Source organism: Nonomuraea sp. B19D2, assembly GCF_040137845.1.
Lineage (GTDB): Bacteria > Actinomycetota > Actinomycetes > Streptosporangiales > Streptosporangiaceae > Nonomuraea.
Genome location: NZ_JBEFAK010000016.1, coordinates 55,253 through 164,763, shown reverse-complemented (window position 1 = coordinate 164,763; position 109,511 = coordinate 55,253). Strand labels below are relative to the sequence as shown.

The following is a 109,511-nucleotide window of genomic DNA, read 5'->3' as shown; positions in this document are numbered from 1 at the left end:
CGCTGCGCGAGGCCGGCCAGGAGGTGCTGGCACTGACCCGCCACGCCCATGTGTCGGTTCCAGGGGCCAGGACCGTGGTGGCCGACGTGCTGGACGTCCGGATGGCCGCGCCGTACTTCGCCATACTGATGATCGAGACCTCCATGCGCCCGTCCGATCCGCCGACGGCTTCTCAGGCTGCGATCGCCGCAGGTGAACCGGCTTGCTCCGCCGGCTGGTGGAGGAACGAATCCGCGGGGCTCCGGGCAACCGGTGAAACCCGGTCGAGGGCGCCGTGAAACCGGCGCCGCTGAGAGTGAAGCCATGAGCATCACAGAACTCGGACGTACCGGGGGCGGTCCGGTCCCCGACGGGGGCACCGATCTGGCCGTACATGCGGAAGGGCTGGCCAAGACGTTCGGCGAGCACCGTGCCGTCGACGGGATCGACCTGGACGTACGCCCCGGTGAGATCTTCGGCGTCCTCGGACCGAACGGCGCCGGCAAGACCACCACGCTACGGATGCTGGCCACCCTGTTGAAGATCGACGCGGGCCGTGCCGAGATCTTCGGGGTCGACGTGGCCGGCAACCCGCACGTGATCCGCCAGCTGGTCGGCGTCACCGGACAGTACGCGTCGGTCGACGAGAACCTGACCGCCCGCGAGAACCTCTGGCTCTTCAGCCGCCTGCAGGGCATCGCCGCGCCGCGCGCCCGGCGCATCGCCACCGAGCTGCTGGGCCAGTTCGGCCTGGAGGAGGCCGCCGACAGGCCGATCGCGCAGTTCTCCGGCGGCATGCGCCGGCGCCTCGACCTGGCGGCCAGCCTGATCACCAGGCCACCACTGATCTTCCTCGACGAGCCGACCACCGGTCTCGATCCGCGCACGCGCGGCCAGATGTGGGACACCATCCGCGGTCTGGTCGCCGACGGCTGCACGGTGCTGCTGACCACGCAATATCTGGACGAGGCCGACCAGCTCGCCGATCGCGTCGCCGTCATCGACCACGGCCGCAAGGTCGCCGAGGGCACACCCGACGAGTTGAAGACCGCGGTCGGCAACTCCACCCTCCAGTTGCTGCTCGCCGAGCCGGGCGCGGTGCCCGCCGCCGTGGAGGTCGTGCGGCGCGTCCTCGGCTCCGACCCGGTGCTCAGCCCGGAGCAGGGACGACTCAACGTCGCCCTCGACCAGGCCGACCTGGCTGCGGAGGTACTGATCGCGCTGCGCACCGCCGGGGTGTCGATCTCCTCGGTGAGCGTGGCCAAGCCCAGCCTGGACGAGGTTTTCCTCGCCCTCACCGGCCACGGGACGGACGGGAACGACGAGACCGGTACGGAGGAGAAGCGATGAGCACCATGATCGCACCCGCCCGCGAGGCGGTCCGGTCCGCCGACCGCGTGGCGGCCGCCCGGCGACGCGTCTCCATGGGGGAGACGCTCGGCCAGACCCTGACGATGGCGTGGCGGGCGCTCAAGAAGATGCGCCGCAACCCGGAGCAGTTCTTCGACGTGGCGCTGCAGCCGATCCTGTTCACCGCGATGTTCGCCGTCATCTTCGGCGGCGCCATCACCGGCGACGTGGAGAGCTACCTCCCCCTGATAATCCCCGGCATCCTCGCCCAGACCGTGCTGACGACGTGCATGGCCACGGGCACGCAACTCCGCGAGGACATGGAGAAGGGCGTCTTCGACCGGTTCAAGTCGTTGCCGATCGCCCGGATCGCGCCGCTCGCCGGCCCGATGGTGGCCGACCTGCTGCGCTACACGATCGCGGCCACTCTGACCTTCGCCATGGGCCTGGTGATGGGCTACCGCCCGGGCGGCGGAGCGGGCGGCGTGCTCGCCGCGATCCTGCTGGCGATTTTCACGGGCTGGTCGCTGGCGTGGGTCTTCACCTGGGTCGGCACGATCGCCCGGAGCGCCCAGGCCGTGCAGGGCATCTCCATGATGATCTTGTTCCCGCTGACGTTCCTGTCGAACGCGTTCGTCCCCGTCGACACCCTGCCCGACTGGCTGGCCGCGTTCGTACGGGTCAACCCGGTCTCACACCTGGTCACGGCCACCCGTGACCTCGCCAACAGCGCCCTCGTCAGCGGCGAGGTGGCCTGGACGCTCCTGGCGTGCCTGATCGTCATCGCGATCTTCGCGCCGCTGTCGGTACGCAGCTACAAGCGGCACATGTGACCTCCGCCCGTCATGGCCGGAGACCTGCCCGACGTGGCTGCGCGCCTCGTCCAGCAGGTCGGAGCCGCGTCGATCGCCGTACTCGGCCCGCACGGCGGCGATCATCCCGGGCGCGGCCCGCTCCGCGTACGGTTCGATCCGCTCGAAGGCCATGCTGGGCATGCTGCTGTTGTACGCGAACCGCTCGGCCAGCACCAGCAACCGGATCGCATCGCCAGGGGCCATGGCTCCCCGAAGCAGCCCCCAGGCGCCGAGTGCGAAGAGCATCGAGCCGCACAGCGGGTAGTCGAGGACGGGGTTCTTCGCGGCCATCAGGTCGTAGCCCTGGACGGCGGAGAACAGCTCCTCGCCGTACCGGCCGTCCTCCGGCGGGGCGTGGTACGCGTACGCCGTCAGGGTGACCGACTCCGCGACGATCGTCCACGGCGTGAACTCCGCGCGCGGCACCCCGGGCAGGCGCAGGTCGCGCGCCCGCTGGACGGCCCGGCGGTATTCCGCGAGCGCGGCGGCCGTCTCGCCGCGGGCGAGGGCGATCTCGGCCGCGCACAACGAGGCGACCGCCACCCCGCCGAGCACTGCCTCGTTGTCGTTGATCCGGTTGATCTCGGCCAGCTCGGCCTCCGCGGTGTCGAGGTCGCCGTCGGCGAGCGCGGAGGTCAGCAGCACCGCGCGGAGCTGGGTCTCGTCGTCGGTGGCGCCGAGCCGGCTCAGCACCGGGATGGCGGTCCGCGCGTGTCCGACCGCCCGCCGGCGGTCGCCGAGCTTCATGACCAGATGGGCCAGCACGGCGTGCGTGATCGCGGCGCGCCACGGCCCTTCGTCCTCGTGGAGCAACGTCAGGGTCCGCTCGGCGGCCTCGATCGCCCCGGTCACTTCTCCCGCGTTCTCCAAGGCGTGGACGCTCGTGTGCGCCGCCGCCAAGGCCACGTCACGGTCGTCGCTCCGGCTCAACTCCGCCAGCCGGCGGCGCAAGTCGGCGTCGTCGGCCGAATCGCACGCGAGCACCACCGTGGCCATCGCCGCTATGCGGTGATCCGTCGTGTCGCTGGTGGGCAGCGTGCGGAGGAGGTCGCGCAGCGGATCGTCGCCGTCGGTGACGATCATGATGTTCACGATCGTGATCAGCATGGCGGCCCTGGTCACCTCGACGAGGTGCGGCGGCGGCGTCCAGCCGGCGATCACCTGGATGATCGCGTCCCGGTGGACGAAGATCCGGGGGTGGTCGCCGCGGATCGACCACAGCGCGCCGACGCCGGTCAGCAACTGGATCGTCGTGACGGGATCGGGCTCGCCGAGAGCCTGCCGGAGCAGGTCGGCAAGGTTGCTCTCCTCGGCACGCAACGCGTCGGCCGCCGCGAACTGCGCCGGGCCGAACAGCTCGGAGGCGTGTTCGAGGGCGTACGCCGTCGCCCAGGCCCGCTGCGCCGCCCGAGCGGGCGCCTCCTCGCCGGCCTCTTTCAGCCGCATCCGCCCGAACTCCCTGACGGTCTCCAGCATCCGGTAGCGGAGGCCGAACGCCGTCTCGCGGACGCTCAGCATCGACTGCTCGGTCAGCGCGTCCACGACGTGCAGGGCGTCCGGGCCGAGTACGTGCTCGGCCGCGGCCAGCGTGAAACCGTCGCCGAACAGCGACAACCACCGCAACGCGCGCCGTTCTGGCTCGTCCAACAGATTCCACGACCAGTCGATGACCGCGAGCAGCGTCTGGTGCCGGTCGGGGGCCGTACGGTTCCCGCCACGCAGCAGGGCGAACCGGTCCGCCAGGCGCCGTGCGATCTCCGCCACCGACATCACCCGCACCTTGGCCGCGGCCAGCTCGATCGCGAGCGGCAGCCCGTCGAGGCGGTCGACGACCTCCTCGACCACTCCCTCCCCGATCCGCACACCCGGGCGGGCGGCCGTGGCGCGCTGGCGGAACAACTCCACCGCGTCGCCCGTGGGCAGCTCGCCGAGCAGGTAGACGCGTTCGGCGGGGATCGACAAGGGGGCGCGCGAGGTGATGAGGACCCGCAGGTCGCGGGTGGTCACGGTCAGGAACGCCACCAGGTCGGCGACGGCCTCGATCACGTGCTCGCAGTTGTCCAGGATCAGCAGCGCCGGAGCCTGGTCGAGATGCTGGGCGATCCGGGCGCGAACGTCGGAGCGCTGCTCGGCGGTCATGGCGAGACGCCCGCTGACCGAGTCGCGTACCCCGAGCGCCGAGCCCACCTCGCCCACCACGCCCTGCGGCGAGGAGACGCCGACGAGCTCGACGAAGTGAGCGACGGGTTGCGCGGCGTTCCTGCCGACGACATGAGCCAGCCGCGTCTTGCCCAGGCCGCCAGGACCGATGATGGAGACCACCCGATTGGTCTGCAACAGGGCGTGCACCGCGCTGATGTCGCCGTCGCGGCCGAGCAGCGAGGAACCGTCGAACAGGATGCCCACACGCACCGGCCGATCCGCGGCGAGGAGTTCGGCGTACACGCGGGCGAGCTCAGGCCCTGGTTCGGTGCCGAGCCGCTCCACCAGGCCCGCACGATACCGCTCGTAGCGCTCCAGAGCGGCGGCGGCACCTCGTACGGCGGCCTCGCTGCGCAGCAGGCAGGCGAGCAGCTCCTCGTCGTGCGGCCGATCGGCCGCGGCCTCCCCCACCAGCGGCAGCGCGCCCTCGTGAGCGCCGCTCCGGCCCCGCGCGATCGCCGCCACCCGTCGCGCCTCGGCCACCCACTTCGCTGCGACGCTCCTCAGCTCAGCGAGTGCGCCCGTGGCGCCGTCCAAGCCGCCGGGCACGAGACTCATGGCCTCTTCTGCACGGCGACGCGCGAGCGCCACGTCGTCCTCGCCCAGTGCGGCCCGCGCCTGCTCCACCAGCGCGCCGAGCAGCAGCGCGTCCACCTGGGCAGCGGGCAGCCCGAGCCGGTAACCACGCGGGATCCGCACCACCACGTCGGCGCAGGTCGCCGCCCTGGTCCGCGAGACGACCACCTGCAGCGCCTTCGTCGGGTTGGCCGGCGCCTCATCGGGCCACAACTCCTCGACCAGGCGCTCGTCACTGACCCCGGCACGCCCTTGCAGGGCGAGTGCGGCCAGCAGGGTATGCGCGCGATCGCCGACCACCCGCGCACCCCGCCAGCGAACGCCGTCGAGCAGAACCAGTGCGGGGGACACACCCTCAGCTTACGGACGATTCATAGGTGTGGAGCGTGGCAAGCCGGTGCGCCGGCCCGCAGACGGCGTCCTCGATGTCGAGTCCCGCGCCACCGGCTCCGCTTATTTCAGCGCGCCGAAGTGCGGGTAGATCTCGGAATTCTTGCCGGGCCGTGCGCCCGCGACGACGGGAAGTCTCGTCACGGCCTTGCCGGTCGCCGCGTCCCACACGCAGGCGGCGTTCCCCAGCGGCAGGCAGGCGGTGACGAACCGCTTGCCGGAGGGGGAGAAGACGCCGCGCCCGTCGCCGCCGGGCCTGCCTCGCACCTGGTATTCCTTGGTGGCCTTGCCCTGGAGGCCGAGTTCCCGCTGCTCGGATGACGCCGTGGTCGCCGTGCCGGCGAATCTACTGTCTGCGCATCAGCAGATGGCCCCGGCGGAACCGCTCATCCTCCAGGGGCTCACGCAACATTCGCGCCACCTCGACGAAGTCCGCCTTGCACGCCAGTTCGGCGAGGTCGTCGACCGGCCACCGGTAGGCCGTCGTCACCTTGTGATCGAAGCTCACCACCGGACCGCCCTCGGATTCGAAGAAGCCGAGCAGGAGGTGGCCGCCCGGGGCCAACACCCGGCTGAACTCGGTGAAGTATGGCGGCAGTTCCTGTGGCGGGACGTGGATGAGGGAGTACCACGACAGGAGGCCGCCGAGTTCGCCGTCGGCCAGGTCGAGGGCATCCATCGAGCCGACCTCGAAGCGCAGCTCGGGATAGGTCTCGCGGGCAAGGTCGATCATCACAGTCGACAGATCCATGCCGAAGGCATCCAGCCCGAGGTCCCGCAGGTGCGCCGTCATATATCCGGGGCCACATCCGGCCTCGGCGACGGGCCGGGCGCCGGCGGTCCGTACGCACTCGGCGAACGCGGCGAGCACTGCGCGATCCATGGGCACGCGGTCGAGATAGCCTCGGACGAAATCGGCGTAGAGCTCGGCGACGGCGTCGTAGGCTTCCGCCGTTGCCGTGAGATAGGAGGATTCGGTCACGGCGGATGACTGTAGTTCATCGACTGGCGCGGTCGTGCTGACAACTGGCCAACGTGGAGCTCCGTCAGTCCAGACAGAACTCGTTGCCCTCGGGGTCGGTCATCACGATGAAGCCGCCGCTCATCGGGGGATCGGGCTCGTGGCGACGTACCCGCGTCGCTCCCAGCGCGACGAGCCGGTCGCACTCGGCCTCCAGCGCCGCCATCCGCTCCTCGCCCTGCAGCCCGGGAGCCGCACGGACGTCGAGGTGGACGCGGTTCTTGGCGACCTTGTCCTCCGGCACCCGCTGGAAGAACAGCCGCGGCCCGTGCCCGTCCGGGTCCTCGAGGGCCGATCTCGTGTTCCGCTCCTCCTTCGGTACGCCGACCCGCTCGAGGAACTCCTCCCACGCCGCCAGCGGGTCGGCGCCCTCGGGCAGGTCGACCCCGGGCGGGCCGGGGTGGACGTAGCCCAGCGCGTCGCGCCAGAAGGACGACAGCGCCTGCGGGTCGTGGGCGTCGAAAGTGACCTGGATGTGGCGGCTCATCGGCTTGCTCCGTTCGTAGCGGATTTCGTGTGCAGGTAGAGGTCGCGCAGCAGGCAGACCTCGGACAGGTGGTGGATCAGCTCGCGGTTGATGTGCAGCACCAGATCGGCCATGGGCACGTCGGGGAAGGGCTCCTTCGGACCGACGGGGACCCGGAGCGCGGCCTCGCCGAGGCCGCGCACGCCGGCCAGCCAGCGGTCGAGCTGGGCCTCGAGCTGGTCGAGCGCGGTGGCCGCGCTGCCGGCGTACGCCCAGGTCTCGTACGACGCCGCCGGCGCGCCGAAGTGCGCCGCGTTGCGCGCGGCGAGCACGCCGACGATGACGTGACCGAGTCGCCAGGCGATCGTGGTGAAGGCCGCGGGGACCGGCTCGGGGAAGGCGTAGTCGATCGTGAAGTCCCCGGCACCGACCTGCACGGGCGCCGTCGAGCTGCCGCGCGGCCGCACGCTCCAGGCGTCCGGCACCGGCGACCAGAAGTACTCGTCGTCGGTGAGGCCGTCGAGCCGGTCCCGGAGCTGATGGTGCCAATGGAACTCCAGCTGCTCGCGCAGCGTCCGGTTCCAGTCGAGTTCGTCTGCGTCCATGGAGCCACCCTGACGCCCCTGGCGGACAGGATCGGTCCGCTATCTCTGGCAGGGTGATGACATGGACGTGGCAAGCGGTGACGAGCGGGGTACGACGGAGCGGGTGCTCGCCCTGCTCGGGCTGCTGCAGCAGCGCCAGGTCTGGACCGGCCCCGAGCTCGCCGACCGGCTCGGGGTCACGCCGCGCACGGTACGGCGTGATGTCGAGCGGCTGCGCAGGCTCGGCTATCCGGTGCATGCCAGCCAGGGTGTCGGCGGCGGCTACCAGCTCGGCCCGGGGCAGGACCTGCCGCCGCTGCTTCTCGACGACGAGGAGGCGATCGCCACCGCGGTCTCGCTGCTCGCCGGTGCGGGTGGCGCGGTCGCCAGCGCCGGCGACGCCGCACTCCGGGCGCTGACCAAGCTCGACCAGGTGCTGCCCATCCGGCTGCGGCACGAGGTACGCGCGCTCTCCGGCTCGGTGGAGTCCTTCGGCGGAGGCCGCACGCCGGTCGACCCCGAGGTGCTCATGACGCTGGCCAGAGCCTGCCGTGACGAGGTCGAGGCCGGCTTCGACTACCCGTCAGGGAGCGAGGTACGACGGCGGCGGGTCGAGCCCTACCGCCTGGTCGCCTCCGACCGGCGCTGGTACCTGCTCGCCTACGACCTCGATCGTGACGACTGGCGCAGCTTCCGCATCGACCGGATGACCGAGGTGTCAGCACGGACCTGGCGCTTCCGCCCGCGCGCGGCGCCCGACGCGGCGGCGTACGTGCAGGAGAGCGTGGCCAGCCGGGTCTACCGGCACCAGGCGCGCTTCCTCGTGCACGCCTCGGCCGACACGGTGCGCGCGCAGATCCCGGCGTCGGCGGCCGTCGTACGACGGCGGGGCGGCGGGCTCTGCGAGGTGCTCACTGGCGCCGGCAACCTCGACTTCGTGCTCATGCATGTGCTCCTGCTGGGGCACGACTTCGAGGTGGTCGACCCCCCGGAGCTCGGGAGGCGCTGTCGCGTGCTGGCCGAGAGACTGCTGTCGGCCGGTGCCGCGATCTCAACGGACACGGAGGAGTCATGAGCCCGCGCCGGTGCCGCACAGCCGGGCCGGCGAAGTGGTAACGGGGACTTTCGACTCAACTGCTGTATGGCTACGATCAGGCACCAATCGCCTACTTGGGTGATTGTCGTGATCGGGTGAGGAGAGTGTCCGGCACGTGGCTGGTTTGGGCAGGGTCGGGCGACGACGAACGAAGACCGTGGGCGATGGGAACGGATTATCCGCCGGCGGCGGGCCGCGGCGACTGGCCGGTGTCCGCCGGCTGCCATTGCGTACCGTGCTGCTCATTGTCGTGTTCGTGCCGAGCCTGACTTTCACCCCATTGCTGGCTTCGGGCATGTTCCAGCTGTCCTCTCAGTGGCGGGCGGAGAAGGCCCAGATGGATCTGGCCACCAAAACCGTCGGCAGACCTGCGGCCAACCTGTTCTTCAGCCTTGATCAGGAGCGACGGCTCACCGCGGAGGTGCAGGCCGACCCCCGTAGCGCCGCCCGCGACCAGCTTGTCAAGCAGCGCGCGGTGACCGACCAGGCCGTGAGCGCCTTCCGTCCCCTGACGGCCCTGGAAACCCCCAACGGACAGCAGGGGCTCACCGACGCCATCGCCCGCACCGAACGTGACCTCGACCTCCTCGACGAGCAGCGCTGGGCGGTGGACGGCGGTTCGTCCAGCGCGCAGAAGGCGTTCGACTACTACAGCGGAGTCCTCGAGTCAGACCTCGGCGTACTGACCGTCCTCAGCGAGACCGATGAGGGCGAGGTGAACAGCAAGGCGCAGACCCTGGTCGACCTTTTCTGGGTCCTCGACATGATCGGCCGCGAAGACGCCGTTCTGGCCCGCGGCTGGAAGGCGGGGAGCCTGACGAGGGACGAGTACGGCCTGGTCGCCGACGCCGTCGGCACCAGGAAGCACCTCCTGCAGTCCCGGGTGATCCCCAGTCTCACAGGCAACGAGACCCGGTACGGAACGCTGACGACCGGCAAGGCGTGGAAGGCCATGATCGCTCTGGAAGGGCGGTTGGGCACCTCCGAGGGCAGCGCCGAGAGCGACCAGGTGACACTGCGCGGGGACCGCGCCGAGTGGCGCTCCTCGGTGGACGCGGTCACCACGCAAGTGACGCAGCTCCTCCAACTCCGGCTCGACAACGTCGGCAAGATCGGCTACGGCCACGCCGACATGCTCTTCGTGATCTTCATCAGCGTCACCACCGTGGGCCTGCTCGCCCTGGGTCTGGTGATCTTCACCAGCTGGCGCCTCACCGCCATTCTTCGCCGGCGCATCCTCCACCTGCGCGAGGATGCCCAGGAGCTCCAGGAGCGGCTGCCCAAGGTGGTCGCCCGGTTGGAGCGCGGCGAAGACGTCGACGTGGACGCGGAAGTACACATGGTCGAGCCCACCCCCGACGAGCTCGGTGAGCTCGGGCAGGCCCTCAATCTGGCCAGCCGCAGCGCCGTCCTCACCGCCGTGCGGCAAGCCGAACAACACCGTGGCTTCCAGCGCATGCTCCAGCGCATCGCCCGCCGTACGCAGATTCTCATCGGCCTTCAGCTCAAGAAGCTAGACGAACTGGAACGCAAGCACGAGGATCCGGAGGTGCTGGAGGGCCTGTTCGACCTGGACCACCTCACCGCCCGGCTGCGCCGCTACGAGGAGAACCTGGTGATCCTCGGCGGTGGCCAGCCGCAGCGCCGCTGGCGCAAGCCCGTACACCTGCTCGATGTCCTGCGCGCCGCGCAAGGCGAGGTCCAGGACTACCGGCGGGTCACGATCGACGTCGAGGGCGAACCCTGGGTGGCCGCGCGCGCGGTGGGACCGCTCGTCCACGTCCTGGCGGAGCTCATGGAGAACGCCACCACCTTCTCCAAGCCGATGACCCCCGTCGAGGTGCGGGCCGCACCGGTCAGCCGGGGCGTCGCGGTGGAGATCGAGGACCGCGGCCTGGGCATGGAACCCGATCAGTACGCCGCCGCCAACGCCCTGATGCAGTCGCCGCCGCAGCTCGACGTGATGACCCACGCCGACGATGTGCGGCTCGGCCTGTACGTGGTCGCCCGGCTCTCCGCGAGCCTGGGCCTCCAGGTGGAACTTCGGTCGTCGGCCTTCGGCGGCACCCGTGTCATCGTGCTGCTCCCGGAACCGCTGGTGGTGGAGCGCCCCCGTGCGGTACCCGAGCCGGCCCCGCCCCCCGAGGAGGTCCCCCCGGTCGCGACCGGTCCGCGGCCTCACCCGCAGGAAGGTACGGCAGCTCCCCGCCCGCCTCAGCAGGGCGAGCCGCTGCCGACCCGCTCCAGGGGACGCGCGATGGCGTACGTGACCGCACCCGCCGGCGACGACGCGCCCCCGCCGGCCGACCGGCAGCCGCTGCCCCAGCGGGTGCGCCAGGCCAACCTGGTCACCGAGCTCAAAGCCCCGGCCGACAGGGATGACCGAACCGAACAGGAGACCTGGGCCGTACGCGACCAGCCCAGCCGATCCAGTGCCACGATCGGCGCGTTCCAGAGGCAGTCTCGCAGGCGCCGGACCGGCGACGACGCCTTCCATCCCCGGCCGGACGGATCCCCCGAGCCCGGTTCCCCTACGACGGAAGATCGATGATGACGCAGCGAACCACCGCCACCAACGCAGACCTGGACTGGCTCCTGGACGGCCTGGTCGAGCAGGTCGCGGGCACCCGGCACGCCATCGTGCTGTCCGACGACGGCCTGGTGATCAGCCGGTCCAGGACCATCGAACGCTCGGACGCCGAACGCCTCGCCGCGATCGCCACCGGCCAGCAGAGCCTGGCTCGCGGTGTCGGGCAGCTCTTCAGCGGCGGACCGGTCCACCAGGTCATCATCGAGATGGCCGAGCTGTGGCTGTTCATCACGGCTGCGGGCCGCGGCACCCATCTGGCCGTGGTCGCCTCCCAGGAGGTCGACGCCGAACTGATGTCCGTCGCGATGCACACCCTGATCCAGCAGGTCGGCCAGAAGCTGGGAACCGACACGCGTACCCCGCGGGCCGATGACGCGGGGAGACACGGATGAAGCACTGGACAGAGGGCTTCGACGACGATGACGCCGACGAATCCCTTGTCCGTCCCTATACGATCACCGGCGGACGAACCACTCCCGAGCGGGACGACCTCACGCTGATCACCCTGGTTACGGCGATTTCCGAGGACTCTTCGGGAAGGGGACGCGGCCTGAGGAGAATGCAGCCGGAGCACCGCAAGATCTTCGCTCTGTGCAAGCGGCCTCTGGCGGTGGCCGAAGTCGCCTCCGCGCTGAAGCTCCCGGTGTCAGTGACCAAGATCCTCATTGGCGACCTGATCGAGACCGGTCAGATGCGGGCCCGGCCACCCCTGGCCTTCGCGCAGGCGGGCGGTCTTCCCGATATCACAATCCTTGAGGCGGTGAGGGATGGGCTACGCAAACTCTGACCAGAAGGACGTCGCTCCCCTGGCAGTGAAGATCCTGATCGCCGGCGGTTTCGGTGTCGGGAAGACGACCCTGGTCGGCGCGGTGAGCGAAGTCCCGCCACTGCGTACGGAGGAGTACCTGACCCATGCCAGCGTCGGCGTCGACGATCTGGACGGGGTGAGCGGCAAGGCCACCACCACCGTCGCGCTGGACTTCGGGCGCATCACCATCAACCGCGAACTGGTGCTTTACCTGTTCGGCACCCCCGGACAGGAACGCTTCTGGTTCATGTGGAACGATCTTGTCAACGGAGCGATGGGCGCGGTCGTCCTGGTCGACACCCGCCGGCTGGATGTGAGCTTCGCGTCGATCGACTTCTTCGAGAGCCGCGGCATCCCCTTCGTCGTCGGCGTCAACTGCTTCCACGGTGTGCGGGACAGGACACAGGAGGAGATCCGCAGGGCACTCGATCTCGACCCGCAGGTGCCGCTGGTGCTCTGTGACGCCCGCGACCGGAAGGCAGGCCGCGATGTGCTGCTCGCGCTCATCGACCACCTGATGGCTGCCAAGTCCCGCACCGCGCCGCATCCCGTGGCCTGACCGGCTGGGCCGGTCCCGACGTGCAGGTCTGAAACTTTCTTGGTCTTGAGAGCGTTTTCCCACGCCCGCGGTGGCTGCCGTCCATGCTCATTGACATGCCTTCGACGCTTGGGGAGCTTTGTTAGCGCTCCCATTCTTCGTAGTCATGGTGAGGGATCAGATGCACCCACGAGGATTACGCAGCGGTCTTGTTGCCTGGGCCTTGGCCGCCTGCCTGGTCAGCGCCGCGGCGGCGACCACAGTCACGGCACACGCTGCCGCGGCCGGCTGTCAGGTCACCTACACCGTCGGCAGCCAGTGGGCCGGCGGCTTCAGCGCCAACGTCGCGATCAAGAACCTGGGTGATCCGATCGGCAGCTGGACCCTGCGCTGGACCTTCGGCGCAGGGCAGACGATCGGCCAGGCCTGGAACGCCGGCGTGACCCAGAGTGGCAGCGCGGTGACCGCCTCCAACGTGAGCTGGAACGGCTCCCTGGCAACGGGCGGCAGCACCTCGTTCGGATTCAACGGCACCTGGAACAACTCCAGCAATCCCGTGCCGGCCGGCTTCACGCTCAGCGGAGTCGCCTGCACGGGCAGCACGACCCCTTCTCCGACCGTGACCCCGACCACACCGCCGACATCGGGGCCGAGCACCCCGCCGGTGCGGACGGTGCGGGTCTTCTGGCTCAAGCCGTCGGACGTGGCGTACGACCAGCGATACCCGGACGGCATCACCAAGGTCATGCAGGAGGCGCAGCGCTTCTTCAAGCAGGAGTTGGGCAAGACGTTCACGTTGAACAGCCCGGTGGTCGAGGTGGTCAACGGCGACCAGCTACGAAGCTGGTACGAGAACACGCCGAACTGCGGTGAGAAGTACTGGTGGACGGTGTGCAACATGCAGGCCGAGCTGCGCCGTAAGTTCGGCCTCGGCGCACCGGACAGCCGCTGGATCAACGTCGGCGAGATCAGCGCCGAAGGCGACGGCGCCGGTGGTGGCGGCGGCAACGGGTGGGTGATCCTCAGCGGCCACGACGCTGACGGCGCCGCGGGCATCAACGGCCCGATGAATCGCTGGTACGGCGGAATGGTGCACGAACTCGGGCACGCGTTCGGCCTGCCCGACGCCACGTCCACCGATGGCACGTGCATGTCGGCGTCCCTCTACGACTACCCGAACTGCCACTTCAGCCAGGCGCAGAAAGACGCCATCCTTCGCGGCTCCTACGGCAGCTTCCTCTCCTGATCAGTGACGGGCGGCGTGACCGGCCGTCACGCCGCCCCCGATCCAGAGGCCTCCGGACATTGCGGAAAGAAATGTGCCGCATTAGCTCCTAGCGTGGGTACTCCCAAGCCGAGAAGGAGCCTCCGATGGAGATTCGGCCGTTCACCATCGCCATCCCCCAAGCGGACGTCGACCAGTTGGCCGACCGGCTGACGCGGACCCGCTGGCCCGACGAACTGCCCGGCGTCGGGTGGACCCGCGGCGTGCCGCTGGAGTTCCTGAAGGAGCTGGCCGCGTACTGGGCCGAGGGCTTCGACTGGCCCGCGGCCGAGGCCCGGCTCAACGAGCTCCCGCAGTTCATCACCGAGATCGACGGGCAGCGGATCCACTTCCTGCACGTCCGCTCCGACAACCCCGATGCCCTTCCGCTGGTGCTCACCCACGGCTACCCCAGCGCGTTCGCCGAGTTCACCAAGCTGATCGAGCACCTGCGGCAGGACTTTCACGTGGTGGCTCCGTCGCTTCCGGGCTTCGCCTTCTCCACCCCGGTACGCGAGACCGGTTGGGCGATGGGCCGCACTGCCCGGGCGTGGATCGAGCTGATGCGCCGCCTCGGCTACGACCGGTACGGCGTTCACGGCGGCGACGTCGGCGGCGGTGTCTCGGGCGCGGTGGCCGGCCTGGACGGCGGGCACGTCGTGGGTGTCCACGTGGTGACGGACCCGTATACGGCGGCGGCCACAGCCACCTTCCTGCCCGGCATGGGGGACCGCCTGGACCCGTCGGACCCGGTGGACAAGCTGGCCCTGGACCGGATGGCCGAGTTCCGCTCCGACGGCAGCGGCTACCTGGCGATCCAGAACAGCCGCCCTCAGACCATGGGCTACCTGCTCAACGACTCGCCGGCCGGGCAGCTCGGCTGGATCGTGGAGAGCTTCGAGCGGTGGACGGACCTGCCGTACGACCGGGACCAGCTGCTCACGATCGCGACCCTCTACTGGTTCACCGGCTCCGGCGTCTCCGCCGCCCGCTTCCTGTACGAGCAGGCACACTCCGCCGACTGGGGTGCGCCGCCGGCTGTGCCGCAGGGGTTCGCCGTGTTCGGCGCCGACCCCACGGTCCGCAGGCTCGTCAACCCGCCGGCGGAGACGCACTGGACAGAGCACGAGCGGGGCCGGCATTTCCCGGCCATGGAGGCGCCGGAGGTGTTGGCCGCGGACCTGCGTACCTTTTTCAGCGGCTTGAAGTGACCGGCCGACGCAGGCCAAAGGCCACTTCCCGCGATCAGGTCGTGGCCTTTGACGTCATGTCCACCTGCGGAAATGAGTCGCGCTCCTAACCGCAGTGTTCGAAGGGGCTGGTGTACGAGCTGCTGCCGACCGAGCCGCCCCACTTGACGCACTGCCCGGCCGCGTCGCGCCTGACGGGCCCCGCGTAGTAGCCGTAGCTGCCCGAGTCGGTCGTCCTGCTCTCCCCTTCCGGCTCCAGGAAGGCCGACACCGCCGATGCCGAGCCGAGGTTCGTCGTCTTCAGCGTCACGACGCAGTTGTAGCCGTTGCCCGAGTTGTAGAGCAGGTAGGTACGGCCACCGGTGAGGCCCGCTGAGTCGATGACCGAGTAACCGCTGCCGCAGACTTCCTCAGGGGTGTAAGGGTTGCCGCTGCAGGCGTTGGTGCTCGTGATGGCCTTCTTCTCGCCCAAGGACACGGTCACGCCGTCCACGGTCGGGCTGCTGTCCATCGCACCGGTGGAGGTTCGCTGTTCGTAGTGCAGGTGCGGAGCATTCGAGCCGCCCGTCGAGCCGACAGTCCCGATCGTGGTGCCCTGGCTGACGCTCATCGAGCCGCCCGCCGACCTCACCATGGTCGCGAGGTGGGCGTAGCGGGTTCTGGTGCCGTCACTGTGGCGGACCTCTATCCACTTGCCGTAGCTCGTGCTGCCCGCGTCGTAGAAGTACGCGGTGCCCGAGGCGGTGGCGCGCACCGTTTCGCCGTCGATGTCATCGCCCCCGTAGTCCTGCCAGTCGATGGAGCCAGATGGGTTGTGGCCGGGGGTCCAGTTGTTGGCGTAGAAAGTCTTCCCGCAGTTGAACGGGCTCTTGTGCGACACGGCCAGGACATTTGTGCTCTGTGCCGAGGCGGCCTGCGGAATCAGCGCTGCCGCGAGAGTGACTAACAGGGCAGTGATCGCGGGCCTGAAGGTCTTCGACCAGGTCGGCCTGTCGGTTGTGGGCATGCTCACCTCTCTGAACAGGTGCGTATGGGGGGATACGGTTAGGCGCCCATTACCTTGATGCCGATGAGCCTCGCGGCGGCTGAATTCGTTGGCGGCATAATGATCAGTTCGACGGGATGGGAAGGCCGCTTTAAGCGAGCATTTCGACATCTCGCCGCCCGTGGAAGGGCGGGTCGATCATGAACATAGCTCTGAAAGTTCTTTTCATCAATGTCTGCGGCATGAAATTTTGTAGCTCTCCGTGCCGGGGGGAGCGCGCATAATCAAGGTGCAGTTTGCGATAACGCGTTCGATTTAGCCCGTGAAGAGTGCAGGAAGGCGAAAAGGCCGATGGGCCGCGCGATGACGCGCGGCCCATCGGCCTTCAGGCATAGTGCCAGGTCGGCCGGCGCGGGCCGACCTGGACGTCGTTGATCAGACCAGGTCGAACCGGTCGAGGTCCATCACCTTGCTCCACGCCGCGACGAAGTCCTTCACGAACCTCTCCTTCGCGTCATCGCTCGCGTAGACCTCCGCGAGCGCGCGCAGCTCGGAGTTCGACCCGAAGACGAGGTCGACCCGGCTGCCGGTCCACTTGACCTCGCCCGTGACGGAGTCGCGACCCTCGAAGGTGTTCGCGTCCTCGGACGTCGACTTCCACGTCGTGCCCAGGTCGAGCAGGTTGACGAAGAAGTCGTTGGTCAGCGACCCGGGGGTCGTGGTGAGGACGCCGAGCGGCGACTGCTGGTGGTTCGCGCCCAGGACGCGGAGGCCACCGATGAGGACCGTCATCTCGGGGGCGCTCAGGGTCAGCAGGTTGGCCCGGTCGATCAGCAGGTACTCGGCCGGGAGCCGGTTGCCCTTCCCGAGGTAGTTGCGGAACCCGTCGGCGGCCGGCTCGAGGGCGGCGAACGACTCCACGTCGGTCTGCTCCTGCGAGGCGTCCACGCGGCCCGCCCTGAAGGGCACCTCGACGTCGAAGCCGGCGTCCTTGGCGGCCTTCTCGACGGCCGCGCCGCCGGCGAGGACGATCACGTCGGCGAGCGAGACCTGCTTGCCCCCGGTCTGGGCGCCGTTGAAGGCCTTCTGGATCCCCTCCAGGGCGCCCAGCACCGTCGCCAGCCGGTCGGGGTCGTTGACCTCCCAGCCGCTCTGCGGCTCGAGGCGGATGCGCGCACCGTTGGCGCCGCCGCGCTTGTCGCTGCCGCGGAAGGACGAGGCCGACGCCCACGCGGTGGACACGAGATCGGACACCGACAGGCCCGAGGCGAGGATCTGACCCTTGAGGGAGGCGATGTCCTCGGCGTCGATGAGCTCGTGCGTCACCGCGGGGAGGGGGTCCTGCCACAGCAGCGTCTCGGCCGGGACCTCCGGGCCGAGGTAGCGCACGATCGGGCCCATGTCCCGGTGGGTCAGCTTGAACCAAGCCCGGGCGAAGGCGTCCGCGAACTCGTCGGGGTTCGCGAGGAAGCGCCGCGAGATCTGCTCGTAGACCGGGTCGAACCGGAGCGAGAGGTCGGTGGTCAGCATCGTCGGGGCGTGGCTCTTCGACGAGTCATGGGCGTCGGGGACGGTGCCCGCACCCGCGCCTTCCTTCGGCCGCCACTGGTTCGCACCGGCGGGGCTCTTGAACAGCTCCCACTCGTAGCCGAACAGGATCTCGAAGAAGCTGTTGTCCCAGGTGATCGGGGTGTTCGTCCAGATACCCTCGAGACCGCTGGTGATCGTGTCGCCGCCCTTGCCGGTGCCGAAGCTGTTCTTCCAGCCGAGGCCCTGCTCCTCGATCGAGGCGGCCTCGGGGTCGGCGCCGACGTGGTCCGCCGGGCCCGCACCGTGGGTCTTGCCGAAGGTGTGACCACCCGCGACCAGGGCGACCGTCTCCTCGTCGTTCATCGCCATCCGGCGGAACGTCTCACGGATGTCGCGGGCCGCGGCCAGCGGGTCCGGGTTGCCGTTCGGGCCCTCCGGGTTGACGTAGATGAGGCCCATCTGGACCGCGCCGAGGGGGTTCTCGAGCTCCCGGTCGCCGGTGTAGCGCTCGTCGCCGAGCCAGGTGGTCTCGGGGCCCCAGTAGACGTCCTCGTCGGGCTCCCAGACGTCCGCACGACCGCCGGCGAAGCCGAAGGTCTTGAAACCCATCGACTCCAGGGCGACGTTGCCGGCGAGGATCATGAGGTCGGCCCACGAGAGCTGCTGGCCGTACTTCTTCTTGACCGGCCACAGCAGGCGGCGAGCCTTGTCGAGGTTTCCGTTGTCCGGCCAGCTGTTGAGGGGCGCGAACCGCTGCTGGCCGGCCCCGGCGCCGCCGCGGCCGTCGCTGATCCGGTACGTGCCCGCGCTGTGCCACGCCATCCGGATGATGAACGGGCCGTAGTGGCCGAAGTCCGCCGGCCACCAGTCCTGCGAGGTCGTCAGCACCTCCGCGATGTCCTGCTTCACGGCCGCGAGGTCGAGGCTCTTGAACGCCTCGGCGTAGTCGAACTCCTCGCCGAGCGGGTTGGCCACGGCGGGGTTCTTGGCGAGGATCTTCAGGTTGAGCCGCTTCGGCCACCACTGGCGGTTTCCGCCACCCTGAGTCGGGTGCAGGGCGCGCTCGTGCGCGACCGGGCAGCCGCCTGCGCCCTCCGCCTTCGCGTCTGTGACGATTGCATCATGGTTCTCAGACATGGGAATCCTTCCGGACTTGGCGCATCACGGTGCTCAGGGTGTGCGTGCGGTTGAACAGTCGGGGCACAGGCCCCAGTAGATGACCTCGGCCTCGTCGATCAAGAAGCCGTGGTCGTCGGAAGAGGTCAGGCAGGGCGCATGGCCGACCGCGCAGTCGACGTCGGCGACGGCACCACACGACCGGCAAACGACGTGGTGGTGGTTGTCCCCGACGCGTCCCTCGAACCGGGCCGGGCTGCCGGCCGGTTCGATGCGGCGGACGAGCCCCGCCGCGGTGAGCGCGTGAAGGGCCTCGTACACGGCTTGAAGGGAGACATGTCCTACGCGATCGCGCACCCCGGAGGCGATCGCCTCGACATCGAGGTGGTCACCGTCCCGGACGGTCTCGAGCAGCGCGACACGGGCGGCCGTCACCCGCAGGCCTGCACCGCGCAGCTCCTCGGCGATGGTCGGAGTCCTGGATGCGGTCATGGCGTCCAACCTGACTTCATAAACACGAATCATACAAGATAATGAATGATCCAAGTCTAGTGCCTGAGCGTGTCTTCCTATGAGTGCACACTCCGCTACTCTTGGCGACTATTGGAGCCGCCATGCCGTACGCGCGGGCGGACCTCTTCGCGCCAGGAGAGTAGGGCGAGGGCGCGCCTGAACTGGTCCGACGCGTGCTGGGCGGCGCGGCGTCAGCCGCCCTTGACCGGCAGCCGGAGCGGGCGGTAGATCAGCCCGTCGTCGCTCCACCGCAGCGTCGCCAGATCCTCCTGCGCACGCAGGCCGGGCAGCCGCGTCGCCAAGGCGCGGAAGGCTTCCTGCAGCTCCATCCTGGCCAGGTTGGCCCCCAGGCAGTAGTGGGGGCCGTGGCCGAACGACAGGTGCGGGTTTACCGCCGTCCCGGCGAACCGGTGGATGTCGAACCGTTGTGGATCGGCGAACGCCGACGGATCGTGGTTGGCGCCGGTGGGGTTGGGCAGCACGACGGCGCCCGCCGGGATCACGCCGCCGGACAGCTCGATGTCCCCGGTGATCCGCCGGAGCAGGCCGTTCCCTCCGGGACCCTCGCAGCGCAGGATCTCCTCCACCGCTGGTTCCAGCAGCTCGGGCCGCGCCGCCAGCTGCGCGTACTGCTCGGGGTGGCACAGAAGGCGGTACGTGCCCCGGATGATGATCGAGGCGGTGGTCTCGTGCCCGGCCATGATCAGCGTGAAGACCATGTGGGTCAGCTCGGCCTCGCTCAGCCTGTCCCCGTCGTCCCGCGCCTCGATGAGCAGGTCGATGAGATCATCGCCCGGCCTGACCCGGTGCTCCGCGATCAGCTCTCCGGCGTACGCCATGAACGCGGCGAATCCCTCGCCCCTTGCCTCGCTGCTCGCCTCGGAAGTGGACAGGAACATCTCCGTCCAGCCGCGAAACTGCTCGAACCGGTCCATCGGGACGCCGAGCATCTCGCAGATCACCCGTGCGGGCAGCGGCAGGGCGAAATCGGCGACCACGTCGAACTCCTCGCCGGCCGCGTCGATTAACTCGTTGGCGATCGCCGCCGCGCGAGGCCGCCAGCGCTCAATGTGCTTGGGGGTGAAGGTGCCCTGCATGATGCGGCGGTAGCGACTGTGCTCCGGCGGGTCCTGGTTGATCAGCGCCGCGGGGTCGTCCTCCAGGGCGGTGCCGCTGACCATCCTGGGCAGGCCGGGGTCCCGCAGGTTGCGGCTGCTGTCGGGCGAGGCGAGCACGGCACGGACGTCCCTGTACCTGACGATCATGGGTACCTGGTCTCCGCTCGGCATCGTGGTGTGCTCCATCGGAGCCTCGGCGAGCCTGCGGGCCAGCTCGGACGAGGGAGTCCCGAAGGATCCGGGCGGAAGGTCCGGCCAAGGCCATGTGGTGCTGGACTGTGCTGTCATGGTCGCCCTCCTGGCGATGCCGTCCAACAAACGCCCTGAACCTACGGAACAGCCCGTACCTGGTCAATATCTCCACATGGCCACATCTCAGAGGACAAAGCCGCCAGCGCCTGCATGGTCGGCCACTAAACGCTTGACAGGAAGTGGAAATCGCCGGACAACTTGCGGACATGCATTTCTCTGGTTCAACCGATACGCGTGCCGCAGAGTTGTCCGCGTAGGAGCGAATCAAATCGCCAGAGAGAGGAATTGGCAAATGAAGATTCTCGCCAAGCTCGGTGTTGCCGCCGCCGTCGTGGCCGGGGGCCTGACACTCGCAGCGCAGCCCGCGGCTTTCGCCGCCGCGGCTCCCGGCGTCTCCGTGACGCCGGCCACGGGCCTGTCTGACGGCAGCACCGTCACGGTGGCGATTACCGGTGCGGGAGCCAACGAGCAGTACTTCGTCTCTCAGTGCGCGACCGTCAACGACAAGCTCGCGTGCAATGTGGAGTCGGGAAAGACGGTCACCACGGACGCCAATGGTTCGAGTAGCGCGTCGCTCCTCGTCAAGAAGAGCTTCCAGGGCGTGACGCCCGAGGGCACCCCGGTGGGGGCGGTCGACTGCGCTGCCACGGCCTGCTCCGTCGGCGCCGGGAACGCGGCCGTATATCTCGGTTCCCAGCAGATCTCTTTCAAGTCCTGAGGCCGTTGTTGAGATGGTCTGATGTTGGTTGACGAGATCCCGCCCGATCGTGATGGTCGGGTGGGCTCTCGTCTTTTGTGCCCTCGCAGATTACCGACGATACGCCTGCCGCCATCAGCCGGTTTCCGAGGCGTTCTTCAGAACGCTCTCCACAATGTTTCGGCAGCCATGGCGGCCAGCATCACGCCCACTGAGACGACCCCGACCACCAGGAATGGCGCCTTTTTGGCGTCCGTGCTCCGGAGCATCGCATATTCCTGCACGAATCTGGAACAGACCGTGGCACAACCGACGGCGGCCGTCACGGCCACACCGGCGATGCTTGTTCCCCTGAGCATGTCGGCGACCACGAAGAAATAGAACAGCTCAAAGACGGTCAGCGTGACCGCCGTCACCGGCCCCCACTCCCGCCACACCGTCCTGCGCTGTGCGCGGTCCGCCCGGGCACGCTTTCTCAAACGCCGCTCACTGGTCCTGCTCGCGCCCATGACCACCCTTCCCCCGGGGCTCGCGCTAACCAGGAAACGAACCCGGTGATCGCGAGGTTCCGCTGCGGGCGAGCGTATGGGGAGCGCCAAGCCCCCCGACTGTGAGAGAGCGCTCTCTTGACACCGATACCGCTCTGGCCGGAAGGTTTTCCGCAAAACTACATCCGTGGATCCGATGAGGTAACCCGCCCGCTCGTCTGGTCCGATGAGTTCAACGGATCCGCCGGCAGCGCCGTCGACCAGTGCCGCCCACGGGCGACACGGACGGCGGTCAGATCACCGGCATCGGCGGCAAGTGCGTGGACGTCACCGGCGGCTCCACGGCCAACGGCACCCGGCCACATCAAGCTGAAGGGGCTCCGCCCGGCCGGGCGGAGCCCCTTCAGCGCGGCGGGCCGTCTCGTATGTAAGGCGCCCACCGCGCCGAGAACCGTACGGCAGCTCACCTTCCGGCGCGCGTCCCGAGCACTGTGAGGGAGGCCAGTGACTCGGCTCAGCGCGCCGCCTGGTGAGGTGCCCGGTGGAGCCGTCCCGGCGATCAGACGGCTCTTTAGCCCTTGCTCCAGATCGCCGCGATGAGGTCGCCGTTGGTGTCGAGGACCTCGGGCTTGTAGCCCAGCGCCTTCATCTCGGTGGCCTTGAGCGTGTACGTCACGCGGTTCAGCTTCAGGTGTTCCTTCAGGCCCGTCACGTTGCCCTTGCTCCACACCGTGGTGTAGAGGTTGCCGGGCTCGATGGACATGAGAACGGGCTGCAGGCCCTGCTTGGCCTTGGCCAGCAGCTCCTGACCGCGCTGCTCCACGGTCTGGCCGGTGGTCACCTGCACGGTGCCCGTGACGCCCCCGACGACCCAGACGGCCGCGTAGAGCGGCTTCTCGGCCGTGCCGTACACGTCCAGCGAGGACAGGGTGTAGCCGGCGGCGGCGAGCTTGGTGTTGAGGGAGACGAAGGCGCCCTTGGTCAGGTCGAGCTTGGACTGGATCTTCTCGGTGGCCTTCTCGAAGACCGCGGCGAAGACGGCGCCCGAGCCCGAACCGGTGCCCGAGATGAGGGTCGGCACGTAGCCGAGCTTCATCTGGTCAGTGATGCGCTGCTGCAGGCTGGTCGCCGAAAGGCCCTGCAGGACGTTCACCTTGCGGGTGGTGTCCTTGACCCAAACGGACGTGTACTGCGGGTTGGCCGCGTTGGTCACGCTCAACACCTCGGGCACGTAGCCCGTGTTCAGCAACTCCTTGACCTTCTGCAGCCAATCGGTGGCACCGAGAGCTGGAAGGGAGAGCCAGTCCAGTGGGCCGTTCTGGACGGTCGTGGTGGTCGTCGTGGTGCGCTGTTCGGCGATCGCTGGGGACGCGAGAGCCAGTATCGGAGCGGCGGCCGCCGCCACAGCGGTGGTGAGGGCGACGATCCTCGGGGTCCGCATGATCCTCCTCAGGTAAAGGTTGTCCCAATCCCGGACGAGGAGTGACCATAACAAAGGATGAGGGAGAGTTCACCATCAGTCACCATAATAACCACAAATCACGTCAGAAAGCTGGAGGCCCAGGAGTAAACTCCAGCACCAAGCCGAGGCATCATCACGTTCGGCCCGGGCCTCACCTCGCCGGGCGGACCATGTGCCGCTCCCGAGGCGGATCAAGATCATCCACGGTCTCGTACGCCGCGTGACGCCACCGTCCTCCATGGCTCTTGGTCTCGGTCATTTGCATAAGGAACATGGTTTTCTTCGCCGCTTCCACCGCCGCGCGTCTGGATTTCTGGGATTCCTTGTGGACCCATTCGGAGCCGCGCCTCACAGGAGTGATGAGACCCAGGTCGACATAGCCGCGCACCACCCGGATCCGTGCCGTCCACCTGCGGATACTCAACTTGGCGGCACCATTGACAGCATGCGTGGAATTGGCCTCACCCAAAGAAATCAAGGTTGCGCGACGGCGGCGGCCGGGCTTCGCGTCGTCCATTCCGAGAACCGTCGTATTTCAACTACGAAGTAAGCTCGGCCCGCAGGTCGTCAGAGAGGTTTCCGCCCGTGATGATCGTGGCCAGGGGCGCGTCGGCGAACTCGTGCCGGAGCGCCGCCGCGACGCCCACCGCGCCCGAGGGCTCGACGAGCAGCCCCAGCGTGTCGCGTACGACGAACATTGCCTCGCGGATCGCCTCCTCCGACACCAGGACGACATCGTCCACGTACTCGCGCATCCAGTCGACGGCCACCGGGACCGGCACCCGGACGGCGATGCCGTCGGCCGCGGTCGCCGCCTGCGGGGACGACACCGGCCTGCCCTCGCGCCAGCTGTGCGCCATCGCCGGGGCTCCGGCGGCGCACACCCCCACGATCTTGGTGCGGGGTGAGCGTGCCTTCATCCAGCAGCCGATGCCGCTGATCAGCGCCCCGTTGCCGACAGGGATGAGCAGCGTGCCGACATCCATGGAGGCCAGCTCCACGGCGATCGTGCCGGCACCCTCGGCGATGCGCGGATCGTGGCCGTCCTCCACGAACAGGCACTCCTGATGCCGGTCGGCGTACGCGCGCGCCGCGGCCTTGGCCTCGTCGAAATCGGCCCCGACCAGCTCGACCCGCGCCCCCAGCTCGCGCATCGCGGCCACCTTCGCCGGGTTGGCGGTGGTCGCCGCGAACACCTTCACCGCTAGCCCCCGCGCCCTGGCCGCATAGGCGATGGCCTGGCCGAAGTTGCCCGCCGACGCGCACACCACCTGCCGGTCGAGAGGCACGCCCCGCATGAAGTGGTCGGCGCCGCGGCCCTTGAACGAGCCGATCGGGTTGAGCGTCTCCACCTTGATCACCGTGTCGCGGCCCAGCCGCCGGGAGAGCCCGGTGTGCACGTACTGAGGGGTGTGGAGGAACGCGGGGTCGATGAGATCGCTGGCTTGCTCGATGTGCTCGAGCGACAGGCTGGGGTTCATCATGCGCGTATCGTATACGATAGACACCACGACATCGCGACACGCCCGCCGCCCCGACGGCGAAGCTGTTGCGGCACGAGATCGACCGCCTCGGATGGGATTCTTGCCGTGGACCGCATGACCAGCCTGGATACGCTATGCATGCGCTCGGAGTTCGAGCGCCGACACCGCGACGAAAGTCCCTTCCGCTGATGAGCACTTCCGACCTCGCGCCGCAGGCGATCCAGCGCAACGAGCCGCTGCGCGAAGCGGTGTACGCCCGGATCGTCGACTCCATCCTGTCCGGGCACTATGCGCCGGGTGCGTCGATCACGGAGGCCGCGCTGAGCCGCGCCCTCCAGGTGTCCCGCACCCCGATCCGTGAGGCCCTGCTCAGGCTGGAATCCGAGGGGGTGCTGTCGTCGGCGCTGGCCAGGGGCTTCACCGTCAGGTCGCTGGACCGCCGGGAGGTCACCGAGCTCTACCCGATCCTGGGCGCGCTCGAAGGTCTCGCCATCCGCACCGCGCACGCGCCGAACGCCGCGACGATGGACACTCTCCACCGCACGCTCGACGAGCTGGAGGCCTGCGACGACGCGGTGCGGCGCTGGCGGCTCGACACCGTCTGGCACGGGGCGCTCGTGGCCGCGTCGGGAAACCAGCACCTCCTGTCGCTCACCACCCAGCTCCGCGTCAACCTCTCCCGCTACGAGCTGGCCTACATGCGCGAGACCCGCTCCCGCGCCACGGCCGACCAGCAGCACCGCGAGACGCTCGCCGCCGTCGTCGCCCGCGACTTCCCCAGGGCGGCGAACGTGGTCGAAGAGCACTGGCGCCAGGGCATGGAGCTCGTCCTGGCCTGGCTCGACCACAAGCCGGCCCAGGCGTAGGCGGCCGCTGCAGCACGGCCCATGTCGCGTGCCGTGGCCACCTTCAGGCGCTGGCTGCCTATCGTATACAGGTGGGCTGACCGCCCCACCGGCATGGACGCCGCTCAGCCCACGTTGAGTGGCGCCCGCGTGGCCTCGGCCGGCTGCGGGCGGGACGGCGAGCGGGTGCCGAGGGTCAACCCCACGGCCAGGCAGATCAACGGGATCGCCGGGATCACGTACCGCACGTCATAGGCGGCCAGGAACGGCGGTGAGACGACCAGCGCGAGCGCCGCCACCCCGGGCAGCAGCGCGTCCCAGCGGCGCCGCACCAGCGCGGCCGTCAGCGCGCCGACCAGGGCCAGCATGAGCAGCGGGAACGGCACGTAACCGAAGCGCTGGTACGCGCGCAGCCACCCCGCGAACGGCTCGACCACCTGTGTGGCGGCCGGTCCGGCCTCGTACGACTCCGCGACGCCGCGCACCGACTCGCCCAGCGGCCGCTCGGCGGTGGGGAGCTTGTACGGCGTCTTCTCGTCCACGGCCGTACGCTCCCAGCGCAGCAGCTGCGTGAGGTCGGTCGCGACCGCCGCGAGATACTCGCCCGGCTGCGCGAGGATGGCCTGCCTGGCGAACTCCCCGGCGAGCTGGTTGCGATTGCCCGTCCCCGGCACCTTGAGCAGCGGCGAGAAGCTCTCCCACAACCAGTGCGGCGGGTACGGTCGCTGCTCCACCGGCATGTCCGGGCAGAGCACGGCCAGCCGCTCCGGCGGCTTGATCACCGCGCAGTCGGCGAAGCTCATGGTCCTGGACCACAGGAAGTTCCCGTCCGCCTCGGTGAGCGCGAACTTCCCCTTCTCCGCCTTCATCCAGGTGGCGTACGCGCCCAGGGGAATCGCACCCGCCACCAGCAGCGCCACGAGCGGGCGCCAGCCGTACCGTCTGATCAGCAGGTACGCGGCCGTCAGGATCAGCAGCGGCAGGCCGACCGTCCTGGTGATCCCGGCCAGGCCGAGCAGCGCGCCGCCCACGGCGGCCGTGGCGGGCGTGACGCGCCGGACGACGAGCAGGATCGCGGCCGTGACCAGCACGACGAAGACCGCGTCCGCCATGATCATGTGCTCGAGCAGGATGAGGAACTCGTCGTACAGCAGCGGGGTGACCAGCAGGGCGGCGCCCCAGCCCGGCAGGCCGCGCCGCCGCAGCAGCGCGTACACCGCCACCGCGAGCCCCAGCATCAGCAGGTGCTGCAGGACCGTCACCAGCGTGAGGCTGTGCGCTGGGCGGAGCAGCGCGAGGAGTAGCGAGTATCCGGAGGGTCTGGTGGTGCCGGGGCTCAGGTCCTCGCGCAGGAATGCGAACGAGTCGCCGTAGAAGAGGATCGACGGCGGGAACCCGAGCACGGCGAGCAGCCGCAGCCCGACCGCGGGCAGCATGGCGATGACCAGGGCGCGATGAGCCAAGGTGGATCTGCTTCCTCGTGTGTCCGGGCCCCCACAATAGTGGGTGTTCCGGACACGGACCGGTCTGCCCGGCCGAGACCTCCGCGGGTCAGTTCTGCTCGGGCAGCGGGTCGACGAGGATCCCCGGATCCAGGTTGCGCAGGACGCGCGGACGATCGGTCAGGATCGGCCACCGGGTGGCCCGCGCGCATAAAATCACGTGGCCCGCGGTGATGTCGGCCGACCCGTCGAGGATGTCGGCGATGTCGGGCACCTTTCCCGCGGTGAGTTCGTCGACCTGCACGGCCGCGCTGCTGATCAGATCGAAAAGCTCGACCTTCGTCGCGAGTGGGACGATCGAATAGACGAGCGTCAGGGCGGTCGCCGGAATGCACAGCCCGCCGCCCCGGTAAAGACACAGTGCCGCGATGCTGCGGGAATGGTTCGTCTTGGCGACCGCTATGTCGACGAGCGCCCCCACATCGAGAACCCGCCCAGGAAGCATGGTCAATCCTCTTGATTCCGATGCAGGCCGAGCCCGAGCATCACTTCATCCGAAATCCGGTCAACCTGCAACGCGTCGGCCGCCCGGTCCAGGTCCTCACACTGCAGGTTCCAACGCTGGATCAGGATGGTCGCGTGCGTCATGTTGCTGACTTCGCGCTCCACCGCGGCGCGAATCACGTCGGAAATCATACGGCCATCAGAGCGGGCTTTTTGATGAACCGCATCAAGTGTCGCCTTGTCTAAATTTACGATGATTGATGCTGTTTCCTCTGGTCGGTCCCCCTGGGAAAGCCGGGGAGCCGACATGGCCCACGACGGGGGGGCGGGGGTGTCGGGGGCTTTGTCGTTGTCCGTCGAATTCCGCCGTGATGGAATGGGCATCGCCATACGCACGACGGTAGTCCTATAACGCCGCCGCCGATAGTCACCCAGCGAGATCGGATGGTCATAAGGGCCTCCGGAGGAGCCATATGCACTGCGTCACGTCGAAAGACGGCACATCCATCGCATACGAACGCCTCGGCGACGGCCCGGCGATCGTTCTGGTCGGCGGCGCCTCGGTCGACCGTTCCGGCAATGCGCAGCTCGCGCAGGAGCTGTCGGGCAAGTTCACCGTCTACAACTACGACCGTCGCGGCCGGGGCGACAGCGGCGACACGCTCCCGTACGCGGTCGAACGCGAGATCGAGGACATCGCCGCGCTCATCGCCGAGGCGGGCGGGGCCGCGCACCTGTTCGGGGCCTCGTCGGGCGGCGCGCTCGCGCTCGAAGCCGCGGCCGCCGGGCTGCCGATCGCGAAGCTGGCCGTGTACGAGGTGCCGTACAACGTGGCCCCCGACGGGCGGGAGCACTGGCACGAATACGTCGGGCGGCTGCACGCGCTGCTGGCCGAGGGCCGCAGGGGTGACGCGTTCGCGCTGTTCATGGTGACTGCGGGCGCCACGGAGGAGATGGTGGAGCAGGCCCGCAACTCGCCCGCGTGGCCGGGGCTCGAGGCCGTCGCGCCGACGCTCGCGTACGACGCCGCCTGCATGGGCGACGGCCGGCCGCCCGCCGACCGCCTGGCCGGGATCGCCTGCCCGACGCTGGTGGCCACCGGCGGGGCCAGTGCCGAGTCGTTCGTGGGCGGGGGAGGCGACTTCTTCGACCGGGCCGCGGACGCGATCGCCGCGTTCGTCCCCGGCGCCGTACGCGAGATCATCGAGGGCCAGACGCACATGGTCGACCCGAAGGCGCTGGCCCCGGTGCTCACGCGCTTCCTCGGCCGATGAACGCCCCTCGCATGAGGTAGACCCAGCACTACTGCTCGGCCCACGCACCGGCCGATACGGTCGGAAGGTGCTCAACCGGACCGCGCTGGAGGCGCTCACGCAGCGGCCGCTGCCGTTCCTGGGCTCGGCCTGGCCGTGGCGCTGCGCGGCGTACCTGCTGGCCAGCGCCGTCCCGGGCGCGGCCGTCGGGGTCGCGGCGCTCGCCACGATCCCGCTGGGCTGGGTCGCGGCGCCGGTCGTGCTGGCGCTGAGCCTCCCGCTCGTCGCCTGGTTCGAGCGGCGCAGGCTGCGGCTCGTGGACGGCGTTCCGCTGCCCGAGGTGCCCGACAGGCGCGGACGGGAGGCGGGGCTGGCCGTCCTCACGGTGCTCGGGCTGTGGTGGATCGACCTGATCATGCTGGGGTTCACCGTCGTCGGGCCGGTGCTCCTGATCCTCTCGCCGGTCGTGCAGCCGCTCGCCGACGAGTTCGCCGTCGTGGCCTCAGTGGGTGGCGTGCTGCTGCTGCCCGTCGCCGCTTACACGATCACCGCCTGGGGCGGCGCCAGAGGGGCGATGGTACGCGCGATGCTCGCGCCGCAGGCCTTCGAGCTGAGCGAGGTGCTGCGGTCGCGGGCGAGGCTGGTGGACGCGTTCGAGATGGAGCGCCGCAGGATCGAGCGTGACCTGCACGACGGCGCGCAGCAGCGGCTGGTCTCCCTGTCGATGACGCTCGGCCTGGCCAGGCTCGACCTGCCGGACGACTCGCCCGCGGGCCGGCTGATCGGGCGCGCCCACGACGAGGCCAAGCAGGCGCTGGCCGAGCTGCGCGAGCTGATCAGGGGCGTGCATTCACAGGTGCTCACCGACCGCGGGCTGGGCGCGGCGATCCGCGACGTGGCGGGCCGCTCGCCCGTGCCCGTCGACGTGGCCGTCGAGCTCGACGGCCGGTTGCCGCCGCCCGTGGAGGTCACCGCGTACTACGTGGTCAGCGAGGCACTCGCCAACCTGGCCAAGCACAGCCGGGCCACGAGGGGCGCCGTCGCAGCGCGGGTCGAGCGCGGCACGCTGGTCGTCGAGGTGCGCGACGACGGCGCGGGCGGCGCCGACCCGGCCAAGGGGACGGGGCTGACCGGGCTCGCCGACCGGCTGGCCGTGGTGGCCGGGAGGCTGTCCCTGTCCAGCCCGGTCGGCGGGCCGACTTTGATCCGAGTGGAGATCCCGTGCGGGTAGTGATCGCGGAGGACGCCGTACTGCTGCGGGAGGGCCTGGTCGGCCTGCTCGAACGCTTCGGCCACACCGTCGCCGCCTCGGTCGGCGACGCGCCCGCCCTGGTCGCCGCCGTCGCCGAGCACCGCCCCGACGCCGTGGTGACCGACGTGCGGATGCCGCCCGGCTTCTCCGACGAGGGCCTCCGGGCCGCGCTGGAGCTGCGCGGACGCCACCCGGACCTGGCCGTGCTGGTGCTCAGCCAGTACGTCGAGCAGACGTACGCGGCCGAGCTGCTGGAGTCGGGCGCCGGCGCCGGCATCGGCTACCTGCTGAAAGACCGCATAGGCGACGTACGCGAGTTCGTGGACGCGCTCGACCGGGTGGCCGCCGGCGGCACGGTCGTGGACCCGGAGGTGGTCCGCCAGCTCCTGAGCCGGCGGCGCGACCCGCTGGCCAGGCTCACCCCGCGCGAGCAGCAGGTGCTCGGCCTGATCGCCGAGGGGCGGACGAACGCGTCGATCGCCAGGGAGCTGTTCGTCACCGAGGCGGCTGTCGCCAAGCACATCGCGAGCATCTTCGCCAAGCTCGACCTGCCGCCCGAGGCCGACGGGCACAGGAGGGTGCTGGCGGTGCTGGCCTATCTCAGGTGATGCAGAGCTCGTTGCCCTCCGGGTCGGCGATGGTCACCCACCAGTGGGGCCCTTGCCGGCCGCGGTGCAGCACGGTCGCGCCCTTGGCGGTGAGCTGCTCGACCACGGAATCGATGTTGCCGGCCCCGACGCGGACGTCGAGGTGCACGCGGTTCTTGACCGTCTTGGGCTCGGGCACGAACTGGAACAGCACCCGCGGCGCGCGCTCCAGACCGGCGGGATGCCTGATGGCCGTGCCCGACTTCCACACCAGCGCGCCGTTGTGCCGGGTCGTGTCGTCCTCGGTGGCGTAGCCCTTCTCGATCATCTCGCGGATGAACGCCTCCTCCTGAGCCTCCACCGTCCAGCCGAGCGCGTCGGCCCACCAGTCGGCCAGCCGGTGCGGGTCGCCCGTGTCGATGACGACTTGGAAGTCATATGCCATGCCCCGATCCTAAAAGTAGGGTTCGTTGGCATGAACGAGCAGTGGCTTGAGGTCGGCGACCGGGTCTATGTCCGGCGCCACCAGTCGTTCGACATGAACGTGGGTCTGGTTGTAGGCGACGGGCACTGCCTGGTGCTCGACACGCGTAGCTCGCACAGGGAGGCGGCGGACCTGATCGAGGCGGTCAGGAGGATCACCGGCAGCCCGTGGACGGTCGTCAACAGCCACTCCCATTTCGACCACTACTTCGGCAACGCGCTCTTCGGCCCGGCCGAGATCTGGGGCCACGTCAGGTGCGCCGAGGAGATCGAGCAGGACGGCGAGCAGCAGCGCGCCGCGATGATCAAGGGGCAGCCCGAGCGGCGTGCGGAGTACGAGGAGGTCACGATCGTCCCGCCGGACCACACGTTCACGGCCGCGGCCAGCCTCGACATCGGCGGTCGCATCGTGCACCTGCGGCATTTCGGGCTCGGGCACAGCAGCAACGACGTCGTCGTGCACGTCCCCGACGCGGGTGTGGTGTTCGCCGGTGACCTGGTGGAGGAGGGGGCGCCGCCGGCGTTCAGCGACTCGTACCCGCTCGACTGGCCGGCCACCACGGCGGCGATGCTGGACGAGCTGCCCGAGCAGGTGATCGTGCCGGGGCACGGCGCGGTGGTGGACCGGGCGTACGCGCAGGCGCAGCACGACGAGCTGGCCCTCGTGGCAGGGCTGGCCAAGCGGGCCCACGTGGAGGGCCTGCGCGACCTGATCAAGCTCTTCCCCTATCCGGAGGACGTGACCAGGCAGGCGATCGCCAGGGCCTTCCTGCAGCTCGACGCCTGAGCAATTACGAGCGGCTGGCCAAGGACGAGCTGAAAGAGGCCGTGACAGAGGGAGCTGCGCCATGCCCGCATCTCAGGCGGTTTTCAGGGGAAATTTCGCGACGAATCCGGAATCTGCGTACACCAGCGTGCCCTCGTGCAGCAGGGCGATGTCCCGCGCGATCGGCAGCCCGAGCCCGGCGCCGCCCGCGTCCCTGGCCCGCGCCTCGTCGAGCCTGGTGAACCGGGCGAACACCGCCTCCCGCTGCTCCGGCGGGATCCCGGGCCCGTCGTCCTGCACTTCCAGCACGGCCTGGCCCTGCTCGGCGCGTACGCGGACCCGTACGGTCGAGGCGGCGTGCCGTACCGCGTTGTCGGCCAGGTTCGTCACCAGGCGGTCGAGGTGCGCGCGCGAGCCCTTCATCACCACGTCCGGCTCGATGTCCAGCTCCACCCGCACGTCGGGGCGGCGCCTGGCACGCAGGGACTCCTCGGCGGCCACCTGGCCCAGGTCCAGCTCGGCCGTGCGCAGCGGCTCGCCGGCGTCCAGCTTGGCCAGGATGAGCAGGTCGGCGGCGAGGGACTGCAGGCGTTCGACGTCGGCCAGCGCCTCCCTGGTGAGCGCGCTGGGCTCGGCCAGCTCCAGGCGGGCCCGCAGGGTGGCGATGGGGCTGCGCAGCTCGTGCGCCGCGTCCGCGACGAACCGCTTGTGCGTCTCGACTGCCGTCTCCAGGCGGTCGAGGGTGCCGTTCACGGTCGAGGCCAGCGCGGCGATCTCGTCCTTCGAGCCGGGCACGGGCACGCGCTGGTGCAGGTCCCGAGCGGTGATGTCGGCCACCTTGGCCCTGATGGCGGCCACGGGGGCGAGCGCGCGGCCCACCGAGATCCACGTCATCCCGGCCACCACGAGCAGCACGGCGGGCACGCCGGGCAGCAGCGCCCCGTTCAGCGTCCGCAGCGCCTCCTCGGCGCCGTCCAGGGAGACCCGCGACCAGACCGTGGCGGGGCCGCCCGCGGTGCTCACCTTGAGGCCGGCGACGGCGTACTTCTGCGGTTGCGCCCACTCCGCGGCCGAGGCCGCCTTGTCGTCGGTCAGCAGCACGTCGGGGTCGGCGAACTTGGCCGTCGTGCCGTCGCGCAGCTGGACCACGCCTTCCTTGCCCGCGATCCGGATCGGTCCGGGCTCGCCCGGGGTGGGCGGCGCCTTCTCGGTGCGCTCGATCTTCAGGCTCTCCGCGTACGGCACCGCGGCCACGGCCTTCCTGGTCGCCTCGGCGTCGGCGTTGCGCTGCAGCGTGCTGCGCAGGACGGCCACCAGCGCCAGGGCCGCCAGGCCCAGGGCGAGGGCCACCACGAGGGTGGCGGCGACGGTCGCCTTCAGGCGCACCGAGGAGAGCAACGCCACCAGCTTCACTCGGCCTCCAACCGGTAGCCGGCCCCACGGACCGTCATGAGCGTCGTCCTCCCGAAGGGCACGTCGATCTTGCGCCGCAGGGCGCTGATGTAGACCTCGACGATGTTCGGGTCGCCGTCGTAGGAGAAATCCCAGGCCTGGGCCAGCAGCTCGCTCTTGGAGACCACCTCGCCGGCCCGCCGCGCGAGCGCGTGCAGCACCGCGAACTCCTTCGGCGTCAACGCGACCACCACCTCGCCCCTGCGGCACTTCAGCGCGGCGGGATCGACGACCAGGTCACCCACGGTGATCGAGACGGGCCGCTCCCGCCCGCCCCGCCGCACCAGCGCCCGTAACCTGGCCAGCAGCACCACGTACGAGAACGGCTTGGCCAGGTAGTCGTCGGCCCCGTTGTCGAGTGCCTCGGCCTCGTCGTAGATGCCGTCCTTGGCCGTGAGCATCATGATCGGCGTCCAGTCGCCCGCCTCGCGCAGTCTGGAGCAGAGCGCGTACCCGTTCATCCTGGGCAGCATCACGTCCAGGACGATCACGTCGTACGTGTTCTCGGTGGCCATCCACAGCCCGTCGCGCCCGTCGTGGGCCACGTCCACCGCGAAGCCCTCGCCCGCCAGACCGCCTTTCACCAGGTCGGCCAGCCGCTCCTCGTCCTCCACCAGTAGCACTCGCACACCGACCAGGGTGCCTCAGGTCACCTAAAGCCAACCTGAAGATCATTTAGGGCTTCTTCAGGGTCGTTTAAGGTACGCCGCGCCAGTCTCGAGGCGTTCGACCGAATCCCAGTGAGGAGAATCCATGTTCAAGCGACGTCTCGCGGTGCTCGGCGCGGTCGCCGTGCTCGCCATCACCGGTCTGGCCGGCTCCGCCATGGCCGACGAGACGCCGGTCACCGCCGGCGGCAAGGTGACCTGCAAGACGGCCGACGGCAAGACCATCACCCTGCCCGAGATCGGCGGCAAGGTCGCCATGTGCGACGGCAAGGTGAAGGCGATCAAGCCCGACGACAAGCTGAAGATCGACCGCCTTCCCGACGGCGAGGCCCTTCCGCCGGGCGCGGTTAAGGCCGAGCGGCTCCCGGACGGCGAGCTCCCGGGGGGCGTGCAGAGCGAGCGGGTCCCGGACGGCGAGATGCAGGTCGAGGGGCTTCCGGACGGCAAGCTCCCCGAGGGCGTGCAGGCCGTCCCCGCGCGGCCGGCGGAGCCCGGGAATGAGGGACCCGTGCACATGCGGCCGCCGGCCGGCGCGCCCAAGGACGCCATGAAGGTGGAGCTCATCTGCGAGAAGACCGACTGAGGTCACTCCGCGAAGGACGGGTGCGGCCCCAGCGCCCAGTACTCGTAGAGGCCGTGGCCGACGAGCCCGTCGTACTCGAAGCGCCCGACGGCGTCCACCATGCCCCACATCCTGGCGGCGTCGTCGGGCAGCCGGTACGTCACGCCCTGCACGACGGGCCCCTCGCCCTGGTACATCCCGTGCTTCCAGTCCGGCTCGAGCCCGTAGCCGGTGCCGACCATGAGGTGCACCGGCAGGAGCGGCGTGCAGTGCACGTCGAACGGCTTGCCGCCCGGCGGGGAGAAGGTGATCGTGGCCTCGACGACGTCGCGGGTGCCGGGGGCGTAGACCGGGCGGTACTCGGGCCTGCCGAGGTACTCCTCCTCGCGCCCGTCGGACCAGACGCGTACGGCCTCCTCCAGCACCCGCCGGCCGCGCTCGTCCTCCTGGATGATGCAGAGGATGGCGTGGTCGTCGAACCGCATGGGTGCGTAGAGCCAGTAGAACGTGCCGGGGTTCTTGGCCTGGATGCCGGGCGGCTCGGGCTCGCCGACCGGCCTGATGCCCCAGGACCGGTCTCTGGTGCCCTGCCAGCGGTCGGGCGTGACCGCTATGTCCTCCCCGCCGATCCTGATATTTCCGGACCAGAGCCCCGTCTGCGCCAGGCGTACCGAGTCGAACATGACCCGCTCCTGCCACCGCAGGAAGTGCCGCGGCTCAAGGGTCGCCGGGATCGTGCCCTCCCAGAGGAGGTCGAAGGCCAGGCCGTGCTCGTTCGGCTCCAGGACCACCCTGAGCCGCTTGAGCCCTTCGAGCACCTCGACGCGGAACGGGCCTGTCTCGGTGTTCATCCGGTCGGGGCCCAGCTCGCGGGAGGCCCGTACGACGCGGTGCAGGTCTCTGTGCCGTACGCAGGCGAAGGCGTCGGTGACGCCCAGGTTGGGGTACTGGCCGAGGCCGACGATCAACATGAGCTCGTCGGTGCCCGGGTGGCAGTTGAAGTAGTAGCGGTCGTAGAAGTTGCGGTCGGACGTGGCGACGTGCCGCATGACCTGGGCGGTCTGGTGAATGGGGTAGTCGTCCAGCGGAGACAGGGCCATGCCGAGGTTGTAGCAAGCGCTTGGTGACACGTCAACGGATCGGGAACGGAGAAGCGCGCCCTCGGGCATCCAGCCGAGGGCGCGCTCTCCTTACCGGCAGCAACAAATCAGGACATCTTGCGCGATGTCTCATCCGCCTTGTTCGACACATTGGTCGCCAGCCGGTCAGCAGATTCGGCGGCCCTGTCGGCCTTCTCGCTGGCCCAGCGCGACGCATCTGAGGCGGATTCCTTCATGTGCTCGGTCCACTGCTGCGCATTGCGGCGGTAGAACATGTAACCCATCGCTCCCACCGCGACACCGGTCAGCAGCACGAGCATCGGCCATCGCCGCGACCGCGTGGGCGTGGGATCGATCTTCCTGGCCGCCCTGGTCAGCATCGAGCTGACCTTGGGAGCGACCTGGTCCTCGAACCCGTGGGCCGCGGTCTCCAGCCGCGGCGCCGCCCAGTAGCGGGCGTCCTCGAAGCGCTGGGCGGCGGCCATCTTGGCCTGGTCCGCCATGGGCGCCATTCGGCGGCCGGTTCGCATGGCCTGGGCCTTCATGCGGCCCGTCCACGTGGCGGGTACCTCTATGACCACGCGGCGTCTTTTCAGTGTCAGGGACACGACAACCTCCCCTGTCGTTGGGGCCCCGAGCCTGACCTTCCCTGGACGAGGCGGCTCAATCCTGGCGAGCCGTGGGAGGATGGCTCTTGTGGCCGAACGGCCAACGTTCTGAAAACATCACGAAACCAACCCTGTGTATAGAGGGGGGCAGCTGTCTCGTGGCTGAGAAGCTGATCGCTAACCTGCAGACCAATCGCGGCAATATCAAGGTCGAGCTCTTTCCCACCAAGGCGCCGAAGACGGTGCGTAACTTCGTCGAGCTGGCAGAAGGCACGCGCGAATGGACGCACCCGGGCACCGGTGCGAAGAGCACCGACCGTTACTACGACGGCACGATCTTCCACCGGGTCATCTCCGGCTTCATGATCCAGGGCGGTGACCCGCTCGGTCAGGGCATCGGCGGCCCGGGCTACGAGTTCGACGACGAGATCCACCCCGAGCTGTACTTCAACCGCCCTTACCTGCTGGCCATGGCCAACGCGGGCATCCGGTTCGGCAAGGGGACCAACGGGTCGCAGTTCTTCATCACCGTCGTGCCCACGCCGCATCTGAACGGCAAGCACACGATCTTCGGCGAGGTGATCGAGGGCCAGGACGTCGTGGACGCCATCGCCAAGACCAGCACCGGCCGCAACGACCGCCCGGTGGAGGACGTCGTCCTGGAGTCGGTCACCATCGACCGCGTCCAGTCCTGACCGGACGGGCCGACCTCGGCTCGGGGCCTGGACCGGCCCCCGCCCAGGTCGCCGCAGGCACCTGACGGCCCTGTGCACCCACAGGGCCACCAGGGGGCAGAGCGCAGGGCCGCTCGGCGGCACCTTGTACGCCGGCGATCGGCGACACGCGAGCATGGAACATAAGCCATAGGCTTTCAGCCATGACCAGCCAGCCGCCCAGCCCGCCACAGCAGCCCGAGCAGCCCGCTGAGGCGGTGCCCACGTGCTACCGGCACCCGGACAAGGAGACCTGGGTGCGCTGCCAGCGCTGCGAGCGCCCCATCTGCCCCGACTGCATGCGCGACGCCTCCGTGGGCTTCCAGTGCCCCGAGTGCGTGGCCGAGGGCAACAGGGGCATCCGCCAGGCCAAGTCCACCTTCGGCGGCAACGTCGTACGCGCGCCGATCGTGACGTACGCCATCCTGGCCATCACCGTCCTGGTCTTCGGCGCCCAATATCTCATCGGCGGCCGGGTCACGGCGGAGCTGGCCATGTGGCCAGGGCGGGTGGCCGTGCTCGACGAGTACTACCGGATGCTCTCCGTCGTGTTCGTCCACGACGGGGTTTTCCACATCCTGTTCAACTGCTGGGCCCTCTACGTCGTCGGCCCCTATCTCGAGCGCGCCTTCGGTCACGTCCGCTTCCTGGCGCTCTACGTCATCAGCGGGCTCGGCGGCTCGACGCTCAGCCTCTGGGTCGACCCGCTCAACCAGACCACGGTCGGCGCGTCCGGAGCCATCTTCGGCCTGTTCGGCGCCGTGTTCGTGGTCGGGCGCCGGCTCAACGTGGACGTGCGCGGCATCGCCGCCCTCATCGCGATCAACCTCGTGATCACCTTCCTGGTGTCCGGCATCAGCTGGACAGGCCACATCGGCGGCCTGATCACGGGGTCGGCGCTGGCGGGGGCGCTGGCCTACGCCCCCAAGGGCAACAGGACCCTCTGGCAGGTGCTGGCGATCGCGGGAGCGCTGGCGCTGCTGGCCGTGCTCGTGATGGTGAAGGCATCGGCCATCATCGCCAGCGTGAGCTGACTTCCCCAGCCTGTGGAAAAGACTGTGGAAAGAACTAACGCCAGCGGGTGGAAAGCACTACACCGAAGACGATGAAAACAAACCCGATCAGCAGGTTCCAGTTCTGGAGGTCGCTGAAGAAGGGCGTCCGCGGCGCGACGTAGTAGACGGCGATCCACAGGATGCCGATGATCCACGCCACCACCATTGTGGGCGCCAGCCAGCGCGGGCTGACCTTTACCTGCTGCGATCTCTGCGGCGGGGTGTAGACCGCCTTCTTGCGAGCCTTGGACTTGGGCACTGGTAACTCCTGCTGAGGGCCTGGGCATCCGGATCGTCCGCAGGCTCTACGTTAAGCGTAGTTGAAGGTCCCAAGGATAGCCGCCACGCGCAGGATATGGCGATCCCGGGCTGTCGCATCTTGCCGGGATAAAGTCAGCGAATGCGGACCATGCTCCGGGCCTTGGGGGAGACGAGCATCACCGCGGGCCTGATCCTTATGTTGTTCTGTGCGTACCTGCTCTGGGGTACCGGCGTGTACACCGAGCGCGAGCAGGAGCGCCTCCAGCGCGAACTGACAGTGGCAGAAGACGGCAAACCGGATACGAAGCAGCCGCGGACGATCGTGCCGGGCTCGGCCGTCGCCGTGCTGCGCATTCCCAAGCTGGGACCTGGCTACAAGTACGCCGTGGTCGAAGGCGTGGGCACCGAGGACCTCAAGAAGGGGCCGGGGCACTATCCCGGCAGCGCGATGCCCGGCCAGGTCGGCAATTTCGCGCTGGCCGGTCACCGCACCACGTACTCGGCCCCGTTCAACAAGATCGACAATCTCGACCGCAACGACGAGATCATCGTGGAGGCCCGCGAGGCCCGCTACACGTACTGGGTGACGGCGCACGACGTCGTCCATCCCACCGCGATCGACGAGTTCGCGCCCGTGCCCGGCAAGCCGGACGCCCGTCCGGCCCGGGCCTTCATCACCCTGTCCACCTGCCATCCCGAATACTCGGCCGCCCAGCGCTACATCGTGCACGGGGTGCTCAAGTCGATCGAGCCGAGGGAGGAATGACGTGTACGTCTGGCTCTGGCGCAAGCTGCCCGGCCCCACGACGGCCAAGGCGCTGACGGCCGCCGTGCTGGTCGCTGCCATGGTGGCCGTACTGTGGTATGTCGTGTTCCCGCTACTTGAGCCCTTGGTGACGCTTGACGAGGTGACCGTAAGCAAATGAGCCGCGTGCTGGTCGTGGACAACCACGACAGCTTCGTCCACACCATCGTGCAGTACCTGCGCGAGCTGGGCGCCGACTGCGACGTGCGCCCGCGTGACGACGTACGCGTGAGCGACGCCGACGGCTTCGACGGCGTGCTGATCAGCCCAGGCCCCGGCACCCCCGAGGCGGCCGGCGTGGGCGTGCCCCTGGTCCACCACGCCGCCGCCAGCCGCCGGCCGCTGCTCGGCGTCTGTCTCGGCCACCAGGCCATTGCCGTCGCGTACGGCGCCACCGTGTCCCGCGCGCCCGAGCTCGTCCACGGGATGACCAGCGCCGTCGCCCACGACGGCAAGGGCGTGTTCGAGACGCTGCCCTCGCCCGTGCGGATGACCCGCTACCACTCGCTCGCCGTGCTGCCCGAGACCGTCCCTCAGGTGCTCGACGTGACCGCGCGCACCGAGGACGGCGTCATCATGGGCCTGCGCCACCGTGCGGCGCCCATCGAGGGCATCCAGTTCCACCCCGAGTCCGTGCTGTCGGAGCACGGCCACCGGCTGCTCCGGAATTGGCTGCGCGGAATCGTGTAACGAACGTCTTCGGCCGACCGACTACCAAATGAGCGTCCCCGCCGTTGCCCCCGAGCGGCGGGGGCGTTTTGCGTCGGCGACAGAAAGGGCCACCCCGGAGGGGCGGCCCTTTCTGCTGCCTCGGTCAGCCTCCGAGACCGTCGTCGATCGGGCTGTCCTCGGTCGGGGTGTCCTCGGTCGGGACGTCCGTCTGGTCGTCCGTGGGCACATCCGTCGGCTGGTCGTCGGTGGGCGGCTGCTCCGTGCTCAGGTCGGGACCGGTGGAGACCACGATCGTCACCGTCGTGCCCGGCGGGTACTTGGCGCCCTCACCCGGGTTCTGCTGGATGACCGTGCCCTCGGGCTGCTCGTTCGGCTGCTCCGAGACCCTGGGCTTGAAGCCGGCGGCCCTGAGCTGGTCCGACGCGTCCTTCACGGTGAGGCCGATCACGCTGGGCACCTCGCCGAGCTCCTTGGGCACGAAGAGGGTGACCGTCCCGTCCTTTTCGATCTCCTCGCCGGCCTTGGGCTCGGTGTCGATGACCGTGCCCTGCTTCTTCGTGGAGTTCCTGGTCTTGAGCGTGCCGCGCAACCCGGCGTCGTCCAGCGCCTTCATGGCATCGGCCTGCGACATGCCGATGAGGCCCTCGGGCACCTTGATCTTCGCCGGGCCCTTCGACACGACGAGCTTGACGGTGGTGCCCTTGTCGGCCTTGGTGCCCTCGGGCGGATCCGTCTTGATCACGCTGCCCTTGTCGACGTCGTCGCTGTTTTCCTGCACGACCTGGACCTTGAACCCGAGCGTGGTGAGCTGCTGCTCCGCGAACTTCCGCTCCTGGCTGGCCAGCGACGGGATGGCGATCTGCGTGTCGGACGGCGTGCCCTTGGAGCTGAACACCACGTAGCCGACCGTGATGAAGGCGCCGATGATCAGCAGCGGGATGACGATCCACAGGGCGGTCTTGAGTGCGTTGTTGCCGCCTCCGCCGCTCGCCCGGCGCCGCCCGCCGCGGCCGCCGCGGCCGTCGTCATCGCCGTACTCGTACGGGGGGACCGCGGTGGTGCGCTGCGTGGCCGGGCCCTGCCCCGTCTGGGTCGCCGACATCATGCGCGTGCCCTGGACGTTGTGGTTGGCGGTCATCGCCATCGTCTGGGCATCGGTCGGCATCCCGGACATCGCCCGCTGGATGTCGGCCCGCATCTCGCCCGCGCTCTGGTAGCGGTGGGCCGGGTCCTTGGCCATGGCCTTGAGCACGATCGCGTCGGCCCACTGGGGGATCTCGCGGTCGATCTGCGACGGTGGGATCGGCTCCTCGCGCACGTGCTGGTAGGCGATCGCCACGGGGGAGTCGCCGGTGAACGGCGGCTGCCCGGTCAGCAGCTCGTAGAGCACGCAGCCGGTGGAGTAGATGTCGCTGCGCGCGTCGACCCGCTCGCCCCGCGCCTGCTCCGGCGACAGGTACTGGGCAGTGCCGATCACCTGCGCCGTCTGCGTCATCGTGGCCGCCGAGTCGGCCATCGCGCGCGCGATGCCGAAGTCCATCACCTTGACGTCGCCCGCCCGCGTGATCATCACGTTGGCCGGCTTGATGTCGCGGTGCACGATGCCGCCACGGTGGCTGTAGTCGAGCGCCCGCAGGATGCCGTCGACCAGCTCGACCGCGCGCTCCGGCAGCAGCCGCCGGTCCTGGCGCAGCAGGTCGCGCAGCGTCCGGCCGTCGACGTACTCCATCACGATGTACGGCACGGGCGTGCCGTCGGTGACGTCTTCGCCGGTGTCGTAGACCGCGACCACGGCCGGGTGGTTCAGCGATGCCGCGGACTGGGCCTCGCGGCGGAACCGGGCCTGGAAGGTGTGGTCTCGCGCCAGGTCGGACCGGAGGGTCTTGATCGCGACTATGCGGTCCAGCCGGATGTCTCGGGCGCGATACACCTCGGCCATGCCGCCGCGCCCGACGACACCGTCGAGCTCGTAGCGACCTCCGAGTAGCCGAGGCTGAGTCATTTCCTGCACTGTCCCTTACCGTTCATCTTGGGTAACGGCCTGCTCGGGGGGCCGCCGGTGTCCATCATCGACCCCATAGCGCATCACGTCTCCTCCTTGGTCGGGTTTGTAGCACCCGGTTCCGGCGAGGCGGTGGGTGTCGGCGTCTTCTTGGTGGTGGTGGGCGTCGGGGTCGGTGTGGGCGTAGGGGTTCGGGTGGTGGGCGTCGGTTTCGGTGTCGGCTTCTTGGTGGGAGTTACCGACTTGCTTACCGTAGCTGACCGCGAGGGTATAGGCCTCGGTGACTTCACCGGAACCACAGGAGGCCGTCTGGTGCGTTTCTTCTTCGGCGTGGGCGACGGTTGCTCCGACGTCTGCGTGGCCGACCTGGTCGGGTCGGCCACGTCCGGCGGCGGCTCTGCGGGCGGGGTGCTGGCGAACGTGATGGCAGTGAGCCCCACCGCGGCCGCGCAGCCCGCCGCGGCGACCAGGGCGAACGCCCTCTTGTGCCGCCTTCCCCCGGCCGTCTCCTGCAGCGTGGTGGTCGGGCCGAGGTGGTCGGTCGCCTGCTGGTCCGCCGGCATCGGCTCGCGTACGCGGAAGCCGCCCGGGTCGGTGAGCATGCTGAGATCGGCGCCCGGCGCGGCGCTGGCCAGCGACTCGCGCACCACGTAGGCCCGGTCGGCCAGCTCCAGCGCCGAGGCAGGACGCCGTGCGGGGTCCTTGGCCAGCAGCGCCATGACCAGCTCGCGCACCGGCGCGGGAACGTCCACGCCCAGCGGCGGCGGCAGCTCGTTGAGGTGCAGCAGCGCGATCGCCACCTGGCTGTCGGCCTGGAACGGCGCACGTCCCGCCAGGCACTCGTAGGCCACCACGCCCAGCGAGTAGAGGTCGGTCGCGGGCGTGAGCGGGAAGCCCTGGGCCTGCTCGGGGCTGACGTACTGGGCCGTGCCCAGCACGGTGCCCGTCTGCGTGACCGGCGCGGCCTCCAGTGCCCTGGCGATGCCGAAGTCCGTGACCTTGATGGTCCCTTCGGAGGTGACCAGCAGGTTGCCCGGCTTGATGTCGCGGTGGATGATCCCGGCGGAGTGCGCGGCGTGCAGCGCCTTGGCCGTCTGGTGCACCACGTCGAGCGTCACCTCGGGGCCGATGGCGCCGTTGCGGGCCAGGATGGCCGACAGCGGCTCCCCGTGCACCAGCTCCATCACGAGGTAGGCCAGGTCGCTCTGCTCGCCGTAGTCGAAGATCTGCGCCACGCCCGGGTCGGCCAGGGCCGCGGTCAGCCGCGCCTCGTTCCTGAACCGCTCCCGGAAGGTGGGGTCCGCGTAGATGTGGCTACGCAGGATCTTCACCGCTACCTCGCGCCCGAGCAACTCGTCACGGGCACGCCAAACCTCTCCCATACCGCCTGCGGCGATGCGGGAGAGCAGGAGGTAGCGGTTACGGAGCCGCATGACCCAGCAGGTTACCGTCGCTCATTTGTTCAGCACCGCCTCCAGCACGGCCTTTGCGATCGGCGCGGCGGTGTGGCCGCCGGTCGCCTCCGCGCCGACCTTGGCCGCTCCGGACTCGACGATGACCGCGAGGGCCACCTTCGGGTCGTTGGCAGGCGCGAAGGAGATGAACCAGGCGTGCGGCGGCTGGTTGTCGGCAGTCTCCGCGGTGCCTGTCTTACCCGCTACTTGGACGCCTGGGATCTGCGCCAGGTTGGCGGTGCCGTTCTGGACGACGCTGGCCATCATCTCACGCAGCTTGCCCGCCGTCTCGGAGCTGACCGCTTCGGACAGCTCCGAGGGGTCGGCCTCGTCCACCGTGTCGCCCTTGGAGTCGGTGATCTTGTTGACCAGGTACGGCTTCATCACCTTGCCGTCGTTGGCGATGCCCGCTGCGATCATCGCCATCTGCAGCGGCGTCATCCGGTTGTTGCGCTGCCCGATGGAGGCCATCGCCAGGGCCGCCTTGTCCTCCTCCTTGCCGAAGTCGCTGCCCGCCACGGACATCGGCACGGCCAGCGGCTCGCCCATGCCGAACTTCTCGGTCTGCTCCTTCATCTTGTCGTAGCCCAGGTCCATGCCGATCTTGCCGAACGGCGTGTTGCAGGACTTCTCCAGCGCGAACGTCAGCGTGACCGAGCCGGAGCCGCAGGCGGCGCCGCCGTAGTTGGGCAGGCTGATGGTCGTGCCGGGCAGGGGCAGCCGCTGCGGCGCGGCCACGGTGGACTGCGGGCCGCGGGAGTCGTCGTCCTCGAGGTAGGCCGCCATCGTCACGACCTTGAACGTGGAGCCGGGCGGGTAGGTCTGGTCGATCGTCCGGTTGAGCAGCGGCTGGCCCTTGTCCTTGGCGAGCTCGTCGTAGCGCGGGAAGACCTTGCTCTTGTCGGTGCCGGACAGCTCGGTGGGGTCGTAGGTGGGCAGCGAGACCATCGCGAGGATCGCGCCGGTCCTCGGGTCGAGCGCGACGAGGGCGCCGCGCTTGCCGCTCTGCCGCAGCGCGTCGTAGGCCGCCTTCTGGGCCTTGGGGTTGATCGTGAGATCGACGTTGGCGCCCTTGGTCGGCTCACCGGTGAACAGGTCGATGCTCCGCCGCAGCAGCAGGTCGGGGCTGGACCCGTCGAGCAGCGGGTTCTCCGACTTCTCGATCGCGCTCACGCTCTCGGGCGAGAAGAAGCCGGTGACGTGCGCGTAGAGCTTGGCCTCCGGGTACTCCCTGACGAACCTGAACCGGGGGTCCTTGGTCTCGACGGACTGTGCGAGCACCTTGCCGCCCGCGGTGATGCGGCCGCGCTCGATGGCGTAGCGCTCGTAGTAGTTGCGGGTGTTGCGAGCGTCCGTGCTCAGCTCCTCCGCCCGCACGGCCTGCAGGTAGTTCACGTTGATCATCAGGAGCGCGAACATGGCCAGGCAGGCCACGGCCACGCGCTTCAGAGGGCTGTTCATCGCTGAAACACCTGCGTCAGTCCTTCGTTCTGGATCGCCTGGGGCGGGGGCCGCCGCGCCGCGTCCGACATGCGTACCAATAGCGCGATAAGGATCCAGTTAGCCAGCAACGCCGAGCCACCCTGGGACATGAACGGGGTGACCAGGCCGGTCAGCGGGATGAGGTTCGTCACACCGCCGACGATGATGAAGACCTGCCAGGCCAGGATGAACGACAGGCCGCCCGCCAGGAGCTTGGAGAACGGGTCGCGGGCCGCGAGTGAGGTGCGCAGGCCGCGCTCGACCAGCAGGGCGTACATCATGAGCAGCGCCATCAGCCCCGTCAGGCCGAGCTCCTCACCCGTCGCGCTGAAGATGAAGTCGGAGAAGGCCAGCGGGATCAGGTCGGGGTGGCCCTGGCCCAGGCCGGTGCCGAGGATGCGGCCCGCGCCCAGCCCGAACAGGCCCTGCATGATCTGGAAGCTGCCGCCGTAGGCGCGGTCGTAGTACGTCGGGTCGCCCGGGTTGAGCCAGACGGCGAACCGGTCACCCACGTGGCTGAAGATCTGCCCGGCCAGGAACGCGCCGCCGACGAACAGCAGGATGCCGATCAGCACCCATGACGTGCGCTGCGTGGCGACGTACAGCATGACCACGAAGGCGCCGAACAGCAGCAGCGACGAGCCCAGGTCCTTCTGCAGGACGAGCACGCCGATGGCGACCGCCCAGGTGATGAGCACCGGGCCGAGGTCGCGGGCCCTCGGCAGGTCGATGAAGAGCAGCCGCCGCCCGGCCAGCGCCAGCACGTCGCGCTTGGCCACCAGGTAGCCGGCGAAGAAGACGACCAGCGCGATCTTGGCGAACTCCGCCGGCTGGATGGAGGCGGCGCCGAACCCGATCCAGATGCGCGCGCCGTTGATCTCCTTGCCCAGCACAGGCGTCAGCGGCGAGACGAGCAGGACCACGCCGATCAGCCCCGCCGTGTACGTCAGCCGCTGCAGCATGCGATGGTCGCGCAGCACGAGCAGCGTCACGGCGAACAGCACGACGCCCGCGGCGGTCATGATGATCTGGGTGTTGGTGGAGGCGCCCGCCTGCATCTTCGCGCCGGAGTTCTCCAGCCGGTAGATCATCACCAGGCCGAGGCCGTTGATCAACGTCACCAGCGGCAGAATCAGGGGATCCGCCCAGGGGGCGAACTTGGCCAGCACGAGGTAGGCGGCCAGCATCAGCCCGCCCAGGCCCAGGCCGTACGTCAGCATCCCCGCGGGGACCGCGCCGGTCATCGCCAGGCCCACGTTGGCGTAGGCCCCCATGACGATCAGCACCGCGAGCGCGAGCATGACCAGCTGGGCCATGCGGCGCTTGGCCGGCATCGGGGCGGGGGAGAGTGCGACTTCGCTCATTTACCGTTGCTTCGTCCTGGTCGCGCTCGCGGATGGCGTGGGCGACGCGGTGGCGGTCGTAGCGGGGGTGTCGCTGCTCTTCTGGTCCGCGCTCTGCTGGTCCGCGGAGAACTTCAAAGCGTTGATCTTCGTCATGCCCTCGTCGACGGTGGTGACCGGAATGCCGCTTTTGATCGCCGCCTGGTCGGCCTCGGACAGCTGGGAGAGCTGCCGGCCTGTGGGCTTGGAGACCTTGAAGAGCTGGAACGGGCCCAGCTCCTTCTGGATCCCCTGGAACACGACCACTTCGTCGCCCCTAGCCCCGACGAAGAACTGGTCCTGGGTCCACTGGTAGCCGAAGTAGCCGCCGATGCCGACGGCGACCACGCCTACGCCCAGCACGGTGACCAGCACGGGCCACAGACGACGTCGCCTGCGCCGGGGCGCCTCGGCGACCGGCTCAGCGAAGTCGTCGTCGGTGAGCACCGGCTGGGGTGCGGTCACCGCGCTGGCTCGCCCCGGCTGGGTCTCCTGTGGGTTTCCGTGCAGCCGGTTCATGCCCGCGGCGCCGACGACGGCGGCCTCGGCGGGCACCTGCTGCCCGTCGGTGAGCTCCACCACGTCGGCAAGCACGCACGTGATGTTGTCGGGCCCGCCTCCCCTGTTGGCCAGGTCGATGAGCTGGCGCACGACCTCTTCCGGGTCGTCGATGTTGGTGAGCGTGGCGTGCAGCGTCTCCGCGCTCACCACACCGGACAACCCGTCGGAGCACAGCAGGTAGCGGTCGCCCACCTGTGCCTCGCGGAGCGTGAGGTCGGGATCGACCTCGCCGCTGCCGTCGAGCGCCCGCAGCAGGATCGAGCGCTGCGGATGCGTGGCGGCCTCTTCCGGCGTGATGCGCCCGTCGTCGACGAGCTGCTGCACCAGCGTGTGGTCATGGGTGATCTGGTAGAGCTCCCCGCGTCTGAGCAGGTAGGCGCGCGAGTCGCCGACATGCACCAGGGCGACCTGGGTGCCGTGCCAGAGCATGGCCGTGAGAGTCGTGCCCATGCCTTTGAGGCTGGGATCCCGCCCCACCATTTCGTGCAGCCTGCGGTTGGCGTCGCGTACCGCTGCCTCGATGGCGTTGAGCAGGTCACCCCCCTGTTGGGCCTCTTCCAGAGAGGCCATGGCGGCGATGGCGACTGAGCTCGCCACCTCGCCGTGTGCGTGCCCGCCCATGCCGTCGGCGACGGCAAGCAGGCGGCCGCTAGCGTACGCCGAGTCCTCGTTTCCTTCGCGGAGGAGGCCGACGTCCGAGCGGGCGGCGTAGCGGAGTGCGATGGTCATTTGCGCAATTCAATGACTGTCTTGCCGACGCGGATCGGAACACCGAGCGGCACCGGGGTCGGACGGGTGACTTTCGAGCGGTCGAGATACGTGCCGTTGGTCGAGCCGAGATCTTCCACGATCCACTGACCGTCCTGGGGGGAGAGCCGGGCGTGCAGGCTGGAAGCGTAGTCGTCCGTCACAACCAGCGTGGCGTCATTGGCCCGGCCAATGGTGATGGGCGTCTCCGTGAGGTTGATGGTGGTGCCTTGCAGCGGACCACCGGTAACGATGAGCTGGCGTGGCTCGCCCTTCTTGCTCTTGGGCTTCGCCACGGGTTTGGCGGGTTTCACGTTACGTGGGCCCGCGGGTGCCGTGCGTGAACCGAACAAGTCAGTCCGGATCACGCCGACTGCGGCAATGACGAAGAACCACAGCACCGCCAGGAAGGCGAGCCGGATCAGCAGCAGCGTGAGCTCGGACATGGACCGTTTGTCTACCCCTAATCGCGCCGGAACACCAGAGTCGTACGCCCCAGCGTCACTCGCGTGCCGTTCTGGAGCTCGATCCTGCGTACCGGCTGGCCGTTGACGAAAGTGCCGTTCGTCGATCCCAGATCGACGAGGGCCACGAGCTGGCCCTCGACGCGCAGCTCCGCGTGGTGCCGCGAAACGCCCGGGTCGACGAGACGAAGATCGCAGTCGGTGCCCCTGCCGAGCAAGGTCACCTGAGTGGTGAGCTCGTAGGAACGGTCGCCCTGCGGGTCGTCCTGAGTGGAGACGAGCAGCCTGGGCCGCCCGTTGAACGCGTGCGGCCGGGACGGAGGCAGGTCGCTCGCCGGCTGGCGGATCTCGTCCTGCTCGACCGTCGCGCCGCGAATGACGCCGGACCTGATGCGGAACAGGCCCACAGCCAGGTCGCCGGCGGTCTCGAAGCGAACCCGGACCGGTCCCACAAAGGAGTAGCCCTGCTCCTTGGCGTACTCCCTGGCGAGGTTGGCCAGCTCGTGGCTGATGCTGTCGGCGTAGACCTCAAGCCGTTCGCTGTCGGTCGTGGAAAGCTCAACCACGAAGTCGTTGGGCACGAGCGTGCGACCCTGAGCGACGATCGCCGCACGCTCATCCATCTCCCGCTGAACCGCGCTGGCGACCTCGACCGGCTGAAGGTCAGATTTGAACGCCCGTGCAAAGGCCCCCTCAACCAAGCCTTCGAGCCTCCTCTCGAAGCGCTGAAGGACTCCCACCGGGTACCTCCCTTCCTCCGTGCATATGATCGCGGCCCCCAGACGCGTCCGGCGCCCGGTTTCCGCTCGTTCCCACGTCACGGCTTCCCCTGGCGCTCGTCGGCTGTCGCGCCCAGCTCCTCCGCTCCCGTGTCTTATGCGATCGTATCCGGGTTCAGTACCACTGGCTGTTCCGTGCTAGTGTTCTTTCCGCACCCACAAGGGCGGGTGGCGGAACGGCAGACGCGCACGGTTCAGGTCCGTGTGTCCGAAAGGACGTGAGGGTTCAAATCCCTCCTCGCCCACTCGGTGACTGGGGATCCTTGGTCGCCGGCCCTTCGGGACCGGCTTCCTCGGGTCCCCTCGTCATTTCTTCCCGGGGGATAACCCCCGGACCCCCAGCGTTTCCGGGGGAGTCCCCCCGGGACCCCCCATCTCGGGGGAGTCCCCCCGGGACCCCCCATCTCGGAGGGAGTCCCCCCGGGCCCCCATCTGGGGCTGCCGGGATTTCCCGGCGCTTCGTATGGCTGCTTGCCGTATTCATGGCAGACCCACACTGGCGAAGTGTTTGCTGGATCGCAAGGGTTGGGGTCTTTCTTTTCGAGGAAGCTGTGCGGGGTGCCGTGTTTGGGTGGTACGTCCGTGTGATTTAGGTCACAGCTAGGGTTCTTGTGTCCAGGAGTTCGCCCAGCAGGTCTGTGAGGGTGACCATTCCGATCACTTCTCCTGGCTGGTTTGTTACCAGGGCCAGGTGGGCTCTTGCCTCCTGGAGGGCCGTTACCGCTTCTGGGACCTGGGTTACGCAGGGGAGTTTTGGTGCCGGTCTGCGTAGGTCTTCCGCATTGCTTGATGGTTGTAGGAGGGCGTCTCTGGCGTGCAGGGCGCCCTTCACGTTGTCTGCTGTGCCTACCAGGAGGCGGAGGTGGCCGCTCTTGGCGGCGGCCTCTCTGATTTCTGCGGCGGTTGCCGACGGGGGGACCATTACCGCCTTGTCGATGGGGACCATCAGGCGTTCTATGCCTTCGTCGTCCAGTCTCAGGGCTCTGGTCAGGAGGTCGTGTTCCTCTCTGTCCAGGAGTCCCATCCTGCCTGACTCGCCTACCAGCATGGCCAGTTGGCGGGGGGTTCTTGTGGTGGCCAGTTCGTCTCTTGGCTGAACTCCGAACAGGCGGAGGATGAGGTTTGTCACGCCGTTCAGGGCTGAGAGCAGTGGGCGCATCAGCCAGGTGAACGCGCGGAAGGGGAGCGTGAGGAGGAGGACCGAGCGTTCTGGGTGCGTCAGCGCCCAGGACTTCGGGGCCATTTCGCCTACCACCATGTGGAGGAAGGTCACCAGGGCCAGGGCGATTGTCAGTGCTATGGGGAGGCGTAGGGCTTCTGGGACGCCTACGGCGGCGAAGAGCGGCTCCAGGGCGTGTTCTATTGCTGGTTCCGTCACCTGGCCCAGGCCCAGTGTGCACAGGGTGATGCCCAGTTGGGCGCCGGCGAGCATGAGGGAGAGTTGTTTGCCGCCGCCTATGGCTGATCTTGCCGTCAGCCTTATCAGGCGGTTGTTGTTGCGGGAGGCGATCTCCTCCAGGCGGTGGCGTCTTGAGGAGACGAAGGCGAACTCCGCGGCCACGAACAACGCGTTGAAGGCCAGCAGCGCCAGGCTGAGGATGAGCAGGGTCATCGTGCCGCCTCCGCGTGCTTGACCGGCGACAGGCGGACCCACTCGGGCACCCTGCGGTTGAGGGAGATCACTGTCAGCTCTGCCAGGTGTTCTGGTTCCTGCTCCGCGAACGGGTCGGTGTCCTGCTCGATCGGGACCGTCACCGTGTCGCCCTCGTCGGGCATCCTGCCGAGCCTCGCGAGGACCAGGCCCGCGAGCGTGTCGTAATCGTCGCTCTCCGGGAGTGCCACGCCGGTGGCCCGCTCCACCTCGTCCAGCCTGAGCGTGCCAGGGACCTCCCAGACGCCGCCCGGCTGCTCGACCGCGCCGACCGGCTCCGGGTCGTTCTCGTCGACCAGCTCGCCGACCAGCTCCTCCGCCAGGTCCTCCACCGTGATCACGCCGGCCAGGCCGCCGTACTCGTCGATGACGCAGGCGATGTCGTCCTTGGCCGCGCGCATCCTGTCGAGGACCGCCGGTATCGGCACCGAGTCGGGGATGAGCAGGGCCGGTCGGGTGATGTCTGCGATCCGGCCCTCGTCGAGGCCCGAGGAGAGGAGTTCGCGTACGCCTGTCACGCCTGCCACGTCGCCGTCCTCGTTGAGTACCGGGTAGCGGGAGTGGCCGCACTTGCGCATGATCTCGATGAGGTCCTTGATCGGCTGGTCGGCGCGGACCACCACCACGCGGGGGCGGGGGACCATGATTTCCTCCGCGGTCCTGTCGCCGAACTCCAGGGCCCGTTCCAGGAGGTCTGAGAGCCTGGGCGGCAGTTCGCCGGCCCTGGTGGACTCCTCGATGATGCGGGAGAGCTCCTCCGGCGTCGCGCCGTGCTCCACTTCCTCGACCGGCTCGATGCCCACGCGCCGGAGCAGGCCGGTCGCCGCGGAGTCGAACAGCTTGACCACCGGGCCCACCACGGCCAGATAGACCAGCGTCGAGCTGGCCAGGAACTTGGCCACCGGCTCCGGCCTGGCGATGCCGAGGTTCTTCGGCGCCAGCTCGCCCAGGACCATCTGGACGACAGTCGCCACGAAGACCCCGATGGCGACCGAGAGGCCGGTGATCATGGTGTCGGCCATACCGGTGTCCGCCAGCCAGGGCCGTACGATCGTGGCGATGGCGGGCTCGGCCAGGAAGCCGACCAGCAGCGCCGTGACGGTGATGCCGAGCTGCGCGCCGGAGAGCATGAAGGAGAGGCGGGACGTGACCTGGAGCGCCTTGTCAGCGGCTTGGTCGCCCGCGGCGGCCTGCTCGCGCAGGAGCGCGCGGTCGGCGGCTACGAAGGCGAACTCCTGAGCGACGAAGTAGCCGGTCGCCGCCGTGAGGAGGAAGAGGGCCAGGAGGCCCAGATAAGCGCTCACCATGGTGAGCTTTCAGAGGAACCCGTGCCACAGCACGGGCGAAGACTCCACGGGTCCGGAGCGGACACGATCATCCCTTCGATAGAGGTCGTCCATAACCGTAACGATGCTGTTGGCATCTATGTTTCCGGAGTGACTCTTCGCGGGTTCCGCGTACTTTTACGTGGGAAAACCTTGGCGGAAAGTCTTCACTGCTGCGGGGTTCGACGTAGCGTCTATGACAAAGCGAAGGGAAGTAGGCGAAGTGTCTGAGGACGACCGGACGCGGGCCATGCGGTCACCAGGCGACGGCCGCCCGCTGCCACCCAAGCCCAATGACGGCCTGCGCTCAGGGGGTGCGCCGGCCCACGAGGTCCCGTTCGGGGGGCCGGGTGCGCCCACACACAAGCTGCCGGCGGCCTCGCAGATTCCCGAGCCCGGCTCCTCCTCGAATGAGCCGCCCAGGGCCGGCTCGCGCGTGTACGGCAGGGCGCGCTCCGGCAACAGCCCGGTCCGGCCGCTGCGCTCGAAGGGCGGCGAGCCGTCCGGGCCCACGAAAACGCGCGGGCGGATGTCCGGCAAGACCGTCCTGAAGATCGTGGCCGGGCTGCTGGTCGTCCTGCTCGTGGCGGCCGTCGGCCTGTTCTTCTGGATCAACTCCCGGATCACGGGCATCGAGGGCGTGCTCGACGATTACCAGGGCCGGGTCGCCGACACTCCCGGCACCAACTGGCTGCTCGTCGGCTCCGACAGCCGCAAGGGCCTGTCGGCCGCCCAGCGGAAGAAGCTGGCCACGGGCAGGGCGGTCGGGCAGCGTACGGACTCGATGATGCTGCTGCACATTCCCGACACCGGTGACAAGCCGACGCTGGTCAGCCTGCCGCGCGACTCGGCGGTCACCATCCCCGGCAAGGGGCGCGACAAGCTCAACGCCGCCTACAACGGCGGGCCGCAGCTGCTGGTCCGCACCGTGGAGACGGTCACCGGGGTGCGGATCGACCACTACATGGAGATCGGGTTCGCCGGGTTCGTGAACATCGTGGACGCCATCGGCGGGGTCGAGATCAACGTACGGGCCGCCGTGGACGACCCGAAGGCGGGGCTCAAGCTGAAGAAGGGCACGCAGATGCTCAACGGCGCCCAGGCCCTCGGATACGTGCGGACGCGCAAGGGCGGCGCGCTGCCCGACTTCGAGCGGACCAAGAGGCAGCGGCAGTTCCTGGGCGCGGTCGTGAAGAAGGCGGCCAGTCCCGGGGTGCTGATCAACCCGTTCACGTCGATCCCGCTGGCGATGAGCGCCACCGACGCGGTCGCGGTCGACGACGGGACGGGGGCGTTCGACATGCTGTCGCTGGGACTGGCGATGGGCGACAGCCCCGTGACGACGGTGGTGCCGTTCGGCGGGAACGAGCCCGTCCCCAGCGGCGGCACGGCGGTCAAGTGGGACCGGGTCAAGGCTCTGGCCCTCTTCGACGCGCTGAAGAACGACAAGCCGGTTCCCCAGGACATCATCGACAGCAAGTGACCGGTGTTGTCGGCTTCGGCGGCCCGCCGGTGTCCGGCGGGCCGCCGTTGCTTTTCAGTTGGAGAGCAAGCCTGTCGTGGTGGTCGTGGTGGTGATGATGACGACGTTCGCGGCGGCCATCGCGGCCGCCTGGACGCCGGCGATCGTCTTGGCGACCGCGGCACCGGCCCAGGCGCCCTCCATGATCTCGGCGACGCGCTGTTCGCTCCCCTCAGGGAAGACCTCGCGGTCGAGCTTGGCCGCGTGCACGATCGCGATCAGGGCGGCCGTGCGGGCGTCCGGGTCCGCGCCCGCCAGGACGCTGTGCACCCGGTCCCTGACCTCCCCCTCCACGCTCGGGTCGGCCTCGGGCCAGCGCATGGTGGTGAAGATGATCATCCGCTTGGCCCGCTGCTCCGACAGCACGCCCGACTCCGCCAGCCTGGAGAGCAGGCGCTGGCGCAACTCGGCCGAACGCAGCTGCTGGATCCACCAGACCGGCTTCTGCTCCGTGCTCTCCGCGGCGATGCGGGCGAGCGCGGCGTCCAGCTCGGCGTCGCCGAGCGGGGACGCGTCCTTGAGTGTCACCTTCTCGTCCGACACCTCCACCCGTTCGCGGATGGCGAGTTCGGCGAGGATGGCGCCGGCGAGCGCGGGAACCAGCTGGGGCCAGCTGATCAGTGGCATGCCGTCTTCGCTGTAGGCGAGCAGGAGGACTTCCTCGGCGATCGTCACAGTCATGCTTCGACACTAACCTCCCAACCATGACCATCTCGGAGAAGCTGCACGCCATCGGCCGCCCGCTGCTCAAGGCGCAGCTCGAGCACCCCACCGTGGCCGGCATCGGGCGTGGCGACCTGCCCGAGCCGGTGTTCAGGTCGTGGCTGGAGCAGGACTACCTGTTCCTGCTCGACTACGTACGGGTCTTCGCGCGGCTGGCCTGGCAGGCTCCCGCCGGGCATCTGGGTGACCTGGTGGACCTGGCGCACACCACGTACCACGACGAGCTGAGCCTGCACAGGTCGATGTCGGCGGAGTTCGGGGCCGATCTGGAGGGGGCGGTGAAGGGGCCGGCGTGCGCGGCGTACACGGCGTTCCTGCTGGAGTCGGCGGCGTCGTATGGGGAGGGGCTGGCCGCGCTTTATCCGTGTATGTGGGGATATTCGAGTCTTGGGCGGATATTGGCGGAGAATCCGCCCGCTGAGCCGAGATATCGGGCTTGGGTGGACACGTACGCGGATCCGGGGTTCGAAGCGCTGACCGTGCGCATCGCGCAGATGATCGACGAGGCGGGGCCGGATCCGGCGCGGGCGGAGGCGCTGTTCGCCGAGGGCATGGCGCACGAGCTGGCCTTCTGGGACGTGCCGTAGCCGTGTTCGCCTGACACGGTTTCCACAGGCTGTGGACGGTTCGGTGTGCGCCGTACCCTGGTGGCATGCCGGAACTTCCCGAAGTGGAGTCTCTCGCCCACTTCCTGCGCGAGCGGGCGGTGGGTCGTACGGTCCTGGGGGTCGACGTGGTGGCCATCCAGGCGCTCAAGACGTTCGACCCGCCCGTGACCGCGTTGGGCGGGCTGACCGTCACCAGCGTGTCGAGGCACGGCAAGTTCCTCGACCTCGACTGCGACGGCCTTCACCTGATCATCCATCTGGCCAGAGCGGGCTGGCTGCGCTGGCGCGACGACCTCTCGGGCGCCAAGCCCGTGCGCCCCGGCAAGGGGCCGCTCGCGGTACGGGTCCGGCTGGCGCCCGATGAGGAGGGGCTGGCGCCCGGGTTCGAGCTGACGGAGGCGGGGACGCAGAAGCGTCTCGCCGTCTATGTCACGAAAAATCCGGAAGACATCCCCGGTGTCGCCTCCCTCGGTCCCGACCCCCTCGACGAGTCCTTCACCGTGGAAGCGCTCAAGCGCATCGTGAGCGGCAACCGCACCCAGATCAAGGGGCTGCTGCGCGACCAGAAGGTCATCGCGGGCATCGGGAACGCGTACTCGGACGAGGTGCTGCACGCGGCCAGGATGTCCCCGTTCAAGATCGCGTCGTCGCTGACGGACGCGCAGATCGCCGACCTGCACGAGGCCATCATCACCACGTTGAGAGAGGCGGTGGAGCGGGCGCACGGGCTGGCGGCCAAGGACCTCAAGGCGGAGAAGAAGTCCGGGCTGCGCGTCCACAACAGGACGGGGCAGCCGTGCGACGTGTGCGGCGACACCATCCGCGAGGTGTCCTTCGCCGACTCGTCCCTGCAGTACTGCCCCACCTGCCAGACCGGCGGCAAGCCCCTCGCCGATCGGCGCTTGTCCCGGCTGCTCAAATGACCCCTGCGTGGGTGCTCAGGCGCCGACCGGCACCCGGTCCGCCTCCCGGGTCCCCGTGCGCCTGCGCAGGCCGATGGCCGCCACCACCGCGCCCAGCAGGGTGGCCGTCACCGGGACCGCCAGGGCCGTGCGCAGCGCCGTGAGGCCGGCCTCCGCCGTGGTCCCGTCGCCCAGGGCCGCCACGTTGACCGCGGTGACCATCGACAGGCCCAGGGCCGCGCCGAACTGGAACGACGTGTTGATGAGACCGCTCGCCAGCCCCTGCTCCTCCGGCGCGATGCCGTCCGTGGCCACGATCGTGAGCGGGCCGTAGACGAAGGCGAACATCAGGCCGATCAGCAGCATCGAGGGCAGCATGGCCGCGTACGTCCAGTCGAGCCCCACCCCGAGGAAGAGCGCGTACGCCAGCAGCCCCGACAGCAGGCCGCCCAGGACGACCTTGGCGTTGCCGTACCGGTTGACCAGCCACGGCGTGAGCGTCGGGGCGAGGATCACGTCGGCGGCCGCCGCCAGCAGGGCCAGGCCCGTCTGGATGGTGGACCAGCCGCGCAGCTCCTGCAGATAGAGCGTGACCAGGAACTGGAAGCCGAAGAACGAGGCGGTGAGCAGGGCGGCCAGCACGTTCGCCCGGACGAGGGCGCCCGACCTGAGTATGCCCAGGCGGACCAGGGGGCGGGCGGAGCGGCGTTCCACGGCCACGAAGGTCCCGAGCAGCGCCAGGCCACCGAGGAAGGCGGCCACCGTCAGCGGCCAGCCGTCGGACGGGTGCTCGAGGCGTACCACCCCGTAGACCAGCAGCATCATCGCGCCCGTGACGCTCAGAGCGCCCGCCGCGTCGAAGCCGCCGCCGCGAGACTCGGAAGGGGAATCCTTGAGCAGCGGGATCGCGGCGAGGAGGATCACCAGCGACAGCAGGACGGGCGCGAAGAAGACCCAGCGCCAGCCGAACGCGGTCAGCAGGCCGCCGATCACCAGCCCGAGCGCGAAGCCGCCCGCCGCCGTGCCGGCGTAGATGAGCAGGGCCCGGTTGCGCCGCGGGCCCTCGGGGAAGGTCGTGGTGAGCAGGGAGAGCCCGGCCGGGGTCATGAACGCGGCGGCCACCCCCGTGACGAACCTGGCCACCAGCAGCACCCACCCCTCATGAGCGAATCCGCCGAGCCCGGAGAAGGCCAGGAACACCCCCAGCCAGAGCAGGAACATCCGCCGCCGGCCCAGCAGGTCGGCCGCCCGGCCGCCGAGCAGCATGAAGCCGCCGTAGCCGAGCACGTACGCGCTCACGACCCCGCTCAGCACCCCCGTTGACAGCCCCAGGTCAGCCCTGATGGACGGGAGGGCGACGTTGAGCATGGCCACGTCGATGCCCTCGAGAAAGATGGCTCCGCACAAAACAATCAGCACGCCCCAAGAGCGAGCAGGCATAACAAACTCCCGGTTACTTCTAGGCATTTCGGTTCTCTCTTGTAACCGGACACATCATCAGCCAACATGAAATGTCATGGAAGAAGGCACTTCGGAATCACTCGGTTACTGCGACAGCACCGTGGAAGCCGACTACGACGTACGCCAGTGGGACACCCGCGAGGACTGCGAGGTCCGCCAGATACTCGACCGCATCGCGGACAAGTGGTCGCTGCTGGTGATCGCCCTGCTCGACTGCCAGAGCCTGCGCTTCACCCAGCTCCGCCGCGAGATCGACGGCGTCAGCCAGCGCATGCTCAGCGTGACCCTGCGCCAGCTCGAGCGCGACGGCCTGGTCAGCCGCACGGTCCACCCCGTCGTGCCGCCCAGGGTCGACTACGCGCTGACGCCGCTCGGCCGTACGCTGCACCAGACCATAAAGGCGCTGGTCACCTGGACGGAGGAGCACCAGCGGGAGATCGCCGAAGCGCGTGCCGCCTACGACTCGCGTGTTGATGGCCTCACTCCGTGAGGCGGGCTCGGTCGCCAGATGCCGCCGCCTTCCCCCGTCGCTCCTTCGTCGCTCCTCCTCCAGGCGGCGGCGCTCCCTCGCCGCGAGATGATGGAGTCATGACCGTTCCTGAGATCGAAGCCAGTGCCGTTCCCGACGACGCCTACCTGCTCGACGTCCGAGAGCAGGACGAGTGGGTCGCCGGGCACGCGCCGGAGGCTGTCCACATCCCCATGACCCAGATCCAAGGGCGGGTCGACGAGGTGCCCGGCGACCGGACGGTCTATGTCGTCTGCCGGGTTGGCGGCCGGTCCCTGCAGGTCGCGGCCTGGCTCAACCAGCTCGGGCGCGACGCGGTCAACGTCGGTGGCGGCATGCAGTCGTGGGAGTTCGCGCGTCGCCCGATGGTCAGCGAAACGGGGCAGACGCCCTTCGTGGCCTAAAAATCTTCTCAAAGCACATGTAAAGCCTCCCTGTGGCGTTTCTGCCGCCACTAGGGCATGATGAGGGCGCCAACTTCAGATCGTCGCGGGAGCTCGGGGTTCACCGGGCTGAGAGGGCAGCACACGATCCGCTGCCGACCGCCTGAACCTGTCCGGGTAATGCCGGCGTAGGGAGTGTGCGATGACGCATGTCGCCGACGAAGTTCCCCTGACCCTCGAGGGCAGGCCGCCGAAGACGCTGGGCGTGCTCGACCAGGGTGCGCTCTGGGCGAACCTCGGCGTGAGCCTTCTGGGCTTCTCCGGAGCGCTGCTCCTGCTCGACCCGCTCGGCGGCGCCCCGCTCAGCCTGGCCGCCGCGCTGGTGGCCGTCGTGGTGGGCAGCCTGATCGGCACGGCCATGGTCGGCCTGTCCGCCATCCCGGGCACACGGACGGGGGAGCCCGCGATGGTGCTGCTGCGGGGGCTGTTCGGCGCGCGGGTCTCGTACGTGCCCACGGTGCTGAACATCGTGCAGATGATCGGCTGGGGCGCGTTCGAGCTGTGGGTCATCGCCAAGGCCGCCGGTGCCATCTTCGGCGCGGTGCCGTACGCGGTGTGGGTGATCGCGGCCGGAGCGCTGACCACCGCGCTCACGATCTGGCCGCTCGGGTCGGTGCGGATCCTGCGGCGGTACGTCACCATCGGCGTGATCGTGTCGCTGGTGTGGTTCGCCTGGTTCTTCCTGACCCGGGCCCCCGTGCACACCGGCGGGTCCTGGGCGGCGTTCGCCCCGGCCGTCGACTACGTGATCGCGCTGTCGGTGTCGTGGGTGCCGATGGCGGCGGACTTCGCCCGGCACTCCAGGTCGAGCGGGGCCGCGTTCACCGGCGTGGTCGGCGGGTACACGTTGGCGCAGGTGGCATGCCTGGGGCTGGGCGTGTACGCGGTGGCCATGGCGGGGGCGGACGCGGTGCTGGCCGATGGGACGTCGGTGTTCGGCCCGTTCGTCGCGGTGCCGCTGGGCGCGCTGTTCTTCGCGATCCTGGTGCTGCGCGAGACCGACCAGTCGTTCGCCAACGTCTACTCCACCACGGTCTCGCTGCAGAACCTGATGCCGCGCGTGGACCGGCGCATCTTCTCCACCGCCATCGGCGTGCTGACCGTCGCGATCGCCCTGTTCGTGGACGTCACCTCGTACGGGGCGTTCCTGGGGGTGATCGGGGCGGTGTTCGTGCCGATGTTCGCGGTGCTGGCCGTGGACTACTTCGTGCTCGGCGGCTCGCGCGGCTGGAACACCGCGGAGAACGCGCCCGCGCGCTGGTCGAGGCTGGTGCCGTGGGCCCTTGGCTTCGTCGCGTACTGGCTGACGACCTCCACGCCCACGGTCCCGAAGTGGGACGCCTTCTGGCAGTCGGCCCGCGAGGCCATCGGCTTCACCCGGCAGCCGTGGATGAACGGCGCGCTCGGCGCGGCCGTCGTGGCCGCGCTGGTGGCGCTGCTCATCGGCTCGTTGACGCGCGCTTCTCGACGTTGAGCAGGTGCTGCTTGGCCGTGGGGCCGCCCGCGTAGTCGCCGAGCCCGCCGTCCTCGCGCACCACCCGGTGGCACGGCACGATCACGCACACGGGGTTGGAGGCCAGCGCGTTGCCGATCGCCCGCAGCGCGCGCGGCCTGCCGATGCTCGCGCCGATCTCCTCCAGCGTGGTCGTCGTGCCGTACGGGACCACCGTCGTCTTCTGCAGCACCGTACGGGCGAACGGCGTGGCCAGCGTCAGGTTCACCGGTGTGGCGAAAGCCCGCAGGCGGCCGGAGAAGTATGCGTCCAGCTCCCTGCGCACCGGGTCGAGCCGGCGCGCGTCCGGCCCGATGAACGTGCCCACATGCCTCGTGAGCAGCGCGAACACGTTGTTCTCCGGCTCGAAGCTGCACGCCACGATGCCCTTGCCCGTCACCGCGAGCACCAGCCTGCCGACGGCGCCGTCATAGGTGCCGAAGGCGATGTCGGGGGGCGTCTCGCCTCGATAGGTGCTGGAGGTCACCCGCAACAAGGCATCGAGATCGCCACTCGACATGGCACCCACCCCCCCCACCCACCGAGAATCGCCGTGACCGCAGCGTATCGGACGGATCGCCCGACGCACTCACCGTGCCACGTGCACTATGGAGGAGTGGGGGACGAATGGGCCGGGAGTGACGACGAGATAGCTCGTGCTGCGCTCGCCTGTTCGCCCAACGCCGTCGTGGTCGTCGACCGGGACCAGAGCGTGCTGGTCTGGAACGAGGCTGCCGAGCGGCTGTTCGGGTGGACGGCGGAGGAGATACTCGGGCGCCGCGCGCCGATCGTGCCCGGCGAGCTCACCGCCGAGCACAACGCCGTGCTCGAACGCGTACGCACCGGCGGCCAGGTCTCGGTGCGCACCAAGCGCCTGCGCAGCGACGGGACCGTCCTCGACGTGCGCGTCGACATCAGCGCGCTGCGCCTGGGCAGCGCCGTGGCCGGCTATGTCTGCGTGCACCATCTCGCGCGGGCCGACGAGCTGGCCAGGAACCGCATGGCCCGCCGGGCGCGTCTGGTGCGCAGGCTGACCGACGTGGTCGGCGACATCAACTCCGAGCTAGAGCTCTCCGCCGTGCTCGACCAGATCTCGGCCAGCCTGACCGAGCTCACGGGGGCGGACGCGGGCGGGTTCGTGCTGATCGAGGGGGACCGGTTACGCCTGGTCAGCACGTACCAGCTGCCGGACGCCATCAGGGGCACTACCACGGACCTGCGCACGAGCCTCGTGGACAAGCTCTTACGCACCGGCAAGACCGTCCTGCTGCAGTCGGACGGGCTGGACGACCTGGTGTGGGCGCGGCTGAACGGCCTGCACACGATCGCGCTCGGCCTGGCCGCCGTCGGCGGGCGCCCGTACGGAGCCCTGTACGCGCTGTTCGCCGAGAGCACGCCCGGGCACCTCGAACTGGAGCTGCTTGAGCTGCTGGCCGGGCATGCGGGCATCGCCGTCGGCAACGCGGTGGCCTACCAGGAGGCGGTGCGGCAGCGCGCGCACGAGCAGGCCGTCTTCGACGCCAGTGCCGACGGCATCGCCGTGCTCGACGAGGCCGGCCGCGTGGTGCGGTGGAACCCGGCCGCCGTCGAGCTCACCGCGTTCTCCGCCGAGGCCGTCATCGGCGGGCCGCCGCCGTTCCCGCTGCCCAAACCGGGCGAGAAGGTCACATTCCAGATGGAGAGCGGGCGGTGGCTGGACGTCGTGAGCGCGCGGATCGAGGAGACCGGCGAGGTGGTCATCGACTTCCGCGACGTGACCACGGCCAAGGAGCTCGAGGAGGCCAAGGACCTGTTCCTGGCCACGACCAGCCACGAGCTGCGTACGCCGATCACAATCGTGCGCGGGTTCGCCAGCACGCTCGACAGGCGCTGGGACAAGATGAGCGACCCGGAACGCCGCTCGGCCGTGCACACGATCGCCGAGCGGGCCAGGTCGCTGGGTGAGCTCATGGACCACCTGCTGCTCGGGGCCAGGGCGGGGGCGGACGAGCTGAAGGTGCGGATCGAGGAGTTCGACCTGGCCGAGCGGATCGACGCGGCCACCCTCGGGCTGCCCGCGCTGTCGGACAAGCACCGGGTCGAGGTGGACATTCGCGACGGGCTGCCGTACGTGCTGGGTGACGCGCTGGCCACGGACATCGTTCTGGGGCAGCTGCTGGAGAACGCGTTCAAGTACTCGCCCAAAGGCGGGCTGATCGGCGTGGCGGCCTGGCCCGAGGACGACAACGTGGTCGTGGTCGTGGACGACGAAGGGGTGGGCATCGCGCCGACCGACCGGGAGCGGATCTTTGAGAGGTTTGTCCAGGTGGACAGCGGCGACCGGAGAAGGTTTGGTGGAGTAGGGCTCGGTCTTTACATCGTCCGCAGCCTCGCGAGGGCTCAGGGGGGAGACGTGAGCGCCCATCCGCGACCCGGAGGGGGCACGAGAATGCGGCTCTTACTACGAGCTGTTTCCCCTATCGGATCCGACACACCGATGCGGTAACGAGGTGGTCACAGTTGCGCTGATCTATCGTCCAATGTGCACAAGCTGTGATCGAGATGCGGTTTCTGGGATCGAGTAACGGGGCATTTCGGTCGTACCGGGGAGTGTTCCCGCGGGGGGCACAGGGAACGGGGAGGTGGGTGTGTCAAGCGTGGTGCTGCTGCCGTACGCGCCGTCCAGCGTCGCCGTCGCCCGCCAGCGCCTGAGCACTGAGCTGCAGGACAGCGGGGTTTTTTCTGCGGCGATCGACGATGCCGTGCTGGTGGTGAGCGAGCTGCTGAGCAACGCGCTGAGGCATGCGCACCCCCTGCCGTCGGGGATGGTGAGGGTGGCCTGGCTGCGGAGCGACGATCACATCGAGGTGGCGGTGAGCGACGGGGGCGCGGCGACCGAGCCGCGGGCCGGCCGCCCGACCCTCTCGTCGCTCGGGGGCCGGGGGCTCGGCATCGTGGAGTACGTGGCGGAGAGCTGGGGGGTCCGGCATGACGGCGACACGACCACGGTGTGGGCCATCCTGCCCGCCCCTCGCGCATCGATGAACGGGCAGGTCAAGACCCTCAAAGAGGCCGGCTAGCGAGCACTGCCCGCTCGCCCGCGGTCCACGCCGTGGAGACGAGCAGGTAGAGCGCGGCCGCGAGCGGGAGCACCAGCGCGGCGAGCACGGAGCCGTACGGCAGCAACGGGATGATCTTCCTCAGCAGTCCCGGTTGCTCGTCCGTAACCTTGATGTTTCGGGCGGAGAACCACGCCACCGCTGTGACCAGCACAATGACCATAACAAAGACCAAAACTGGCATGCTGACCAGACCGTAATTAGCGACCATACCGGCCACCTGCTGACCCAGCGGAGCGCCGAAAAGGTCATGGCCAACCAGCGCGGTCGGATGCGTGGCCACCCGGTACATCAGCCACATGAACGGCAACTGCGCCAGCATGGGCAGGAATCCGGCGAACGGTGAGGTGCCTTCCTTGGCGTAGAGCGCGGACATCTCTTTGGAGAGGCGCTCGGGGTTGCGCGCGTGGCGTTTCTGCAGCTCACGCAGCTTGGGGGCGAGCCGTTCGCGGATCTTCGCCGCGCGGGTGCCGCGTACGTTGAGCGGCAGCAGCACGAGCCGTACGGCCAGCGTGAACAGCACGATCCCGAGCGCGGCGCTGCCCCCGGACATGTTGACGACGAACGTGACAAGAGAATCGATCATGAGCCCTACTTCGAGTATCCGAAAGGATCAGGGCTCGCCCGTCTCGTCGGAGGAGCCCCGCTTGACGTTGCAGCGGGGCATGCTCAAGGGGCTCGTGGACGCGAGCGGCCTGCCGCGTCCGGGTCGCGCTGGCGCTGGAAGGCCGTGCGGCGCGCGTAGGTCAGCGGAAAGCTCGGCGGCTCCCCGCTGAGAACGGGCAGCAACATGGCTGCCCACGTGGCCAGCAGCAGGATCGCCACCATGGTGATCCCGACCAGCCACGGGTCGAACAGGAAGAGCGTCAACTCGATCGCGAGGACTTGCCGACCACGGTCACCGCGATGAAGACCAGCAGGGCGACCACACCGATGATCAGGGCGACCTTGAGCAGGCCCATCAACATCGGCAACAGGAAGTTGAACAGCACAAAGAGACCCAGCAGGGTCCCTATGACGAGCATCACGACTCTACCCATGCAGCCACCGTACGTCCTCGGGGCATGATCCGCGAGGCTTACGAACCAATGACGTACCTGACACTTCCCCGCGCCCTGGTCGTACCGTGAAGTCGTGAACACCCGCATCCTGGTCGTCGATGATGATCCGACCGTTTCCGAGGTCGTCGCGCGCTATCTGGAGCGCGACGGGCATGAGGTCGAATGCGTCGGCGACGGCGTGGAGGCGCTGCGCAGGGCGCTGGCCAATCCGCCCGACCTCATGGTGCTCGACCTGATGCTGCCCAAGATCGACGGGCTGCAGGTGTGCAGGAAGCTCAGGGAGCGCTGGCCCGTACCGGTGATCATGCTGACCGCACTGGGCGAGGAGATCGACCGGGTGGTCGGGCTGGAGACGGGGGCCGACGACTACGTCACCAAGCCGTTCAGCCCGCGCGAGCTGGCGCTGCGCGTGCAGTCCGTGCTGCGGCGGGCCCGTGGCGCGTCCGTCACCGGCGGCACCGGCGTGCTGCGGGACGGGGACCTGGTGGTAGATGTGGGGGCTCATGAGGTACGGCTGCGGGGGGAGCAGGTGCTGCTGACGGCCCGGGAGTTCGACCTGCTCGCCCACCTCATGCGTAATCCGCGGCAGGCCTTCAGCCGCTCCGCGCTGCTGAACCAGGTGTGGGGCTGGTCGTTCGGCGACTCCTCCACCGTGACCGTGCACGTTCGGCGGCTCCGGGAGAAGATCGAGCAAGATCCGACCGAGCCGCGGAGGATCGTCACGGTGTGGGGCGTCGGATACCGGTACGAGCCGCTGGAGGGCGGCTCCTGATGGCGCGGCCCAGTGAGCTGGCCATGGTGGTGGCCGTCGCGGCGGGGCTCGGGCTGGTGATCGCGCTGCTCGGCATCTGGGTGATGTGGCGCCTGCGCACCAGGTCCATCGGGGTGATGCTGGCCGTGGTCGTGGTGGTCGCCGTGGCGGCGACGCTGGCCGGGGTCGTGGCCATCATCATGAAGATGATCATCGAGGGGTCCGTCAAGGACTTCGTGCTGAGCGTGGTGGCCGTGGGCGGGCTGGTGGGGCTCGGGGTGGCGTTCGTGCTGGCCAGGCGGGTGGTGGGCGAGAGCAGGAGGCTGGTGTCCGCCGTGCGCGCCGTGCCGTTCGCCGCGCCGCGTGGGCTGCCCGCCGAGCTCCAGACGATCGCGAACACCCTGGAGGAGGCGTACGCGCGGGAGCGGGCACTCGAGGAGGCGCGGCGGGAGCTCGTCGCCTGGGTGAGCCACGACCTTCGTACGCCGCTGGCCGGGATGCGGGCCATGGTCGAGGCGCTGGAGGACGGGGTGGTGTCGGACCCGCCGACGGTCGCGCGCTACCACGGGCAGATCAAGCTCGAGGTCGAGCGGCTCTCGGCGATGGTGGACGACCTGTTCGAGCTGTCACGGATCCACGCGGGGGCGCTGCGGCTCTCGCGGTCCCGTATCGGGCTGGCCGACCTCGTGGCCGACACGCTCGCCGGGGCGGAGCCGCTCGCCAGGGCCAAGGGCGTGGTGCTCACTGCGGAGGCTTCGGCATCCGTGCCGGTGGAGGCGGACGCCGGGGCGTTGGGGAGGGCGCTGGGGAACCTCGTGGTCAACGCCATCCGGCACACGCCATCGGACGGGACCGTGGTGCTGCGGGCCGGGGTGGATGACGAGGGGATGGCTTGTTTGTCGGTTACGGATTGTTGTGGGGGGATTCCTGAGGAGGACCTGCCTCGGGTGTTCGAGGTGGCCTTCCGGGGAGAGGCTGCTCGTACTCCAGCCGCCGACGGTGGGGCGGGGCTGGGGCTGGCCATCGCGCAAGGGATCGTGGAGGCGCACGACGGGGTGATCGGGGTGGTCAACGACGGGCCGGGTTGCCGGTTCGAGATCCGGCTTCCGCTCGTCGGCGGCTTCGGCGGTTGACCCCCTGGATCGCCCCGTCTCAGGCGCTCTCGGGGAGTGTCGCTTCGGGTGGTGGCATCTCCGCCAGCTCCCTGCTGGAGCCGAACGACTCCGACATTGCCCGAAATGTCGGGCAAGGCCAGCGCCACATGCAGCTCCGGCACCGCAGGATCGGGTGGGCGGCGTCGCTGGTGATGCCTCCCGCGTCCCTCGGCTGGTGGAGATCCAGCAACCGCAGCCCGAGCTCCGCGAACTTGAGCAGGTCAGGGCGGGCGTCCGCCAGGAAGTCGAGGTCCTCGATCGCGAGTCGGGTGCGGATGGGGACGTAGCCTTCGCGGTTCACCAGGCCGCGGAGGCGCTCTGCTTCTTCATGCCATGACGTGGCCTTCTCTGTGCGGATGAGGATGGTCTCCAGTCGCTCCCGGAGCCCTTGGCGCTGAGGATCTTCAGGTTTGTCTGTTTTCATCGACGCGGGGCCCGCCTGCCGTGCCCCAGCCCCTCCCTCTCCATGAGGCTCTGCTGGTTCTGGTATCACGCTGTCAAGCTTCGCGTACTCTCCGTTTCCATGGAGCCCAAACGGAGGACAAAAACCTGTGGTTCACCTATCGGCGTGAGAACGTGACCGGAAGCCTCCGCGCCAGTAGCCTGCCCATGTGGAGCTCAAGGTCTCGACTCGATCACATGCCGGGTCAGCACTCGTTGCCATCACCGGAGAAATCGACCTCTACACGGCGCCCCACCTGCAGACCGAGTTCACTCGGCTGCTCAAGGAGGGGCCCAGCCGGGTGGTCATCGACATGTCCGCCGTGGATTTCTGTGACTCCACGGGGATGAACGTGCTGCTGTCGGCACTCAAACGGATGAAAGAGCAGGGAGGGGCGCTCGAGGTGGCCGCCCCGCGCCCTGCCGTACGCAAGATCCTGCAGGTCACCGGGCTCGACTCGGTGTTCACCGTGCACGAAGAGGTGCCGCAGGAGTTCCTCATAACCGAGGGATCATGACAAGATCCGTGCGCAGACGCCGGAGCGGAGCCGTGTCGGCGCGTGCCCCGGTGAGCGGGGCGCCGCGTCGAGGCACGGATGTCGGCTACGGTGGCGAAGGTGACCTGGCCAGGACCGTCGGCACCGGCCGGCCCGCGCTCGGGGCGCCGGCGACGGCGCTCGGATGAGGGCTGCGCTCGGGACGCCGATGGCGCTTGGGCGGGGCCGTGTCCGGGATGCCGGCTGTGGCGCTCGGATGGGGTCGCGCCCGGGACGCCGACGGCGTTCGGGCGGGTCGTGTCCGGGATGTCGACGGCGTTCGGGACGCCGACGGCGCTCGGGCGAGGGCCGCGTTCGGCGGGCCGGCCATGGTGCTCGGCTTCGGGAAGGTGTCGTGTGCGGAGATGATGCTCGGTGAGTAGTGGTGACGGTGACACAGCGGTCGTCATCCCGGCCGTCAACGAAGCCGACCGCATCGCGGCCACCGTCGCGGCAGCGGCGGACCTGCCCGGCGTGGATCTGGTCGTGGTCGTGGACGACGGCTCGACGGACCAGACCGGCAGAGTGGCACGCGCGGCGGGAGCCCGGGTGGTGCGCCACAGCCGTAACAGGGGCAAGGCCGCCGCGATGGAGACGGGAGCGGAGGCCGTCCGCCTCCTCGACGAGGGCCGCAGCCCTCGCCACCTCCTCTTCCTGGACGCCGACCTGGGCGAAACGGCCCGCGCCGCCGCTCCTCTCATCGAGCCCGTACGCGCGTCCAAGGCCGACATGACCATCGCGGTCTTCACGACGAGAGTGAAGCTGGGCGGCCACGGCTTAGTCGTACGCCTGTCGAAGGAGGGCATCCGCAGGGCCACCGGCTTCGACCCCGCTCAGCCCCTCAACGGCCAGCGCTGCCTGACCAGAGCCGCCTTCGAGGCGGCGCGTCCGCTGGCGCACGGGTTCGGGGTGGAGACGGCGTTGACGATCGACCTGTTGCGCAAGGGGTTCCGGGTCGTGGAGGTCGAGGTCGAGATGGCCCACCGCGCCACGGGGACGGACTGGCGGGCACAGCTCCATCGAGCCAGACAACTCAGGGACGTGGCACGCGCCCTGGCCACCAGAGAGCCGCTAATCGCCCAAAATCTCGACAAACTCCGTCTCAATCGCTGACCGTCTCCACACCTTTCGCACATCGATCTGATCATCCGGCTGCGAGGTGCGGGGCCGCTTCCACGGCGGCCCCGTTCCATGTGGCGGGGTGGGGCCGTTTCCATGGTGGCTCCGTCCCATGTGGCGGGGTGGGCCGGTGTCCACTGCCGCTTCGTTCCATGTGGCGGGGCGGTTATCCACAGGAATGCCTCGCCCGTCCAAAGCCGCCTCGCGAGTGTGCTGGAATTTGCCGGTGACTTCGGAGAAGCGGCACGACAAGGCACGAGGCCGGCTCGCGGGGCCGGCCACGGCGGCGATCGGCGCCTCGATCCTGCTGACGATCACCATAGGTCTCCTGGGCCCGTCGCCGATGGTCCCCGCCCTGACGGGTCCGAGCTGGCACCCGCCGTACTCTCTCGACGTCCACCCCGAGCCCCACCTGGTGATCGCCCTCGCCGGGGCCGCGCTCATCCTGGGCAGCCTCGGCCTCCTGACCGCCCTTGCCCTGATCCGCACCCCCGCCGCGACGCCTCCCCGCTCACAGAGGGGCGAGCCGGGCACCACCGCGAGGAGTCGCCGGCCACTGCCCAGCGCCCGCATCCTCGTGCTCACCGGCTGCGTGGCCGCGGCAATCCTTGCCTTCCTGCCCCCTTCCGGCTCCGGCGACCACCTCAACTACGCCGCCTACGGCCGCATGGTGACGCTGGGCCTGAGCCCGTACACCCATGGCGCGGTCGACCTAGCGGGCGACCCCATCGCCGGCGCGGTCGAGGATCCGTGGCGCGAGGAGCCGAGCGTGTACGGCCCTGTGGCGACGGCCCTGCAAGCGGTCGCGAGCTGGATCGGCGGCGACTCGCTCCGCCTGACGATATTCGTGCTGGCCCTGTTCAACGCCGCCGCCTTCATCGTGACGGGCCTCCTGATAGACCGTTTCACCCGGGACGACCCGACCAGGCGGCTGAGGGCCGCGCTCCTGTGGACGGCCAACCCGCTCCTGCTCTACCAGTTGGTGGCGGGCATGCATGTCGACACCCTCGCCATCGCCTGCATGGTCGCCGCCCTCCTGGCCAGAAGCCGCCCCATGGGTTCAGGCGTCCTGCTCGGGCTGGGCGTGGCGATCAAGGTCAACGCCGGCCTGGTGGCGCTCGGCCCGGCCTGGGAGCTACGGCGACGACCCGCCCGTCTGGCCCTCATGGCGGCGTGCGCACTCGTGGTGGTGGTCGCCGGGTACGCGATCGTCGGCCCCGAGGCGATCGCCCCTGTGACGCGCACCAGCAAATCGATCTCCTACGCCTCGTTCTGGAAGCTTGTCCAGGGCTGGCTCCAGGCCATCGTGGGCACCGGCAGTGCTTACCGGGCCGAAATCCAGATCGGCTCCCTCCTCGTCCTCACGCTCATCGCCTGGTCCCTGCTCCGCCTGGCCTCCCGCGCCAGACAAGCAGGCCGGCTCACAGCGGGCGGGCCGGAAAACGAGGCCGCAGGGGAGGCTGGCCGTGTCCCGACGCTGGAACGCCCGGTGCGCGAGGCCGGCGCCCAGGCGCCGGTTGTGGCGGTGGGGCTGGTGGTGGCGTACCTGTTCGCCACGCCGTACATCCTGCCCTGGTACGACGGCCTGGCGCTCGGGTTGCTGGCACTGGTGGCGGCCTCCGCGGTGGACGGGTTCGTGGTCGCGCACCTGCTGGTCCTGTCGCTGGCGTACCTCCCGGCGAGAGTGGTCGGCCCGCCGGTGGGGCCGCCGCAGGACCTCGACTGGCTCAGGACCGTACTCAGGCCTCAGCTCGCGTGGGTGCTGCTCGCTCTGACGGCGGCGCTGATCCTGTGGGCCTGGCGAGCTGCAGGGCGCGAACGCAGGCCGCCAGCGTCAGCGGCACGGCCACCGTCAGGGCCATAGCGGGGATGGCGATGCCGGAGTCGTTCATCAGGAAGCCGACGAACGCACACGCCAGAGCCCCGAAAAGGCCGGCCCGGAGCGTCGGAGCCAGGTGGTACGCCTGGCTGAGGGCCGAGGCGCCCCAGCGCGATGGGCGGTCGAGCACCAGGAAGAGGAAGGCCAGCGCGACCAGCGAGAGGAGGGTCAGTGACCAGTTTCCGATGGTCACGCCGATCATGGCACCGAACTTGCGCCCGACCACGGTCCACGCCTGGCCATCGATGATCTGCTGCACGAAATTGCCCAGGTGAGTCCGCTGGGCATCCGGACGCAGCCAGTCGACGACGGAAAGGGTGCCCACGAGCACGGCCCCCACCAGACCGACGAGCAGCAGCCTGAGCAGGGACACACGCTTGCCGGAAAGCAGGATGAGGAAGACCGCCAGGCCGATCACGAACGCCGGGACACCGCCGAAGTCCGCCCCCCACGAAGGCCACCCGTCCGCGAAGACCGCGAACGCTCCGTAGACGCCGCACACCCCGACGACCATGACCCTGGACATGCCCCTGCCGAGCAACCACTGGGCCGCTCCGGCCAGCCCGAGGATGGTGCCTGTGGCGTAGACGGCGAAGGCGATGTTGCTGAAGCCGTAGAAGCGTCCCCCGGTCACGGGCTCGTAACCGGTCACGGCGTTCACCTGGAGCTTCGAGCCGGTTATGACGTCGATGAGGAGGGCCAGAGAGGTTACGGCGGCGACGACGGTGAGCGGGCCGAGCACGTGAGCCCGCCACGGTCCGGCGAAGGCCAGGGCGGTGATCAGACCGGCGATGGACAGGATCGTCACGATCACCGACAGCATCGGCATCGGCAGCGTCCACCACGGCACCAGCTGGGCCAGGAACGTGGAGACGGCGATGGCCCCGCTGACCACCGCGACGATCTGTACGGCTTTGAGGAGCTTGGACGTGCCCGCGAAGTCGGCGGTCGAGCCGCTCGTGGAGCCGGCGGGTGCGGGGGACGGCGGCGCGGCGCAGGCGGAGTCGTTGACCGACGAGGGGGCGGGGGTTGGGGTGCTCGCCGATTCGGCTGGCGAGGGGCTTTGGGCTGTGTCCGTGGTGGGGGAAGTGATGTGGCCGCTTGTGTTGAGGGCGTTGGCGGTGGACGTGGAACGGCCAGAGGAGCGGCGGCGGCGGAGGGCCAGGGCGGCGAAGGCGTAGAAGAGGAGCTGGACCGTCACCAGGACGGTGAAGAACGGGCCGCGCACCTCACGGAGCACCTGGCTGGCCAGGTCACCGTCCGCCAGCTCCGTCACCGTGTCGGCCGGTGCGGCGGAGATGGCGCCGGTGGGTTGCCAGGGGCGGCCGACCACCTGGCGCGGGGCGGGGAGGCCGAGCAACTGGATGGTGGTGGCGGTGAGGTCGGTGATCGTGACGAGGGCGTCCTGGCGGGTGGAGGTGGCGGTCAGGGAGCCGTGGCCGTACGGCCGGCCGTTCGGGGACTTGGCGATCGCCACGTGGAGGTGGGCGTTCGGGGACACGTCCGAGACGCCTGCCACGAGGACGGTGGTGTCGCGGGGCAGCTTGGCGATCAGGGCGCCGATCTGGTGGTCCGCGCGGGTCGCGGCTGCCTGGCGGGCTGCGGTCGGCAGCGAGGTGGGGACGCCGTACTCGTCCAAGGGTTGCTTCGCCCAGTCGGTGGCCAGGTCGCCGGCCTCCATGACGATCAGGTTGTACGGGGTCAGGTCGCCGACGGCGTCGGCGGTGGGGGCGTATTTGGCGATATTTCCGGACCTATCGGCCGCAGCGAGTGCGGCGCCCGGGCCTATGGCGGCGACCTTGCCTCCGTTGTCCGTCACCAGCTGGCCCAGGGTGCCGAGCTGGGCGTCGTATCCGGTTTCGGCTTGGTACGCGATCAAGGCCGGCCAGTTCGGGATCTTGGCGGCCTCTCCTGTGAGTTGTGGGGCGGGAGTCTGCGGGCAACCCTTGTCTGCCGTGCCCGCCCGCTGGCCTGCCGAGATGGTCAGCCAGCCCGCTGCGGGGCAGGTGGTGCCGCGGTTCGGGGGCGGGACGGCTCGGGTGGAGAGGGAGCCTGCGGCGCCCTGGCCGACGAGTGTCCACAGGTTGGGGGTTCGCGACTGGTCCAGGTCGCTCCATTCGAGGCCCGGTACGCCGATGAGGGCCACCCGCGCCGCGGGAGCGGCCTTTCCTGGGGCGGTCGGCTGTCCTGGGTCGGCGGATCGGACGGACACGGAGGTCGCGGCTGGTGCGGCGGTCTCGAGGGTGGCGCTGGTGAGCGTGGTGAGGGATGTCTCGGCGGCGGCCGGCGATGGGATGAGGCACGTCGCTGCGGCCATGCTGAGGACGAGCGCGGCCAGGGTCCGCCGGTTCGCCCGAGCGGCGGGGGAAGGGGGCGCCTGGGCAGGCGCATGCCGTACGTCGTGCTCGCCGTACCGGCTGGGCATGGCATGTGGCATGTACGGAACCCCCAGTGATTGCCCCTCGATCAACAACAGCCACGGTAACGTGCCACATCGTGACAAGTGGCGAGGTACGCGTGATGCGGCGGCAGTGGTGGGCGTGGGCGGTGGGGGCGCTCGTGGTCGCCGCGGCCGTGGCGCCCCTGGTGTACACGTGGCTCACCAATCCCGACGATCAACGCCTGGTCGACCTCGACGTTTACCGTACCGGCGGGCAGATGCTGCTCGAGGGGCGGCCGGTGTACGAATATGTCACGCCCGCTCCGCAGCTGTTGCCGTTCACCTATCCGCCCATCGCGGCGATGCTGGCCGTGGTGCTGGCCAAGATGTCCTGGGGGACCGCCCAGTGGGTCTGGACGGCCGGGATATTCCTGGCGCTGGCCGTGACCGTGGGGTTCGCGTTCAGAGAGGTCCTGCGGAGACAGGCGCTGCGGCAGTACGTGCCGTGGGTGTTCGCGCTGCTCATGGTGGCCTGCGCGTACCTGATGCCGATCAGGGACCAGGTGCGGTTCGGGCAGGTGGACATCCTGCTGGTCGCGTTGTGCGTGGCCGACTGCCTGGCGAGAAGACCGTGGTGGCCTCGGGGGTTCATGATCGGGCTGGCCACGGCCGTGAAGCTCACGCCGGGTGTCTTCCTGATCTACCTGCTCGTCACGCGGCAGTGGCGGACGTTCTTCATGGCGGCTTTCACGGCGGCGGTGCTGACGTTGCTGCCGTTCGCGGTGATGCCGCAGGACGCGGCCGACTTCTGGTTCTCGGCGCTGCTCGATCCCAACCGTGTCGGCGCGAACGAGGCCACCACCAACCAGTCGATCCGCGGCATGCTGCTCCGCCTCTACCTGCCCGATCTGGTGACGACCCTGATCTGGGTCGCGGTGGTGGCCGCGGTCGCGTGGTACGGGTTCCGCGGCGCGCGGGAGGCGTACCAGGCGAACGACCACACGACCGCGGTCGCGCTGGTCGGGCTGATGGCCGTGCTGCTCTCCCCGGTCGCCTGGATCCACCATCTGGCCTGGGTGGTCGTGGTGCTCGCGGCGATCGTGGGCGACGGGCGCGATCCGGTCAGGCTGCGGGTGGCGGCGGGCGTGTGGCTGTTCTATGTGGTGCCGGTCCCCTGGTGGGGGGTCTCGCTGAAGGCGGCCGACATCCCGGGGGTCAGCCTGGTGCTGGGGAAGATCGTGCAGAACGGGTTCGGGCTGGGGGCGCTGGCTCTCGTATGGATATTGGCGTCCTGGTTGCCGAAACGGCGCGAGATCACATGACCGAACCATTACTGTCTGTGCCGTGCTCGTTACCACATGGGTGATCGTGGGCGTCGTCGCCGGGGTCAGTGGCGTATTCATCGGGTATAGGGCGCTCCGGCAGGCCAGAGCGGCCGTGGAGGACTGCCAGCGGCTGCTCGCCCGGCAGATCAGCGAGGGCAAGGGTGATCTCAAGGCCATCAGGGACGTGGCCGTCTGCCGGTACGACGCGCTCTCCGAGATGAGCGGGCGGTTGTCGTTCTCGGTGGCGATGATCAACGGGCTGGGTGACGGCATCGTGCTGACCTCGATCAACGGCAAGAGCGAGACGCGTACGTACATCCGGCCCGTGGTGGGCGGGAAAGGGCGGGAGCCGCTGTCGCCGGAGGAGGAAGAGGCGGTGCGGGCGGCCAGGCTGGGGCTCGGGCCGATGATTCCGTCCCGAGCCTCAGAGGCGCTGTAGACACGGGCCGAATGGGGCGCACGGGCTGCCAACCTGCGGATACTCTTGATGCATGCCCAGACTCGCCTATCTCGGACCGGAAGGCACCTTCACCGAAGAGGCCCTGCGGCTCCTCGACCCGACGGCCGAGCGCCTGCCCTGCGCGAGCGTGAGCGCCGCGCTCAACGCCGCGCGCGCCGGCGAGGCCGACGGCGCGGTCGTGCCGCTGGAAAACTCCATCGAGGGCGCGATCACCTCGACGCTCGACGAGTTCGCCTGGGGCGAGCCGTTGCTGATCACGGCCGAGCTGCTGCTGCCGGTGCAGTTCTCGCTGCTCGCCAGGCCCGGCACCGAGATCCCGCACATCAAGCGGGTCTACACGCATCCCGCGGCCATCACCCAGTGCCGCGCCTTCGTCGCGCGCGAGCTGCCAGAAGCCGTCGTGGTGGCCGCCCCTTCGACCGCGGCGGCGGCCCAGGAGGTCTCGCTGCCCGGCTCGCCGTACGACGCCGCCATCGCCGCCCGCATCGCCGGAGAGCACTACGGGCTGGTGGAGCTGGCCGCCGACATCGGCGACAGGTCCGACACCGTGACCAGGTTCATCAAGGTGAGCCGCCCGGGTCCGCTGCCCGAGCCGACCGGCTCCGACCGCACCACGCTGGTGGTCTTCCTCGCCGACGACCACCCGGGCGCGCTGCTGGAGATGCTGACGGAGTTCTCCGTGCGCGGGGTCAACCTGACGCGCATCGAGTCGCGGCCGACCGGTGACGGCATCGGGCGCTACTTCTTCCACTTCGACTTCGAGGGCCACATCGCCGACGCCCGGGTCGGGGAGGCCATCGCCGGGCTGCACCGCATCTGCGGCGAGGTGCGCTTCCTCGGCAGCTACCCGCGGGCCGACGGGATCGCGCCGCAGGTCAAGCGGGGCACGTCCGATCCCGAGTTCGCCGAGGCGAGCGACTGGCTCACGCGCATCCGCGCAGGCCAGGTCTGAGGACCGGGCAAGCATTCGCGTGTCCGCGGTAATCCGGGGGCGAGGTGCTGCCGAGCGCCGGTAGCCTTTGGCTTGTGATTGACCTGCGTACCCTTCGTGAGGATCCCGACCGACTGCGGGCGTCGCAGCGTGCCCGCGGCGAGGACGACTCCGTCGTCGACACGCTGCTCGACCTCGACGCGCGCCGCCGATCCGCGCTGACCTCGTTCGAGTCCATGCGCGCCGAGCAGAAGAGCATGGGCAAGTCGGTCTCCAAGGCGCAGGGCGAGGAGAAGGCCGCGCTGCTCCAGCGCGCCAAGGACCTCGCGAGCCAGGTCAAGGCCGCCGAGGCGGAGGCGGAGAAGCTCGGGGCCGAGCTCGACGACCTCCTGCAGACGGTGCCCAACATCGTCGAGGCGGCCGCGCCCGAGGGCGGCGAGGACGACTACGTCGTGCTCGAGACCCACGGCGAGCCGAGGGCGTTCGACTTCGAGCCCAAGGACCACCTGGAGCTGGGCGAGGCGCTCGGCGCCATCGACATGGAGCGGGGCGCCAAGGTGTCCGGCTCGCGGTTCTTCTTCCTCAAGGGCGTCGGCGCCCGGCTGCAGCTCGGCCTGCTCAACATGGCCATGCAGCAGGCCATCGAGGCCGGGTTCACGCCGATGATCACACCGGTGCTCGTCAAGCCGGAGACCATGCAGGGCACCGGCTTCCACGTGGCCCACGACAAGGAGATCTACCGCCTGCCCGACGACGACCTCTACCTCGTCGGCACGTCGGAGGTGTCGCTGGCCGGATACCACGCCCAGGAGATCCTTGACGCCGGCGAGCTGCCGCTGCGCTACGCGGGCTGGTCGTCGTGCTTCCGCCGTGAGGCCGGCTCGTACGGCAAGGACACCAGGGGCATCATCCGGGTCCACCAGTTCGACAAGGTCGAGATGTTCTCGTACGTGCGTCCCGAGGACGCCCACGAGGAGCACCTGCGCCTGCTCGCCTGGGAGAAGGAGATGATGGCCAAGATCGATGTGCCGTACCGGATCATCGACACGGCGGCGGGCGACCTCGGCATGTCGGCGGCCCGCAAGTTCGACTGCGAGGCGTGGATCCCCACCCAGGGTCGCTACCGCGAGCTGACCTCGACCTCCAACTGCACGGAGTTCCAGGCGCGCCGGCTCGCCGTCCGCTACCGCGACAAGGACGGCAAGCCGCAGCACGTGGCCACGCTCAACGGCACGCTGGCCACGACCCGCTGGATCGTCGCGATCCTGGAGAACCACCAGCAGGCCGACGGCTCCGTGGTGGTTCCCGAGGCGCTGCGGCCCTACGTGGGCCTCGACGTGCTCGAGCCGTCCAAATAGGCGCGGCGGGCGTCGTTCCTGATGAGGACGGCGCCCGCGAGCACCACCAGGACGGTCAGCAGCACGGCCAGGGAGACGGCGACCCAGTACGAGTTCGGGGTGCCCTGCGACCAGCCGTGGAAGGGCGTGTAGACGCACACGTACACGAGCGGCGCGGCCAGCACCCCGACGGCCGCGGGAGTGGGCCGCGCCCGGCCGGCCACCGCCAGCACGAGGCACACGACGGCGCCTGCCAGGGCGGCGATCGCGCCGATGAAGGTCAGCACGGGCGTCAGGTCGCCGCCGGCCCACAGCTCCGTCCAGCCGGTGAGCGCGGTGAACACGCCCAGGGAGCCGGCCGCCGCGAAGCCCAGGTAGGCGCGGTTGAACCGGCGCAGCCCCGCTCCGGCGCCGCCGAACAGCATGCACGCGGCCAGGAAGATCGCCACGTTGCTCTCCGGTGACAGGTCCACCGCGCCGTGCCCAGGAGAGCCGGGCCAGCCCACGCGCCGCCACGTGCCGGACACGTCCCGGACCATGATGCCGTCCAGGCCGTTCGCGACGACCACCACGTGCCCGCCCGGACGGGCCTGCACGGCCAGCGCCATCGAGTAGCGGCCGTCCCCGTACGGATACCGCCGGGCGAACCGCTCGCGGTCGTCTCCGGTGAGCGCCCACGACGGGCCCCACGTCTTGCCGCCGTCGTCGGACTGCTCGACGGCCATCCGGTTGGGCACCACTCGATAGCACCGCGTCGCCTGCATGGGGACGCAGGCGGCGCTCTGCAACGGCCTGCCCTCATCCTGCGGGGCGCCGTCTTGCGACCAGGTGACCCCGCCGTCCTCGGAGATCTGGGGGAGGCCGTCCCGCACATGGACGGTGATCCGGTCGCCGTCCACCTCGACGGAGCGTGCGGTGGGCGTGGGCGCGGCCGAGGTGGCGGTCACCGCCAGCACGGCCAGCGGCATCGTGACGATCATCCGCCAGCGCGTGGAGGACGACTCCAGGCTGCGGCGCCGTACCCACCAGGCCAGGGCGAGCGCGGGCAGGGTGAGGAGGTCTGTGGGATCGGCCAGGACGCGCGACGGGCCCGCCACGAGGGTCCAGGCCTGGGAGGCCTGTTCCGCGCCCGTCTCAGTGGCCTTCACGAGCGTGAAGAGCACCCCGGTCAGTACGGTGGCCGCGAGGTCGGCCCGTCGCCAGAAGAGCAGCGCCACCAGCGCGGGGGCCACGACGAGCCCCGCGACGTCGCTGAGCTTGCCCGTGACGAACCCGGGCCAGGCCTGCTTGAGCAGGTGGTCGTTGACCAAGAGCACGAAAACCCCGGCAACGGTCACGGGGTGACATAACCAGGCGTACCTCATGTAGAGGTGGACGGCCCGGAATCGCGGAAGGTTCGAGGCCGTGACCAACCTGGAACAAGCAAAAGACCGAGGCCCGCTGGAAGCGAACCCCGGTCTATCTCGCTGCTACAGGTCAGACGGCGCGGACCTGAGAGGCCTGCGGCCCCTTCTGGCCCTGCGTGATCTCGAACTCGACCCGCTGGCCGTCTTCGAGGCTGCGGTAGCCACTACCGACGATCTCAGAGAAGTGCACGAACACGTCCGGCGCACCGCCGTCCGGGGCGATGAAGCCGAAGCCCTTCTCGGCGTTGAACCACTTGACGGTTCCCTGAGCCATAAAAGCTCTCCCTCAGGATGTGAATCTATGGGACCCACACCTCGTGGGTCCCGGTGTGTCGTACAGCAAGCACCCGGGGTGGCTCAGACAAAGTCATGCTGGTTTTCACTACGGGATCAGCTAATACAACGCCATCACATCTAACACCATTCTGGCGCGTTGGTGTTCCCGTACCTACGAAGATTTCTGTCAGGCGGCATCACCCGGCAAACTGGAACCTGTTATGCAGAGCCTTCCCACGCCCCGTCTAGTGGCCACCGACCTCGACGGAACCGCGTTGCGCACTGACGGAACCGTGTCTCCCCGCACGGTCGCCGCCTTCGGCAGAGTCGAGGAATCCGGGGCCATGCTCGTGTTCGTGACGGGGCGCCCGCCGCGGTGGATGGGCGAGGTCGCGGGTGCGGTACGTCACCGCGGGCTCGCGATCTGTGCGAACGGAGCACTGATCTACGATCTGCACACCGAACGGATAGTGGAATCTCACCTGATCACGGTGGAAGTGCTCCAGGAAGTCGTGGATCAGCTAAGAGCGAACGTGTCCGATCTCGTATTTTCGGTCGAGTATGAAGTGGGTTTTGCGCATGAGTCCGATTTCCTGCTCGGCGGCTTGGACAAGGACGCCCGAGCGGTACGCGTCGACTCCATGACCGCCCGCCCGTGCGTGAAGCTCCTGGCCCTGCACCCGGCCCTGGGACCGGACGAGCTGCAGGCCACCGTGCACGGGCTGGTGGGCCATCTGGTGACCGCGACCCACTCCAGCCGCAGGGGCCTGATCGAGATGAGCGCCCAGGGCGTGACGAAGGCGTCGGCCCTGGCGGCACTCGCCGGGCAGCACGAGATCAAGCCTTCGGAGGCGATCGCGTTCGGTGACATGCCGAACGACCTGCCCATGCTGAGCTGGGCAGGCACGTCGTACGCGGTCGCGAACGCGCACCCGGCCGTGCTGGCGGCGGTCGACCATGTGACCGCGGCCAACGACGACGACGGCGTCGCACAGGTGATCGAGCGTCTCTATGGATAGCCGCGTTCAGCGGCTGTCCACAGCAGGCGTTCAGCAGCTGTCCGCAGTTGGCGCTTGCGCCACTACAGGTAGGGGCCCGAGCCGCCGGGCGGCCTGTGCTGGTCGTCGCCCTGCGGCACACCGGGCAGCGCCCTGCGCATCTGCTCCAACTGGGCACGGGCGGCCATCTGCTGCGCGAACAGCGTGGTCTGGATGCCGTGGAACAACCCTTCGAGCCAACCGACCAGCTGGGCATGCGCGATGCGCAGCTCCGCCTCGCTCGGCGGCGCGCCGTTCTCCTCGGTGAACGGCAGGGACAGGCGCTCCAACTCGTCGACCAACTCCGGCGCCAGACCGTCCTCGAGCTCCTTGATGGAGGACTCGTGGATCTCCTTCAACCGCTTGCGGCTGGCCTCGTCGAGGGGAGCCGCCCGGACCTCGTCGAGCAGCTGCCTGATCATGCTGCCGATGCGCATCACCTTGGCGGGCTGCTCGACCAGGTTCGTGACTGATCGATCATCGTCACCGCTATCGCCCTGACCTTGGAAGTCAGGGCCCACCACCACGATGTGGGGGGTGTTGTTGTCCTCAGCATTCATAACACTCACCGTACTAGCAGGATCTTGCCGACGTGCTCCCCCGAATCCATCATTCGGTGCGCTTCAGCGGCATCCGGCATCGGCACTTTCGCGTGCACCACAGGGCGCACCGCTCCCGCGCCGACGAGGGGCCAAACGTTCTCCACGACACTACGCACGATGGCGCCCTTTTCGTCCACGGGACGGGAGCGGAGCGTCGTGCCGTGGACGGCGGCGCGCTTCGTGAGCAGGGCCGACAGGTCGATCTCGGCCTTGCGGCCGCCCTGCAGCCCGATGATCACCAGTCGGCCGCCGGTGCGGAGCGCCTGGACGTTTCCGGCGAGGTATTTGGCGCCCATGATGTCGAGGATCACGTCCGCGCGTACCTTGTCGGAGAAGTCCTCCTCACGGTAGTTGATGACCTTGTCCGCGCCGAGCCCCCTGACGCGCTCGGCCTTGGCCGCCGAGCCGACGGTCGCGACGACGTACGAACCGAGCGCCTTGGCCAGCTGCACGGCGAACGTGCCGATCCCGCTGGCGCCGCCGTGCACCAGCAGCGTCTCGCCCCTGCGCAGCCGCCCGACCATGAAGACGTTGGACCACACCGTGCACGCCACCTCCGGCAGCCCGGCGGCCTCCACCAGCGCCACCCCGTCGGGCACCGGCATGACCTGCTGCCAGGGCACGGCTACGCGCTCAGCGTAACCGCCGCCTCCCAGCAGCGCGCACACCTCGTCACCCGGCTTGAAGTGCTCGACGTCCGCGCCGACCTCGGCCACCACGCCGGAGACCTCCAGCCCCGGGTAGGATGGCGCGCCGGGCGGCGGATCGTAAAATCCCTGTCTCTGTATGACATCGGCCCGGTTCACGGCCGAGGCGGCCACGTCGATGAGCACGTCTCCGCGCTCGACACGGGGCTCCGGCACCTCGTGCCACTGCAGCACCTCGGGCCCGCCCGGCTCGGCGATCTCAATGGCTCGCATGCGAACTACGGTAGCTGGGCAAAGAAGTTGTGGGTTGCCGGGCTCCCCGGTAGCTCGTGGCGTTAATCTGCAAGGTATTTGCTGCCCCTTTAGACCCACCCGAGGGGGAACACGGTGGCAAGACACGATCGAGAGGAATCGCTGGAGGAACAGCTGGCCTGGCTCGACGCGATCAAGGAGACGGAGGAGACTCCCGTCTCTGTCAGCGCACCGACAGCTGCTTCCGATGAGCCGATCTCCTCGCCGTACCCCCAGGACCCGTGGCGGCTGGTTCCCGCGCAGCAGGACACGCCGACGCCTCCGCTGTTCCGCGCGGCCGTCGACTCCGTGTACGGCGCCGCGGCGGCCGAGGACCTTCCCGAAGGCGAGACCGAGGCGGCCGAGTGGCTCGGCAAGGCCAGCACGGCGATGAAGGAGCCGGCGACCTTGCCGCCGAGCGTGGAGGACGACCCCTTCCACGCTCCGCTGAAGCCGTTGCCGCGTCCTGACGACACCGACACGTACACGCTGTCGTTCACCCCGCCAGAGACGGCGGAGGAGAACGCCACCGCGGAGCAGGCCGCGGGCGAGGCGGAGGAGGCGTCCTGGACGACGGTGCCCGAGTGGGCGCGTGCTCCCGAGCCGGCCGCGGAGGAGCCGGAGGCGTCCGCCGCCGAAGGCGGATCCGCCGCGGAGGCGGACGACGACGAGACCGCCTGGGCGGACACCTCCCCGAGGAACGAGCGGCCGCAGTGGCCGGAGCCGTCGGACACCCTTCCGACGATCCAGCCCCCTCAGTGGGCGGAGCGGGACAGCTCCCCAGAGGACGAGCGCTCCCAGCACACCGAGCCCGAGGAACGGCCCTCGTGGACAGAGCCTGCCAAGCAGGACAAGCCTTCGTGGACGGAGCCTGCCAAGCAGGACAAGCCTTCGTGGACGGAGCCTGCCAAGCAGGACATGCCGTCATGGAGCGAGCCGCTCGAGCAGGAGAGGTCGTCGTGGACCGAGCCGCTCCTGCAGGAGCCCTCCGCGCAGCAGGAGCCTCCCCACCAGCTTGAGCGTCCCCACCAGGGCGAGCCTCCGCACCGGGAGGAGCGCCCGCAGCGGACCGAGCAGCACGAGTGGCGCCCGGCGGAGCGCGAGATCCCGCCGCAGCGCCTCCGCCGCCCGGCCCCGATCCCGGTGTTCACCGCCCCGCCGCGGCCCCCGGTCGCCGGACGTCCCACCGCGGACAGCCTGGACCCGGAGTCCCTGCTACGCGGACGGCGTAACGCCCCCTCCAAGGGCTGGCGCCGCCTCATCTACAAGGCGTCGGGTGGCTGGATCAAGCCGGGCGAGCCCCCGGAGGTACGCCGCCGCCGCGAGCTGGTGACCAGGGCCCGCACCCCGGTCACCGCCGGCCATCACCGTGTGGCCGTGCTGAGCCTGAAGGGCGGCGTGGGCAAGACCACGACCACGGTCGGCCTCGGCGCCACCCTGGCGCAGATGCGCGGCGACCGCGTGATCGCCGTGGACGCGAACCCCGACAGGGGCACCCTGTCCGACAAGCTCGTCCTGGAGACCTCGGCCACCGTGCGCGACCTGCTCAACGAGCGCGACCAGGTCAAGCGTTACGTCGACATCAGGGCGTTCACCTCGCAGGCGCCCTCGCGGCTGGAGGTGCTCGCCTCCGACCGCGACCCGTCGGTCTCCGAGGCGTTCAGCGGCGCCGACTACCAGGCCGTCTCCCAGGTGCTGGAGAACTTCTACTCGATCTGCATCACCGACTGCGGCACCGGCCTGCTCCACTCCGCGATGGGCGGCGTGCTCGGCCTGGCCGACCAGATCGTGCTGGTCAGCTCCCCGTCCGTGGACGGCGCCAGGGCGGCGTCGGCGACGCTCGACTGGCTGGAGGCGCACCATTACGCCGACCTGGTGAAGAACGCGACCGTGGTGCTGTGCAGCGTCCGGCCGCGCTCGAAGTCGGCGGTCGACATCAAGAAGCTGGAGGCCCATTTCGCCGCCAGGTGCCGCGCGGTGATCCGCGTGCCGTACGACCCCCACTTGGAGGAGGGCGCGGAGATCGACCTCGATCGGCTCCAGGAGCCGACCAGGGACGCCTACCTGCAGCTCGCAGCCTGCGTGGGCGACGGCTTCGCGGGACAATGAGAAACCTGCTACGTGGACTGGCGAGGCCCGGCGGTCACGTAGCAGGTTATCCGTCCGTCTGCGGAGGGTGTGGGATTCGAACCCACGAGGCCATCGCTGACCTGGCCGCTTTCAAGGCGGCTGCACTCGTCCACTATGCGAACCCTCCCGTGCGGAAACCACGATAGCGGCTGCAGTGACAGCGGTGTACGTTCAGGAGGTGGCGGATCTCAACGTTGAGGTGGAGCGCGGCGACGCGGCAGTGCTCGTACGCCTCGACGGTGACCTCGACAAACTCGCCGCGCCACAGCTCAAGCAGTGCCTGGGGAAGTTGCTCGCCGAGGGGCGCGTGAGGGTCGTCATCGACACGAAGGAGCTGGAGTTCTGCGATTCCAGCGGCCTCTGGGCGCTGGTGGAGCACCAGCGCCGGGTCGCCGCGCAGGCAGGTTCGTTACGGCTGGTCGGCGTGCACGGGGTGCTGCAGCGCGTGCTCGACGTGACGGGGCTCAAGGCAGCCTTCGACGACGTGCTCCACGCGGAGCGATGAGGGTCACTCGCCGAGTTGTGACAGCAGCCACTTGGGGCCGACGGTCTCGGCGCCCAGCTCGTGCACCCGTTCCCGCAGCCCGCGATCCGCGGTGACGACGAGCACGCGCTCCCACGGCCTGGCCTGCCGCACCACGTCCACGATCGCGTCGTCCCCGCTCCCCGTGGCCGCGACCACCTGAACCCCTGGCACAGCCGGCGCGCTCCTGGCCGCGCCCTCCACGACCGCCACGACGCGCGGGAACCACTGCGCCAGGACGGGATGCGTCAGCCGCAGCTGCGACACGGCCTCGAGCAGTCGCGTCGCCGCCCCCAGCCGGTCCTGCCACCAGCCGTGCTCGGCCCGCGCGCCCACGATGTTGGCCACGTCGAGCACGATGATCTCCGGCCTGATCTCTCCCTGGATGTCGTCCCAGGTCGCGGCGAAGCCGGGATGCAGCCGCCGGTCGGTGACCTCCGGCAGCGGCAGCCAGCGCAGCTCGCTGCTCTCGCTGTTGGCGGGCGCCGCGGCCAGCAACTCGGCCGCCTCGGCGATCACCGTCTCGAACGCCCACCCGCCGTGATCGTCACGGTAGACGCCCTGCACCCGCAGCCCGTCGCCGGCGAGCGCCGCCTCTTCGCGGGCCTCGCGCAGCGCGCTGGTGACGGCGTCCTCGTGGCTGTCGCGCGCCCCGCCCGGCAGTCCCCACGTGCCGCCGTGGTGGCTCCACCAGGAGCGCTTCTGCATGAGCACGTGCGGCACGCCGAGGTCGTCATGGTGTACGACGAGGAGCCCGGAGGCGCCGTGCAGCCCCCAGTGCCTGTGGCCTTGGGAGCACTCGGCCCAGCCGTCACCGTCCTTAGCCGCCATGGAGTGATTCTCTCAGCCTCCGCTCTTGCTGAAATGCTGCAGGTCCTTGGCGCCCGACCAATAGCCGCCCCACTCCCAGCCGACCTGAGCGAAGGCCTTTACCACCTTGTCACCAGGATTTATTACACCCTTTCCCTTCATGGGGCGCTTTGTGAACTTCTTGGATGCTTTGTGCGCTGTTTCGCCACTTGCAGTGATATAGGGGTTAACGAGCGGATTGACGTCTATCGCTTCCCCGTACGCGTGTTTGGACCAGTTACTGGATCCGGTCGCCTGGCGGCAGTTGAACGCCGAGGTGTTGTTGGCCTCGATCGAGTCGAAGTCGTCGCCCTTGTACGCGTCCACCAGCTTCATCCGCTCGATGGGCCAGCGCCAGCCGTACAGCTTCCTGAAGACCGTCACGATGTCGTCGGTGACCGTCTTGCGCACCACCAGCTCACCGGTGTGCGGCTTGTTGTCGAAGCCCCAGTACGTCATCGTGATCAGCCGCAGGTCGCTGTAGTGGATCGGGCAGCCGGGACGCCATGAGTACGGCAGGCGGTCGCGGGAGACCTTCGAGACCTTGGCGCTGAACGCCGGTGGAGCCGTCGGACTGGGTGTGGGTGTGGCCGATTCGGCCAGCTGTTGCGCGGGAGCGGGCACCGTGGATGAGGAGCCCGTTGTGGCAGGCGCCTGCGTCCCGCACGAAACGGACGCGAGCACCACGAACGCCATGGCGGCAGCACGTTTCATCTCGCCACCATATGCGACGTTCAAGCAGCTCAAGGCACTATCAGCACAGTATGGCGAGCCCTTTTCGCAAGCCCGACCGCCACCGAGCCGTGCCAGGTGGAGTGCGAGCGCCCCACCACGATGGCGTCGGCCATATATGCGCTGGCCAGCGTCTCCAGCTCGCGCGCCGCGTCGCCGCGCACGCTGACGAACTGCCATGGCACGCCCGCGCCCTTCAACTCGTCCTGCAGCTCCTCGCTCAGATCGGCCGCCGCGTCGGGGATGATCGGCGACCCGGCGAAGAACCACAGCGCGGCGCTGTTGAGCGATTCCACGAAAGCGACGAGCAGGGAGGCGTGGTCTCGGCGGGTGAGCCCGGCCGCGTAGGTGCGGACTCCGTCCGCTACCTGCGGTGGACCGCTGGACGCGGTCCACCGTACCCGAGCGCGTTGCGGCTCGGGCCGGATCCGTCGAAGCCCACCACGAGCAGGCCGGCGCCGTCCTTGCCGATTTCGAACTGCCCCGCGGGGAACCTGCCGGTCAGAGGCTCCCATCCGGGGTCTGTGTCACCGCCGAACACGGCACGTCTCGCGTCAGACGTCGCTGTGCTTACCGCGGCGGGCCAGCTCGCGCAGGGCGTCGGCCGCGTAGATCACGAGAGATACGAACGAGATCGCGGCGATCGAGCCGCCGAGCCACAGATCGTTGACCGTCGCGTCCACGTAGGTCGCGCCCCTCGCCTGGTAGCCGACCGCGAACGGCGCGGCCACCAGCCACAGGCCGCCCAGGAACAGCAGGACGAGGGCGGAAACGCCCAGCTTCGCCATCATCGGTTCTCCTCCACTCCGACCAGGGACGCCTTGCCGTTCCTGCGGTGCTCACCCGAGTTGTTGAGGTCCTCGCGCAGCGCCTCGACGAGCGGCGCCAGCAGGCTCGCCAGCTCGGCCGACGACGCCTGGGGCGCCGCCGGTACGGGCTCGGGCTCCGGTTCGGGCCGGCGCTGACGTACGACCACCAGGCCCCGCGCCACGAGCTCCGCGTAAATGGCCGCAACGAAGCAGATCGCGCCGATCAGCCCCACGACGACCACGCCCAGGCCGGTGAAGAACTCGGATCGGGTGGCGTTCGTCCAGTCGGCGTTCTCCGGCTGGGTGCCGAGCGCGAAGGGCGCGATCATCAGCCACAGCCCGGCCAGCACGGCCAGGGCAGCCGCGACGGTGCCCACAAACTTGCGAATCATTGTGAGATTCCTCCTGTTACGAGGTCTTTCTGCGGGGGCGCGGCCTGGGCGATCAGGGCGCGCGAGGTGGGCCGCAGCACGGTGTGCGCGACCGACCTGGCCCGCTCGCGCTCCGTGCGGCCGTCCGGCGGCGCCATCTTGGCGACCGCGGTGAGCAGCGCGGAGCGTTCGCCGTTCGCCCGATCGATGCGCTGAGCGATGAGCTCGAGCAGCAGCCCGGCAAGGACCAGGTCGTCCTTGCTGAGCGGCTTCTGCGCCGGGGGCGGCGTCGAGGAGCCGCGCAGCGGCAGCTCCTTGAGGAAGAGCGTGGCCACGAACCCGATCAGCGCGATGGGCACGCCCACCATGAACACGGTCTCCAGGCCCCGCGTGAACGCTTCCAGCACGATGTGCTTGATCGGCTCGGGCAGGTGCTGGATGGCTCCCGGGCTGCCGAGCTTGACGTCCCCGCCGGCGGGCAGCGCGATGTGCGCCGCTCTGAGCATGTCGGCCATCTCGTCCTTGAGGCGGTTCGTCAGGATCGCGCCGAACGCCGCCACGCCGACGGCGCCGCCCAGCGAGCGGAAGAACGACACGCCCGACGTGGTCGAGGCCATGTCACGCAGCTCCGAGCCGTTCTGGGCGGCCAGGATGAGCATCTGCATGGACAGGCCGAGCCCGACGCCCAGCACCGCCACGTCGAAGCCGATGAGCCACTCGCTGGAGTCCACGTGCAGCTTGGACAGCAGGAACAGCCCGACGGCCACGATCAGCAGGCCCGCGACCGGGAAGATCTTCCACTTGCCGGTCCGGGTGACGATCTTCCCGGAGATCACGCCGGCCAGGAACAGCGCCATCACCATGGGCAGCGTCATCAGGCCGGACTGGGTGGGGCTGAGGCCCTTGACGATCTGCAGGTACTGCGGCAGGTAGATCATCGCGCCGAACATCGCCATGCCCACGAACAGCGAGGCGAGGCTGGTGAGCACGAACGTGCGGTTGCGGAACAGTCGCGGCGGCAGGATCGGGTTACGCGCGGTCCGCTCGGCCACCACCGCCAGGGCCAGCATGAGCAGGCTGAGCGCCGCCAGGAAGTACGTCCACAACGAGTTCCACTCGAACTCGACGCCGCCCAGCGTCAGCAGCAGCATGAGCGAGCTCGCGCTGGCCGTGATCGTGGTCGCGCCCCAGATGTCGATGGAGGTGCTCCGCCTGACCTTCGGCAGCTTCAGCACCTTCTGGATCACGATGAAGGACACCACCGCGAAGGGCACCACGACGTAGAAGCACCAGCGCCAGCCGAGCCAGCCGGTGTCCACCAGGAATCCGCCGAGCAACGGCCCCGCGACCGTGGAGATCCCGAAGACCGCGCCCATGTAGCCGGAGTAACGGCCGCGCTCGCGGGGCGAGACGATGTCTCCCAGGATCACCTGCGCGAGTGCCGACAAACCACCCACGCCAAGGCCCTGCACGGCCCGTGCCGCGATGAGCTGCCCGATGTCCTGCGACAGACCGGCCACCAGCGAGGCCGCCACGAACAACCCCAACGCGGTCTGGAAGAGGAGCTTGCGCCCGAACAGGTCGGACAGCTTGCCCCACAACGGCGTGGAGACCGTCATCGTCAACATGGTCGCCGAGGCGACCCATGAGTACTGGTCCTGACCGCCCAGCTCCCCAACGATCGTCGGCAGCGCCGTGCCCACCACCGAAGTCGAGATCATCGACGTGAGCATCGCGAGCATGAGCCCGGACATGACCTCGAGGATTTCGCGGTGGGTGTACTGCCGCCTCGCGGGGGTTGCGGCCTGCGCCTGCGCTACCACTACACCACATCCCCTTACTACAGCTTTACTCAAGTGGAGTATACGCGCGTTTACTAGCCGCGCGGCAAGTGGGTTCCGGTTGAGTAGAGTGCGAGCATGGACGCCCAGGTGACGGACGCCCGGCCGCGCGACCGCGCGGCCACCCGCGAGCGGATCTTGCGTGCGGCCCGCACGTTGTTCGGCGAGCACGGGTACGAGCGGGTGACCGTCCGGATGATCGCCGCGGCCGCGGACGCCAACATCGCCCTGGTGGGACGCTATTTCGGCTCCAAGGCCGGCCTCTTCGGCGCGGTCCTGGAAGGCGAGCCGACCATCCGTGACCTGTTCAGCGGCGACTTCGAGAGCCTGCCGCGGCGGCTGGCCGAATACGCGGCCGAGCGCATGGAGCACCCGCCGGAGAGCCCGATCCTGCGCACGTTGGAGCGCTCGGCGGGCCACCCCGAGGTCCAGGCAGTGGCCCGCGAACGCATGCTCACGGCCGTGCTCCACCCGCTGGAGGAGCTGCTCGGCGGTCCGGACGCGCACGCCAGGGCCCGCATGGCCACGGCGGTCTTCCTCGGCATCGGCGCCATGCGCCGGCGCCTCGGCCCTGAGACGCCCACCCCGGCCGACGTCGACCGCCTGACCGCGGTCTTCGAGGCGTGCCTGAAAGTTTCACCTGCCTAGGCGGTCCTGGCCTGGGGATATGCCGCGAGCAGCGGTCGGATGTCTTTCAGCGGGCGGTGACGGCTACTTACCATCCGAATGGCGGTGGGAGCGCTCCCACAGCTCCCGCATGACGGACGGAGTGAATTCCATGTCTCGCAGAAGGCCCGTGTTGGCGGTGCTCCTCGCGGCGGCCGCCATGGCCGTGGCGGGGTCGGTCGTCCTCTCCTCGACCCCCACCGCCGAGGCCGCCGACTCCGCTTTCTACGTGGATCCGCAGACCAACGCGGCCAAGTGGGTCGCCGCGAACCCCAACGACAGCCGTACCCCGGTGATCAGGGACCGGATCGCCGCCGTGCCCCAGGGCAGGTGGTTCGCCACGTACAACCCCTCCACCGTGCGGAGCCAGGTCGACTCGTACGTCGGCGCGGCCGCCGCGGCAGGCAAGATCCCCATCCTGGTCGTGTACGAGATGCCGAACCGCGACTGCGGGGGCGCCAGCGCGGGCGGCGCGCCGGACCACGCGTCGTACCGGGCCTGGATCGACCAGGTCGCGGCGGGTCTCGGCGGCCGGCCCGCCACGATCGTGCTGGAGCCGGACGCGCTGGCCATCATGACGAACTGCATGAACTCGGCGCAGCAGGCCGAGGTCAAGGCGTCCATGGCTTACGCGGGCAAGAAGTTCAGGGCGACGTCGTCGCAGGTGAAGGTGTACTTCGACATCGGGCACGACGCGTGGCTGTCCGCCTCGGAGGCCGCCTCCAGGCTGGTCGGGGCCGACGTGGCCAACAGCGCCGACGGCATCGCGGTCAACACCTCCAATTACCGCTCCACGCCCGGGCTGGTGTCGTACGCGAAGAGCGTCCTCGCGGCGACCGGCGTGTCCAGGTTGAAGGCGGTCATCGACACCAGCCGTAACGGCAACGGGCCGCAGGGCAGCGAGTGGTGCGACCCGCCGGGCCGCGCGACGGGCACCTGGAGCACCACCAACACGAGTGACTCGGTGATCGACGCCTACCTCTGGGTCAAGCTGCCGGGCGAGGCCGACGGGTGCATCGCGGCGGCCGGGCAGTTCGTGCCGCAGCGGGCGTACGACCTGGCCATGGCCGCCGCCCCGCCCACCGTGACCCCCACGGTGACCCCGACGGTCACTCCCACGGTGACGCCGACCACGGGCCCGTCGGGCTGCGCGGCGACGTACAAGGTGACGAGCCAGTGGCAGGGCAGCTTCCAGGGTGAGGTGACCGTGAAGAACACGGGTTCGTCCTCGATCTCCGGCTGGAAGGTCGGCTGGACGTTCCCGAACGGGCAGACGATCTCGCAACTCTGGAACGGCAACCTCTCGGGCAGCGGCACCGTCACCGTCACGAACCTCAACTGGAACGGCGCACTGGCGGCCGGCGCGACCACCACGTTCGGCTTCGTGGCCGGCTGGAGCGGCCAGAACGGCATCCCGTCGCCGGTGACCTGCACGGCCTCCTGAGACCCGATGGGCCCCTCGACCGGGGCCCATCGGCGAAATAACGGCGCCTTCGCGGCTGTTGCACAGTGCCAGGTCACACCGCTCTGCGAAAGGCGCGTACTCATGGCTCTGCCGCTGTCCATCCTTGATCTGGCGATCATCGGCGAGGGCGAGACGGCGGCCGACAGCCTCGCCGGCAGCGTGGCCCTGGCCCAGCGGGCCGAGGACCTGGGCTACCGGCGGGTCTGGTACGCCGAGCACCACAACATGCCCAGCATCGCGTCCTCGGCGACCAGCGTGCTCATTGCCCACGTCGCCGCCCACACCCGGACGATCCGCCTCGGAGCGGGCGGCGTCATGCTCCCGAACCACTCCCCACTGACCATCGCCGAGCAGTTCGGCACCCTGGAGACCCTGCATCCAGGACGCATCGACCTCGGCCTCGGCCGGGCGCCGGGCAGCGACCAGCAGACCCTGCGCGCGCTGCGGCGCACCCCGTCGTCCGCCGACTCGTTTCCGCAGGACGTTCTGGAGCTCCAGGGCTACCTCGCGGGCGAGTCCCGGATCCCGGGCGTGGACGCCACGCCGGGCAAGGGCACGAACGTGCCGCTCTACATCCTCGGCTCCTCGTTGTTCGGCGCCCAGCTCGCCGCCGCGCTGGGGCTCCCGTACGCGTTCGCCTCCCACTTCGCGCCCACCGCGCTGGAGGAGGCCGTGGCGCTCTACCGGCGCGACTTCAAGCCGTCCGCGCAGCTCGACCGGCCGTATGTCATCGCCGCGCTCAACGTGATCGCGGCGGACACGTCGGAGGAGGCGCAGGAGCAGTTCCTGGCCTCGAAGCGGCTGAGGGTGAGCAGGTTCCTGGGGCGGGGGGGCACGTTCACGACGGAGGAGGCCGACATGATCCTCGAGTCGCCGGCTGGGCAGCAGATCGTGCAGATGGCCAGATACTCGGCCGTCGGGGACCCGGCGGAGGTCAAGGACTATGTCAACCGGTTCGCCGAGCACGCCGGGGCGGACGAGCTGATCGTCGCCTTCTCCGCGCCCGACAGGAAGGCGGGGCTGCGCTCGGCCGAGCTGCTGGCGGAGGCACACGGGCTCTGATCAGTCCGCCACGAGGCGGCTCCGGCGGCCCTCGTGCTCACGCTGGCGCCGCACGACGTACGTGCCCGGCGCGCACCCCGTACCCCCATGCTCGGGATGCAGCAGGTAGACGGCGGCCGACGCCTCGAACATGCCGATCGCTAGCCCGTCCGCGTCCGACACCCGGGTCGTCCACCGGCAGGTGCCCGGGTCGGCGACGAGCGTGTGGGGGTTGCCGCCGGCCGCGCCGCGCAGGAGCTCGACGCCCTCCGGGGGAATGGGCTGCCAGTGGAGGTCGGACAGGAGTGCTACGGATGCGGCGACGACGGAGTGGGGGATGACGATGAGGTCGCCCTGGGCATGAAGGCCGTCGACGACGGTGATGCGTACCGACTGCTCGAGGTGGTCGAGCACGGCGAGTCCGGTCTGCTGGGTCAGGGTGGCAAGAGTCACAGTCATGGTGTTCACCTCAGGTTCGGCGGAGAAGCAGGGAGTACTGCGCGGCGGACAGCCCGTAGGTCCAGCCGGCGGCGTCGATCGGGTCGTTGATGAAGCCCGGCACGGTCAGCCCGTACTGCCGGCGGCGCCCGTCGCGCTCGACGGACCCGTTGACCGCGAGGAGCACTCTGGTGCCCCTGCGCATGTCGTAAAGGCGCAGCTCGGAGCCGGGATTGCCGGGATCGGGGGCGGTGGCGACGAGCCGGAGCCCGGCCTGCTCGATGTAGGAGGCCCAGCCGAGGTGCTCGATCGCACACCGTCTGACTTCCACGTTGGCCTCGTCCGCGATGCGCCGGACGTCCGGATCCATGATCACCCAGGGCGGCACCTCCGTGCCGTGCAAGGAGTGCAGGTCCCAGCCGTCCGCGTAGCGCATTGCCGGGCCGTCGGCGCAGTGCAGCCGCACCTCCCCGTCGTCGCCCGACACCTCGGTGTGCACGGCGACCGGCCGCTCGGAGACGACGCACACACCTTCCCTGGGCCACCACCAGCCGCACGACGTGGCCGCGGTCGCCCACAGCCCGAGCCGCTCCAGTTGCGGGCCGGTGAATGCGACACCGGCCACGTGCCGCAGGGCGTCGTAGCGGGCGATCCAGGAAACATGCAGAAGGCGGTACCAGTCCTCGCGGAACGGCCCCGCGTGGGCCGCCCGCAGCGGCGGGATGAGCGTGCTGTAGAGCGATCGGGACAGCGGAAAGAGAACCTGCTGGTGGATGAGCCGGTCGATGGGCTCTTGAGCTGGTCTGATCCGCGCGTCGAGCTCCCTGCGCAGCTCCCGCACCAGCGTCGCGAACCGGCGAGGCACGAGCCAAGCGGCCATGCGCTCGACTGACTCGCGGACCCGTGCCCCTGGCGGGACGGTCGTCAGGGCCGCGACGGGTGATGCGACCCAGTGGAAGTGGGGTGGAGGGAGCCCGATCAGGCGGTACAGGCCCGAGATGGCGGCCTCTGCGGCCGAACGGTCGGCGGGCAGCGTCGAGAGCGCCTGGCCCAGCCATTGCTCGCGGATGGCGGCAGCTTCCCGCTGCACGGGATCGCTCACCGGATCAGGGTGGCGTGGTCCTTTCTCACGATCATGTCTGAGATGGTGACAGATCGGCACGGGAGATGTCCACCCGTTGCCCGGGGCCTTCACGTCGCCGGAGCCACCGCGCCACAATGAACCCATGTCGGGCGCCGAGATCGGACCGCCCAGATAACGACGGACCTCGGGTCCAGCCACGTACGCTCCATGGCGGGCAGGTCATCCCGCGGGCGGCATAGGCGACATGCAGCTCGCCGGGCGTCTCGCGGACCTCGAAGTGGGCCCGGCCGTGCTCGCCGGGGAAGAGGCGCCCGCCGGCCCAGGTGTTGAGCAGGGAGGCCGTGTCGCGCCGTGGGATGTAGACGCCGGTCTCGACTCCGTCGGGACCGTCCCACTCGACGGCGATGCGGTGGGCGGCGTTCTCGCTGCGCAATCCCACGGCCTTCGGCGCCCAGCTCGGCCGTACGTCTCCCAGGCGCAGCAGGCAGATGCCGGCGACGGCATAGCCGCGCACGAGCTGCGGGCGGAGCCCGTCGGGGAGCAGGCGGGCGGCGACCTCCGGCGCCAGCCGGTAGTTCACCAGGAGACGCCGCTCGACAACGCTGGACAGGCGGGGTTGCCTCATATTTCCCCACCGTCCGGAAGGCGTTGCCACTTGGTGTGGCGTAGGACGATCTGCTCGGGACAGACGGCGCTGAGGAAACGGCCGACGCAGACGGCCAGTCGTTCCTCGGCCAGTGTGTAAAGGATGCGGTTGCCGTCGCGGCGCTCGGTGACCAGGCCCGCGCCCTTGAGGACGCCGAGGTGGCGGGAGATGGACGGCGCACTGATGGAGAACCGGCTCGCGATCTGTCCTGCTGAGAGCTCGCCGTCACGCAGGTCTTCGAGGATCTGGCGTCTTGTGGGATCGGCGAGCGCGCGGAAGACACCGGTCTCGTCGTTGCCGTCAACCATACTTCGAATATAGCACATTGGCTAAATAGCTAACCTGCTAATATGTGACGTACGAGGGCATGAGCATGGTGAACGAGGACGGCCGTCACCGGGAGCGGCTGCACGTGCGAGGCGTCGCGCTGCCGTCGGAGGAGTGGGCCGAGTTCTGGATCGTGGACGGCAGGCTGACGTGCGAGCCGCTGCCCGGCGCCACCACGGTTGTGGACGGGGGCTGGCTGCTGCCAGGGCTCGTGGACGTGCACACACATCCAGGCGCCCGGCATCCAGGTGACCCGCTCGACCCGGCGCTGCTCCGGCAGCACGGTCGCGAGCACCTGGCGGCCGGTGTGACGCTCCTGCGCGTGCCTGGTTCAGCCGACCGGCTCCCGACGTGGTTCGGCACAGAACCGGACCAGCCGCGCGTCGTCTCGGCCGGTCGCTGGCTGGGTCTGCCCGGCATGTTCTACGACGGATGGACACGGCACGTCGGCGAGGCGGAGCTGGCGGACGCGGCGGTCGACGAGGCGCGCGCGTCTGGGGGCTGGTGCAAGGTCTACGCGGATTGGGTGGTCGGCGAGGAGGGGCTCGATGCGCCGCCGCTCCCGGGCCCCCTGCTCGCCGAGCTGACTCGGCGGGTGCACGCCATGGGCGGCCGGGTCGCCGTGCACGCGCAGACGTCGGCAGGCGCCCGGATCGCGGTCGAGGCGGCGGTGGACAGCCTCGAACATGGCCTGGGCCTTGACACGGCGCTACTGGACCGGATGGCCCGCCAGGGGACGGCCCTGGTGCCCACGTTCACGGTCTGGGAGACATTCGAGCGGGTCGCCCGCTCATCGGGCGCGGACCGGTTCCGTGAGTGGTTCCGGGCGGCACACGCCCGTCTGGGGCCGCTGGTGTCGGCCGCGTACGAGTCCGGCGTGACGGTGCTGGCGGGGACTGACAGTTACGGGACAACCGAACTCCCGCACGGACGAGTGGCCGGCGAGGTGCGCCGTCTGGCGGCGTCCCCCATGCCCGTCGCGGCGGCGATCGGCGCGGCCTCATGGACGGCGCGGTCCTTCCTGGGCTTCCCCGGGCTCGAGCACGACGCCCCCGCCGATCTGGTCGCTTACGACCTGGACCCCCGCACCGATCTCGCCGTCCTGTACACGCCCGCGCGCGTGATCCACCGCGGCCGGATCATCCGCTGAGCCCTGCGTTCGTCAGGACCTGTCGGTGGGCGGCTTGATCCGTACCCGCTCCTCCTCGGGGCGGCTCTCGATGTCGTCGAGTTGCTCGCGGATCGTCTTCCGCAGGTCGTCGTAGTCCCGGAAGTAGTAGTCGTTGAACAGGGTGTAGCCGGTCCACATCAGGTTGGCGCACACCCGCGGCGGCACCTTGCCCGTGGCCGCGCCCATGCCGACCAGTGCCACCGACTCGATGCTGCCCGGCTCCTTCTCGTTCTGCATGTGGATGGCCTGGAACGCGGCGGCGCACGCCATGGCCACGTTCAGCGTCTCGCTCACGTTCTGCACCGACTGCACCATCGTCGGCGTCGAGATCAGGAACTTCGGGTTGGTCGCCCCGGACGGTACGCAGACGGCACTTCCCACCGGCAGCGATCCTTCGAACTGATCGCGGATCGCCCGCTGGACGCGTAGCTGGATCCCGGCCCCGAGGTGCCGCTTGATGACCGCGTCGACGCCGCCGTCCATCCGCCCGCGGGAGTTGGTCGGGCTGACCCAGGCGTCGACGTGCTCGGAGACGAGCGACCCTTTGTGGATCTCGACCTCAGGGGTGTCGGCGAACGCCGCCAGCCACTCCTGCACCACCTTCGCGTTGACGTCCGCCAGCACCACCTTGAGCAGCGGCTTCACGTGCTTGACACTCAATGGCTTGCTCCGGGTGCGGGGGAGGGACGTTTCCAGCAGGTACGAAGATACCGCGCCACAAGGGCGAACGGGATCTTGCCCCCGACATCGCATCCGCGATCTTCACGCGGCACAATTCCCCCACTTCAGTCCCCCGTGCCGTCACCGGCACGCCTCGCCGATCCGGGAGCCCTCGATGCGCGACGTCAACACCCCCACCTCACCCGACCCGAAGGACCCGAACGACCCGCTGGCCCTGGCCGAGCTCTTCCAGAACGGCGGCGAGCCGTGGCTGCCGCTCCTGAAGCCGGTCATCGAGGCACAGCCGGCCGCGGCCACGTTCATCGGTCCGGGCCGAAGCCCGCAGGTCGTGCCCGTACGGGAACTGACCTTCCAGGCGCTCAAGCCCAACCCGCCGCACAAGTGGAAGGTCGTCGTCTTCGGCCAGAACCCGTACCCGCGGGCCGAGAGCGCCACCGGCATCGCCATGTTCGACAACACCTTCCACGACTGGGCCGACAGCCAGTTCGGCAAGGTCATCACCATCCGCTGCATCATCAAGGCGGCGGCGATGTGGAAGCACGGGATCCCCAAGAAGACGCCGATCGCCGACATCCGCAAACTCCTGAAGCAGCACGACACCGTGCAGCCGCCCGAGTGGTTCCAGGCGATGCTCACGCAGGGCGTGCTGCTGCTGAACGCGGCACTCACCGCCAGCAGCGACGGGGCCATGGGCACCGACCAGCACGCCGCGTTCTGGCGACCGGTCGTCGAGAGGCTCGTCGAGGAGATCCTGAAGGCCAAGCAGAACGCCGACGAGAAGGATCGGGGCGTGGTGTTCGGGTGGTGGGGGGTGCACGCCCGCAGCCTGAAAGAGGTCGTACTCCGGCTGCAGAAGAAGTACCCCGAGGTGGAAGTCCGGCACATCGACCACCCCAACCCCGCCGCACAGGGCGACATCTTCTGCGACGGCAACCACTTCGCCGACGTGAACACGGCACTCAAGGAGCTCGGCGCCGACGAGATCGACTGGCTGCCCAGCAAGGGGTGGAACACGCTCGCGGCGCACGCCGGCGGGGCCGACGCGGACACGGCCGACCGCATGGGGGCCTTCATCGCCTCCACGATGGAGCTGCACAAGCTCTACCTCGAACGGCTCGCCAGCGTCAAGGACGAGGGGCTGGAGCTTCCGGCGATCACCGGCGTGTTCGACACCCCGCTCATGGACTTCCGCGAGGCCGTCACCCCGGTGGCCAAGCTGCTGTCGGGGCTCGACTGGCACACGGAGCAGTCGTACCGGTTCGGCGAGAAGCAGTCGGCCGGCGCTACCGACGGGCTGTCCGCAGACGAGATCGCGGCCCTCTACCTCTACACCTGCGAGTCGGCGTTCTACCGGCAGATCAACGCCACCCTCCGCAACCCGGACCGCACCCGGATCGTCCCGTACCTCGCGTACCTGCGACTCTTGTTCTCGGCCGTGTCGCGTCTGCCGGCCCGTACGGAACCGCTGTGGCGCGGGGTGTCGCTGGACCTGCGGGCGCAGTACCCGGTCGGCCGAACCGTCACGTGGTGGGGCGTGTCCTCATGTACGTCGAAGCTCGGCGTGGCCCAGGCGTTCCTCGGCCGTCGCGGCAAGCGGACGCTCTTCGAGGTGCACCCCGCGCGGGCCGTGGGCATCCGCAGTTTCTCCGCGTTCACCGGCGAGGAGGAGTTCATCCTCGCCCCGGGCACGCAGCTCAAGGTGACCGACGTGAAGTCCGAGCGCGGCGGCCTGTGCACCGTGACGCTCACCGAACTGGCCGAGCAGCACCTGGTGGCGTGAGCATCTGTTCATGAAGCTCCGGCCGCTGGTCGGGGGGTGTGATCACGCAGGGCGGGGGCGGCGGTCGTCGGCGTCGTACTCCGCCCGGGCCGCCTCGACCTTGCCCATGTTGGCGCCGGCCCAGTCGGTTAGGGCGGCGAAAAGGGGAGCCAGGCTGCGTCCCAGATCGCTGATTTCATACTCGACCCGCGGCGGCACCTCGGGATGATAGGTACGCACCACGAGACCGTCGCGCTCCAACTGCCGCAGCCGCTGGGTCAGCACCTTGGGCGTGATCGTGGTGATGCGCCGCTCCAGCTCCACAAAGCGCTGCCGGCCGTACTCGTTGAGGGTCCACAGGATCGGGGTGGTCCAGCGGCTGAAGACGATGTCGACGACCGGAGCGATCGGGCAGGCCTGCTCGGGCGCAGCCGGCACCGTCGCCGTCCGGGGCACGTTGCCGCTCATGCGGAATCCCCTCTGACATAGTTACTTTCCTCTAGGTACCTACTATACAAAGGATGCTAGCTTCCCCGAGTCGCCGATTCGGAACGGAGCTGTTCATGATCGTAATAACCGGCCGAGCGCCCCGCAGGACGGCGCGGAACGTCGTCGCCCTCACATGACCACGCTGCCGATGCCGGTCTCCGCGGAGCGCTTTCTGACCGAGCCGCATCTCGCCACCCTGACCACCTTCCGGCCGGACGGGTCTCCCCACGTGGTGGCCGTCCGTTTCACCTGGGACCGCGAGGCGGGACTGGCCCGCGTCATGACGGTCGGCTCGTCCCGTAAGGCCAGGAACCTCCTGTCGGCCCCCGGAAGCCGCGCCGCGCTCTGCCAGGTCGCGGGCTTCCGCTGGATCACGCTCGAGGGTACGGCCACCGTGTCCGACGACCCGCTGCGGGTCGCCGAAGGGGTGCGGCGATACACCCGGCGCTACTCGTCACCACCGCCCAACCCGCCTGGGCGGGTGGTGGTCGAGATCGCCGTCGACCGAGTGATGAACCTCAACACCTGATTTGTCGTAACAGAAAGGTCTGCCATGCCAACCGCGCACATTCTCGACTCGACGATGTTCCATCGGGAGCTCGGGTCGGGGACACCGATGGTCTTCCTGCACGGGAACCCGCACTCGTCCTATTTGTGGCGTCACATCATGCCCGCCGTCGGTGACCCCGGCCGACGCCTCGCACCCGACCTGATCGGAATGGGGGAGTCCGGGAAGCCCGACATCGACTACACATTCAGCGATCATGCCCGCTATCTGGATGCGTGGTTCGACGCCCTGGACCTCGATGACGTCGTCCTCATCGGGCACGACTGGGGCGGCGCGCTCGCCTTCGACTGGGCCGCCCGCCACCCCGGACGCGTACGCGGCATCGCGTTCACCGAGACGATCGCGAAGCCGATGTCCTGGGAGGAGTTCCCCGAAGCCGGGCGGGAGCTCTTCAAGGCGATCAAGACGGAGGGTGTCGGCGAGACCATAATCCTGGACGACAACTTGTTCATCGAGGGCAGCGGCCTCCCCGAGGAGGATCTCGCCGTCTACCGCAAGGCGTTCCCCACCCGGGACAGCCGCCTGCCGATCCTTCGATGGGCGCGGTCGATGCCGCTCGGCGGCGAACCGGCCGACGTCGTGGCCATCGTCGAGGCGTACGACACGTGGCTGGCGACCAGCACCGACGTGCCCAAGCTGTTGATCGCGTTCGAGCCCGGCCACGGCGCCATGATGGGCCGCGAAATGATCGAGTGGTGCGCCGGCAACATGGCCGCTCTCGAGATCGAAAAGCACGGCGTCGCCGGCCACAGCACTCCGGAGGAGCAGCCTCAGGCGATCGCCACGGCCATCGCCGGCTGGATGGGCAGGCACGGGCTGCGCTGACCCGGAGGTGTCGATGACCACGGAGATCCGAGGCGGCCTGCGCCGCAGGCTCGGCAGGATGACGCCGGGCAGGCCGGCGGACCGCCGCGACGGCCGGCCGTAGGTGTAGTCCTCACCCGCGCCGGGGCCGCAGGCCGCCGACGTCGCGCCCCACGGCAGTCACCCGATGCCCGGCCTCCACCAGCGCCATCCCGATGCGCTACAGCATGATCATCGTACGCTCCGCAGCCTGACCGCGGTCCCAGAGGTGATGGAGGAGCGCAATTCGAGGGAGTTGGCCCGACATAACTGCTGGTGCGTTATACCGCAGGCCTGTTCGGCGTTCTGTAGCATATTGAGCATGTCGGCACACCCCCCAGTTGCCAGCTATGTCGGCAAAAGCGTGCGTTGGTATCAAATCGGGAAAAAGGTGATAGAAAGGAGAAACTGGTTAAAGTACCTGCGCTGGCAGGCCGTCTCCCGCGCCCTCAGCGAGGACGACACCATTCTCTCCGAGAAGGTGGGCCAAGCAGCCACTGCCTTCTGTGACGCACTCGACGTCACAGAGATCCCGATCGACCAGGACCGTTCTGGCATGTTCCGGCGCATGGGCCGCTGGGTCAGGGAGAAGATAACCTGGGGCGTTCGGTTTCCCGATTATCGCGGTCGGCTCAGTTTGACCTTCGATGACCGGCTGAAAGCGTGGATAAAGGACGCCGCCGAAAGCCCGATGGGGCGAAAAGCGCTTGATTTCGCGCAGTATCACGTCGGTGAAGAAGAGCGCGGCGCGCTGTTCGCCGAAGCGGTTCTCAACGAGGCACACGGCGTACTCATCGAAGCCCGTGAAGGCGAGTCCCCGGGCGCCGCCCGGTGGGAGATGGCTGCCGAGATCCACCGTTACGTCCCTGACAGCGAGATCCGGCGGCGGCACCAGCGCTGGAGAAGCTCGGCGAGAGCCATCAGCGCCGGTGGCACCGCTGCCGTCACCACCCAGGTCTTCACGGATGACCTGACCAAGTCCATCACCCTCGGTGTCGCGCTCTCGGCCCTGGCCGCGATCGTCGAGCTGACGATCTCCTCGCGCACGTTGTCCGGTCCGCAGATCGCGGTCCGGGAGCAGGTGCGAGCCTGGCTTGAGGAAGCGCTGGTGGCACGGCTGTGGGGCAACCTGCGGTGGGTGGGCGAGTTGGGGAAGCAGATCGAGGAAACGGGACGGCCGCTGCCCATCGGCGATCTCATCATGGCCATGGCCAGAAACCTCGTCACCATCAAACCCCTCGACGACGACGCCAAGGTCTTCCGGGACGTGGACCGGCTGAGAGAGCACGCCCTATCTGTTTCGGACCCCGAACTCCTCGCGTTCCTCGTTCGCCTGGAGACAGCCTTGCGGCACAAACCGGATACTCTGCCACACGCTTTCCGGGCGCTGATCACTTCGGTGCGAGAACGGAACCTGATCGGGGAAGCGGATCCAGGGGCCCGGGCCGTGATCATGCGGGGGAACACCGAAGACTAGTGCCACCTGACTCCGGTGGGACGTGCGGGCAGGCCTGGGCGATCAAGGCTGGTATCCGATGTGGTGCAGGAGGACCCGCAGCCGGCGCTCGATCTGTGCTGCGGTCATGTCCTGTTCGTGCTGGAGAAGGACGGATCCGATGGAGCTGGCCAGGATGTCCTGGATGACGCTCGGATCGGTGTCCGCCGGGAAGCGGCCGGCGTCGATGGCCTGCTGCGCGATCTGCGTCAGGGCATCCAGCCGCGGCTGGAGGTAGCGCCTGGTGTAGGCGGTTACCAGTTTCGGGTAGTCCACCGAGGCGCCGATGACTCGCGCCATCAGCGCGCGGAAGCGGGGGCGGCTGAGGAGCTCGGCGATGGACGTGACCAGCTCGTCGATCGTCTGCCCTGCCGAAGCCACGTCGGTGTCGGGGTTGCGGGCGTGCTCCAGGGCGGCCATCAGGAGGTCCTCTTTGGCTCGCCAGCGCCGGTAGACGGTCAATTTGGCCACGCCGGCGCGTTGGGCGACCGCTTCGATGCTGGTGCCCGCCGCGCCGCGTTCGATCAGCAGGTCCAACGCCGCGTCCAGGATGGCGGCGTCGTTTCCCGGGTCGCGTGGTCGGCCGTGGCGTTCTACGCCGGCCACAGCACCTGGTTCAGCCATGCGGCCAGTTTGTCGGGTGCCGGGCGGCCGCGCCAACCGATGTGCCCGTCGGGGCGGATCAGTATCACGTCGTGCGAGCCGGGCTCGGCCGGGATGAGCGCGGTGACCATGTCTGTGCCCAGTTGTGCGGCGGCAGCCTGGGCGTGGTGGGCGGCGATGTCCGCCTCGGCGGCGAGCACCATCCAGCGGCCACAGATCGCGGCGTGGAGCATGGTCTGGGCGCCGTCGAGGCGTCGGCAGGCGAGATCGGGCATTCTGTCGCCTGGATGCAGGCCGGGCATCCACCGGTGCGAGGCGAGGGCGAGCGGTCCGCCCCGATAGCTGATGCCGAGCTGGGAGGCGGCCAGCCACAGCCGGCGCTGTAGGGCGGGTAGGCGGACGGCCGGCAGGACCAGCTTGTCGCGGACCAGGCGTTTCCACGGGGTGTGGGGCAACATGATGTCGACCGCGGTGCTGGTGGCGCGCAGGACGTTGCGGGCCAGCGGGCGCCGCTCGCCTTCGTAGGTGTCGAGGAGCCGCTGGCCGGCGCGGCCGCAGGCGACCAGCGCCAGTTTCCAGGCGAGGTTTTCCGCATCGCCCAGTCCGGTGTTCTGCCCCTGTCCGCCGGTGGGACTCTGGATGTGCGCGGCATCGCCTGCCAGCAGGATCCGGCCGCGGCGGTAGGCGTCGGCGAGCCGGCGGTGGATCCGGAACTCGGAGGCCCAGCGGATTTCGGTGACCGTGTCGAGGCTGACGCCGCTGCGGTGGGCGAACTCGCTCAGCACCCGATCGGTGATCTCGCTGTCGGACAGCTGGTCGGGCAGGTCTGCCGGTGGCTCGGTGAAGACCCGCCAGGTGTCGTCCGGCAGCGCGGTGACCGACAGCATGTGGCCGGCCTCCATCCAGGTCGTGCTGCCGTTCTTGTCGAACGGCCACTGGGCCCGTACGTCGACCATGAGCAGGCGTTCGAGGAGTTTGCGGCCGGGGAAGCCGATTCCGGCGAGTTTGCGTACCGTGCTGTGCGCACCGTCACAGCCGATCAGCCAGTGGGCCTCGAGCTCGTACTCGGCACCGTCGGCTGTCTGGACGGTGGCGGTGACGCTCGTGGTGTCCTGCCGGGCGGCCACTAACCGGCTGCCCCATTCCACGGTGCCGCCCAGTTCTGTCAATCGCCGGCGCAGGGTGCCCTCGACTTCGGCCTGTGAGATCAGCAGCGCCTGTTTGGGCTGGTCGGCGACGGCCTGGCCGACGTGGAGGCGCAGCACGGTGCGCGGTCCTTCGTTGTAGGACATGTTGAGGGAGGACTGGGAGCGTTCCGGCAGGTCGCCGAGCGCGCCGATCCGTTCCAGCACCTCCACGCCGCGTGGTTGCAGGCCAAGGGCCCGGGAGGTGGTGGCGGGGCCGCCGGCGGCGTCGATCACGCGAACGGGGACGTCGTGCAGTGCCAGGTGAATGGCCAGGGCGAGCCCTGTGGGGCCGGCTCCTGCGATGAGTACGGTGTCGGTCACTTAGTAAACGATACGGTACCGATTACTAAGTGCCGCACAAGGCCCCATGTGACCACGACCCCGACCTCCAGGACGGGATGCCCTGTCGATCAAAGCGGCTTGCCATATCGTTTTTCGATGCTATCGTTTTTCGATAGCATCGAAAAACGATATGGATCGGAGAGGGCTGATGGCTACACAGCACAGCACGATCGGACGAGTGGTGCGCCGACCTGCGGTCTTCGTGGTTCTCGTCCTGGTGACCGGGGTGATCACCGGCATGGTGCTCTACTCGAGGGCCGGGTTCTTCGGCCTGACCTACCAACACGTGGTGGCTCAGTCACCCGGCTTCTACGGCATCTCTCTCGATGAGCCGGCGTTCACCGAAATGACCCGGCCAGGCGTCGTGGCCATGGCCGGTGATCTTCGATTCATCGACGGCTCGCCCGACACCGGCCAGTACGTCCTGCAGACCCTGACCACCTTCCCGGGCTTCGTGGTGACGGCCGGCGCGTTCTTCCTGCTGTGGCGGCTGCTGTGGCGGGCTCGCGACGGCGTCTACCTGCCGCAGGTCGCGCGCCAGGTGCGAGTCCTGGGCTGGTGGCTGCTCGTCGGCGGCCTGCTGGCTCCTCAGATGGAGCACTTCGCGATGATGGCGCTGCTGGACACGATGACCGTGAACGAGGCCTACTACGGGATGAAGGAGATCCCGGTGGTCGTGCCGCTCGTCGGGTTCGGGCTGCTGGCGCTGGCGAACGTCCTGCGTACCGGGGTGCGGATGCGCGACGACCTGGAAGGCACCGTCTGATGTCGCCGGCCGAGACGGACACCCACGCCATCACCGTCCACCTCGACCGGCTCCTGACCGAGCGCGGCATGACGCTCACCGAACTGGCAGACCGGGTGGGAGTGACCGTCGTCAACCTGTCCATCCTGAAGAACGGCCGGGCCAAGGCCATCCGGTTCACCACCCTGACCAAGATCTGTGACGCTCTCGGCTGCCAGCCAGGTGACCTGCTCAGCTATCACCCGGAAAAGGAACGATGAGCAGACCCGCCTTCTTTCTCCATACGTCGGCTCTCGTCGGAGGCGTCGGCTCACCTTCGGCGGATCCTGTCGGCCGGCCCAGGCCAGGCCACGAGCCGCGCCCGACCTGACGCGGACCGGTTGTCGCTATCCCCACTGGCCGGGCTGGTAGTCGCCGGCGAGCTGCTGGGTGATGGCGTTCATCCGGTTGTAGGCGTTGATGCAGGCGATGAGGGACACCAGGGCGGCGAGCTGCTCCTCGTCGTAGTGCTTGGCCGCGTTCGCCCAGGCCTCATCGGTGACACCACCGGTGCCGTCGGCGATGCGGGTGCCCTGCTCGGTGAGCTCCAGGGCAGCCCGCTCGGCGTCGGTGAAGACCTTCGCCTCCCGCCAGGCCGCGACCAGGTTGAGGCGCACCGAGGTCTCCCCGGCGTGCGCGGCGTCCTTGGTGTGCATGTCGAGGCAGACCGCGCAGCCGTTGATCTGGCTGGCGCGGATCATGCAAAGGAACTGCGTCGCGGCCGGCAGGGTCGAATCAGCCACGACCTTGCCCGCGGAGTTGATGTACTTCTGGAACCTCGCCCCGACCGGGTTGCCGTAGTAGTTCAAACGGGTGCTCATGGTGATCTCCTTGCCGTGTTCGCGGTTACACCCACTGATGGAACGGCCCGGCCGGACTTGACCGCGGGCCGCCCTTTCGGTGTGGTCTGCCGCTATGACGGAACGCGGAACAAGAAGGTGACCGCGAGCGGAGCGAATCTTGGCTCAGCGCGGCGCCCTACCGGCTGCTCGGCTTCCTGGCTGGAGGCCGGCCGCGGGTTCCGGGCCGCTGCTGTAGCTGGACGAGCACGACCGTACGCACTCTTCTGCGTGATCAACGCCGCAGATCGAACGCTCGGAGCAGGAAAGAGCCACCCGGTGGTCCCGGGTGGCTCGGAGAACAGATGGATCGGTCAGAACACCGTCTCGACGTTCGCGGAGCGCACGGTCCACGGCGGCCCGCACGTGCCGCGCCCGGTGAACCGGTTCCCGGAGAAGATGATCGGGCTGGCGAACTGGTAACCGTCGGAGCAGGTCACCACGATCCTGATCGCCCCGCTGTACACCGAGCAGTCGATGTCGATGTAGTACGCCGGGATCGGGACGCTCCGGGAGCACGAGTAGGCGGCGGCCAGCTCGGCCTTGCCCGGGGCGTCCGGGAGCGCCGCGGTGGACTGGTCGGTGAACCCGCGTTCGGGCGCCGCGGCGGCCGAACCCGTGTGCAGCGCGACAGAGAACAGCAGTGCCGCGATCGCGGCCAGCACGCCGATGAGCATTCTTCTCGCATGTACTGCCATGTGATCGAACCTCTCGCTGGGTTTCCCTTTCGGCCCGGCCGAGCCTTACCAGTGATACTTTCGCCAAGCCAGGAGCGCCCGGTCATCGTCACTTCACGTGAATCTCCGCCGGAGCGGTGAGCAGGCGGTTGTCACTAATGTCAAAATGGCCCCCGGAAAGGAAATGAACAGGGTCAGATAAAGCCATGCTCCTTCCACGCGCCTGCCAGCAGCCGGGTGACGGTGGTGCTGAGGACCCGGACGCCGTGCGTGGAGCCCGGCTCGATCCCCACCAGTTCCCGCACCCGCCGCAGCCGATAGTCGAGCGTGCGCGGATGGATGTGCAGGGACTCGGCCGTACGCAGCCGGTTCATGTCGTTGCGGTAGTAGGCGTCCAGCGTGGGGACCAGGTCGGGCCCGTCGCCGAGCCGTCGCGCCGTCTCCCGCAACCACTGGTCCACCTGCGGCGTCTCCACCGCGCCCAGCTCCGCGAACACGTCGGCCACCCCGTACGGCCGGCGCGGCACCCGCTCGATCGGCGCCACCCGGCTGACCTTCCGGGCCAGCGCGGCCGCCTGGACCAGCGCGCGGCGGCGCCCGTGGGCGGTGCCGACCGAGCACGGCCGGCCCACGACCTCGGCGACTGCCCGCGCCAGCGCCAGCCCGGCCCCCTCGACCGCCGAGCGGTGCTCAGGCCGCACTCCGTGATACGGCACCAGCGCCACGAACTCGTCCGGTTCGTGCCACCCGAACGGCATGCGGTGCTGCTGCAGCAGGGTGCGCACGACCTCCTCTCGGCACTTCTTCGGCGGCTCCTTGGCCGGCCGCACCACCGTGACCAGATAGTGCTCGGCCATCGGCACCCCGAGGCTGCCGGCCAGTTCGCCGGCCATCGGGTCGTCGTGCAGCACCATGGTGGCCAGCAGGTGGACGCGTGAGGCCGTCGGCAGGAACCGCTCGTACCCCCGGAAGTAGCCGCGGGTGTAGACCGCCTGCGCCGCCGTGCCCTGCCCGGCCAGCCAGTCGAGCATGCGCATCGTGTCGGTCAGATCGCCGGGTCCGGCCGCCTCAGAGATCTCTCGCAGTGTGAAGGCGGCGTGCAGCGTCAGCGCGCCGCGCTGGCAGCCCGGTGCCACGCCCTGCGCGCCGCGTTGCTCGCCGACCGACTCGATGAAGGCCAGGTCGCTCTCCAGCAGCGGCTCGCCGGAGGCGGCCAACTCGGCCGTCCGGCGCCGTACGACGACCGCGAACTCCATCATCGACGCCCGCGATCTGTGCTCGATCGCCTGGAAGCCGGCGATCTCGCCGGCGCAGGCGTCCACCACTTTCCTCGCGTTGTCGTCGGCCCGGCGTTTGAGCATGCCGAAGAGGTCCCCCATGTCGAATTCTCCCCGTGACGTCGTCGTTGTTCATGTCTCCCTGAAACGCGCAGTGCGATATTCGTCGGCCGGGTGGTTTCGTATCAGTGGGTTTTCCGGACGTTCTCGATGACCCCGCAGAAAGGGCGCGTGGCCAGGTACGGAAGGGGCACTCCTGGATTTCGGACGGCCGAGGTGCGGTGAAAGTTTCATTTCGCCGTGGATCGCTCGGCCGAATCGCCGCCGCTGCCGCCATTGCGGGCGCTCTCCTGGGCAAAGTCGGCCCGGTGGCTCCCACATGAGCCGAAGCGAGCGGTTGAAACTCAGGACGCACGCCGCCCCCGCGGCGCCCAGGGCCATGGCTGATCGCTCCAGCCCCTTACGCCGACTATCCAAGGCCGGGGCGCTTCACTAGTGTCGGCATCCACTGGGATGATCGACTTTGGAGGGCGCCGTGCGGCGCGTCATGATCCTGCTGGCCCCGATCGCAGCTTTAGCTGCCGGTCTGGTCGTCGCCCGGCGGCGCTTCGTCATCGTCCGGATCAGCGGGGCGAGCATGCTGCCGACCTACCGCACGGGCGACCGGGTGCTCGTCCGCAGGACCACGGGGGCGGGCGTCAAGCGCGGCCAGGTCGTGGTGCTGCAGACAGCGCTGCCGGGGGGAGAGTGGCGTACCGGACCGCTGCCGCAGCCAGGGGCGGCCATGTGGTTCATCAAGCGCGCGGTGGCCGTGCCGGATGACCCGGTGCCCGCCCAGGTCATGGCTCGCGTGGAGGCGTCGCCGGGCGACACGGTCCCGGCGGGCCGGCTGGTCGTCCTCGGTGACGGGCCGGTCAGCGAGGACTCGCGGGCGTGGGGTTACGTGCCCTTCGATCGCGTGCTCGGCGTCGTCCTCCGCAGGCTCGCCCCTTCCCGTGAATCCGGAAATTTCGGGAGATCTGGCGAACTCTGGGAGTCTGTCGGCTCGTAGCCCTGAGCCTGGAGGGTGAACAGCCGCGCGTACTCCCCTCCCAGCGCCATCAGCTCCGGGTGCGAGCCATGCTCGGCGATCCGCCCCTCGGCGAGCACGACGATCACATCCGCTTCCCGCACCGCGCCGAGCCGGTGCGAGATCAGCAGGCTGGTCCGCCCGGCACGGTGGCGGCGCAGGCTCTTATGGATGGCGTGTTCGGCCTGCGCGTCCAGGCCAGAACTCGGCTCGTCGAGCACGAGCAGGTCCCGCCCTTCCCGCATCAGGGCGCGGGCCAGCGCGAGACGCTGCCACTGCCCGCCGGACAGCACCACTCCGGCCTGGGGGCTGTCCCTGTCGCCGAAGAAGATCCGGCTCAGCACCGTGTCGTAGCCCCGCGGCAGCCCGGCGACCGTCTCGTGGATACCGGCCAGCCTGGCGGCGGCCTCGACCCGATCTCGATCGTCGAGCGCCGCGACGTCGCCGAGCCCGATGTTCTCGGCCGCGGTCAGGTCATAGGACATGTAGTCCTGGAACACCGCGCCGATGCGGCCGCGCAACTCGGCGGGATCCATCTCTCGCAGGTCGACGCCGTCCCAGTGGATGGACCCGCGTACCGGGTCGTACAGCCTGCAGATCAGCTTGACCAGGGTGCTCTTGCCCGCGCCGTTCAGCCCGACCAGGGCGAGGGAGCGGCCGGCGGGGATGAAGAGGTCGACCCCGCGCAGTACCCATGGATGCGCGTCGTCATACCGGAACCACACGCCGCGCACCTCGATGCCCTCGTGCAGCGGGGGGACGGGGCGCGGATGCCGTGGGACGGGCAGGTCCGGAGTGTCGGCCACGACGTCGACGTAGTGCCCGAACATCAGCAGCGCGTTGTGCGCATCCGCCCACTGACCGACGATCGACGCGAGCGCGGACTGCACCCCGGCGACGGCCGCGACGAACACGGCGACGTCGCCGACGCTCAGTGTGCCCGACGCGGCGCCGATGATCGCCCAGAGCAGGCCGAGTGCCGCGACGGCCGCCCCGATCAGCGACAGCGACCCCTGGGTACGCAGCATCCTGCGGGCGAGCCCTTGCTCGGCGGCGTTGACTGCGCGCAGCTCGCCCAGCATCCTGGCGCGCAGAAAGTCACCGAGGCCGAACAGCCGGATCTCCTTGGCCGCGTCGGGGCTGGTGAGAAGGTTGGCGAAGAAGATCTGCCGCCGGGTTTTCGAGCTGACGCCCCACATCATCCCGGCGCGACGCCGAGACAGGTCGAGCTGGGCACGGACCGAGGGGATCGCGGAGAGCGCCACGACGAGGATCATCCCCGGAGCCAGTACGGCCAGCGCCGCCGTGAATCCGGCGAGGGTGACGGCGCCCTGGGCGATCCCCAGGGCGGAGCGGACTATCCGCTGCGGCGCGTTCTGGCCGGCCTCCTGCGCCAGCCGTACCTGGTCATGGAAGGCTGGGTTCTCGAATCGGCTCAGCCCCTGGTGGGCGTTGACGGCCTGGAACAGGCGATCCTGGATCAGCAGCTGGAGCGCGCGGCGAAGCTGCTCCTGGGCGTACTCCGCGACCGCGGGCAGGGCCGCACCCGCCAGGCCGGTCACGCCGAGAGCCACGCCGTACGGGAGCAACCCGGCGAGGCCCGCCCCGGCCGCCAGGCCGTCGAGAACGAGCTTGGTCAGCCATGCGGTGACCACCGGGACCAGACCCATGAGCAGCACCGCGATCCCGGACGCCAGCACGGCGGCCGGGTGCGCCCGCCAAGCCAGTGCCGCGGCCGCGCGAAGCCGCCGTCGCCGCGTGGCGCCGCCGTTCCCGGCAGGAGAGGTCATCGGCGCGTGGCCGCCGGTAGCCTGCCCGGGGCGGTGTCGGCCGCCACGATCACCGCGTCACCGTCGACCAGGTAAAAGCTGGGGAACTGGGAGACCTGCAACGCCCTGCTCACCGGGCCGCCCATCGGCTCGAGCACGACGGTGGCCGAGGTCAGCTCGCGGGTGAACCGCCGGGCCTCGTCAGGGTCGCCCGTGACCACGGCCAGCACGCGTTGGGGACGGGTGTCAGCCAGATAGGCCGTGAACTCCGGCAGCCGCTCGTGGCAGGACGCGCATTCGGTGGAGAACACCGCCACCACGGAGGGTCCCGAGAAGAACGCGCGCGACACGGTCTCACCGCCTACAGCGGTCGCGCTGAAATCGCCGAGCGTCGTTCCCGGCCGCACCAGCGGGGCACGGGTCGGCCCCAGCTCAGCGAGCCGCAGCGTGTGCACGCGCAGGCGGCGGATCACGGCCAGGGTGAGCACCAGATCCACCAGGCACAGCAGTCCGACGACGACGACGGCGGCGACGAGATACGGCATGCGAACTCCTAAGGGCTCTTCAGGGGCGGCGTGGCTGAGCGGCGAACAGGCCGGTGAGGTCGTCGAAGAAGGTCACAATGACGGCGAGGACGGCCCCGGCCGGCACGCCCAGCGTGACGCCCGCGGGATGGGGAGAAGTGTGCCCCGGCACGAGCCCTGACGAGGCCGGCGCAGAAACCCACCAGGACGGTGCCGGCCGGCACCAGGCCGACCCGCACTGTCCCGGAGATCGCCAGCAGTACGACGACGCATCCTTCCGCGAGGACGATGGCGCCGCTCAACGCCGTGGACGCCCGTGGCCCCAGAGGGACCAGGCCGCGCCCGGATACGTGGAAGCCCGCGAACGCGGACCTGCCCCGCATCCTTCCGAGCACCGCGACCAGGAAGACGACACCTGTCGCCACCCGGCAGGCGAGCACGACGTACTGCATGGCTGTCACTGGGGATCGGAAGGACGCGTCAGCAGTAGTCGAAGCTGCCGCAGCTGACCTCGCCGCTAGCGTCGTGATAGCAGCAGGTTCGGCAGAACTTGCCCTGGCAGCACCAGTCGGTCCAGCACGCGGCCGAGGCGTTCGCCGAGGGCAGGAGTCTGTCGAGTAGCCTGTCTCCCAGCTTGTTGAGTGCGCGGATCATGGCGACCTCCTTGCGGGGGGATCTTTACGCGCCCACGGTC

The 109,511-nt window shown here is 69.3% G+C and carries 116 protein-coding genes, 2 tRNA genes, 4 pseudogenes and 1 riboswitch (1 of these 123 cut by a window edge); of the genes and pseudogenes, 56 read left to right on the top strand and 66 right to left on the bottom strand.

Annotated features, from left to right (window positions below):
- The 3 genes in view from ABN273_RS28485 to ABN273_RS28475 are tightly spaced (at most 25 nt apart) and all read left to right on the top strand, a layout consistent with a single transcriptional unit that may run on beyond the window.
- A protein-coding gene (locus tag ABN273_RS28485; protein WP_349452099.1) for an NAD-dependent epimerase/dehydratase family protein crosses the window boundary here: on the top strand, positions 1-278 show its 3' portion. The gene continues 55 nt to the left of window position 1, outside the view; the window shows 278 of its 333 coding nt (coding positions 56-333); the start codon falls outside the window, past its left edge; the stop codon is at positions 276-278.
- 25 nt (positions 279-303) lie between these two features.
- Positions 304-1,329 (top strand): ATP-binding cassette domain-containing protein, encoded by a 1,026-nt coding sequence (locus ABN273_RS28480; RefSeq protein WP_349452098.1) that lies wholly within the window; start codon positions 304-306, stop codon positions 1,327-1,329.
- Entirely contained in the window at positions 1,326-2,162 is an 837-nt protein-coding gene (locus tag ABN273_RS28475; protein WP_349452097.1) for an ABC transporter permease, read from the top strand. The genes ABN273_RS28480 and ABN273_RS28475 overlap by 4 nt, the downstream gene beginning before the upstream one ends.
- 2,040 nt (positions 2,163-4,202) lie before the next feature.
- Here ABN273_RS28475 and ABN273_RS28470 read toward each other — a convergent pair.
- The 5 genes and pseudogenes from ABN273_RS28470 to ABN273_RS28450 form a co-directional block, all read right to left on the bottom strand.
- Positions 4,203-5,039, bottom strand: a pseudogene (locus ABN273_RS28470) (BTAD domain-containing putative transcriptional regulator); the annotation flags it as partial.
- Positions 5,040-5,414: 375 nt separating this feature from the next.
- Complete coding sequence (locus ABN273_RS28465) at positions 5,415-5,618, bottom strand: hypothetical protein (protein WP_349452096.1); 204 nt, start codon at positions 5,616-5,618, stop codon at positions 5,415-5,417.
- Positions 5,619-5,697: 79 nt separating this feature from the next.
- Positions 5,698-6,333 (bottom strand): class I SAM-dependent methyltransferase, encoded by a 636-nt coding sequence (locus tag ABN273_RS28460; protein WP_349452095.1) that lies wholly within the window; start codon positions 6,331-6,333, stop codon positions 5,698-5,700.
- Between the two features lie 64 nt (positions 6,334-6,397).
- Complete coding sequence (locus tag ABN273_RS28455) at positions 6,398-6,859, bottom strand: VOC family protein (protein ID WP_349452094.1); 462 nt, start codon at positions 6,857-6,859, stop codon at positions 6,398-6,400.
- On the bottom strand, positions 6,856-7,443 hold the full coding sequence (locus ABN273_RS28450; RefSeq protein WP_349452093.1) for a DinB family protein: 588 nt from the start codon (positions 7,441-7,443) through the stop codon (positions 6,856-6,858). Before ABN273_RS28450 ends, ABN273_RS28455 begins: the two co-directional genes overlap by 4 nt.
- A gap of 61 nt (positions 7,444-7,504) precedes the next feature.
- Between ABN273_RS28450 and ABN273_RS28445 the strand changes: the two genes are divergently transcribed.
- From ABN273_RS28445 to ABN273_RS28415, 7 genes are all read left to right on the top strand, one after another.
- A complete protein-coding gene (locus ABN273_RS28445) occupies positions 7,505-8,497 on the top strand; it encodes a helix-turn-helix transcriptional regulator (RefSeq protein ID WP_349452092.1) in 993 nt (330 codons plus the stop codon).
- Between the two features lie 256 nt (positions 8,498-8,753).
- The gene (locus ABN273_RS28440) at positions 8,754-11,069 is read left to right on the top strand and encodes a sensor histidine kinase (RefSeq protein ID WP_349452091.1); all 2,316 of its coding nucleotides are present in this window, start codon (positions 8,754-8,756) and stop codon (positions 11,067-11,069) included.
- Complete coding sequence (locus ABN273_RS28435) at positions 11,066-11,500, top strand: roadblock/LC7 domain-containing protein (RefSeq protein WP_397139364.1); 435 nt, start codon at positions 11,066-11,068, stop codon at positions 11,498-11,500. The genes ABN273_RS28440 and ABN273_RS28435 overlap by 4 nt, the downstream gene beginning before the upstream one ends.
- Entirely contained in the window at positions 11,497-11,895 is a 399-nt protein-coding gene (locus tag ABN273_RS28430; protein WP_349452090.1) for a DUF742 domain-containing protein, read from the top strand. Before ABN273_RS28435 ends, ABN273_RS28430 begins: the two co-directional genes overlap by 4 nt.
- On the top strand, positions 11,876-12,475 hold the full coding sequence (locus ABN273_RS28425; protein ID WP_349452089.1) for a GTP-binding protein: 600 nt from the start codon (positions 11,876-11,878) through the stop codon (positions 12,473-12,475). Before ABN273_RS28430 ends, ABN273_RS28425 begins: the two co-directional genes overlap by 20 nt.
- A 160-nt stretch (positions 12,476-12,635) precedes the next feature.
- Positions 12,636-13,700: a cellulose-binding domain-containing protein gene (locus tag ABN273_RS28420; protein WP_349452088.1), complete on the top strand. Its 1,065-nt coding sequence runs from the start codon at positions 12,636-12,638 to the stop codon at positions 13,698-13,700.
- A 125-nt stretch (positions 13,701-13,825) separates the two neighbouring features.
- Positions 13,826-14,929 (top strand): epoxide hydrolase family protein, encoded by a 1,104-nt coding sequence (locus tag ABN273_RS28415; protein WP_349452087.1) that lies wholly within the window; start codon positions 13,826-13,828, stop codon positions 14,927-14,929.
- A gap of 85 nt (positions 14,930-15,014) precedes the next feature.
- Here the strand turns inward: ABN273_RS28415 and ABN273_RS28410 are convergent, their stop codons facing one another.
- The 4 genes from ABN273_RS28410 to ABN273_RS28395 form a co-directional block, all read right to left on the bottom strand.
- Positions 15,015-15,914, bottom strand: coding sequence for a M23 family metallopeptidase (locus ABN273_RS28410; protein WP_349452086.1), 900 nt, complete (start codon positions 15,912-15,914; stop codon positions 15,015-15,017).
- Positions 15,915-16,328: 414 nt separating this feature from the next.
- On the bottom strand, positions 16,329-18,560 hold the full coding sequence (gene katG / locus ABN273_RS28405; protein ID WP_349452085.1) for a catalase/peroxidase HPI: 2,232 nt from the start codon (positions 18,558-18,560) through the stop codon (positions 16,329-16,331).
- A gap of 33 nt (positions 18,561-18,593) precedes the next feature.
- Positions 18,594-19,031, bottom strand: a complete 438-nt coding sequence (locus ABN273_RS28400; RefSeq protein WP_349452084.1) for a Fur family transcriptional regulator — start codon at positions 19,029-19,031, stop codon at positions 18,594-18,596.
- A gap of 212 nt (positions 19,032-19,243) precedes the next feature.
- Positions 19,244-20,317, bottom strand: a complete 1,074-nt coding sequence (locus ABN273_RS28395; protein WP_349452083.1) for a cytochrome P450 — start codon at positions 20,315-20,317, stop codon at positions 19,244-19,246.
- A gap of 397 nt (positions 20,318-20,714) precedes the next feature.
- Between ABN273_RS28395 and ABN273_RS28390 the strand changes: the two genes are divergently transcribed.
- On the top strand, positions 20,715-21,140 hold the full coding sequence (locus tag ABN273_RS28390; RefSeq protein ID WP_349452082.1) for an enediyne antibiotic chromoprotein: 426 nt from the start codon (positions 20,715-20,717) through the stop codon (positions 21,138-21,140).
- 137 nt (positions 21,141-21,277) lie between these two features.
- Here ABN273_RS28390 and ABN273_RS28385 read toward each other — a convergent pair whose 3' ends face one another.
- From ABN273_RS28385 to ABN273_RS28370, 4 genes are all read right to left on the bottom strand, one after another.
- The gene (locus ABN273_RS28385) at positions 21,278-21,535 is read right to left on the bottom strand and encodes a hypothetical protein (RefSeq protein WP_349452081.1); all 258 of its coding nucleotides are present in this window, start codon (positions 21,533-21,535) and stop codon (positions 21,278-21,280) included.
- Between the two features lie 643 nt (positions 21,536-22,178).
- On the bottom strand, positions 22,179-23,048 hold the full coding sequence (locus ABN273_RS28380) for a hypothetical protein (RefSeq protein WP_349452080.1): 870 nt from the start codon (positions 23,046-23,048) through the stop codon (positions 22,179-22,181).
- Between the two features lie 172 nt (positions 23,049-23,220).
- Positions 23,221-23,586 (bottom strand): hypothetical protein, encoded by a 366-nt coding sequence (locus tag ABN273_RS28375; protein ID WP_349452079.1) that lies wholly within the window; start codon positions 23,584-23,586, stop codon positions 23,221-23,223.
- A 22-nt stretch (positions 23,587-23,608) separates the two neighbouring features.
- A complete protein-coding gene (locus tag ABN273_RS28370; protein ID WP_349452078.1) occupies positions 23,609-24,553 on the bottom strand; it encodes a threonine ammonia-lyase in 945 nt (314 codons plus the stop codon).
- A gap of 188 nt (positions 24,554-24,741) precedes the next feature.
- On the opposite strand from ABN273_RS28370, the gene ABN273_RS28365 reads away from it, so the two are divergent.
- Positions 24,742-25,419, top strand: coding sequence for a GntR family transcriptional regulator (locus ABN273_RS28365; RefSeq protein WP_349452077.1), 678 nt, complete (start codon positions 24,742-24,744; stop codon positions 25,417-25,419).
- A gap of 104 nt (positions 25,420-25,523) precedes the next feature.
- On the opposite strand, the gene ABN273_RS28360 is transcribed toward ABN273_RS28365, so the two are convergent.
- From ABN273_RS28360 to ABN273_RS28350, 3 genes are all read right to left on the bottom strand, one after another.
- Positions 25,524-26,861 carry a hypothetical protein gene (locus ABN273_RS28360; protein WP_349452076.1) on the bottom strand — a complete coding sequence of 446 codons (1,338 nt, stop codon included), beginning with the start codon at positions 26,859-26,861 and terminating at the stop codon, positions 25,524-25,526.
- Between the two features lie 88 nt (positions 26,862-26,949).
- A complete protein-coding gene (locus tag ABN273_RS28355) occupies positions 26,950-27,321 on the bottom strand; it encodes a hypothetical protein (protein ID WP_349452075.1) in 372 nt (123 codons plus the stop codon).
- 26 nt (positions 27,322-27,347) lie between these two features.
- Positions 27,348-27,734 carry a hypothetical protein gene (locus ABN273_RS28350; RefSeq protein ID WP_349452074.1) on the bottom strand — a complete coding sequence of 129 codons (387 nt, stop codon included), beginning with the start codon at positions 27,732-27,734 and terminating at the stop codon, positions 27,348-27,350.
- An 83-nt stretch (positions 27,735-27,817) separates the two neighbouring features.
- On the opposite strand from ABN273_RS28350, the gene ABN273_RS28345 reads away from it, so the two are divergent.
- The 3 genes from ABN273_RS28345 to ABN273_RS28335 all read left to right on the top strand — a co-directional run bounded on the left by ABN273_RS28345 (position 27,818) and on the right by ABN273_RS28335 (position 30,457).
- Complete coding sequence (locus ABN273_RS28345; RefSeq protein ID WP_349452073.1) at positions 27,818-28,618, top strand: alpha/beta fold hydrolase; 801 nt, start codon at positions 27,818-27,820, stop codon at positions 28,616-28,618.
- Between the two features lie 67 nt (positions 28,619-28,685).
- Positions 28,686-29,828: a sensor histidine kinase gene (locus ABN273_RS28340; protein WP_349452072.1), complete on the top strand. Its 1,143-nt coding sequence runs from the start codon at positions 28,686-28,688 to the stop codon at positions 29,826-29,828.
- Positions 29,819-30,457, top strand: a complete 639-nt coding sequence (locus ABN273_RS28335; RefSeq protein ID WP_349452071.1) for a response regulator — start codon at positions 29,819-29,821, stop codon at positions 30,455-30,457. The genes ABN273_RS28340 and ABN273_RS28335 overlap by 10 nt, the downstream gene beginning before the upstream one ends.
- Here ABN273_RS28335 and ABN273_RS28330 read toward each other — a convergent pair.
- The gene (locus ABN273_RS28330) at positions 30,450-30,881 is read right to left on the bottom strand and encodes a VOC family protein (RefSeq protein WP_349452070.1); all 432 of its coding nucleotides are present in this window, start codon (positions 30,879-30,881) and stop codon (positions 30,450-30,452) included. The two genes, ABN273_RS28335 and ABN273_RS28330, sit on opposite strands and share 8 nt — an antisense overlap.
- 30 nt (positions 30,882-30,911) lie before the next feature.
- On the opposite strand from ABN273_RS28330, the gene ABN273_RS28325 reads away from it, so the two are divergent.
- Positions 30,912-31,706, top strand: a complete 795-nt coding sequence (locus tag ABN273_RS28325; RefSeq protein ID WP_349452069.1) for an MBL fold metallo-hydrolase — start codon at positions 30,912-30,914, stop codon at positions 31,704-31,706.
- 72 nt (positions 31,707-31,778) lie between these two features.
- Here the strand turns inward: ABN273_RS28325 and ABN273_RS28320 are convergent, their stop codons facing one another.
- Positions 31,779-33,098, bottom strand: a complete 1,320-nt coding sequence (locus ABN273_RS28320) for a sensor histidine kinase (protein ID WP_349452068.1) — start codon at positions 33,096-33,098, stop codon at positions 31,779-31,781.
- A complete protein-coding gene (locus ABN273_RS28315; RefSeq protein WP_349452067.1) occupies positions 33,095-33,766 on the bottom strand; it encodes a response regulator transcription factor in 672 nt (223 codons plus the stop codon). Before ABN273_RS28315 ends, ABN273_RS28320 begins: the two co-directional genes overlap by 4 nt.
- A 124-nt stretch (positions 33,767-33,890) precedes the next feature.
- On the opposite strand from ABN273_RS28315, the gene ABN273_RS28310 reads away from it, so the two are divergent.
- Positions 33,891-34,388: a hypothetical protein gene (locus ABN273_RS28310; protein WP_349452066.1), complete on the top strand. Its 498-nt coding sequence runs from the start codon at positions 33,891-33,893 to the stop codon at positions 34,386-34,388.
- 2 nt (positions 34,389-34,390) lie between these two features.
- Here the strand turns inward: ABN273_RS28310 and ABN273_RS28305 are convergent, their stop codons facing one another.
- Together ABN273_RS28305 and ABN273_RS28300 are read right to left on the bottom strand one after the other, a co-directional pair.
- The gene (locus ABN273_RS28305) at positions 34,391-35,467 is read right to left on the bottom strand and encodes an Rv3169 family protein (protein ID WP_349452065.1); all 1,077 of its coding nucleotides are present in this window, start codon (positions 35,465-35,467) and stop codon (positions 34,391-34,393) included.
- Between the two features lie 107 nt (positions 35,468-35,574).
- Positions 35,575-36,075: a YtxH domain-containing protein gene (locus ABN273_RS28300; protein WP_349452064.1), complete on the bottom strand. Its 501-nt coding sequence runs from the start codon at positions 36,073-36,075 to the stop codon at positions 35,575-35,577.
- A 158-nt stretch (positions 36,076-36,233) separates the two neighbouring features.
- Here ABN273_RS28300 and ABN273_RS28295 point away from each other — a divergent pair, with 158 nt between their 5' ends.
- Together ABN273_RS28295 and ABN273_RS28290 are read left to right on the top strand one after the other, a co-directional pair.
- Positions 36,234-36,770, top strand: coding sequence for a peptidylprolyl isomerase (locus tag ABN273_RS28295; RefSeq protein ID WP_349452063.1), 537 nt, complete (start codon positions 36,234-36,236; stop codon positions 36,768-36,770).
- 182 nt (positions 36,771-36,952) lie between these two features.
- On the top strand, positions 36,953-37,822 hold the full coding sequence (locus ABN273_RS28290) for a rhomboid family intramembrane serine protease (RefSeq protein ID WP_349452062.1): 870 nt from the start codon (positions 36,953-36,955) through the stop codon (positions 37,820-37,822).
- Positions 37,823-37,856: 34 nt separating this feature from the next.
- On the opposite strand, the gene ABN273_RS28285 is transcribed toward ABN273_RS28290, so the two are convergent.
- On the bottom strand, positions 37,857-38,102 hold the full coding sequence (locus tag ABN273_RS28285) for a cell division protein CrgA (protein WP_349452061.1): 246 nt from the start codon (positions 38,100-38,102) through the stop codon (positions 37,857-37,859).
- A 141-nt stretch (positions 38,103-38,243) separates the two neighbouring features.
- On the opposite strand from ABN273_RS28285, the gene ABN273_RS28280 reads away from it, so the two are divergent.
- Genes ABN273_RS28280 through ABN273_RS28270 form a run of 3 tightly spaced genes read left to right on the top strand, consistent with a single transcriptional unit; the run spans position 38,244 to position 39,599 of the window.
- Positions 38,244-38,870, top strand: a complete 627-nt coding sequence (locus tag ABN273_RS28280) for a class E sortase (RefSeq protein ID WP_349452060.1) — start codon at positions 38,244-38,246, stop codon at positions 38,868-38,870.
- Position 38,871: 1 nt separating this feature from the next.
- Entirely contained in the window at positions 38,872-39,030 is a 159-nt protein-coding gene (locus ABN273_RS28275; RefSeq protein WP_349452059.1) for a hypothetical protein, read from the top strand.
- Positions 39,027-39,599: an anthranilate synthase component II gene (locus ABN273_RS28270; RefSeq protein ID WP_349452058.1), complete on the top strand. Its 573-nt coding sequence runs from the start codon at positions 39,027-39,029 to the stop codon at positions 39,597-39,599. Before ABN273_RS28275 ends, ABN273_RS28270 begins: the two co-directional genes overlap by 4 nt.
- Positions 39,600-39,723: 124 nt before the next feature.
- On the opposite strand, the gene pknB is transcribed toward ABN273_RS28270, so the two are convergent.
- From pknB to ABN273_RS28235, 7 genes are all read right to left on the bottom strand, one after another.
- The gene (gene pknB, locus ABN273_RS28265) at positions 39,724-41,583 is read right to left on the bottom strand and encodes a Stk1 family PASTA domain-containing Ser/Thr kinase (RefSeq protein ID WP_349452057.1); all 1,860 of its coding nucleotides are present in this window, start codon (positions 41,581-41,583) and stop codon (positions 39,724-39,726) included.
- Between the two features lie 83 nt (positions 41,584-41,666).
- A complete protein-coding gene (locus tag ABN273_RS28260; RefSeq protein WP_349452056.1) occupies positions 41,667-43,016 on the bottom strand; it encodes a serine/threonine-protein kinase in 1,350 nt (449 codons plus the stop codon).
- 21 nt (positions 43,017-43,037) lie between these two features.
- Positions 43,038-44,498, bottom strand: coding sequence for a peptidoglycan D,D-transpeptidase FtsI family protein (locus ABN273_RS28255; protein ID WP_349452055.1), 1,461 nt, complete (start codon positions 44,496-44,498; stop codon positions 43,038-43,040).
- Positions 44,495-45,883: an FtsW/RodA/SpoVE family cell cycle protein gene (locus tag ABN273_RS28250; protein WP_349452054.1), complete on the bottom strand. Its 1,389-nt coding sequence runs from the start codon at positions 45,881-45,883 to the stop codon at positions 44,495-44,497. Before ABN273_RS28250 ends, ABN273_RS28255 begins: the two co-directional genes overlap by 4 nt.
- Entirely contained in the window at positions 45,884-47,191 is a 1,308-nt protein-coding gene (locus tag ABN273_RS28245) for a Stp1/IreP family PP2C-type Ser/Thr phosphatase (protein WP_349452053.1), read from the bottom strand.
- Entirely contained in the window at positions 47,188-47,655 is a 468-nt protein-coding gene (locus ABN273_RS28240) for an FHA domain-containing protein FhaB/FipA (protein WP_349452052.1), read from the bottom strand. Before ABN273_RS28240 ends, ABN273_RS28245 begins: the two co-directional genes overlap by 4 nt.
- A gap of 17 nt (positions 47,656-47,672) precedes the next feature.
- Positions 47,673-48,413: an FHA domain-containing protein gene (locus ABN273_RS28235; RefSeq protein ID WP_349452051.1), complete on the bottom strand. Its 741-nt coding sequence runs from the start codon at positions 48,411-48,413 to the stop codon at positions 47,673-47,675.
- 201 nt (positions 48,414-48,614) lie between these two features.
- On the opposite strand from ABN273_RS28235, the gene ABN273_RS28230 reads away from it, so the two are divergent.
- Positions 48,615-48,697, top strand: a tRNA-Leu gene (locus ABN273_RS28230).
- Between the two features lie 344 nt (positions 48,698-49,041).
- Here ABN273_RS28230 and ABN273_RS28225 read toward each other — a convergent pair.
- Positions 49,042-50,064 (bottom strand): hemolysin family protein, encoded by a 1,023-nt coding sequence (locus tag ABN273_RS28225; protein WP_349452050.1) that lies wholly within the window; start codon positions 50,062-50,064, stop codon positions 49,042-49,044.
- On the bottom strand, positions 50,061-51,410 hold the full coding sequence (locus ABN273_RS28220) for a hemolysin family protein (protein WP_349452049.1): 1,350 nt from the start codon (positions 51,408-51,410) through the stop codon (positions 50,061-50,063). Before ABN273_RS28220 ends, ABN273_RS28225 begins: the two co-directional genes overlap by 4 nt.
- A 241-nt stretch (positions 51,411-51,651) precedes the next feature.
- Between ABN273_RS28220 and ABN273_RS28215 the strand changes: the two genes are divergently transcribed.
- A complete protein-coding gene (locus tag ABN273_RS28215; RefSeq protein ID WP_349452048.1) occupies positions 51,652-52,911 on the top strand; it encodes an LCP family protein in 1,260 nt (419 codons plus the stop codon).
- Between the two features lie 54 nt (positions 52,912-52,965).
- Here the strand turns inward: ABN273_RS28215 and ABN273_RS28210 are convergent, their stop codons facing one another.
- Positions 52,966-53,631 carry a GOLPH3/VPS74 family protein gene (locus tag ABN273_RS28210; RefSeq protein WP_349452047.1) on the bottom strand — a complete coding sequence of 222 codons (666 nt, stop codon included), beginning with the start codon at positions 53,629-53,631 and terminating at the stop codon, positions 52,966-52,968.
- 23 nt (positions 53,632-53,654) lie between these two features.
- Here ABN273_RS28210 and ABN273_RS28205 point away from each other — a divergent pair, with 23 nt between their 5' ends.
- Both ABN273_RS28205 and ABN273_RS28200 read left to right on the top strand, forming a co-directional pair.
- Positions 53,655-54,260: a TenA family protein gene (locus ABN273_RS28205; RefSeq protein ID WP_349452046.1), complete on the top strand. Its 606-nt coding sequence runs from the start codon at positions 53,655-53,657 to the stop codon at positions 54,258-54,260.
- A 65-nt stretch (positions 54,261-54,325) separates the two neighbouring features.
- Positions 54,326-55,204, top strand: coding sequence for an Fpg/Nei family DNA glycosylase (locus tag ABN273_RS28200; RefSeq protein ID WP_349452045.1), 879 nt, complete (start codon positions 54,326-54,328; stop codon positions 55,202-55,204).
- Positions 55,205-55,219: 15 nt separating this feature from the next.
- On the opposite strand, the gene ABN273_RS28195 is transcribed toward ABN273_RS28200, so the two are convergent.
- Entirely contained in the window at positions 55,220-56,602 is a 1,383-nt protein-coding gene (locus tag ABN273_RS28195) for an MFS transporter (RefSeq protein ID WP_349452044.1), read from the bottom strand.
- A 97-nt stretch (positions 56,603-56,699) separates the two neighbouring features.
- Here ABN273_RS28195 and ABN273_RS28190 point away from each other — a divergent pair, with 97 nt between their 5' ends.
- The 3 genes from ABN273_RS28190 to ABN273_RS28180 all read left to right on the top strand — a co-directional run bounded on the left by ABN273_RS28190 (position 56,700) and on the right by ABN273_RS28180 (position 59,069).
- Positions 56,700-57,134: a winged helix-turn-helix transcriptional regulator gene (locus tag ABN273_RS28190; protein ID WP_349452043.1), complete on the top strand. Its 435-nt coding sequence runs from the start codon at positions 56,700-56,702 to the stop codon at positions 57,132-57,134.
- A gap of 98 nt (positions 57,135-57,232) precedes the next feature.
- Positions 57,233-57,556, top strand: coding sequence for a rhodanese-like domain-containing protein (locus tag ABN273_RS28185; RefSeq protein ID WP_344999391.1), 324 nt, complete (start codon positions 57,233-57,235; stop codon positions 57,554-57,556).
- Positions 57,557-57,631: 75 nt separating this feature from the next.
- A riboswitch (TPP riboswitch) is annotated at positions 57,632-57,747 on the top strand.
- Positions 57,738-59,069, top strand: coding sequence for a purine-cytosine permease family protein (locus ABN273_RS28180; protein ID WP_349452042.1), 1,332 nt, complete (start codon positions 57,738-57,740; stop codon positions 59,067-59,069). It overlaps the preceding riboswitch by 10 nt.
- Here ABN273_RS28180 and ABN273_RS28175 read toward each other — a convergent pair.
- Entirely contained in the window at positions 59,035-59,607 is a 573-nt protein-coding gene (locus ABN273_RS28175; protein WP_349452041.1) for a methylated-DNA--[protein]-cysteine S-methyltransferase, read from the bottom strand. The genes ABN273_RS28180 and ABN273_RS28175 overlap by 35 nt on opposite strands.
- A 96-nt stretch (positions 59,608-59,703) precedes the next feature.
- On the opposite strand from ABN273_RS28175, the gene ABN273_RS28170 reads away from it, so the two are divergent.
- Both ABN273_RS28170 and ABN273_RS28165 read left to right on the top strand, forming a co-directional pair.
- Positions 59,704-61,572 (top strand): sensor histidine kinase, encoded by a 1,869-nt coding sequence (locus tag ABN273_RS28170; RefSeq protein WP_349452040.1) that lies wholly within the window; start codon positions 59,704-59,706, stop codon positions 61,570-61,572.
- Between the two features lie 142 nt (positions 61,573-61,714).
- A complete protein-coding gene (locus ABN273_RS28165; protein WP_349452039.1) occupies positions 61,715-62,146 on the top strand; it encodes an ATP-binding protein in 432 nt (143 codons plus the stop codon).
- Here ABN273_RS28165 and ABN273_RS28160 read toward each other — a convergent pair.
- The 3 genes from ABN273_RS28160 to ABN273_RS28150 all read right to left on the bottom strand — a co-directional run bounded on the left by ABN273_RS28160 (position 62,130) and on the right by ABN273_RS28150 (position 63,225).
- Positions 62,130-62,771 carry a YidC/Oxa1 family membrane protein insertase gene (locus ABN273_RS28160; RefSeq protein WP_349452038.1) on the bottom strand — a complete coding sequence of 214 codons (642 nt, stop codon included), beginning with the start codon at positions 62,769-62,771 and terminating at the stop codon, positions 62,130-62,132. The genes ABN273_RS28165 and ABN273_RS28160 overlap by 17 nt on opposite strands.
- A gap of 83 nt (positions 62,772-62,854) precedes the next feature.
- Positions 62,855-63,055, bottom strand: a complete 201-nt coding sequence (locus ABN273_RS28155; protein WP_349452037.1) for a DUF6412 domain-containing protein — start codon at positions 63,053-63,055, stop codon at positions 62,855-62,857.
- Complete coding sequence (locus tag ABN273_RS28150) at positions 63,052-63,225, bottom strand: hypothetical protein (protein WP_349452036.1); 174 nt, start codon at positions 63,223-63,225, stop codon at positions 63,052-63,054. The genes ABN273_RS28155 and ABN273_RS28150 overlap by 4 nt, the downstream gene beginning before the upstream one ends.
- Positions 63,226-63,319: 94 nt before the next feature.
- Between ABN273_RS28150 and ABN273_RS28145 the strand changes: the two genes are divergently transcribed.
- Positions 63,320-64,018, top strand: a complete 699-nt coding sequence (locus ABN273_RS28145; RefSeq protein WP_349452035.1) for a response regulator transcription factor — start codon at positions 63,320-63,322, stop codon at positions 64,016-64,018.
- A complete protein-coding gene (locus ABN273_RS28140) occupies positions 64,018-65,130 on the top strand; it encodes a sensor histidine kinase (RefSeq protein WP_349452034.1) in 1,113 nt (370 codons plus the stop codon). Before ABN273_RS28145 ends, ABN273_RS28140 begins: the two co-directional genes overlap by 1 nt.
- A gap of 19 nt (positions 65,131-65,149) precedes the next feature.
- Here the strand turns inward: ABN273_RS28140 and ABN273_RS28135 are convergent, their stop codons facing one another.
- On the bottom strand, positions 65,150-65,452 hold the full coding sequence (locus ABN273_RS28135) for a hypothetical protein (RefSeq protein WP_349452033.1): 303 nt from the start codon (positions 65,450-65,452) through the stop codon (positions 65,150-65,152).
- Between the two features lie 310 nt (positions 65,453-65,762).
- Here ABN273_RS28135 and ABN273_RS28130 point away from each other — a divergent pair, with 310 nt between their 5' ends.
- From ABN273_RS28130 to mptB, 5 genes and pseudogenes are all read left to right on the top strand, one after another.
- Complete coding sequence (locus ABN273_RS28130; protein ID WP_349452032.1) at positions 65,763-66,110, top strand: STAS domain-containing protein; 348 nt, start codon at positions 65,763-65,765, stop codon at positions 66,108-66,110.
- The gene (locus tag ABN273_RS28125; protein ID WP_349452031.1) at positions 66,107-66,277 is read left to right on the top strand and encodes a hypothetical protein; all 171 of its coding nucleotides are present in this window, start codon (positions 66,107-66,109) and stop codon (positions 66,275-66,277) included. The genes ABN273_RS28130 and ABN273_RS28125 overlap by 4 nt, the downstream gene beginning before the upstream one ends.
- Before the next feature lie 57 nt (positions 66,278-66,334).
- The gene (locus tag ABN273_RS28120) at positions 66,335-66,511 is read left to right on the top strand and encodes a hypothetical protein (protein WP_349452030.1); all 177 of its coding nucleotides are present in this window, start codon (positions 66,335-66,337) and stop codon (positions 66,509-66,511) included.
- Positions 66,504-67,241, top strand: coding sequence for a glycosyltransferase family 2 protein (locus ABN273_RS28115; RefSeq protein ID WP_349452029.1), 738 nt, complete (start codon positions 66,504-66,506; stop codon positions 67,239-67,241). Before ABN273_RS28120 ends, ABN273_RS28115 begins: the two co-directional genes overlap by 8 nt.
- Before the next feature lie 118 nt (positions 67,242-67,359).
- Positions 67,360-68,658: pseudogene (gene mptB, locus ABN273_RS28110) on the top strand (polyprenol phosphomannose-dependent alpha 1,6 mannosyltransferase MptB); the annotation flags it as partial.
- 328 nt (positions 68,659-68,986) lie between these two features.
- Here mptB and ABN273_RS28105 read toward each other — a convergent pair.
- Entirely contained in the window at positions 68,987-71,551 is a 2,565-nt protein-coding gene (locus ABN273_RS28105) for a hypothetical protein (protein ID WP_349452028.1), read from the bottom strand.
- Between the two features lie 71 nt (positions 71,552-71,622).
- On the opposite strand from ABN273_RS28105, the gene ABN273_RS28100 reads away from it, so the two are divergent.
- The 4 genes from ABN273_RS28100 to serS all read left to right on the top strand — a co-directional run bounded on the left by ABN273_RS28100 (position 71,623) and on the right by serS (position 75,580).
- A complete protein-coding gene (locus tag ABN273_RS28100; RefSeq protein ID WP_349452027.1) occupies positions 71,623-72,828 on the top strand; it encodes a glycosyltransferase 87 family protein in 1,206 nt (401 codons plus the stop codon).
- 22 nt (positions 72,829-72,850) lie between these two features.
- Positions 72,851-73,270, top strand: coding sequence for a DUF4446 family protein (locus tag ABN273_RS28095; protein ID WP_349452026.1), 420 nt, complete (start codon positions 72,851-72,853; stop codon positions 73,268-73,270).
- Between the two features lie 52 nt (positions 73,271-73,322).
- Positions 73,323-74,243 carry a prephenate dehydratase gene (gene pheA / locus ABN273_RS28090; RefSeq protein ID WP_349452025.1) on the top strand — a complete coding sequence of 307 codons (921 nt, stop codon included), beginning with the start codon at positions 73,323-73,325 and terminating at the stop codon, positions 74,241-74,243.
- 74 nt (positions 74,244-74,317) lie between these two features.
- Entirely contained in the window at positions 74,318-75,580 is a 1,263-nt protein-coding gene (serS, locus tag ABN273_RS28085) for a serine--tRNA ligase (RefSeq protein ID WP_349452024.1), read from the top strand.
- On the opposite strand, the gene ABN273_RS28080 is transcribed toward serS, so the two are convergent.
- Both ABN273_RS28080 and ABN273_RS28075 read right to left on the bottom strand, forming a co-directional pair.
- Entirely contained in the window at positions 75,544-76,896 is a 1,353-nt protein-coding gene (locus ABN273_RS28080) for a hypothetical protein (RefSeq protein WP_349452023.1), read from the bottom strand. The genes serS and ABN273_RS28080 overlap by 37 nt on opposite strands.
- Before the next feature lie 139 nt (positions 76,897-77,035).
- A complete protein-coding gene (locus tag ABN273_RS28075) occupies positions 77,036-77,239 on the bottom strand; it encodes a cold-shock protein (RefSeq protein ID WP_127938141.1) in 204 nt (67 codons plus the stop codon).
- 250 nt (positions 77,240-77,489) lie between these two features.
- On the opposite strand from ABN273_RS28075, the gene ABN273_RS28070 reads away from it, so the two are divergent.
- A complete protein-coding gene (locus tag ABN273_RS28070) occupies positions 77,490-78,260 on the top strand; it encodes an HAD family hydrolase (protein WP_349452022.1) in 771 nt (256 codons plus the stop codon).
- A gap of 62 nt (positions 78,261-78,322) precedes the next feature.
- Here the strand turns inward: ABN273_RS28070 and ABN273_RS28065 are convergent, their stop codons facing one another.
- Positions 78,323-78,838, bottom strand: coding sequence for a bacterial proteasome activator family protein (locus ABN273_RS28065; protein ID WP_349452021.1), 516 nt, complete (start codon positions 78,836-78,838; stop codon positions 78,323-78,325).
- Positions 78,839-78,843: 5 nt separating this feature from the next.
- The gene (locus tag ABN273_RS28060) at positions 78,844-79,800 is read right to left on the bottom strand and encodes an NAD(P)H-quinone oxidoreductase (protein WP_349452020.1); all 957 of its coding nucleotides are present in this window, start codon (positions 79,798-79,800) and stop codon (positions 78,844-78,846) included.
- Between the two features lie 114 nt (positions 79,801-79,914).
- Between ABN273_RS28060 and ABN273_RS28055 the strand changes: the two genes are divergently transcribed.
- Positions 79,915-81,927 (top strand): nucleotide-binding protein, encoded by a 2,013-nt coding sequence (locus tag ABN273_RS28055; protein WP_349452019.1) that lies wholly within the window; start codon positions 79,915-79,917, stop codon positions 81,925-81,927.
- A 61-nt stretch (positions 81,928-81,988) separates the two neighbouring features.
- Here the strand turns inward: ABN273_RS28055 and ABN273_RS28050 are convergent.
- Positions 81,989-82,075, bottom strand: a tRNA-Ser gene (locus tag ABN273_RS28050).
- Positions 82,076-82,126: 51 nt separating this feature from the next.
- Here ABN273_RS28050 and ABN273_RS28045 point away from each other — a divergent pair.
- Positions 82,127-82,453 carry an STAS domain-containing protein gene (locus tag ABN273_RS28045; RefSeq protein WP_349452018.1) on the top strand — a complete coding sequence of 109 codons (327 nt, stop codon included), beginning with the start codon at positions 82,127-82,129 and terminating at the stop codon, positions 82,451-82,453.
- A 3-nt stretch (positions 82,454-82,456) separates the two neighbouring features.
- On the opposite strand, the gene ABN273_RS28040 is transcribed toward ABN273_RS28045, so the two are convergent.
- Genes ABN273_RS28040 through ABN273_RS28015 form a run of 6 tightly spaced genes read right to left on the bottom strand, consistent with a single transcriptional unit; the run spans position 82,457 to position 87,055 of the window.
- Positions 82,457-83,302 carry an NUDIX domain-containing protein gene (locus tag ABN273_RS28040; RefSeq protein ID WP_349452017.1) on the bottom strand — a complete coding sequence of 282 codons (846 nt, stop codon included), beginning with the start codon at positions 83,300-83,302 and terminating at the stop codon, positions 82,457-82,459.
- A gap of 12 nt (positions 83,303-83,314) precedes the next feature.
- Complete coding sequence (locus tag ABN273_RS28035) at positions 83,315-84,016, bottom strand: M15 family metallopeptidase (protein WP_349452016.1); 702 nt, start codon at positions 84,014-84,016, stop codon at positions 83,315-83,317.
- 47 nt (positions 84,017-84,063) lie between these two features.
- Positions 84,064-84,567, bottom strand: a complete 504-nt coding sequence (locus tag ABN273_RS28030) for a universal stress protein (protein ID WP_349452015.1) — start codon at positions 84,565-84,567, stop codon at positions 84,064-84,066.
- Between the two features lie 39 nt (positions 84,568-84,606).
- Complete coding sequence (locus tag ABN273_RS28025; protein ID WP_349452014.1) at positions 84,607-84,843, bottom strand: hypothetical protein; 237 nt, start codon at positions 84,841-84,843, stop codon at positions 84,607-84,609.
- Positions 84,840-85,253: a hypothetical protein gene (locus ABN273_RS28020; protein WP_349452013.1), complete on the bottom strand. Its 414-nt coding sequence runs from the start codon at positions 85,251-85,253 to the stop codon at positions 84,840-84,842. Before ABN273_RS28020 ends, ABN273_RS28025 begins: the two co-directional genes overlap by 4 nt.
- A complete protein-coding gene (locus tag ABN273_RS28015) occupies positions 85,250-87,055 on the bottom strand; it encodes an MDR family MFS transporter (protein ID WP_349452012.1) in 1,806 nt (601 codons plus the stop codon). Before ABN273_RS28015 ends, ABN273_RS28020 begins: the two co-directional genes overlap by 4 nt.
- A gap of 96 nt (positions 87,056-87,151) precedes the next feature.
- Here ABN273_RS28015 and ABN273_RS28010 point away from each other — a divergent pair, with 96 nt between their 5' ends.
- From ABN273_RS28010 to ABN273_RS28000, 3 genes are all read left to right on the top strand, one after another.
- Entirely contained in the window at positions 87,152-87,721 is a 570-nt protein-coding gene (locus ABN273_RS28010; RefSeq protein ID WP_349452011.1) for a TetR/AcrR family transcriptional regulator, read from the top strand.
- Between the two features lie 130 nt (positions 87,722-87,851).
- Complete coding sequence (locus ABN273_RS28005) at positions 87,852-89,183, top strand: glycoside hydrolase family 6 protein (protein ID WP_349452010.1); 1,332 nt, start codon at positions 87,852-87,854, stop codon at positions 89,181-89,183.
- A gap of 102 nt (positions 89,184-89,285) precedes the next feature.
- Positions 89,286-90,266 carry an LLM class flavin-dependent oxidoreductase gene (locus ABN273_RS28000; RefSeq protein ID WP_349452009.1) on the top strand — a complete coding sequence of 327 codons (981 nt, stop codon included), beginning with the start codon at positions 89,286-89,288 and terminating at the stop codon, positions 90,264-90,266.
- On the opposite strand, the gene ABN273_RS27995 is transcribed toward ABN273_RS28000, so the two are convergent.
- From ABN273_RS27995 to ABN273_RS27980, 4 genes are read right to left on the bottom strand one after another with little or no spacing between them, the layout of a single operon-like run.
- Positions 90,267-90,704, bottom strand: coding sequence for a DUF8820 family protein (locus tag ABN273_RS27995; protein ID WP_349452008.1), 438 nt, complete (start codon positions 90,702-90,704; stop codon positions 90,267-90,269).
- 10 nt (positions 90,705-90,714) lie between these two features.
- Positions 90,715-91,785, bottom strand: a complete 1,071-nt coding sequence (locus tag ABN273_RS27990; RefSeq protein ID WP_349452007.1) for a DUF6745 domain-containing protein — start codon at positions 91,783-91,785, stop codon at positions 90,715-90,717.
- Positions 91,786-91,816: 31 nt separating this feature from the next.
- A complete protein-coding gene (locus ABN273_RS27985) occupies positions 91,817-92,392 on the bottom strand; it encodes a DUF2071 domain-containing protein (RefSeq protein WP_349452006.1) in 576 nt (191 codons plus the stop codon).
- On the bottom strand, positions 92,389-92,721 hold the full coding sequence (locus ABN273_RS27980) for a metalloregulator ArsR/SmtB family transcription factor (RefSeq protein WP_349452005.1): 333 nt from the start codon (positions 92,719-92,721) through the stop codon (positions 92,389-92,391). The genes ABN273_RS27985 and ABN273_RS27980 overlap by 4 nt, the downstream gene beginning before the upstream one ends.
- A gap of 44 nt (positions 92,722-92,765) precedes the next feature.
- Between ABN273_RS27980 and ABN273_RS27975 the strand changes: the two genes are divergently transcribed.
- The gene (locus ABN273_RS27975; RefSeq protein WP_349452004.1) at positions 92,766-93,890 is read left to right on the top strand and encodes an amidohydrolase family protein; all 1,125 of its coding nucleotides are present in this window, start codon (positions 92,766-92,768) and stop codon (positions 93,888-93,890) included.
- 12 nt (positions 93,891-93,902) lie between these two features.
- Here the strand turns inward: ABN273_RS27975 and ABN273_RS27970 are convergent, their stop codons facing one another.
- Positions 93,903-94,571 carry a macro domain-containing protein gene (locus ABN273_RS27970; RefSeq protein ID WP_349452003.1) on the bottom strand — a complete coding sequence of 223 codons (669 nt, stop codon included), beginning with the start codon at positions 94,569-94,571 and terminating at the stop codon, positions 93,903-93,905.
- A 175-nt stretch (positions 94,572-94,746) separates the two neighbouring features.
- Here ABN273_RS27970 and ABN273_RS27965 point away from each other — a divergent pair, with 175 nt between their 5' ends.
- Positions 94,747-96,372, top strand: a complete 1,626-nt coding sequence (locus tag ABN273_RS27965) for an ADP-ribosyltransferase domain-containing protein (RefSeq protein ID WP_349452002.1) — start codon at positions 94,747-94,749, stop codon at positions 96,370-96,372.
- 42 nt (positions 96,373-96,414) lie between these two features.
- On the opposite strand, the gene ABN273_RS27960 is transcribed toward ABN273_RS27965, so the two are convergent.
- Complete coding sequence (locus tag ABN273_RS27960; RefSeq protein WP_349452001.1) at positions 96,415-96,819, bottom strand: winged helix-turn-helix transcriptional regulator; 405 nt, start codon at positions 96,817-96,819, stop codon at positions 96,415-96,417.
- A 154-nt stretch (positions 96,820-96,973) separates the two neighbouring features.
- On the opposite strand from ABN273_RS27960, the gene ABN273_RS27955 reads away from it, so the two are divergent.
- The 3 genes and pseudogenes from ABN273_RS27955 (at position 96,974) to ABN273_RS27945 (ending at position 99,728) form a co-directional block, all read left to right on the top strand.
- Positions 96,974-97,369 carry a pyridoxamine 5'-phosphate oxidase family protein gene (locus tag ABN273_RS27955; protein ID WP_349452000.1) on the top strand — a complete coding sequence of 132 codons (396 nt, stop codon included), beginning with the start codon at positions 96,974-96,976 and terminating at the stop codon, positions 97,367-97,369.
- Between the two features lie 21 nt (positions 97,370-97,390).
- Positions 97,391-98,233 (top strand): annotated as a pseudogene (locus ABN273_RS27950) (haloalkane dehalogenase); the annotation flags it as partial.
- A gap of 340 nt (positions 98,234-98,573) precedes the next feature.
- Complete coding sequence (locus ABN273_RS27945) at positions 98,574-99,728, top strand: hypothetical protein (protein WP_349451999.1); 1,155 nt, start codon at positions 98,574-98,576, stop codon at positions 99,726-99,728.
- A gap of 42 nt (positions 99,729-99,770) precedes the next feature.
- Here ABN273_RS27945 and ABN273_RS27940 read toward each other — a convergent pair whose 3' ends face one another.
- Both ABN273_RS27940 and ABN273_RS27935 read right to left on the bottom strand, forming a co-directional pair.
- Positions 99,771-100,370, bottom strand: coding sequence for a TetR/AcrR family transcriptional regulator (locus ABN273_RS27940; RefSeq protein WP_349451998.1), 600 nt, complete (start codon positions 100,368-100,370; stop codon positions 99,771-99,773).
- Complete coding sequence (locus ABN273_RS27935; protein WP_349451997.1) at positions 100,340-101,857, bottom strand: FAD-dependent monooxygenase; 1,518 nt, start codon at positions 101,855-101,857, stop codon at positions 100,340-100,342. Before ABN273_RS27935 ends, ABN273_RS27940 begins: the two co-directional genes overlap by 31 nt.
- A 169-nt stretch (positions 101,858-102,026) precedes the next feature.
- Here ABN273_RS27935 and ABN273_RS27930 point away from each other — a divergent pair, with 169 nt between their 5' ends.
- Both ABN273_RS27930 and ABN273_RS27925 read left to right on the top strand, forming a co-directional pair.
- Positions 102,027-102,644 (top strand): DUF2975 domain-containing protein, encoded by a 618-nt coding sequence (locus tag ABN273_RS27930; protein WP_349451996.1) that lies wholly within the window; start codon positions 102,027-102,029, stop codon positions 102,642-102,644.
- Positions 102,644-102,883, top strand: a complete 240-nt coding sequence (locus tag ABN273_RS27925; protein ID WP_349451995.1) for a helix-turn-helix domain-containing protein — start codon at positions 102,644-102,646, stop codon at positions 102,881-102,883. The genes ABN273_RS27930 and ABN273_RS27925 overlap by 1 nt, the downstream gene beginning before the upstream one ends.
- A gap of 126 nt (positions 102,884-103,009) precedes the next feature.
- Here the strand turns inward: ABN273_RS27925 and ABN273_RS27920 are convergent, their stop codons facing one another.
- The 3 genes from ABN273_RS27920 to ABN273_RS27910 all read right to left on the bottom strand — a co-directional run bounded on the left by ABN273_RS27920 (position 103,010) and on the right by ABN273_RS27910 (position 105,557).
- The gene (locus ABN273_RS27920; RefSeq protein WP_349451994.1) at positions 103,010-103,483 is read right to left on the bottom strand and encodes a carboxymuconolactone decarboxylase family protein; all 474 of its coding nucleotides are present in this window, start codon (positions 103,481-103,483) and stop codon (positions 103,010-103,012) included.
- Positions 103,484-103,815: 332 nt separating this feature from the next.
- The gene (locus ABN273_RS27915) at positions 103,816-104,199 is read right to left on the bottom strand and encodes a hypothetical protein (protein WP_349451993.1); all 384 of its coding nucleotides are present in this window, start codon (positions 104,197-104,199) and stop codon (positions 103,816-103,818) included.
- A 173-nt stretch (positions 104,200-104,372) separates the two neighbouring features.
- The gene (locus ABN273_RS27910; RefSeq protein WP_349451992.1) at positions 104,373-105,557 is read right to left on the bottom strand and encodes a PucR family transcriptional regulator; all 1,185 of its coding nucleotides are present in this window, start codon (positions 105,555-105,557) and stop codon (positions 104,373-104,375) included.
- 433 nt (positions 105,558-105,990) lie between these two features.
- Here ABN273_RS27910 and ABN273_RS27905 point away from each other — a divergent pair, with 433 nt between their 5' ends.
- Positions 105,991-106,506, top strand: a complete 516-nt coding sequence (locus ABN273_RS27905; RefSeq protein ID WP_349451991.1) for a S26 family signal peptidase — start codon at positions 105,991-105,993, stop codon at positions 106,504-106,506.
- Here the strand turns inward: ABN273_RS27905 and ABN273_RS27900 are convergent.
- From ABN273_RS27900 to ABN273_RS27885, 5 genes and pseudogenes are all read right to left on the bottom strand, one after another.
- Positions 106,395-108,314, bottom strand: coding sequence for an ABC transporter ATP-binding protein (locus tag ABN273_RS27900; protein ID WP_349451990.1), 1,920 nt, complete (start codon positions 108,312-108,314; stop codon positions 106,395-106,397). The genes ABN273_RS27905 and ABN273_RS27900 overlap by 112 nt on opposite strands.
- Positions 108,311-108,838: a TlpA disulfide reductase family protein gene (locus tag ABN273_RS27895; protein ID WP_349451989.1), complete on the bottom strand. Its 528-nt coding sequence runs from the start codon at positions 108,836-108,838 to the stop codon at positions 108,311-108,313. The genes ABN273_RS27900 and ABN273_RS27895 overlap by 4 nt, the downstream gene beginning before the upstream one ends.
- 19 nt (positions 108,839-108,857) lie before the next feature.
- On the bottom strand, positions 108,858-108,989 hold the full coding sequence (locus ABN273_RS27890) for a hypothetical protein (protein ID WP_349451988.1): 132 nt from the start codon (positions 108,987-108,989) through the stop codon (positions 108,858-108,860).
- A 55-nt stretch (positions 108,990-109,044) separates the two neighbouring features.
- Positions 109,045-109,269 (bottom strand): annotated as a pseudogene (locus tag ABN273_RS59640) (MauE/DoxX family redox-associated membrane protein); the annotation flags it as partial.
- Between the two features lie 28 nt (positions 109,270-109,297).
- Positions 109,298-109,471, bottom strand: a complete 174-nt coding sequence (locus ABN273_RS27885) for a hypothetical protein (RefSeq protein WP_349451987.1) — start codon at positions 109,469-109,471, stop codon at positions 109,298-109,300.
- Positions 109,472-109,511 lie beyond the last annotated feature (40 nt).

Coding starts and splice junctions, on each gene's coding strand:
- ABN273_RS28480 (WP_349452098.1), top strand. CDS start 304: ATGAGCATCACAGAACTCGGACGTACCGGGGGCGGTCCGGTCCCCGAC.
- ABN273_RS28475 (WP_349452097.1), top strand. CDS start 1,326: ATGAGCACCATGATCGCACCCGCCCGCGAGGCGGTCCGGTCCGCCGAC.
- ABN273_RS28455 (WP_349452094.1), bottom strand. CDS start 6,859: ATGAGCCGCCACATCCAGGTCACTTTCGACGCCCACGACCCGCAGGCG.
- ABN273_RS28450 (WP_349452093.1), bottom strand. CDS start 7,443: ATGGACGCAGACGAACTCGACTGGAACCGGACGCTGCGCGAGCAGCTG.
- ABN273_RS28445 (WP_349452092.1), top strand. CDS start 7,505: ATGGACGTGGCAAGCGGTGACGAGCGGGGTACGACGGAGCGGGTGCTC.
- ABN273_RS28435 (WP_397139364.1), top strand. CDS start 11,066: ATGATGACGCAGCGAACCACCGCCACCAACGCAGACCTGGACTGGCTC.
- ABN273_RS28430 (WP_349452090.1), top strand. CDS start 11,497: ATGAAGCACTGGACAGAGGGCTTCGACGACGATGACGCCGACGAATCC.
- ABN273_RS28425 (WP_349452089.1), top strand. CDS start 11,876: ATGGGCTACGCAAACTCTGACCAGAAGGACGTCGCTCCCCTGGCAGTG.
- ABN273_RS28420 (WP_349452088.1), top strand. CDS start 12,636: ATGCACCCACGAGGATTACGCAGCGGTCTTGTTGCCTGGGCCTTGGCC.
- ABN273_RS28415 (WP_349452087.1), top strand. CDS start 13,826: ATGGAGATTCGGCCGTTCACCATCGCCATCCCCCAAGCGGACGTCGAC.
- ABN273_RS28410 (WP_349452086.1), bottom strand. CDS start 15,914: ATGCCCACAACCGACAGGCCGACCTGGTCGAAGACCTTCAGGCCCGCG.
- katG (WP_349452085.1), bottom strand. CDS start 18,560: ATGTCTGAGAACCATGATGCAATCGTCACAGACGCGAAGGCGGAGGGC.
- ABN273_RS28400 (WP_349452084.1), bottom strand. CDS start 19,031: ATGACCGCATCCAGGACTCCGACCATCGCCGAGGAGCTGCGCGGTGCA.
- ABN273_RS28395 (WP_349452083.1), bottom strand. CDS start 20,317: ATGATCGTCAGGTACAGGGACGTCCGTGCCGTGCTCGCCTCGCCCGAC.
- ABN273_RS28390 (WP_349452082.1), top strand. CDS start 20,715: ATGAAGATTCTCGCCAAGCTCGGTGTTGCCGCCGCCGTCGTGGCCGGG.
- ABN273_RS28380 (WP_349452080.1), bottom strand. CDS start 23,048: ATGCGGACCCCGAGGATCGTCGCCCTCACCACCGCTGTGGCGGCGGCC.
- ABN273_RS28375 (WP_349452079.1), bottom strand. CDS start 23,586: ATGGACGACGCGAAGCCCGGCCGCCGCCGTCGCGCAACCTTGATTTCT.
- ABN273_RS28370 (WP_349452078.1), bottom strand. CDS start 24,553: ATGATGAACCCCAGCCTGTCGCTCGAGCACATCGAGCAAGCCAGCGAT.
- ABN273_RS28365 (WP_349452077.1), top strand. CDS start 24,742: ATGAGCACTTCCGACCTCGCGCCGCAGGCGATCCAGCGCAACGAGCCG.
- ABN273_RS28350 (WP_349452074.1), bottom strand. CDS start 27,734: ATGGCGATGCCCATTCCATCACGGCGGAATTCGACGGACAACGACAAA.
- ABN273_RS28345 (WP_349452073.1), top strand. CDS start 27,818: ATGCACTGCGTCACGTCGAAAGACGGCACATCCATCGCATACGAACGC.
- ABN273_RS28330 (WP_349452070.1), bottom strand. CDS start 30,881: ATGGCATATGACTTCCAAGTCGTCATCGACACGGGCGACCCGCACCGG.
- ABN273_RS28325 (WP_349452069.1), top strand. CDS start 30,912: ATGAACGAGCAGTGGCTTGAGGTCGGCGACCGGGTCTATGTCCGGCGC.
- ABN273_RS28310 (WP_349452066.1), top strand. CDS start 33,891: ATGTTCAAGCGACGTCTCGCGGTGCTCGGCGCGGTCGCCGTGCTCGCC.
- ABN273_RS28305 (WP_349452065.1), bottom strand. CDS start 35,467: ATGGCCCTGTCTCCGCTGGACGACTACCCCATTCACCAGACCGCCCAG.
- ABN273_RS28290 (WP_349452062.1), top strand. CDS start 36,953: ATGACCAGCCAGCCGCCCAGCCCGCCACAGCAGCCCGAGCAGCCCGCT.
- ABN273_RS28280 (WP_349452060.1), top strand. CDS start 38,244: ATGCGGACCATGCTCCGGGCCTTGGGGGAGACGAGCATCACCGCGGGC.
- ABN273_RS28270 (WP_349452058.1), top strand. CDS start 39,027: ATGAGCCGCGTGCTGGTCGTGGACAACCACGACAGCTTCGTCCACACC.
- pknB (WP_349452057.1), bottom strand. CDS start 41,583: ATGACTCAGCCTCGGCTACTCGGAGGTCGCTACGAGCTCGACGGTGTC.
- ABN273_RS28260 (WP_349452056.1), bottom strand. CDS start 43,016: ATGCGGCTCCGTAACCGCTACCTCCTGCTCTCCCGCATCGCCGCAGGC.
- ABN273_RS28255 (WP_349452055.1), bottom strand. CDS start 44,498: ATGAACAGCCCTCTGAAGCGCGTGGCCGTGGCCTGCCTGGCCATGTTC.
- ABN273_RS28250 (WP_349452054.1), bottom strand. CDS start 45,883: ATGAGCGAAGTCGCACTCTCCCCCGCCCCGATGCCGGCCAAGCGCCGC.
- ABN273_RS28245 (WP_349452053.1), bottom strand. CDS start 47,191: ATGACCATCGCACTCCGCTACGCCGCCCGCTCGGACGTCGGCCTCCTC.
- ABN273_RS28240 (WP_349452052.1), bottom strand. CDS start 47,655: ATGTCCGAGCTCACGCTGCTGCTGATCCGGCTCGCCTTCCTGGCGGTG.
- ABN273_RS28225 (WP_349452050.1), bottom strand. CDS start 50,064: ATGACCCTGCTCATCCTCAGCCTGGCGCTGCTGGCCTTCAACGCGTTG.
- ABN273_RS28220 (WP_349452049.1), bottom strand. CDS start 51,410: ATGGTGAGCGCTTATCTGGGCCTCCTGGCCCTCTTCCTCCTCACGGCG.
- ABN273_RS28210 (WP_349452047.1), bottom strand. CDS start 53,631: ATGACTGTGACGATCGCCGAGGAAGTCCTCCTGCTCGCCTACAGCGAA.
- ABN273_RS28205 (WP_349452046.1), top strand. CDS start 53,655: ATGACCATCTCGGAGAAGCTGCACGCCATCGGCCGCCCGCTGCTCAAG.
- ABN273_RS28200 (WP_349452045.1), top strand. CDS start 54,326: ATGCCGGAACTTCCCGAAGTGGAGTCTCTCGCCCACTTCCTGCGCGAG.
- ABN273_RS28190 (WP_349452043.1), top strand. CDS start 56,700: ATGGAAGAAGGCACTTCGGAATCACTCGGTTACTGCGACAGCACCGTG.
- ABN273_RS28185 (WP_344999391.1), top strand. CDS start 57,233: ATGACCGTTCCTGAGATCGAAGCCAGTGCCGTTCCCGACGACGCCTAC.
- ABN273_RS28180 (WP_349452042.1), top strand. CDS start 57,738: ATGACGCATGTCGCCGACGAAGTTCCCCTGACCCTCGAGGGCAGGCCG.
- ABN273_RS28175 (WP_349452041.1), bottom strand. CDS start 59,607: ATGTCGAGTGGCGATCTCGATGCCTTGTTGCGGGTGACCTCCAGCACC.
- ABN273_RS28160 (WP_349452038.1), bottom strand. CDS start 62,771: ATGATCGATTCTCTTGTCACGTTCGTCGTCAACATGTCCGGGGGCAGC.
- ABN273_RS28150 (WP_349452036.1), bottom strand. CDS start 63,225: ATGGGTAGAGTCGTGATGCTCGTCATAGGGACCCTGCTGGGTCTCTTT.
- ABN273_RS28140 (WP_349452034.1), top strand. CDS start 64,018: ATGGCGCGGCCCAGTGAGCTGGCCATGGTGGTGGCCGTCGCGGCGGGG.
- ABN273_RS28125 (WP_349452031.1), top strand. CDS start 66,107: ATGACAAGATCCGTGCGCAGACGCCGGAGCGGAGCCGTGTCGGCGCGT.
- ABN273_RS28105 (WP_349452028.1), bottom strand. CDS start 71,551: ATGCCCAGCCGGTACGGCGAGCACGACGTACGGCATGCGCCTGCCCAG.
- pheA (WP_349452025.1), top strand. CDS start 73,323: ATGCCCAGACTCGCCTATCTCGGACCGGAAGGCACCTTCACCGAAGAG.
- ABN273_RS28075 (WP_127938141.1), bottom strand. CDS start 77,239: ATGGCTCAGGGAACCGTCAAGTGGTTCAACGCCGAGAAGGGCTTCGGC.
- ABN273_RS28065 (WP_349452021.1), bottom strand. CDS start 78,838: ATGAATGCTGAGGACAACAACACCCCCCACATCGTGGTGGTGGGCCCT.
- ABN273_RS28060 (WP_349452020.1), bottom strand. CDS start 79,800: ATGCGAGCCATTGAGATCGCCGAGCCGGGCGGGCCCGAGGTGCTGCAG.
- ABN273_RS28040 (WP_349452017.1), bottom strand. CDS start 83,302: ATGGCGGCTAAGGACGGTGACGGCTGGGCCGAGTGCTCCCAAGGCCAC.
- ABN273_RS28035 (WP_349452016.1), bottom strand. CDS start 84,016: ATGGCGTTCGTGGTGCTCGCGTCCGTTTCGTGCGGGACGCAGGCGCCT.
- ABN273_RS28030 (WP_349452015.1), bottom strand. CDS start 84,567: ATGGGAGCCTCTGACCGGCAGGTTCCCCGCGGGGCAGTTCGAAATCGG.
- ABN273_RS28025 (WP_349452014.1), bottom strand. CDS start 84,843: ATGATGGCGAAGCTGGGCGTTTCCGCCCTCGTCCTGCTGTTCCTGGGC.
- ABN273_RS28020 (WP_349452013.1), bottom strand. CDS start 85,253: ATGATTCGCAAGTTTGTGGGCACCGTCGCGGCTGCCCTGGCCGTGCTG.
- ABN273_RS28010 (WP_349452011.1), top strand. CDS start 87,152: ATGGACGCCCAGGTGACGGACGCCCGGCCGCGCGACCGCGCGGCCACC.
- ABN273_RS28005 (WP_349452010.1), top strand. CDS start 87,852: ATGTCTCGCAGAAGGCCCGTGTTGGCGGTGCTCCTCGCGGCGGCCGCC.
- ABN273_RS28000 (WP_349452009.1), top strand. CDS start 89,286: ATGGCTCTGCCGCTGTCCATCCTTGATCTGGCGATCATCGGCGAGGGC.
- ABN273_RS27995 (WP_349452008.1), bottom strand. CDS start 90,704: ATGACTGTGACTCTTGCCACCCTGACCCAGCAGACCGGACTCGCCGTG.
- ABN273_RS27985 (WP_349452006.1), bottom strand. CDS start 92,392: ATGAGGCAACCCCGCCTGTCCAGCGTTGTCGAGCGGCGTCTCCTGGTG.
- ABN273_RS27980 (WP_349452005.1), bottom strand. CDS start 92,721: ATGGTTGACGGCAACGACGAGACCGGTGTCTTCCGCGCGCTCGCCGAT.
- ABN273_RS27965 (WP_349452002.1), top strand. CDS start 94,747: ATGCGCGACGTCAACACCCCCACCTCACCCGACCCGAAGGACCCGAAC.
- ABN273_RS27960 (WP_349452001.1), bottom strand. CDS start 96,819: ATGAGCGGCAACGTGCCCCGGACGGCGACGGTGCCGGCTGCGCCCGAG.
- ABN273_RS27955 (WP_349452000.1), top strand. CDS start 96,974: ATGACCACGCTGCCGATGCCGGTCTCCGCGGAGCGCTTTCTGACCGAG.
- ABN273_RS27945 (WP_349451999.1), top strand. CDS start 98,574: ATGTCGGCACACCCCCCAGTTGCCAGCTATGTCGGCAAAAGCGTGCGT.
- ABN273_RS27940 (WP_349451998.1), bottom strand. CDS start 100,370: ATGGCTGAACCAGGTGCTGTGGCCGGCGTAGAACGCCACGGCCGACCA.
- ABN273_RS27930 (WP_349451996.1), top strand. CDS start 102,027: ATGGCTACACAGCACAGCACGATCGGACGAGTGGTGCGCCGACCTGCG.
- ABN273_RS27925 (WP_349451995.1), top strand. CDS start 102,644: ATGTCGCCGGCCGAGACGGACACCCACGCCATCACCGTCCACCTCGAC.
- ABN273_RS27920 (WP_349451994.1), bottom strand. CDS start 103,483: ATGAGCACCCGTTTGAACTACTACGGCAACCCGGTCGGGGCGAGGTTC.
- ABN273_RS27915 (WP_349451993.1), bottom strand. CDS start 104,199: ATGGCAGTACATGCGAGAAGAATGCTCATCGGCGTGCTGGCCGCGATC.
- ABN273_RS27910 (WP_349451992.1), bottom strand. CDS start 105,557: ATGGGGGACCTCTTCGGCATGCTCAAACGCCGGGCCGACGACAACGCG.
- ABN273_RS27900 (WP_349451990.1), bottom strand. CDS start 108,314: ATGACCTCTCCTGCCGGGAACGGCGGCGCCACGCGGCGACGGCGGCTT.
- ABN273_RS27895 (WP_349451989.1), bottom strand. CDS start 108,838: ATGCCGTATCTCGTCGCCGCCGTCGTCGTCGTCGGACTGCTGTGCCTG.
- ABN273_RS27885 (WP_349451987.1), bottom strand. CDS start 109,471: ATGATCCGCGCACTCAACAAGCTGGGAGACAGGCTACTCGACAGACTC.